This window comes from Micromonospora sp. SL1-18 (genome assembly GCF_047921505.1).
GTDB lineage: Bacteria > Actinomycetota > Actinomycetes > Mycobacteriales > Micromonosporaceae > Micromonospora.
This window is the reverse complement of record NZ_JBLROA010000014.1, coordinates 1-115,343: the sequence shown is the minus strand read 5'-3', so window position 1 is coordinate 115,343 and position 115,343 is coordinate 1. Positions and strand designations below refer to the sequence as shown.

General features: G+C 71.4%; 94 protein-coding genes, 1 tRNA gene, 1 pseudogene and 1 riboswitch (1 of these 97 running past the window's edge). Of the genes and pseudogenes, 52 read left to right on the top strand and 44 right to left on the bottom strand.

The features are described from left to right. The 5 genes from ACNAW0_RS09695 to ACNAW0_RS09675 form a co-directional block, all read right to left on the bottom strand. Positions 1-546, bottom strand: the 5' portion of a protein-coding gene (locus tag ACNAW0_RS09695) for a helical backbone metal receptor (protein WP_416287399.1). It extends 171 nt beyond the left edge of the window; 546 of the gene's 717 nt are visible here — the first part of the coding sequence; it begins with the start codon at positions 544-546; its stop codon lies beyond the left edge, outside the window. Positions 547-613: 67 nt separating this feature from the next. Further along, complete coding sequence (locus ACNAW0_RS09690; protein ID WP_416287398.1) at positions 614-1,165, bottom strand: hypothetical protein; 552 nt, start codon at positions 1,163-1,165, stop codon at positions 614-616. Continuing rightward, positions 1,162-1,680: a hypothetical protein gene (locus tag ACNAW0_RS09685; RefSeq protein WP_416287397.1), complete on the bottom strand. Its 519-nt coding sequence runs from the start codon at positions 1,678-1,680 to the stop codon at positions 1,162-1,164. Before ACNAW0_RS09685 ends, ACNAW0_RS09690 begins: the two co-directional genes overlap by 4 nt. Before the next feature lies 1 nt (position 1,681). Further along, the gene (locus ACNAW0_RS09680) at positions 1,682-2,080 is read right to left on the bottom strand and encodes an Asp23/Gls24 family envelope stress response protein (RefSeq protein WP_416287396.1); all 399 of its coding nucleotides are present in this window, start codon (positions 2,078-2,080) and stop codon (positions 1,682-1,684) included. Continuing rightward, on the bottom strand, positions 2,077-2,256 hold the full coding sequence (locus ACNAW0_RS09675; protein WP_416287395.1) for a hypothetical protein: 180 nt from the start codon (positions 2,254-2,256) through the stop codon (positions 2,077-2,079). Before ACNAW0_RS09675 ends, ACNAW0_RS09680 begins: the two co-directional genes overlap by 4 nt. A 258-nt stretch (positions 2,257-2,514) precedes the next feature. Between ACNAW0_RS09675 and ACNAW0_RS09670 the strand changes: the two genes are divergently transcribed. Further along, positions 2,515-3,399: a hypothetical protein gene (locus ACNAW0_RS09670; protein ID WP_416287394.1), complete on the top strand. Its 885-nt coding sequence runs from the start codon at positions 2,515-2,517 to the stop codon at positions 3,397-3,399. A 212-nt stretch (positions 3,400-3,611) separates the two neighbouring features. Here the strand turns inward: ACNAW0_RS09670 and ACNAW0_RS09665 are convergent, their stop codons facing one another. Further along, positions 3,612-3,959, bottom strand: a complete 348-nt coding sequence (locus ACNAW0_RS09665) for a histone-like nucleoid-structuring protein Lsr2 (RefSeq protein ID WP_416287393.1) — start codon at positions 3,957-3,959, stop codon at positions 3,612-3,614. Positions 3,960-4,204: 245 nt separating this feature from the next. Between ACNAW0_RS09665 and lon the strand changes: the two genes are divergently transcribed. Continuing rightward, positions 4,205-6,541 carry an endopeptidase La gene (gene lon, locus ACNAW0_RS09660; protein ID WP_416287392.1) on the top strand — a complete coding sequence of 779 codons (2,337 nt, stop codon included), beginning with the start codon at positions 4,205-4,207 and terminating at the stop codon, positions 6,539-6,541. Positions 6,542-6,603: 62 nt separating this feature from the next. Here lon and ACNAW0_RS09655 read toward each other — a convergent pair whose 3' ends face one another. Both ACNAW0_RS09655 and ACNAW0_RS09650 read right to left on the bottom strand, forming a co-directional pair. Continuing rightward, positions 6,604-8,313: a DEAD/DEAH box helicase gene (locus ACNAW0_RS09655; RefSeq protein ID WP_416287391.1), complete on the bottom strand. Its 1,710-nt coding sequence runs from the start codon at positions 8,311-8,313 to the stop codon at positions 6,604-6,606. A gap of 80 nt (positions 8,314-8,393) precedes the next feature. After that, positions 8,394-8,822 (bottom strand): nucleoside deaminase, encoded by a 429-nt coding sequence (locus ACNAW0_RS09650; RefSeq protein WP_416287389.1) that lies wholly within the window; start codon positions 8,820-8,822, stop codon positions 8,394-8,396. Positions 8,823-8,879: 57 nt separating this feature from the next. Here ACNAW0_RS09650 and ACNAW0_RS09645 point away from each other — a divergent pair, with 57 nt between their 5' ends. After that, entirely contained in the window at positions 8,880-9,389 is a 510-nt protein-coding gene (locus tag ACNAW0_RS09645) for a 2'-5' RNA ligase family protein (RefSeq protein WP_416287388.1), read from the top strand. Between the two features lie 71 nt (positions 9,390-9,460). Here ACNAW0_RS09645 and ACNAW0_RS09640 read toward each other — a convergent pair whose 3' ends face one another. Both ACNAW0_RS09640 and ACNAW0_RS09635 read right to left on the bottom strand, forming a co-directional pair. Next, on the bottom strand, positions 9,461-11,473 hold the full coding sequence (locus ACNAW0_RS09640) for a tachylectin-related carbohydrate-binding protein (RefSeq protein ID WP_416287387.1): 2,013 nt from the start codon (positions 11,471-11,473) through the stop codon (positions 9,461-9,463). 111 nt (positions 11,474-11,584) lie between these two features. Further along, complete coding sequence (locus ACNAW0_RS09635) at positions 11,585-13,603, bottom strand: tachylectin-related carbohydrate-binding protein (RefSeq protein ID WP_416287386.1); 2,019 nt, start codon at positions 13,601-13,603, stop codon at positions 11,585-11,587. A gap of 624 nt (positions 13,604-14,227) precedes the next feature. Here ACNAW0_RS09635 and ACNAW0_RS09630 point away from each other — a divergent pair. Both ACNAW0_RS09630 and ACNAW0_RS09625 read left to right on the top strand, forming a co-directional pair. Next, the gene (locus ACNAW0_RS09630) at positions 14,228-24,187 is read left to right on the top strand and encodes a LamG-like jellyroll fold domain-containing protein (RefSeq protein ID WP_416287385.1); all 9,960 of its coding nucleotides are present in this window, start codon (positions 14,228-14,230) and stop codon (positions 24,185-24,187) included. Positions 24,188-24,192: 5 nt separating this feature from the next. Continuing rightward, positions 24,193-24,678, top strand: a complete 486-nt coding sequence (locus tag ACNAW0_RS09625) for a hypothetical protein (RefSeq protein WP_416287384.1) — start codon at positions 24,193-24,195, stop codon at positions 24,676-24,678. A gap of 342 nt (positions 24,679-25,020) precedes the next feature. Here the strand turns inward: ACNAW0_RS09625 and ACNAW0_RS09620 are convergent, their stop codons facing one another. Next, positions 25,021-25,317 (bottom strand): hypothetical protein, encoded by a 297-nt coding sequence (locus tag ACNAW0_RS09620; protein ID WP_416287383.1) that lies wholly within the window; start codon positions 25,315-25,317, stop codon positions 25,021-25,023. Positions 25,318-25,409: 92 nt separating this feature from the next. On the opposite strand from ACNAW0_RS09620, the pseudogene ACNAW0_RS09615 reads away from it, so the two are divergent. The 4 genes and pseudogenes from ACNAW0_RS09615 to ACNAW0_RS09600 all read left to right on the top strand — a co-directional run bounded on the left by ACNAW0_RS09615 (position 25,410) and on the right by ACNAW0_RS09600 (position 29,122). Continuing rightward, positions 25,410-26,155: pseudogene (locus ACNAW0_RS09615) on the top strand (ArsR/SmtB family transcription factor). 56 nt (positions 26,156-26,211) lie between these two features. Beyond that, a complete protein-coding gene (locus ACNAW0_RS09610; RefSeq protein ID WP_416287382.1) occupies positions 26,212-27,018 on the top strand; it encodes an isocitrate lyase/PEP mutase family protein in 807 nt (268 codons plus the stop codon). Positions 27,019-27,137: 119 nt separating this feature from the next. Continuing rightward, positions 27,138-28,103, top strand: coding sequence for a DUF5715 family protein (locus ACNAW0_RS09605; RefSeq protein ID WP_416287381.1), 966 nt, complete (start codon positions 27,138-27,140; stop codon positions 28,101-28,103). An 86-nt stretch (positions 28,104-28,189) separates the two neighbouring features. Beyond that, positions 28,190-29,122 (top strand): PfkB family carbohydrate kinase, encoded by a 933-nt coding sequence (locus ACNAW0_RS09600; RefSeq protein WP_416287380.1) that lies wholly within the window; start codon positions 28,190-28,192, stop codon positions 29,120-29,122. A gap of 100 nt (positions 29,123-29,222) precedes the next feature. On the opposite strand, the gene ACNAW0_RS09595 is transcribed toward ACNAW0_RS09600, so the two are convergent. Beyond that, complete coding sequence (locus ACNAW0_RS09595; RefSeq protein ID WP_416287379.1) at positions 29,223-29,498, bottom strand: hypothetical protein; 276 nt, start codon at positions 29,496-29,498, stop codon at positions 29,223-29,225. Positions 29,499-29,703: 205 nt separating this feature from the next. Here ACNAW0_RS09595 and ACNAW0_RS09590 point away from each other — a divergent pair, with 205 nt between their 5' ends. Then, the gene (locus ACNAW0_RS09590) at positions 29,704-30,960 is read left to right on the top strand and encodes a sensor histidine kinase (protein WP_416287413.1); all 1,257 of its coding nucleotides are present in this window, start codon (positions 29,704-29,706) and stop codon (positions 30,958-30,960) included. A 34-nt stretch (positions 30,961-30,994) separates the two neighbouring features. Here the strand turns inward: ACNAW0_RS09590 and ACNAW0_RS09585 are convergent, their stop codons facing one another. Further along, a complete protein-coding gene (locus tag ACNAW0_RS09585) occupies positions 30,995-32,368 on the bottom strand; it encodes a serine/threonine-protein kinase (protein WP_416287378.1) in 1,374 nt (457 codons plus the stop codon). 543 nt (positions 32,369-32,911) lie between these two features. Between ACNAW0_RS09585 and ACNAW0_RS09580 the strand changes: the two genes are divergently transcribed. The 8 genes from ACNAW0_RS09580 (at position 32,912) to ACNAW0_RS09545 (ending at position 40,137) form a co-directional block, all read left to right on the top strand. Further along, on the top strand, positions 32,912-33,544 hold the full coding sequence (locus ACNAW0_RS09580; protein WP_416287377.1) for an RNA polymerase sigma factor: 633 nt from the start codon (positions 32,912-32,914) through the stop codon (positions 33,542-33,544). Between the two features lie 17 nt (positions 33,545-33,561). Further along, positions 33,562-34,416, top strand: a complete 855-nt coding sequence (locus tag ACNAW0_RS09575) for a hypothetical protein (protein WP_416287376.1) — start codon at positions 33,562-33,564, stop codon at positions 34,414-34,416. A gap of 155 nt (positions 34,417-34,571) precedes the next feature. Further along, a complete protein-coding gene (gene egtA / locus ACNAW0_RS09570; RefSeq protein WP_416287375.1) occupies positions 34,572-35,807 on the top strand; it encodes an ergothioneine biosynthesis glutamate--cysteine ligase EgtA in 1,236 nt (411 codons plus the stop codon). Continuing rightward, positions 35,804-37,141 carry an ergothioneine biosynthesis protein EgtB gene (gene egtB, locus ACNAW0_RS09565; RefSeq protein WP_416287374.1) on the top strand — a complete coding sequence of 446 codons (1,338 nt, stop codon included), beginning with the start codon at positions 35,804-35,806 and terminating at the stop codon, positions 37,139-37,141. Before egtA ends, egtB begins: the two co-directional genes overlap by 4 nt. Positions 37,142-37,157: 16 nt before the next feature. Further along, the gene (egtC, locus tag ACNAW0_RS09560; protein WP_416287373.1) at positions 37,158-37,904 is read left to right on the top strand and encodes an ergothioneine biosynthesis protein EgtC; all 747 of its coding nucleotides are present in this window, start codon (positions 37,158-37,160) and stop codon (positions 37,902-37,904) included. A gap of 51 nt (positions 37,905-37,955) precedes the next feature. Further along, positions 37,956-38,921: an L-histidine N(alpha)-methyltransferase gene (gene egtD / locus ACNAW0_RS09555; protein ID WP_416287372.1), complete on the top strand. Its 966-nt coding sequence runs from the start codon at positions 37,956-37,958 to the stop codon at positions 38,919-38,921. Positions 38,922-39,156: 235 nt separating this feature from the next. Next, the gene (locus ACNAW0_RS09550) at positions 39,157-39,744 is read left to right on the top strand and encodes a TMEM165/GDT1 family protein (protein WP_416287371.1); all 588 of its coding nucleotides are present in this window, start codon (positions 39,157-39,159) and stop codon (positions 39,742-39,744) included. A gap of 186 nt (positions 39,745-39,930) precedes the next feature. Continuing rightward, positions 39,931-40,137 carry a hypothetical protein gene (locus tag ACNAW0_RS09545; protein WP_416287370.1) on the top strand — a complete coding sequence of 69 codons (207 nt, stop codon included), beginning with the start codon at positions 39,931-39,933 and terminating at the stop codon, positions 40,135-40,137. Positions 40,138-40,161: 24 nt separating this feature from the next. Here ACNAW0_RS09545 and nhaA read toward each other — a convergent pair whose 3' ends face one another. Then, the gene (nhaA, locus tag ACNAW0_RS09540; RefSeq protein WP_416287369.1) at positions 40,162-41,469 is read right to left on the bottom strand and encodes a Na+/H+ antiporter NhaA; all 1,308 of its coding nucleotides are present in this window, start codon (positions 41,467-41,469) and stop codon (positions 40,162-40,164) included. 168 nt (positions 41,470-41,637) lie between these two features. Further along, entirely contained in the window at positions 41,638-43,491 is a 1,854-nt protein-coding gene (locus tag ACNAW0_RS09535) for a polysaccharide biosynthesis protein (RefSeq protein WP_416287368.1), read from the bottom strand. A 195-nt stretch (positions 43,492-43,686) separates the two neighbouring features. Here ACNAW0_RS09535 and ACNAW0_RS09530 point away from each other — a divergent pair, with 195 nt between their 5' ends. Beyond that, positions 43,687-45,144: a polysaccharide biosynthesis tyrosine autokinase gene (locus ACNAW0_RS09530; RefSeq protein ID WP_416287367.1), complete on the top strand. Its 1,458-nt coding sequence runs from the start codon at positions 43,687-43,689 to the stop codon at positions 45,142-45,144. On the opposite strand, the gene ACNAW0_RS09525 is transcribed toward ACNAW0_RS09530, so the two are convergent. Then, complete coding sequence (locus ACNAW0_RS09525) at positions 45,125-45,700, bottom strand: low molecular weight phosphatase family protein (protein ID WP_416287366.1); 576 nt, start codon at positions 45,698-45,700, stop codon at positions 45,125-45,127. The two genes, ACNAW0_RS09530 and ACNAW0_RS09525, sit on opposite strands and share 20 nt — an antisense overlap. A 123-nt stretch (positions 45,701-45,823) precedes the next feature. Between ACNAW0_RS09525 and ACNAW0_RS09520 the strand changes: the two genes are divergently transcribed. From ACNAW0_RS09520 to ACNAW0_RS09480, 9 genes are all read left to right on the top strand, one after another. Beyond that, positions 45,824-47,053 (top strand): glycosyltransferase family 4 protein, encoded by a 1,230-nt coding sequence (locus tag ACNAW0_RS09520; protein ID WP_416287365.1) that lies wholly within the window; start codon positions 45,824-45,826, stop codon positions 47,051-47,053. Positions 47,054-47,182: 129 nt separating this feature from the next. Then, on the top strand, positions 47,183-48,970 hold the full coding sequence (locus tag ACNAW0_RS09515) for a DUF4012 domain-containing protein (RefSeq protein WP_416287364.1): 1,788 nt from the start codon (positions 47,183-47,185) through the stop codon (positions 48,968-48,970). 13 nt (positions 48,971-48,983) lie between these two features. Next, entirely contained in the window at positions 48,984-49,676 is a 693-nt protein-coding gene (locus tag ACNAW0_RS09510) for a hypothetical protein (protein ID WP_416287363.1), read from the top strand. Between the two features lie 128 nt (positions 49,677-49,804). Then, positions 49,805-50,221 carry a protein-tyrosine phosphatase family protein gene (locus ACNAW0_RS09505; protein WP_416287362.1) on the top strand — a complete coding sequence of 139 codons (417 nt, stop codon included), beginning with the start codon at positions 49,805-49,807 and terminating at the stop codon, positions 50,219-50,221. Positions 50,222-50,362: 141 nt separating this feature from the next. After that, entirely contained in the window at positions 50,363-51,652 is a 1,290-nt protein-coding gene (locus ACNAW0_RS09500) for a D-alanyl-D-alanine carboxypeptidase family protein (protein ID WP_416287361.1), read from the top strand. Positions 51,653-51,790: 138 nt separating this feature from the next. After that, positions 51,791-53,551 carry a lysylphosphatidylglycerol synthase domain-containing protein gene (locus ACNAW0_RS09495; RefSeq protein ID WP_416287360.1) on the top strand — a complete coding sequence of 587 codons (1,761 nt, stop codon included), beginning with the start codon at positions 51,791-51,793 and terminating at the stop codon, positions 53,549-53,551. Positions 53,552-53,595: 44 nt separating this feature from the next. Next, complete coding sequence (locus tag ACNAW0_RS09490) at positions 53,596-54,411, top strand: MGDG synthase family glycosyltransferase (RefSeq protein WP_416287359.1); 816 nt, start codon at positions 53,596-53,598, stop codon at positions 54,409-54,411. Continuing rightward, on the top strand, positions 54,408-55,133 hold the full coding sequence (locus tag ACNAW0_RS09485) for a polysaccharide deacetylase family protein (RefSeq protein WP_416287358.1): 726 nt from the start codon (positions 54,408-54,410) through the stop codon (positions 55,131-55,133). The genes ACNAW0_RS09490 and ACNAW0_RS09485 overlap by 4 nt, the downstream gene beginning before the upstream one ends. A 230-nt stretch (positions 55,134-55,363) precedes the next feature. Beyond that, positions 55,364-56,221 carry a M15 family metallopeptidase gene (locus ACNAW0_RS09480; RefSeq protein WP_416287357.1) on the top strand — a complete coding sequence of 286 codons (858 nt, stop codon included), beginning with the start codon at positions 55,364-55,366 and terminating at the stop codon, positions 56,219-56,221. On the opposite strand, the gene ACNAW0_RS09475 is transcribed toward ACNAW0_RS09480, so the two are convergent. After that, positions 56,170-57,009, bottom strand: a complete 840-nt coding sequence (locus ACNAW0_RS09475; protein WP_416287356.1) for an alpha/beta hydrolase — start codon at positions 57,007-57,009, stop codon at positions 56,170-56,172. The genes ACNAW0_RS09480 and ACNAW0_RS09475 overlap by 52 nt on opposite strands. A gap of 222 nt (positions 57,010-57,231) precedes the next feature. Between ACNAW0_RS09475 and ACNAW0_RS09470 the strand changes: the two genes are divergently transcribed. The 6 genes from ACNAW0_RS09470 to ACNAW0_RS09445 all read left to right on the top strand — a co-directional run bounded on the left by ACNAW0_RS09470 (position 57,232) and on the right by ACNAW0_RS09445 (position 64,909). Beyond that, a complete protein-coding gene (locus tag ACNAW0_RS09470; protein ID WP_416287355.1) occupies positions 57,232-57,621 on the top strand; it encodes a hypothetical protein in 390 nt (129 codons plus the stop codon). A gap of 272 nt (positions 57,622-57,893) precedes the next feature. Beyond that, positions 57,894-59,900: a GTP-binding protein gene (locus ACNAW0_RS09465; RefSeq protein WP_416287354.1), complete on the top strand. Its 2,007-nt coding sequence runs from the start codon at positions 57,894-57,896 to the stop codon at positions 59,898-59,900. Positions 59,901-60,057: 157 nt separating this feature from the next. Beyond that, positions 60,058-61,374, top strand: coding sequence for a hypothetical protein (locus ACNAW0_RS09460; RefSeq protein ID WP_416287353.1), 1,317 nt, complete (start codon positions 60,058-60,060; stop codon positions 61,372-61,374). A 43-nt stretch (positions 61,375-61,417) separates the two neighbouring features. Then, positions 61,418-63,544 (top strand): zinc ribbon domain-containing protein, encoded by a 2,127-nt coding sequence (locus tag ACNAW0_RS09455; RefSeq protein WP_416287352.1) that lies wholly within the window; start codon positions 61,418-61,420, stop codon positions 63,542-63,544. Positions 63,545-63,607: 63 nt separating this feature from the next. Further along, a tRNA-Gly gene (locus ACNAW0_RS09450) sits at positions 63,608-63,680 on the top strand. A 29-nt stretch (positions 63,681-63,709) separates the two neighbouring features. Further along, positions 63,710-64,909: an RtcB family protein gene (locus ACNAW0_RS09445; protein WP_416287351.1), complete on the top strand. Its 1,200-nt coding sequence runs from the start codon at positions 63,710-63,712 to the stop codon at positions 64,907-64,909. Positions 64,910-64,969: 60 nt separating this feature from the next. Here the strand turns inward: ACNAW0_RS09445 and ACNAW0_RS09440 are convergent, their stop codons facing one another. The 3 genes from ACNAW0_RS09440 to ACNAW0_RS09430 all read right to left on the bottom strand — a co-directional run bounded on the left by ACNAW0_RS09440 (position 64,970) and on the right by ACNAW0_RS09430 (position 71,941). Beyond that, complete coding sequence (locus ACNAW0_RS09440) at positions 64,970-66,127, bottom strand: hypothetical protein (RefSeq protein WP_416287350.1); 1,158 nt, start codon at positions 66,125-66,127, stop codon at positions 64,970-64,972. A gap of 53 nt (positions 66,128-66,180) precedes the next feature. Continuing rightward, the gene (locus ACNAW0_RS09435; RefSeq protein ID WP_416287349.1) at positions 66,181-68,496 is read right to left on the bottom strand and encodes a glycosyl hydrolase family 28 protein; all 2,316 of its coding nucleotides are present in this window, start codon (positions 68,494-68,496) and stop codon (positions 66,181-66,183) included. Between the two features lie 844 nt (positions 68,497-69,340). Continuing rightward, positions 69,341-71,941 carry a M14 family zinc carboxypeptidase gene (locus ACNAW0_RS09430; RefSeq protein WP_416287348.1) on the bottom strand — a complete coding sequence of 867 codons (2,601 nt, stop codon included), beginning with the start codon at positions 71,939-71,941 and terminating at the stop codon, positions 69,341-69,343. Between the two features lie 368 nt (positions 71,942-72,309). Here ACNAW0_RS09430 and ACNAW0_RS09425 point away from each other — a divergent pair, with 368 nt between their 5' ends. From ACNAW0_RS09425 to ACNAW0_RS09415, 3 genes are all read left to right on the top strand, one after another. Beyond that, the gene (locus tag ACNAW0_RS09425; protein ID WP_416287347.1) at positions 72,310-72,528 is read left to right on the top strand and encodes a hypothetical protein; all 219 of its coding nucleotides are present in this window, start codon (positions 72,310-72,312) and stop codon (positions 72,526-72,528) included. A 104-nt stretch (positions 72,529-72,632) separates the two neighbouring features. Next, positions 72,633-73,220, top strand: coding sequence for a TetR/AcrR family transcriptional regulator (locus tag ACNAW0_RS09420; RefSeq protein ID WP_416287346.1), 588 nt, complete (start codon positions 72,633-72,635; stop codon positions 73,218-73,220). Then, positions 73,217-74,338: a glycosyltransferase gene (locus ACNAW0_RS09415; protein WP_416287345.1), complete on the top strand. Its 1,122-nt coding sequence runs from the start codon at positions 73,217-73,219 to the stop codon at positions 74,336-74,338. The genes ACNAW0_RS09420 and ACNAW0_RS09415 overlap by 4 nt, the downstream gene beginning before the upstream one ends. On the opposite strand, the gene ACNAW0_RS09410 is transcribed toward ACNAW0_RS09415, so the two are convergent. From ACNAW0_RS09410 to ACNAW0_RS09395, 4 genes are all read right to left on the bottom strand, one after another. Next, positions 74,319-75,200, bottom strand: coding sequence for a Gmad2 immunoglobulin-like domain-containing protein (locus ACNAW0_RS09410; protein ID WP_416287344.1), 882 nt, complete (start codon positions 75,198-75,200; stop codon positions 74,319-74,321). The two genes, ACNAW0_RS09415 and ACNAW0_RS09410, sit on opposite strands and share 20 nt — an antisense overlap. Continuing rightward, positions 75,188-76,585, bottom strand: coding sequence for an ATP-binding protein (locus ACNAW0_RS09405; RefSeq protein WP_416287343.1), 1,398 nt, complete (start codon positions 76,583-76,585; stop codon positions 75,188-75,190). The genes ACNAW0_RS09410 and ACNAW0_RS09405 overlap by 13 nt, the downstream gene beginning before the upstream one ends. Before the next feature lie 6 nt (positions 76,586-76,591). Beyond that, the gene (locus ACNAW0_RS09400) at positions 76,592-77,272 is read right to left on the bottom strand and encodes a response regulator (protein ID WP_416287342.1); all 681 of its coding nucleotides are present in this window, start codon (positions 77,270-77,272) and stop codon (positions 76,592-76,594) included. A 92-nt stretch (positions 77,273-77,364) separates the two neighbouring features. After that, positions 77,365-77,919: a hypothetical protein gene (locus tag ACNAW0_RS09395; RefSeq protein ID WP_416287341.1), complete on the bottom strand. Its 555-nt coding sequence runs from the start codon at positions 77,917-77,919 to the stop codon at positions 77,365-77,367. 337 nt (positions 77,920-78,256) lie between these two features. Between ACNAW0_RS09395 and ACNAW0_RS09390 the strand changes: the two genes are divergently transcribed. Next, entirely contained in the window at positions 78,257-78,685 is a 429-nt protein-coding gene (locus ACNAW0_RS09390; RefSeq protein WP_416287340.1) for an NUDIX domain-containing protein, read from the top strand. Positions 78,686-78,690: 5 nt separating this feature from the next. Continuing rightward, positions 78,691-79,635 (top strand): alpha/beta hydrolase, encoded by a 945-nt coding sequence (locus ACNAW0_RS09385; RefSeq protein ID WP_416287339.1) that lies wholly within the window; start codon positions 78,691-78,693, stop codon positions 79,633-79,635. A 54-nt stretch (positions 79,636-79,689) separates the two neighbouring features. Here the strand turns inward: ACNAW0_RS09385 and ACNAW0_RS09380 are convergent, their stop codons facing one another. Next, a complete protein-coding gene (locus tag ACNAW0_RS09380; protein ID WP_416287338.1) occupies positions 79,690-80,010 on the bottom strand; it encodes a TraR/DksA family transcriptional regulator in 321 nt (106 codons plus the stop codon). 71 nt (positions 80,011-80,081) lie between these two features. Then, positions 80,082-80,906, bottom strand: a complete 825-nt coding sequence (locus tag ACNAW0_RS09375) for a cell shape-determining protein MreB (RefSeq protein WP_416287337.1) — start codon at positions 80,904-80,906, stop codon at positions 80,082-80,084. Between the two features lie 492 nt (positions 80,907-81,398). Here ACNAW0_RS09375 and ACNAW0_RS09370 point away from each other — a divergent pair, with 492 nt between their 5' ends. After that, positions 81,399-81,602, top strand: a complete 204-nt coding sequence (locus tag ACNAW0_RS09370; protein ID WP_416287336.1) for a hypothetical protein — start codon at positions 81,399-81,401, stop codon at positions 81,600-81,602. A gap of 122 nt (positions 81,603-81,724) precedes the next feature. Continuing rightward, positions 81,725-81,961, top strand: a complete 237-nt coding sequence (locus ACNAW0_RS09365) for a potassium transporter TrkA (RefSeq protein WP_416287335.1) — start codon at positions 81,725-81,727, stop codon at positions 81,959-81,961. An 18-nt stretch (positions 81,962-81,979) separates the two neighbouring features. Here ACNAW0_RS09365 and ACNAW0_RS09360 read toward each other — a convergent pair whose 3' ends face one another. Then, complete coding sequence (locus ACNAW0_RS09360) at positions 81,980-83,224, bottom strand: PucR family transcriptional regulator (RefSeq protein ID WP_416287334.1); 1,245 nt, start codon at positions 83,222-83,224, stop codon at positions 81,980-81,982. 209 nt (positions 83,225-83,433) lie between these two features. Between ACNAW0_RS09360 and ACNAW0_RS09355 the strand changes: the two genes are divergently transcribed. Then, positions 83,434-85,713: a hypothetical protein gene (locus ACNAW0_RS09355; protein WP_416287333.1), complete on the top strand. Its 2,280-nt coding sequence runs from the start codon at positions 83,434-83,436 to the stop codon at positions 85,711-85,713. A gap of 349 nt (positions 85,714-86,062) precedes the next feature. Then, complete coding sequence (locus tag ACNAW0_RS09350; RefSeq protein WP_416287332.1) at positions 86,063-86,863, top strand: polysaccharide deacetylase family protein; 801 nt, start codon at positions 86,063-86,065, stop codon at positions 86,861-86,863. 139 nt (positions 86,864-87,002) lie between these two features. Here the strand turns inward: ACNAW0_RS09350 and ACNAW0_RS09345 are convergent, their stop codons facing one another. Then, a complete protein-coding gene (locus ACNAW0_RS09345) occupies positions 87,003-87,641 on the bottom strand; it encodes a helix-turn-helix domain-containing protein (protein WP_416287331.1) in 639 nt (212 codons plus the stop codon). Positions 87,642-87,721: 80 nt separating this feature from the next. On the opposite strand from ACNAW0_RS09345, the gene ACNAW0_RS09340 reads away from it, so the two are divergent. Then, positions 87,722-88,741, top strand: a complete 1,020-nt coding sequence (locus ACNAW0_RS09340) for an NAD(P)/FAD-dependent oxidoreductase (protein ID WP_416287330.1) — start codon at positions 87,722-87,724, stop codon at positions 88,739-88,741. 24 nt (positions 88,742-88,765) lie between these two features. On the opposite strand, the gene ACNAW0_RS09335 is transcribed toward ACNAW0_RS09340, so the two are convergent. The 13 genes from ACNAW0_RS09335 to ACNAW0_RS09275 all read right to left on the bottom strand — a co-directional run bounded on the left by ACNAW0_RS09335 (position 88,766) and on the right by ACNAW0_RS09275 (position 103,186). After that, complete coding sequence (locus ACNAW0_RS09335; RefSeq protein ID WP_416287329.1) at positions 88,766-88,981, bottom strand: hypothetical protein; 216 nt, start codon at positions 88,979-88,981, stop codon at positions 88,766-88,768. A gap of 11 nt (positions 88,982-88,992) precedes the next feature. Beyond that, on the bottom strand, positions 88,993-89,424 hold the full coding sequence (locus tag ACNAW0_RS09330; protein ID WP_416287328.1) for a hypothetical protein: 432 nt from the start codon (positions 89,422-89,424) through the stop codon (positions 88,993-88,995). Continuing rightward, positions 89,421-91,262: a hypothetical protein gene (locus ACNAW0_RS09325; protein ID WP_416287327.1), complete on the bottom strand. Its 1,842-nt coding sequence runs from the start codon at positions 91,260-91,262 to the stop codon at positions 89,421-89,423. Before ACNAW0_RS09325 ends, ACNAW0_RS09330 begins: the two co-directional genes overlap by 4 nt. Further along, positions 91,259-92,599 carry a lipopolysaccharide biosynthesis protein gene (locus ACNAW0_RS09320; protein WP_416287326.1) on the bottom strand — a complete coding sequence of 447 codons (1,341 nt, stop codon included), beginning with the start codon at positions 92,597-92,599 and terminating at the stop codon, positions 91,259-91,261. The genes ACNAW0_RS09325 and ACNAW0_RS09320 overlap by 4 nt, the downstream gene beginning before the upstream one ends. Before the next feature lie 40 nt (positions 92,600-92,639). Beyond that, positions 92,640-93,452: a polysaccharide deacetylase family protein gene (locus ACNAW0_RS09315; RefSeq protein ID WP_416287325.1), complete on the bottom strand. Its 813-nt coding sequence runs from the start codon at positions 93,450-93,452 to the stop codon at positions 92,640-92,642. Beyond that, the gene (locus tag ACNAW0_RS09310; RefSeq protein WP_416287412.1) at positions 93,449-95,848 is read right to left on the bottom strand and encodes a glycosyltransferase family 2 protein; all 2,400 of its coding nucleotides are present in this window, start codon (positions 95,846-95,848) and stop codon (positions 93,449-93,451) included. The genes ACNAW0_RS09315 and ACNAW0_RS09310 overlap by 4 nt, the downstream gene beginning before the upstream one ends. Then, entirely contained in the window at positions 95,793-96,836 is a 1,044-nt protein-coding gene (locus ACNAW0_RS09305; protein WP_416287324.1) for a phosphotransferase family protein, read from the bottom strand. Before ACNAW0_RS09305 ends, ACNAW0_RS09310 begins: the two co-directional genes overlap by 56 nt. Then, positions 96,833-98,146, bottom strand: a complete 1,314-nt coding sequence (locus ACNAW0_RS09300) for a hypothetical protein (protein ID WP_416287323.1) — start codon at positions 98,144-98,146, stop codon at positions 96,833-96,835. The genes ACNAW0_RS09305 and ACNAW0_RS09300 overlap by 4 nt, the downstream gene beginning before the upstream one ends. Further along, positions 98,143-98,337 carry a hypothetical protein gene (locus ACNAW0_RS09295; RefSeq protein ID WP_416287322.1) on the bottom strand — a complete coding sequence of 65 codons (195 nt, stop codon included), beginning with the start codon at positions 98,335-98,337 and terminating at the stop codon, positions 98,143-98,145. The genes ACNAW0_RS09300 and ACNAW0_RS09295 overlap by 4 nt, the downstream gene beginning before the upstream one ends. Before the next feature lie 3 nt (positions 98,338-98,340). After that, positions 98,341-99,447: a GNAT family N-acetyltransferase gene (locus tag ACNAW0_RS09290; RefSeq protein ID WP_416287321.1), complete on the bottom strand. Its 1,107-nt coding sequence runs from the start codon at positions 99,445-99,447 to the stop codon at positions 98,341-98,343. Continuing rightward, the gene (locus tag ACNAW0_RS09285) at positions 99,444-100,760 is read right to left on the bottom strand and encodes a hypothetical protein (RefSeq protein ID WP_416287320.1); all 1,317 of its coding nucleotides are present in this window, start codon (positions 100,758-100,760) and stop codon (positions 99,444-99,446) included. The genes ACNAW0_RS09290 and ACNAW0_RS09285 overlap by 4 nt, the downstream gene beginning before the upstream one ends. Beyond that, positions 100,757-101,686, bottom strand: coding sequence for a glycosyltransferase family 2 protein (locus tag ACNAW0_RS09280; protein ID WP_416287319.1), 930 nt, complete (start codon positions 101,684-101,686; stop codon positions 100,757-100,759). The genes ACNAW0_RS09285 and ACNAW0_RS09280 overlap by 4 nt, the downstream gene beginning before the upstream one ends. A gap of 711 nt (positions 101,687-102,397) precedes the next feature. After that, complete coding sequence (locus ACNAW0_RS09275) at positions 102,398-103,186, bottom strand: SDR family oxidoreductase (RefSeq protein WP_416287318.1); 789 nt, start codon at positions 103,184-103,186, stop codon at positions 102,398-102,400. A gap of 163 nt (positions 103,187-103,349) precedes the next feature. Between ACNAW0_RS09275 and ACNAW0_RS09270 the strand changes: the two genes are divergently transcribed. After that, complete coding sequence (locus tag ACNAW0_RS09270; protein ID WP_416287317.1) at positions 103,350-103,934, top strand: sigma factor; 585 nt, start codon at positions 103,350-103,352, stop codon at positions 103,932-103,934. Between the two features lie 119 nt (positions 103,935-104,053). Here ACNAW0_RS09270 and ACNAW0_RS09265 read toward each other — a convergent pair whose 3' ends face one another. Together ACNAW0_RS09265 and smpB are read right to left on the bottom strand one after the other, a co-directional pair. Then, positions 104,054-105,334: a M14 family zinc carboxypeptidase gene (locus ACNAW0_RS09265; RefSeq protein WP_416287316.1), complete on the bottom strand. Its 1,281-nt coding sequence runs from the start codon at positions 105,332-105,334 to the stop codon at positions 104,054-104,056. A 315-nt stretch (positions 105,335-105,649) separates the two neighbouring features. After that, complete coding sequence (gene smpB / locus ACNAW0_RS09260; RefSeq protein ID WP_416287315.1) at positions 105,650-106,138, bottom strand: SsrA-binding protein SmpB; 489 nt, start codon at positions 106,136-106,138, stop codon at positions 105,650-105,652. A 254-nt stretch (positions 106,139-106,392) separates the two neighbouring features. On the opposite strand from smpB, the gene ACNAW0_RS09255 reads away from it, so the two are divergent. Then, entirely contained in the window at positions 106,393-107,475 is a 1,083-nt protein-coding gene (locus ACNAW0_RS09255; RefSeq protein WP_416287314.1) for a DUF6236 family protein, read from the top strand. Between the two features lie 91 nt (positions 107,476-107,566). Beyond that, positions 107,567-109,459: a molecular chaperone HtpG gene (gene htpG, locus ACNAW0_RS09250; protein WP_416287313.1), complete on the top strand. Its 1,893-nt coding sequence runs from the start codon at positions 107,567-107,569 to the stop codon at positions 109,457-109,459. 118 nt (positions 109,460-109,577) lie between these two features. Here htpG and ACNAW0_RS09245 read toward each other — a convergent pair whose 3' ends face one another. Beyond that, positions 109,578-110,483: an LLM class flavin-dependent oxidoreductase gene (locus ACNAW0_RS09245; RefSeq protein WP_416287312.1), complete on the bottom strand. Its 906-nt coding sequence runs from the start codon at positions 110,481-110,483 to the stop codon at positions 109,578-109,580. Positions 110,484-110,681: 198 nt separating this feature from the next. On the opposite strand from ACNAW0_RS09245, the gene ACNAW0_RS09240 reads away from it, so the two are divergent. The 5 genes from ACNAW0_RS09240 to ACNAW0_RS09220 form a co-directional block, all read left to right on the top strand. After that, entirely contained in the window at positions 110,682-112,502 is a 1,821-nt protein-coding gene (locus tag ACNAW0_RS09240) for a glycoside hydrolase family 3 protein (RefSeq protein ID WP_416287311.1), read from the top strand. A gap of 142 nt (positions 112,503-112,644) precedes the next feature. Next, positions 112,645-112,818: riboswitch (cyclic di-AMP (ydaO/yuaA leader) on the top strand. Then, positions 112,818-113,477, top strand: a complete 660-nt coding sequence (locus ACNAW0_RS09235; RefSeq protein WP_416287310.1) for a transglycosylase family protein — start codon at positions 112,818-112,820, stop codon at positions 113,475-113,477. It overlaps the preceding riboswitch by 1 nt. A gap of 183 nt (positions 113,478-113,660) precedes the next feature. Beyond that, positions 113,661-114,122 carry a YbaB/EbfC family DNA-binding protein gene (locus ACNAW0_RS09230; protein WP_416287309.1) on the top strand — a complete coding sequence of 154 codons (462 nt, stop codon included), beginning with the start codon at positions 113,661-113,663 and terminating at the stop codon, positions 114,120-114,122. Between the two features lie 175 nt (positions 114,123-114,297). After that, on the top strand, positions 114,298-114,534 hold the full coding sequence (locus ACNAW0_RS09225; RefSeq protein WP_416287308.1) for a hypothetical protein: 237 nt from the start codon (positions 114,298-114,300) through the stop codon (positions 114,532-114,534). A gap of 114 nt (positions 114,535-114,648) precedes the next feature. Beyond that, a partial coding sequence (locus ACNAW0_RS09220) for a cupredoxin domain-containing protein (protein ID WP_416287307.1) occupies positions 114,649-115,343 on the top strand: 695 nt, incomplete at its 3' end.

Genomic DNA, 115,343 nt, shown 5'->3' with positions numbered 1-115,343 from the left:
GGGTGCCCGGGCGCGCAGCTCGTCCAGACCGGGGCGGGGGTAGCGGTCCTCGTGGTCGGCCCACTGGTTGACGACGCCGAGCCGGCGCAGCACGTCACCGGCGAAGGTGTCCCGGCCGAGCACGATCCACGGCCGCCGCCACACCGGCACGACCGCGTTGCGTGACATCGCCGGGACGGGCGGCGCGGCCCAGGCCCGCCGGGCGGCACGCAGCCAGTCCGGCTCGCCGGACACCCCGATCGCGGCGAGCAGTTCGCCGAGCTGGGTCAGCGCCTCGGGCACGGTGCGGGGAAAGGTGATCCACACCGGTACGCCGGCCGCGCGCAGGGCGTCCGCGTCGGCGAGCCGATTCTCCTCCTCGTTGAGCAGGACCAGGTCGGGCCGGAGCGCGAGCACCCGGTCCAGGTCCGGGTACTTGCTCCCGCCGACCCGGGCGACGTCCAGCCTGGCCGGGTGAGTGCACCAGTCGGTGGCGCCGACCAGCACCTCGGGCCGGGTCAACGCCACCGCCTCGGTCAACGACGGCACCAGCGACACCACCCGCACGGGACGCTCCCTTCCTCGCTCCGGAGCATCCTCGCGTACCGGGGGCGTCCGGCGTCGAGTGGGCCGGTCAGCGCGAGGGCTCGTCCACCACCGCCGTCACGTCCAGGTGTGCCGGTCGGCAGCCGAGGGTCGCCGCGAACCGCCGGACCGCGGCGTCCACCTGGGCGCGGGTCGCCCCGAGACCGTCGGAGGGGTCCAGCCGTACCTCGACCCAGACGTCCGGCCGGGCGACCGGGCCGGTGAGCAGCACCCGGGCCCGGTGCACGCCCGAGGCCCGGAGCAGGTCGCGTTCCAGCGCGCCGGTCAGCACCTCGCACGCCACCCGGGTACGCCCACCACCGTTCCCCGCATGGGTCAGGATGCCCGCCAGCCGGCCCGGCGCCCGCAGCCCGGCGGTGAGCAGGCGTTGCCCGAGCAGGGCCAGCAGCACCCCGCCGACCGCCACCGCGAGGGCACTCCACGGCGTACCGGCCCGCAACCACGTGACCGGCCCGGCCCCGAGCAGCGGGGCGCCGCCGCCGGGCAGCCAGCCCAGCCCGACCGCGGACGCGACCCCGCCCGCCGCCACGAGCAGCAGGGCGAGCACCGTCCAGAGCAGCCGGTGGGCGGCGTTGCTCACGTCGTCCGCCGGGCGGGGAGGAGCCGGACCTCGATCGGGCCGCAGCGCGGGGCGGCCAGCCGGTCGAGTTCTCGGCGCAGCGCGAACTCGACGTCGGCGCGGGCGTCCGGGTCGCCGCTGGCGGTCACCCGGGGCCGCCAGGTGTCCCCGCTGCGGCCGACGCGCACCCGGGCCCGGCGCACGCTCGGCACGGTGCGGGCCGCCCGGGCAAGCCGCCGTTCGACCGAGCGGCGGTGCAGGTGCCAGCCGTCGTCCTCGGCGAGGCGCATCCGGACCGGCCGCCACCGGCGCAGCTCCGCGACGAGCACGACCAGGCCGAACAGGGCGACACCCGCGGCGATCGCCCGGACCGGGGCGTCCTGCCAGCGGGCGGTGGCCAGCGTGGCGTACCAGCGGCGGACCAGCGGACCGGGGTGGCCGGACGCGGCGAGCAGCGCCCCGACCGCGACGAGCGCCCCGCCGGCCAGCAGGGCGACGGCGAGCAGCAGGGTGGCGATCCGGTTGACCGTACGCACGTCAACCTCCGGCCACCGGACCGCCGCTCACGGCACCTCCCGGGCGCTCCGCGTCGACTCCTGGCTCGGGTCGTGCGGGGGCCGACAGGCGCAGGTCCACCACCGTGACGGTGACCGCCTCGACGGTGAGACCGGTTTCCGCCGCGACCCGGGCGGCGAGCCGCCGGCGTACCGCCTCGGCGACCGTCGGAAGGTGGGCGCCGTGGTCGACGACCAGGTCCAGGTCGACGCGGGCGACGCCCCGGTGCACCCGGACGAGCGCGGCGGCGCCGGTGGCCCCCGGCACGCCGTCCGTCGCGTCCTCGACCAGCCGGGCGATCCGCTCCTCGGTCCACGGCTGGATGGGGGCGCCGGCGTACGCGGGTGCGGACGCGCCGTGTCGGGGCAGGGCGCCGGTCATCGCCGGCCGACGCGGTCGGCGAACCCGGGCACGGTGACGTCACCGTCGAGGGCCCGGACCAGCAGCCAGCCGGCCAGCCCGGCCAGGGTGGCGGCCGCGGCGGCGCCGGCACCCCCGAGCAACCAGACCGCCACCAGGAGGAACCCGGCGAGGAACCCGAACTGCTGCCGCGTCATGCCCACCTCCGCTCAGCGATGACCGACCGGACCGGCGGCGCGTACCCGTTTTCGTGCCGCGCAGTCATTTGAGGGCGGGGACCGCCGTCGGCGCCACGGTGCCCGCCCGGATTGCGCCGACAAGACCACATACGGGTACGGCCCGGCCAGCCCGACCGTTTCTGGGGCGCCGGTGCCTCAGACCTGTCGATTCCGCCGCACCCGGGAAGGCGACGTGCATGATCGACGGCCTAGACTCGGGCGTCGATCGAGCGACGGATGGATCTGGCGAAGATGACGAGCAGCGGCAGCGTGGCGGCTTCCTGGCTGCGTCCGATCACGGGCGGGGCCGCCCCGTCGCTCACCCGGGCCGGCCACGTGGGGTACGCGTCGCGCCGGCTGGGTGAGCTGGTGCAGGGGCGACCGCCGGGCATCACGGGGCACCAGTGGAGCAGCGCCCTCCGGGAGACCTTTGACCAGGTGGTCTGCGTGGCCGGCAGCGGCCGTCCGGTCTTCGCCGTGCAGCTCGCCCCGCCGGCGTCCGCCGGTTCCGCCGGCCGCCGCACCGAGCGGATGACCAGTGTGGTCTGCGCCGCCGTCGGCCTCCCGCTGCTGCGGGTCGAGTCGGCGGCGCTGCGCGGCGCCGAACACGCCCGGTGTCTCGTCGAATACGTCATCGACGCGCGGAGCTACGCCGCCGCCGGCTCGGGATCGGAGACCGGGCACGCCGTCGGGTTCCGGGAGATCGTCGGCCGGCTGCCCGACGGCCGCAGCGGACCGGTGAACGACCTCGGGGCGCTGACCCGGGTCGCCGCCGTCGAGGCGTACGTCGAGCGCCGGCTCGTCGACCCGATCGTCCGTGGCCTGCACGTGCAGTGGACGGGCGGCCCGGCCGAGGGGTGGAGCTGGCTCGAGGTGCGGCCCGGCCGGTGCCTGGTCGAACGGGTCGACCTCTTCGTGCAGCGGTTCTCCTGCGGAGTGGATCCGGGCCAACTCGCCGAGGACCTGGCCGCCGTGGCGGTGGGGGAGCGGCTGCGCGACCTCGACGCCGTCGAGCCGTCGCTGGTCGACCGGGACGAGCTGCGCGATCGGGTCCGGCGGCTGGCCGCCCGGCGCGACGAGTTCGACGGCGGCTTCGCCTTCGACCACCTCTGCGCCGACTGATCGGCGCGGCCGTCGAGCCGTACCCCGGGCGGTGCGGGCCGGGCCGGGGGTTGGTTCATCGGGCGATCATGGTGGTGCCGGTCACGGGCAGTGGTGGTGCCGGATGCCAGTGGTCTCCGCCACGGTGAAAATTGTCAACGGCGAAAAGCCAACCGGGGCCACGTTGATTTCTCAGCGTGACCCCGGTGTGCCCGACGGTGAACCGGGAGGGCTCAGCGGTTCTTGTACGCCTCAACCACGGAGACCGGGATGCGGCCCCGCTCGGAAATCTCGTAGCCGTTCTTCGCGGCCCATTCCCGGATCGCGCGGTTCTGCTCGCGGTCCATTCCGGAGGCGGCCGGGCGGATCGGTCGACGCGTCGCGCGTCCACTCTCCACCAGTCCACGACCGATCCGCCTGCCAGCGCTGATGTACGGATCCAGGGCCTTGCGCAGGAGGCCGGCGTTCTCGTCGGAGACGTCGATCGTGTACGCCACGCCGTCCAGGCCGAACTCGACCGTCCGATCCGCCTTTCCGCCGTCGATGTCGTCGGTCAGAACGGTGATTACTTTCCTTGCCATCGCCATTGCTCCCTGTGTCGGGCGGGGTGTGGCTAAGAGTTTGACCTATGGTGCGGCAAATTCGCAACAATACCCGCCGTTCGCCATTCGATGGGTCGGCTAATCCGGCCCGGAATGGCGGGCCAACCCGCTGCGCGCCGTAGTGGAGGCATCGGGGTGAGTGGCGGGGGTCACAAACCGGAACAGGGGGAACGCCTTGTAACTTGAGTCTGTCAGGCTCAACCCGACATGATGGCAGGTGTTCGATGGCAACTCTCCCGGTACTTCCGCTGACCGACGCCGTCCTGCTGCCCGGAATGGTCATTCCGGTGACCCTGGATCCGACCACCCAGGCCGCGGTCGACGCGGCCCGCGCCAGCGGCGACAATAAGCTTCTAGCCGTGCCCCGCATCGACGGCGACTACGGCTCCGTCGGTGTGATCACCACGATCGAGAAGGTGGGCCGGCTGCCCAGCGGCGAGCCCGCCGCCGTCGTCCGCGGCCTAGCCCGGGCCCGGATCGGCTCCGGCGTGCCCGGACCGGGCGCCGCCCTCTGGGTCGAGGCGACCGAACTCGACGAACCCGCCCCGGCCGGCCGGGCCCGGGAACTCGCCCGCGAGTACCGCGCGCTGATGACCTCGGTCCTCCAGCAGCGCGGCGCCTGGCAGGTCATCGACGCCATGGAGCGGATGACCGACCTTTCCGAGCTGGCCGACGCGGCCGGCTACGCGCCCTGGCTCAGCCTGGCCCAGAAGACCGAGCTGCTCGCCGCGCCGGACGTCACCGCCCGGCTGGAGCTGCTGGTCGGCTGGGTGCGGGACCACCTCGCCGAGCAGGAGGTCACCGAGCGGATCAACAGTGACGTGCGGGAGGGGCTGGAGAAGTCCCAGCGGGAGTTCCTGCTCCGCCAGCAGCTCGCCGCCATCCGCAAGGAACTCGGCGAGGACGAGCCGGACGGCTCCGCCGACTACCGCTCCCGCGTCGAGTCCGCCGACCTGCCCGAGAAGGTCCGCGAGGCGGCCCTGCGGGAGGTCGGCAAGCTGGAGCGGGCCAGCGACGCCTCGCCGGAGGCGGGCTGGATCCGTACCTGGCTCGACACCGTCCTCGAGATGCCGTGGCACACGCGTACCGAGGACAACACCGACCTGGCCGCGGCCCGTGCGGTGCTCGACGCCGACCACGCCGGCCTGGCCGACGTGAAGGACCGCATCCTGGAGTACCTCGCGGTGCGCAACCGGCGCGCGGAGCGCAACCTCGGCGTGGTCGGCGGCCGCGGCTCCGGCGCGGTGCTCGCCCTCGCCGGTCCGCCCGGCGTCGGCAAGACCAGCCTCGGCGAGTCCGTCGCCCGGGCGCTCGGCCGCAACTTCGTCCGGGTCTCCCTCGGCGGGGTCCGCGACGAGGCGGAGATCCGTGGCCACCGGCGTACGTACGTCGGCGCGCTGCCCGGCCGGATCGTCCGCGCCCTGCGCGAGGCCGGCTCGATGAACCCCGTGGTGCTCCTCGACGAGGTCGACAAGCTGGCCGTCGGCTACTCCGGCGACCCGGCGGCGGCCCTGCTGGAGGTGCTCGACCCGGCGCAGAACCACACCTTCCGCGACCATTACCTCGAGGTCGACCTCGACCTGTCCGACGTGCTCTTCCTGGCCACCGCCAACGTGGTGGAGGCCATCCCCGGCCCGCTGCTGGACCGGACGGAGCTGGTCACCCTGGACGGCTACACCGAGGACGAGAAGGTGGCCATCGCCCGGGACCACCTGCTGCCCCGGCAGCGGGAGCGGGCCGGGCTGACCGCCGCCGAGGTGACCATGGCCGACGAGGCACTGGCCCGGATCGCGGGGGAGTACACCCGGGAGGCCGGCGTCCGGCAGCTCGAACGCGCCCTGGCGAAGATCCTGCGCAAGGTGGCCGTCGCGCTGGCTGCCGACCCGGTGCCGGTTCGGGTGGACACCGACAACCTGGCCCGTTACCTGGGCCGGCCGAAGTTCACCCCTGAGTCGGCGGAACGGACGGCGGTGCCCGGCGTGGCCACCGGCCTGGCGGTCACCGGCGCCGGCGGCGACGTGCTCTTCATCGAGGCGACCAGCCTGGAGGGCGAGTCGGGGCTGACCCTGACCGGCCAACTCGGCGACGTGATGAAGGAGTCCGCGCACATCGCGTGGTCGTACCTGCGGTCGAACGGGCGGCGGTTCGGGCTGGACCCCAACGCCCTCGCCGGGCGGCGGATCCACCTGCACGTCCCGGCGGGCGCGGTGCCCAAGGACGGCCCGAGTGCCGGCATCGCCATGGTGACGGCGCTGGCCTCCCTGGTCACGGGCCGGCCGGTTCGCCCCGAGTTCGGGATGACCGGTGAGGTGACACTCTCCGGCCGGGTGCTGCCCATCGGCGGCGTGAAGCAGAAGCTGCTCGCCGCTCACCGGGCCGGCCTGACCGAGGTGATCATCCCGAAGCGCAACGAGCCGGACCTGGACGACCTGCCCACCGAGGTACGCGAGGCCCTGACCATCCACACCCTCGCCGACGTCGCCGACGTGCTCGCCCTGGCGCTGCGTCCGGCCGACGTCGACGCGGAGACCCTGGGCGGCCAGCCCCTCGCCGCGGCCTGAGGGGGTAAGGAGGGGCCCCTTGTTAACGCATTCGGTAGAGCAGGGGCCCCTTCTTAACATCGCTAGCGGCGGTCGTCGCGGTCTCGGCGTACGGTCGCCTTGCGGCCCTTGATGGTGCTACCGCGCAGCCCCTGGATCACCTCGTCGGCGAGCGCGTACGGAACCTCCACCAGGGAGAACCGGTCGGCGATCTCGATCGAGCCGATGTCCCGTCCGCTCACCCGGGTCTCCCCGGTGATCGCCCCGACCAGGTCCTGCGGCCGGACCCCGGCGCGCCGGCCGAGCCCGATGAAGACCTGCGTCGTACCGCCCGCACGTGGCCGCCCGCCGCGCCGCTCCCGGCCCTCGTACCCCGGTCGGCCTTCTCGGCCCGGTCGGACCGCGACCTGCGGGATCTCCTCCTCCTCGTCCGTGGTCCCGGGCAGGGTGGCCTCGTGGGCCAGCCGCACCGCGGAGAGCGCGACCTCCATCAGGTCGAACTCGTCGGTCAGCGACTCCACGATCGCCCGGAACGGCTCCAGGTCGTCCTCCAGCAGCGACTCCCGCAGCGCCGCCTGAGTCAGCTCCAGCCGCCGGGTCCGCAGGTCCGCCACCGTGGGGATCTTGTCGACGGCGATCCGCTGGCCGGTGACCCGCTCGATGGTCTTGAGCATCCGGTGCTCGCGCGGCTCGGCCAGGGTGATCGCCACCCCCTCCCGGCCGGCCCGGCCCACCCGGCCGATCCGGTGCACGTACGACTCGGGCGCCGAGGGGACGTCGTAGTTGACCACGTGGGTGAGCTGCTCGACGTCCAGGCCGCGGGCCGCCACGTCGGTGGCCACCAGCAGGTCGGCGGTACCCGCCCGCAGCCGGCCCATCACCCGGTCCCGCTGCTCCTGGCTCATCCCGCCGTGCAGCGCCTCGGCCCGGTAACCCCGGCCGTTCATCGTTTCGGTGAGCCGGTCCACCTCCTCCCGGCTGCGGCAGAACACGATCGCCGCGGCCGGCGACTCCACGTCCAGCACCCGGCCCAGCGCGGCCGGCTTGTGCGCCCGCGCCACGATGTACGCGCTCTGCCGCACCCGGGGCGCCTCGCCGGCCACCGGCCGCTCGCGTTCGATCTGGATGCGGACCGGGTCGCTCAGGTGCTGGCGGGCCAGCCCGTCGATCCGCGCCGGCATGGTCGCTGAGAAGAGCACCGTCTGCCGGTCGGCCGGGGCGTGCTCGAGAATCGCTTCGATGTCCTCGGCAAAGCCCATGTCGAGCATCTCGTCGGCCTCGTCCAGCACCACCGTGGCCAGCGAACCCAGCCGCAGGGTGCCCCGGGCGATGTGGTCCAGCGCCCGGCCCGGCGTCGCCACCACCACGTCCACGCCCAGGTCGAGGGCGCGCAGCTGGCGGCCGATCGGCTGGCCGCCGTAGATCGGCAGAACCCGGGTGCCGAGCTCCTTGCCGTACCGGTGGAACGCCTCGGAGACCTGCACCGCCAGCTCCCGGGTGGGCACCAGCACCAGCGACACCGGATCCCCACCCGCCCGGTCGTCGGGCATCCGCTGCAACAGCGGAAGGGCGAAGGCGGCGGTCTTGCCCGTGCCCGTCGCCGCCTGCCCCAGCAGGTCCCGACCGGCGAGCAGCGGCGGGATCGCCTCCCGCTGAATCGGGGTGGGCTCCTCGTAGCCGAGCGCGGTCAGGGCGCCCAACAGTTCGGCGCGCAGCCCGAGGTCCGCGAAGGTGATCGCCGCGTCGGCGTCGTCGGAGGTGGTGGTGTCGGTCGGCGTTGGTGCGGAACTCATGCGCCAAGCCTTTCATCACCGCCCGCGGGCCGTCGCAGCGACCGGCACAACCGTCGGCCCGGCCACGTCCCAGGGCCCGGTCAGCTCGCCTCGACCGGCACCCGGGCCTCGGCGAGCAGCGCCGGACCGGCGTACGCCACCGGGGTGGGTGCCGGCGCCGGCCGCAGGGTCGCCAGTTGCTCGGAGCTGAGCGCGTACACCACCCGGCCCAGGCCGGAGCGCTCGATCGCCGTCGCGCACATGCCGCACGGCTGGCAGCTCGTGTACATGGTGGCGACGGCGGCCGCCTCAGCGGGCAGGTGCCGGGCCGCCCAGCGGGCCAGCTTCAGCTCCGGATGCGCGGTGATGTCGTCGTCGGTGCGCTCGGTGTTGACCTCCTCGGCCAGTACCCGCCCCTCGGCGTCTACCAGCAACGAGCCGAACGGGCCGTCCCCCGCGTCCCGGGCGGCGGCGGCCAGTGCGATGGCCCGACGTAGATGACGTTCGTCGGTCTCGGTCAGCACACTCATCCCGTGAGCATCCCTTACGGGACGTCGCGGCACACCGCCGACGGCTAGCCTGGCGGCGTGCGTACGGTCGAACTGCTCTGCTCGCCCGAGTTGGAGGCGGCGGTACGGGCGGCCTGGCGCCGGCTGGCCGAGGCCGGGCTGCCCAGCCTGGCGCGCAACGCGCACCCGACCAACCGCCCGCACCTGACCCTCGCCTCGGTCGACGAGTTCCCACCCGGCGCCGAGCAGCGCCTCGCCGATCTCTGCGACGCGGCGCTGCCCCTGCCCGCCCGCCTCGACCGGGTGGCGGTGCTGGACGGGAGCGCCCCGCTGGTGTGGCTGGTTCGGCCGGCGCCGCAGCTGACCGCCCTGCACGGCGCGGTCTGGGACGTGCTCGCCGAGGCACCCGGCCCGCGCCCGTGGCACCTGCCCGGGCGCTGGATTCCGCACCTGAGCCTGGCGCTGCGGTTCGGAGGTGCTGACCGACGTCGAGCCCGGGCGGTGGCCGGGCTCGACCGCCCCGCCGGGGAGTTCGTCGCGGCGCGCAGCTGTGACAGCGACAGCCGAGCCGTCATGTCGCTGTCGTAGTCCGGGTAGCGCCGGCTGCGATGCCCGCGGCGGCCGTCAGGGGCATCGCCCGACGGCCGCCGCCGCTGCCTTTACTTCTTCGGTTGTGGGATCTTCACGGCGGTGAAGGTCGGTCCGTCCGTGCTGCGGGCCAGAGTGTTCGTTTCGGCGAGGAAGGGTACGACGGTGCCGTTGGTGGTCCGGCTGACGAAGGCTAGGCGGATGCCGTTGCTGTTCTGGTAGCTGAAGAGCGTCGGGTCCACGGCGTAGAGGCCGGTGGCGCCGTCGAGGGTCCAGTCGCCCCAGGTTTCGGTGCCCTGCCCAGTCTCCCACGTGTGGTAGAGGCTGTTGTCGGTGGTGCGGGTCACCACCACGATCCGGCCGAGGTTCGGGTCGAGGATGGCCGTGGGTGAGCCGGTCGGGGTGATCGCGCCGGTGCCGACGGTGCTCCAGGTGCCGGGCCAGGTGCCGTCGGTGTTCTGGTACTGCTTCTGGATGGTGCCGTCGGTGTGCCTGGCGAAGACCATGGCGCGGCGGCCGGGCATCACCACCACACTCGGAGTGCCGGTGAAGCCGGTGCCGCCGATGCTGCTGAGCGGCGTGGTGAGGGTGCGGTTCTGGTAGGTGCCGGTAACGACGGCGCCGGTATTGTCGATCGCGAAGATCGTCGCGGAGCCGTCCAACCCCGCGTTCACCACCGGCGTCCCGGCGAGGCCGCTGCCACCCAGCTTCGTCCAGGGCAGCAGAACACCCGCGTTGCCGTCCTGCGGGCGGGCCCACAGGACGCCGTCGGAGTCCAGGGCGAACGCGGCCAGACTGTCATCGGAGAGCCGGACTGCGGACGGCTCTGACTTCATCCGTCCGGCCAGGTCTTGCCAGGCGTTCCAGGAGACCGAGCCTGCGGCGGACTGGGTCAGCGAGCGGACGTCGCTGCTCGTCTGATGGGCGAGGATGTTGACCCGGCTCTGGACGTCGGCGATCAGCGCTGGCTTGCCGGTGTACGCGTCGAGCCCGGACACCGCGTTCCATTGAACGGAGCTGAAGTCGTCCGGGTTGGTCTGTCGGCCGTGTCGCACCGTGCCGATGTTGTCCGTGTACACGTACTCCACGCTGCCGAGGAAGGCCCCGGCGGCCGGCGGAGCCTGCATCACCGACAGCGGAGTGTTCGGCACGGTCGGGGTGGACGGCCGTGGCGGGCTGACGGTCGCGGTCAGCCGGCAGGTGTTGGTCGTGGCGAAGACGTTGGGGAAACCCGCCCAGCCGGTGCCTATCTGGTTCTGCGCCACTGCCCAGGTCTTGTTGTCCTCCCTGTAGCGGTATTGCACAAGGGAGCCATCCGTCTTGATGCCGTACAGCGTGTCACCACCGACGGAGAACATCCCCTTGGTGAACATGCCCCATCCCGACCCCGCGGGCTGCTCGCGACTGAGCCAGCGCTGGCTGAACGAGTCGAAGCGGTAGCGGTAGAGTTTGCCGTCGGGGGTCCGCCCGTAGAGGACGCCCGGCCCGGCGGCGACGATCAGGTCGTACTTGTCCCAGCCGGTGTCGATGTTGCGGCTAGAGATCGTCCAGTTCCGGCTGGCCTCGTCGTACCGGTACCACTTGAGTCGGCCCGTGTTGTCTACGAGATAGAAGTCGCCGATCTCATCAACGGTGATCATGTTGCGCCACTTGCTGCTCGCGTACGAGACGAAGCCGGAGCTGATGAGCAACGCCTGCTTGCCGTCGATCGTCTCCCAGGCGCTGCCGGTCCACCGGTAGCGGCTCATACCGTTGGCGTTGATGCCGTAGACCCGGCCGTCCGGGCCGCCCAGAATGCGACCGAAGTTCTGCCAGCCGGAGGATCCGATCGTTTTGGCGGCGCTCCACGACGTGGCGGTGGTGCCGGGGGAGGACATGGTGCGCCAGGTGAGCGTGCCCGTCGTGGTTGAGTTGAAAACGCCGGCCGCGCCGGTGCAGGCGAACGTGTCGGCGGCGTAGGCGGGAGCGACGGTGGCGGGTGCGACGAGGCTGCCGGCGGTTAGCGCGAGCGCGGCGCCTACGGCCAGCGCAGCGCGCCGGGTCAGTTGGAGAGTGGAGGGTTGTCGCGAGGAAGTGCGGGACATGGACGGGTCTCCTTGTCGGTCTCAACGTTGTGCCGGGCGTGACGGCGGCCGGGCGTCAGGTGTGGGACGGGCGGTCGGCGGACTCAGGGTGGGTCCGCCGGCCGCCGCGGGTCAGCGGTGCGGACGCGGCTGCGGGATCTTCACCTGGGTGAAGTTCGGCGCGGTAATGCCGCGGGCCAGGCCGTTGATGCCCTGTGTGGTGAAGGGCGTGACGGTGCCGTTGATGGTGCGGCTGACAAAGGCCACCTGGGTGCCGTTGCTGTTCTGGAAGGTGAAGGCCGTTGGGTCGACCGGGAAAGTGCCGGCTGCGCCGACGATGTTCCAGTCGCCCCAGACCCCGGTGCCCTGCCCGGTCTCCCAGGAGTGGTAGATGGCATTGTCGGCGGTGCGGGTCACGACCAGGATCCGGCCGAGGTTCGGGTCGAGGATGACGCTCGGGGTGCCGGCCGGGGTGATGGCTCCGGTGCCGACGGTGCTCCAGGTGCCGGGCCAGGTGCCATCGCTGTTCTGGTACAGCTTCTTGATGGTGCCGTCGGTGTGTCGGGCGAAGACCATCGCCCGGTGGCCGGGCATCACCACCACGGCCGGGGTGCCAGTGAAGCCGGTGCCGTTGAGGGCGGTGAAGCCGGTGGTCAGGGCCCGGTTCTGGTAGGTGGCGGTCAGCACTGCGCCGCTGCTGTCGATCGCGAAGATCGTTGCTGAGCCGTTCGTGCCGGCCTGCACGACCGGGTTGCCGGTCAGGCCGGAGCCGCCGAGCTTCGTCCAGGGCAGCAGGTCACCCGCGTTGCCGTCCTGCGGGCGGACCCAGAGCGCGCCGTCGCTGTCGAGCGCGAACACCGCCAGGCGGCCGTCGGAGAGTTGCGCGGCGGCGGGCTCGGACTGCATCCCGCCGGCAAGGCCCGTCCACGCGTTCCAGGTGGTCGAGCCGGGGGCGGACTGGGTCAGCGAGCGGACGTCGCTGGAGATCTGGTGCGCGAAGAGGTTGACCCGCTGCTGGCTGTCCGCGACCAGGGCCGGCTTCCCGGTGTACGCCTCGATGTTCTCCACCGGGTTCCACTGGACCGAACTGAAGTTGTCCGGGTCGGTCTGCCGCCCGTGCACCACCCGGCCGATGTTGTCGACGTACGAGTACTCCACCGTGCCCAGCGTGGCCCCGGGCGCCGGCGGAGCCTGCATCACCGACAACGGGCTGTTCTGCTGGGTCGGGGTGGACGGCTTGACCGGGCTGGTCAGCCCGCCCTGGTGGCAGGTGTTCGTCGTGGCGAAGGCGTTCGGGAAGGTCCAACCGGTGCCGATCTTTTGGGTCGCCACCGGCCAGGTGTTGTTGTCCTCGCGGTAGCGGTACTGGTAGAGGTCGCCGTTGGTCTGGATGCCGAACAACGAATCTCCGCCGGCGCTGAAGAGGCCCTTGGTGAAGCCGGCCCAGGAGCTGCCGCCCACTAGTTTGTCGCGGATCAGCCACCGTTCCGTCGCCTTGTCGAATCGGTAGCGGTGCAGCGTGCCGTCGGCGGCGAGCCGGGCGTAGAGGACGCCCGGGCTGGTGGCGACGACCAGGTTGTATTTGTCCCATCCGGTGTCGAGAGTCTTCGCGTAGATGACCCATTTGCGGGTGGCTTCGTCGAACCGGTACCAGCGCAGTACGCCCTTGCCGTCGATCAGGTAGAAGTCGCCGTCCTCGTCGACGGTGATCTTGTCGCGGTAGGCGCTGGTCGCGTAGGTGGTGAAACTGCTGCTGATCAGCCAGTTCGACTTGCCGTCGACCAGCTCCCAGGCGGTTCCGGTCCAGCGGTAGCGGTTCATGCCCGTGGAGTTGATCCCGTAAACGCGCCCGTCCGGACCGCCGAGCAGACGACCGAACGTCCAGCCGCTCTTGCCGATGTCCGTCGCGCTGCCCCATGAATACGAGGTGGTCAGCGGGTTGTTCAGGTTGCGGCGGGCCAGCTGGCCGGTGGTCGTGTTGTTGAAGAAACTGGCCGGACCGGTGCAGCTGAATGAGTCCGCAGCTTGTGCCGGCGTTTCAGAGAAAGGGAGGGCGAGCCCGCTGGCGACGATTGTCAGGACTGCTCCGACGCCCAGCACCGCGCGTCGCTGGACGCCATTTCTGGACAATTTTCCGGCATTACCTGGCATGCTTTCACCCTCCCCAATCTCTGGACTGCCCAGGGTGAGCAGAACTCATTCCCGCAATGCGGAAGGAACTGCTAACTCTCGCTGCGCAACCCATGTTGCGGTCGGTCCGATGCCGACCGAGCGTCATGATGCCCGATACGAACGGTCCTCGCCACCCGTCCTTGTGGACCATCCGGCTCCGCCTTTCAAACCCGACGAAGGCGGTAAAGATTAACAAAATGGACACCGATCTTGCCCGAAGTAATCCCTGCAGGTCGTTCCGGTGATGACCAGCGGAGTGTGAGTTCCGCCTTGACAGGCTGTTGCGTCGCTGTCACTATACAGCGACGCATTGATGAGAAGCAGCACACGGGGGTGTGAAGCTGTGAGCGTATGTCTATCGAACTTATGTCGCTCTCCGGCGTCGGTGGGCCCTTGTGTGCAATATCTCTCGCCCGATTCGACTCGTGGTTAGCTCTGTTTATTCTCTGATTTTCCTGAGCACCTCTGCTGTTCCTCATTCATTCCTTGTTATTTGTCGCAGCCCCACGCTGGTTCCCCGGAACGGCGTGGCCATGGCAGTTCCACCTCGCACCATCGCGCGTTCCGTCGGGACACGGCCCGACCTCGATCCGGGAGTTCCCCATGTCGTTCCGCTCGCCGCACCTGCCCGACCTGCGCACGCGGCTGTCCCGGCTGCGCTTGCCGGTGCGCCGACGAGGAGCGCTCTTCCGCTCCGTCGCGACCCGGTCGACCGTCGCCGCAGCACTGGCCGGCGTTCTGGTGCTCAACCTGGGCGGCAGCGGGGTGACCGCGCTGTCGAGCGGCGCCGCCCGGGATGCCCGGACCACGGCCGGCCGCAACGCCGGCTCTAAACCCGGTCAGAGTTGGGGTTCGGCCGCCGGCCGGTCCCACGTGAAGCCCGGCCAGGTCAACCGGGAACTGCCCCGGTCGATGCGGAGCCGGTTTCCGCTGCACAAGCTCAACCAGACGCCCGAGCCGGGGCGGAACGAGGCCTCCATCGCCGCTCCGCCGGCAGTGGGCAAATCCGGTTACGACAAGCGCTCCAGCCGGGAGCGGGCGACCGAGCGCACCGCGAACCAGCGGGTGTACGACAACACGGACGGGACGCAGACCACCGAGTTCTCCGCCGCCCCGATCAACTACCGCAAGCCGGACGGCAGCTGGGCACCAATCGACCTCGACCTCGTGCCCGCTACCGACCGGCCCGGCTGGCATACCACGGCAGACTCGGTGGGCCTGCGTCTCGCCGGTCGTGGTGCCGCCGGCGAGCTGGCTCGGTTGACCTTTGACGGGGGAGCGGAGCTGGCCTTCGGGCTGGCCGAGGCGAAGGATGCCGAGGGGCGGGTCGAGGACCGGACGGTGACCTATCCCGGAGTCCGTCCCGACGTCGATCTTCGGCTGGAGCCGCGGGCCGGCGGCGTGAAGGAGACGCTGGTCCTGCACTCGGGGAAGGCACCGACGACCTACCTCTTCCCGCTGCGGCTGCGTGACCTGACTGCCAAGCTGGTCGACGGCCAGGTCGTGCTGACCGGCCTGGACGGCCGCCAGCAGGCCGTCATCCCGCCGGGCTACATGATCGACTCCGGCTCCGGCGCCGCCGGACCGGCCACCTCGACCGGGGTGACGTACCAGTTGGTCACGGCGGGTGGTCAGCCTGCGCTGCAGGTGACCCTCGACCGCGCCTGGCTCGCCGACCCGGCCCGGGCCTACCCGGTGGAGGTCGACCCGACCGTCGGTCCGGCGGTGGACCCGGTCAAGTCGGACAGCAGCATGTACGTCCACGGCAGCAGCTCGACGTCGGGTGGGAGCGAGTTGCTGGTCGGCCGCTCCGGCGGGCAGAACGCGGCCGCTTATCTGAAGTTCGGCGATCTGGTCAGCCGGCTCCAGTACCACACCATCTACGGCGCGGCCCTGTCCGCGGTCAACTTTGACGCTGCCTCATGCAAGTCGCGCGCGGTCACCGTGCACCCGGTCACCGAGTCCTGGTCGGCCGGCAGCGGCTACTCGTACCCCGGCCCGGCGGTCGGCAGCTCGCTGGCCAGCCGATCCTTCGCACACGGGTACGTCGGCCTGGGCCAGTCGCGGTCGGCCTGCCCGGCGGCGGGGGAGATGTTCGACCTCGGCGCCGCCGGCCGTAACCTGGTGCAACGCTGGGTCAACGGCAGCCAGGCCAACTATGGCCTCTCGTTGCGGGCGTCCACCACGGACAGCACGGCGTGGAAGAAGTTTGCCGGCACCGGGACCGTCAACCCGCCCGCGCTGTATATCACCCACACGCCGTACAACGCCGCCTACGCGATCCCCAAGCCGAGCCCCGAGCCGCCGGTCCTGCAGAACCAGGCCGGCAAGGTCAAGGTGACGGTCACCAACCTCGGTGCGGAGGCGTGGCCGCCGAGCAACTACTACCTCGCCTACCGGGTCTACAACTCCGCCACCGGAGCGGCCGTCACCCAGCAGCGGGCGGCCAGCCTGTCGACCACCCTGGCTCGGGGTGCGAAGGTCACTCTCGACGCGACCATCAAGGCGCTGCCGCCCGGCGCGTACTTCATCGACTTCACCATGGTCCGCACCGGGGGCATCGTCTTCACCGACCAGCAGGTGCCGCCCGGCCGGATCGTGCTCCAGGTCTTCGACGTGCCACCAGTGGTGCAGGAGCTCTACCCGGACAACGGGTACCGAGCCCCGACGCTGACTCCGCTGCTCTGGGCCCGGGCCGTGGACACCGACGCACCACCCGGCGTCAACCTCCAGTTCAAGTTCGAGATCTGCGACCGCACCGACAGCGGCACCGCGACCAACTGCACCAACTCCGGCTATCAGGCAAAGCAGTCCTGGGTGGTGCCCAGCGGCCGGCTGGCCTGGAGCAAGAACTACATGTGGCGGGCGTACGTCAAGGACGCCAGCAACGAGGTGATCTCGCCGTACTCCGTGCTGATGGCTTCGGTGCCGCAGCCGGACCTGCTTTCCCGGGTGGGCACCGCCCCCGGCGCCGAGCAGGGCCGGGAGTTCGACGCCCAGACGGGCAACTTCTCCACGGCGGCTATCGATGCCACGGTGGCGACCGTCGGGCCGGAGCTCAACCTGGCCCGCACCTACAACAGCCTCGACCCGCGACCGTCGGCCGTGTTCGGCGCCGGCTGGTCCAGTCGGTACGACATGGTCCTGACGCCGGACAACGACGGCTCGGGCAACGTGGTGATCCGCTATCCCGACGGTCAGGAGGTGCGGTTCGGCAAGAACACCGACGGCACGTACGCGGCGCCCACCGGCCGGGTCGCCAAGCTCACCGTCGACTCCTCGAGCTGGAAGCTGCTCGACCGTTCGGGGACGACCTACCAGTTCTCCCTCACCGGCAAATTGCAGAAGGTCACCGACGTATCGTCGCGTTCGGTCGTGCTGACCTACGACCTGATGACCGGCAAGCTGTCCAAGGCCCAGGTCTCCAGCAGCCTCACCAACACCGCCGGCCGCGCGCTGCGCTTCGGCTGGACCGGTAACCACATCACCACCGTCACCACCGACGCGGTGAACGGGGCGGCCCTGACCTGGAACTACACCTACACCGGCGACCTGCTCACCAAGGTCTGCGGCCCCGACGCGGCATGCACCAGCTACGAGTACGCGGCCGGCTCCCACTACCGAACGGCAGTCCTCGACGCGAAGCCGGACTCGTACTACCACCTGGGCGAGTCGGAGGGCACCGCCGCGGCCAGCGACATCGCCATCAACCTCGGCAAGGACGCCGGCACCTACCGCAACGTCACCCTCGGCCAGGCCGGCGTGGTCGAGGGCACCGACGGCACCGCCGCGTCGTTCAACGGCACCTCCTCCTACCTTGAACTGCCCAAGGGCCTGGTGAAGAAGAGCCGCGACGCCTCGGTGGAGCTGTGGTTCAAGATCGGGCTGACGCAGACCGGCGGCCCGCTCCTCGGCTACCAGGACAAGGCCGTCGGCACGGCGGCGACCAGCGGCGTGCCGATCCTCTACACCGGCACCGACGGCAAGCTGCGCGGACAGTTCGCCACCGGCACCATCGCGCCGATCACCTCGACGACGACCGTCAACGACAACAAGTGGCACCACGTCGTGCTCTCCGCGATGGCCAACACCCAGACGATGTACCTGGACGGCGTCAAGGTGGGTGACCTGACCGGGCAGACCATCGACGCTTCGCTGCTGACGTTCAACCAGGTCGGCCTCGCCTCGGCCACCACGCCCGCGTCCTGGCCGGGTTGGGGCAGTACCGCACAGCGCTACTTCGCCGGCACCATCGACGAGGTCGCCATCTACTCCCGGCCGCTCGGCCCGACCACCGTGGCCGCGCACTTCCAGTACGCCAAGCCCGCCGCGCAGCAGCTGATCCGGGTCACCCTGCCGAGCGGCCGGATCGCCACGGAGGTCGAGTACGACACCTCGACCGACCGGGTCAAGGAGTACACCGACGACGACGGCGGCACCTGGAAGCTCGGCCAGCCGACCATCTACGGCGGCGACGCCGACCTGCGCCGCGGTGTGCAACTGCGCGACCCCGCCAACCGTCCCTACCTGTACGAGTACGACGCCCTCAGCGGTCAGATGCTCCGCTCGGGCACCCCGCTGGGCCTCGAGACCCGCCAGGAGGACCAGCCGGCGCCACCCAGCCCGTCGCCCAGCCCCAGCCCGACGCCGACCTGCTCGCAGCCGGACCCGAACGACCCGGCGTTCTGCACGATCATCCCGGATGACTCCGACGGTCCGGTCTTCGTCCGACACACCCTCGACGGCATGGCCATCCGGACCTTCTCGTACAACGAGCGGGGCATGCAGTCCAAGGTCACCAACGAGAACGGTGACTCGGTCGAGATGACCTACGACAGCGAGGGGCGGCTCGCCACCCGCAAGAGCTGTCGTACCAGCACCCAGTGCTTCACGAACTACTACACCTACTCGACGACCATCACGAACCCGTTCGACCCGCGCAAGGACCTGGCGGTCGAGACCCGGGACGGCCGTTCGGAGAACTCCACCGACACGAAGTACCGCACCACCATGTCGTACGCGACCAACGGCCAGCTCTCCGGCCAGACCAACCCGGACGGCAGCTCGGTCAGCCACACCTACACCATCGGCGCGGAGGCCGCTGTCGGTGGCGGCAATCCGCCGAGCGGGCTGCTGGCGACCAGCACCGACGGTCGGAGCAAGGTCACCCGGTACGCCTACTACAGCAACGGTGACCTGGCCCGGGTGACCGAACCGTCCGGCCTGGTCACCGAGTACACGTACGACACGCTCGGCCGGCGGATTACCGAGAAGGTCATCTCCGACAGCTACCCGGCGGGCGTCACCACCACCATCACGTACGACAAGCACTCGCGGGTCGCCACCGTCACCGGGCCGGTCACCACCGACGCGGTCAACGACATCCAGCACCAGAGCCGGAGCACCACCGAGTACGACGCCGACGGCAACCCGACCAAGGTCACCGTCTCGGACCTGCTCGGCGGCGACGCCGACCGAGTCACCACGACCGAGTACGACGACCAGGGCCGCCCGGCCAAGGTGGTGGACGCCGAGGGCAACGAGACCACCTACGGCTACGACCGGTTCGGCAACAAGACCACCATGACCGACGCCAACGGCAACCGGTACGACTGGGCGTACACCGCCCAGAACAAGGTGGCCGAGGTGCGGCTGCGCGACTGGAGCAGCGACGCACCGGGCTCGCCCGGCACTGGCACCGGCGACTACCTGGTGCTGCACTCCTACTCGTACGACTTCGCCGGCCGCCTGGCCAGCGACACCGACGCGATGGGCCGGCGGCTGGAGTACCAGTACTACCGCGACGACCTGCTCCAGAAGATCACCCTCAAGGGCTTCCACAACCCCGACGGCACCACCCGTGACTACGCGGTCGAGGAGAACACCTACGACGGGGCCGGCAACGTGACCCGCAAGGTCGGGGGCAACGGCACGCAGATCACCGACTACACCCCGGACAAGGCCGGCAAGGTCACCAGCACCGTGGTCGACCCGGGCGGCCTGCGCCGGATGACGACGTTGACCTACGACCTCAACGGCAACGTCACCCGCTCGGTGCGTACCGGCAACCCCTCCAACATTCCGTGGGCAGTGGCCGTCACCTCCGAAACGGTCGACTACACCTACGACGACGCCGGCAACGTGCTCACCGAGAAGGTCGTCGCCGACACCGCCTCCCAGATCACCAGCTACACCTACGACCAGCGCGGTCTCCGGCTGACCGTGACCGAGCCGCGTGGCAACGTGGCAGGCGCGGACAAGGCCGGGTTCACCACCGCCTACCGCTACGACGAGCTCGGCCGGCAGGTCGGCGTGACCGGTCCGACCGTCGCCGCGGAAAGCGACGGCGGCCCGGCCACCCCGACCAACCCGACCGGCACCGTCGGCTACAACACCTTCGGCGAGCAGGTCGCGGTGAAGGACCCGCGCGGCCTGATCAACCGGTCCGAGTACGACAAGCTGGGCCGGCCGGTGCGCAGCATCGCCCCGACCTACCAGGCGCCGGGCGTGACCCAGCCGGTCACCCCGGAGACCCTCCGGTCGTATGACCCGCTGGGCAACGTGGTCGAGGAGATCGACCCAGCCGGGACCACCCGCTACACCTACGACCAGCTCAACCGGATGGTCACCAGCGACGAGCCGGCGAAGACGAACGACGACCGGGCGGTCAGCAGCTACACCTACACCCGTACGGGCGAGGTCCTCTCGGTGACCGGCCCGACCGGGGTCCGGACCGAGTCGACCTACGACGACCTGGACCGGCAGGTCACCCAGACCCTGGTCGAGCGTCAGCCGACCACCCGCAACCTGGTCACCCGGATGACCTACGACGACGCGGGCAACGTGACGTCGATCGTCTCACCCACCGGGGCCACCATCGTCAACACCTTCGACGCGGTCGGCGCCGTCACCCGCAGCACCAAACCGACCGGCGAGGCCACCCTCTTCGGCTACGACCACGTCGGCCGGCAGATCCGGGTCTCCGACGGCCTCGGCCGGACCAGCCGGGCCAGCTACGACCTGTTCGGCAACCGGGCCAGCGACTCCGACCTCAAGCCGGACGGCGCGGTGCTGCGTACCCAGACCTACGGGTACGACATCGCCGGCAACATGACCTCCTCCACCGACCCGTACAACACCGTCACCACCTACGAGTACGACGCCGCGAGCCAACTGGTGAAGCAGGTCGAGCCAGTCAGCGACACCGAGTCGATCACCACCACCTTCGGCTATGACGCCGCCGGCAACCGCACCCGCTACACGGACGGCCGGCGCAACTCGACCATCTACACGTACAACACGCTGGGCCTGCCCGAGTCGGCGATCGAGCCGTCGACGGTGAGCCACCCGGCCCCGACCGACCGCACCTGGACGATCGGATACGACGCCGACGGCAACGCCGTGCGGCTCAGCGCGCCCGGCGGCGTGAGCCGCACGCGCACCTTCGACGCCGCCGGTCGCCTGACCGAGGAGACCGGCTCCGGTGGCGAGACCGCCACCGCGACCCGGACCCTCGACTACGACCGGGCAGGCCGACTGACCAGCGTCAGCGCCCGCGGCGGCAGCAACACCTACGCCTACAACGACCGCGGTCAACTGCTCACCGCCGCAGGCCCGTCCGGCTCCGCCAGCTTCGGCTACGACGACGACGGGCTGATGACCAGCCGCACCGACCTGACCGGCACGGCCAGCTTCGGATACGTCAAGGGCCGGCTCGACACCGTCACCGACAGCATCACCGGCCAGCGACAGAAGTTCGGCTACAACGCGGCCGGTGACGTGGCGACCATCGACTACGGCGCCGGCCGGGTGCGGACCTTCGGTTACGACGACTACGGTCGGGTCAACAGCGACGTGCTGCGCAACTCGGCCAACCAGGTCGTCGCATCGGTGAGCTACGGCTTCGACCTGAACGGCCACGTCACCGGCAAGAACACCACCGGCACCGCCGGTGCCGGCAACAACAGCTACACCTACGACCAGGCCGGACGCCTCGCCACCTGGACGTCGTCGGCGGGGACCATCAGCTACGAGTGGGACGCCAGCGGCAACCGGATCAAGGCCGGCTCGAAGACCGCCACCTACGACGAGCGCAACCGGCTCCTCTCCGACGGCGACTACACCTACGCCTACACCGCCCGCGGCACGCTGCGCAGCCGGACCAGCTCCGGTCTGGCCGAAGAGTTCTCCTTCGACGCCTTCGACCGGCTCACCGGGGCGAAGGACCAGACCTACCAGTACGACGGCCTGGACCGGGTGGTGTCCCGCACCGGGAACGCGTTCGTCTACGCCGGCCTGACCGACGACGTGGTCCACGATGGAGCCGAGTACTACGCCCGAGGGCCAGCCAACGAGCTGCTCGCCACCGGCATCGGCTCGACCCAGCGGCTGTCGCTGACCGACGCGCACGGCGACGTCGTCGCGGCCATTGACCCGGCCGACACCCAGCTGTCCACGCTGAACGACTCGACGGCATACGACCCGTTCGGCAAGAAGCTGGCCACCGTCGGCAACACCGGCCGCCTCGGCTACCAGGGTGACTGGACCGACCCGGACACCGGCCAGGTCGACATGGGCGCCCGCTGGTACGAGCCGGGGACCGGCACCTTCATCTCCCGGGACAGCGTCAACTACACCCGGGGCGACTCGATCCTGGCCAACCGGTACACGTACGCCGCCGGCGCGCCGCTGGACTTCGACGACCCCGACGGCCACTGGCCGCGGTGGCTCAAGAAGGCCGCCAGTGCGGTCGCCAGCACCGCTTCCTCGGCATGGAACACGGTCACCAGCTACGCCTCGACGGCCTGGAACTATGCCAGCAGCTTCGCGGTCTCGGCGTGGAACTACGGCGTGTCCGCCGTCAAGTCGGTGGGCCGCGCGATTTCTTCCGCGGCGAAGTGGGTGGCCGACAAGGCGAAGACCGCAGTGCGGTGGGCCGGCAACACGATCAAGTCCGGCCTCAACCAACTGTCGCGCGCCGCCGACTGGGCGAAACAACAGGCCAAGGCGGCCGCCGCACGAATACAGCAGGTCAAGACCGCGGTAATGAACAAGGCCAAGGCGGCCATCAAACATGCGGTCCAGTTCACCAAGCTGCCGGTGATAGCGGCGCTGACCAAGCCGCTCATGGCGCTCGGCAAGGTCGTGTCGACCGGGTTCAAGATGCTGCCCGCCATCGTCGCGACCACCACCCAGGCCATCAAAGACCCGCAGAAGTTCCAACAGAAGCTGTGGCAGGAAGCGGCCAAGGCGGTCGGGTCGATCACCGAGGGTGTGTCGACCATGTGGGACAAGGCGACCCAGTTCGTCGAGGACCACGCCGCCGAGATCGCCGGCTTCGCCGCAGGGGCCATTGTCGGCCTGGGTTGTGGCGCGGCGATCGGCTGGACCGGCGTCGGGGCGGTTGCCTGCGGCGCCCTCGCCGGCGCGGTCGGCTCGGCGGTCACCGGCTACATGCAGGGCAAGCGCGGCTGGGACCTGGTCGGCACGGCGGCGTTCGGTGCGGTCACCGGCGCCCTCGGTGGTGCCCTCGGCTCGATCGCCGGACAGGCGCTCGGGGCGGGCATTCGAGGACTAAGCGGTGGACTTCGTGCAGCAGGAAGCAAGGCGCTGAGTGCTGGCCTGAACGAGGCCCGCGCCATCGCCTCCGAGACTCGTGCCCTCGGGGGTGGGGTTCGTTCCCTCGGCAACAAGCTGCTGGGTAACGGATGCAACAGCTTCAGTGCCAGCACCGCTGTTCTGATGGCCGATGGCACTCGCAAGGCCATCAGCGACATCAAGATCGGCGAGAAGGTCCAAGCGGCGGATCCCACCACCGGCCGTACAGAGAAGCGACCGGTCAGCGCGGTGATAGTAGGGACCGGGCAGAAGAATCTGGTCCAAATCACGATCCAGGCCGATGGCGAAACGGGCGAGGTCACCGCCACTGAAGGGCACCCTTTCTGGATCGTCGGCGAGAGCCGGTGGGTCGAGGCCAAGGACCTCAAACCGGGCTATGTCTTCGAGACCGCTGACCACCGGCCTGCTTCGGTCGCGCGCACCCTGAAGCGAACCGAGTGGCAGCGCGTCTACAACTTGACCGTTGACGGGCTGCACACGTACTTCGTTGTTGCCGGTTCTGCTCCGCTTCTGGCCCACAATGCCGGAGTTGCAGGCTGCATCGTTTCGGGAAGTCGGGGACCGGTTGGTAAGTTCGAGCCGACGGTGACGGTGCACGAGGGCCCTCCGGGGGCGACGCTCGATGAGTTGGTCAGCGAAGGTAACGCTTTGAGGAATGAGGCCGGCATGCCGCAGACCACTGGCAGGCTTCGGACGTGGACGAGCGCAATCAACCTCAGGACCGGGCAGCTTGCCGTGGGATGTTCTGGTGGTGGTAACTGTGCGGAGACGAACATCCTGGCCCGCACGGGATGGGATGTGGCAGATGTTCTCTTCAATCGAGCTGCTGCTTATCAGAAAAACGCGGCTGGCGTTAAGGTGTGGGATGAGAAGCCGATTTGCCTCACGTGCCAGAGCTTAATACCTGAGGAGAACTTCGTGCCTGGCGTCCTCTTCGAAAGGTGAGCAATGTGAGCAGGCGAGGCTGGGCGGCACGCAGGGAAATCGATAGGCATGACTGGAATCGATATCGCCATCCTTCGGGTCGCGATGGCAGTGAACTGAGGATGATCTTCCTTGGTCTGCTCGAAGCGGGGGAGGCGGAAGAGCCGGGTCTCTCGCTGGAATACCGCCTAGAAGTTCAGTCCATGGTGTTCGAGGTGGCGCTTCCGGCCGTCGGTGTCATACTCGCCGCGTACTCGGATCAGCTTCCTCGCTGGGTGGAGATGGAATTCTTGAATGCCCTTCATAATGTGCTACTCGGTGAGCCTCACGTGAGTGAAATTGCTGCTGGAAACGGGGAAGTGGTAGATAGATGTATCCGGTCTGCGCGGTCGGGTATCTGGGTGCTCTACTCTAAGCTCTCTCGCCACAATTCAGATTTCTTGATCGACATTCTCGAAATGGTGGACGACGATCGAGGCCGGTTCGAATTCTTCCGTCGCAGTTTTGCTTAGGGGTCGGGCGAATTTGCCTGAGCTGCAATTGATGAGATTGGCGGATAAGTGAATGGTCTCGGAGGGTGGGTGTCGCCCTCACGCTTGCATCCATGCTCGCCGGGCTTGCCTTGGTGGAGAGTCGGCTCACTCACCTGCGTACGCGGATGTGTCGGGTAGAGGGTGACTTCGTACCCACGAACGTCGTCCTGCTCGACACCCGCAACGGACCGGCGGCTACACCGGAACCCGCGGCGCCAAAAGCACCGCCTCGGTCCAGGCGCTCGGCGTCGGCGGCATCCCAACCACCGGTGTCGACGCCCTCCTGGTCGACGTGACCGCCATCAGTCCGACCGGCAACACCTAACTGACCGTCTTCCCCGACCAGCCGGCCCGGCCCGTCGCCTCCTCCCTGAATGCGTCGATTGGTGAGGTCATCTCCAACTCGGCCGTGGTCAAGGTGGGCGCGAACGGCAAGCTGGCCGTCTGCACCCCCACCGGCACCATTACCAGCGGCGGCACCCGGATGGTCACGCTGACCGGGGGCGCCGTGCCCGCCCGCGCGAAGGCGGCGATGGTGGACCTGGTCGTGACCGGGGCGACCGGCACCGGCTGGGTGACGCTCGCGCCGGCGAACGAGACGGGCGCGGCGAACGGCATCGACTACCTGGCGGGCACCACGTCGATGGGAATGAAAATGGCTGTCGCATCGGTCGGCCGGCGCCGAACTGTCCCCGTGCCAGCATGGGCACATGACCACGACCAGCACCGACGGCCGCTCACTGGCCGGGCTCGCCGCGCTGCTCGCCGATCGCACCCGGGCCAGCTTCTGCCTGGCCCTGCTCGACGGGCGGGCCTGGACGGCGGGAGAGTTGGCGCGCGTCGCCGGGGTTGCCCCCTCCACGGCGAGCGACCACCTCACCCGGCTGGTGCGCGGCGGGCTCCTGGTCGAGGAGCGGCAGGGCCGGCACCGGTACGTCCGCCTCGCCAACCCGTCGGTGGCCCAGCTCATCGAGGACCTGGCGGGGCATGCGCCGCCGCGCCGGCCTCGCCTCGCACGCTGCGCGCCGCGTCGGCCGGCGCCGCCCTGGCGTACGCCCGGACCTGCTACGACCACCTGGCGGGCCGGCTCGGCGTGCTGCTGCATGACGCGCTGCTGGCCCGGGGCGTGCTGGATCGGATGGGCGGCCTGGCGCTCACCCCGGCCGGCGCGGCGTGGCTGGCCGGGCTTGGCGTGCCGGTCGAGCCGCTGCGTGCCGCCCGGCGGCCCCTGGTCCGCGACTGCCTCGACTGGACCGAACGACGCCCGCACCTGGCGGGGGCGCTCGGCGCCGCGCTCTGCGCCCGTTTCCTCGACCTCGGTTGGACGGTACGCGGCACCGGCCGCGCGATTCGCCTTACCCCGACCGGCCGCCCCGCCCTCGCCGTCGCGCTCGGGCTGGACCCCGCCGTCCTGGTCCCACCCCCCTCCGGCGGCACCGGCCCCGCCCGCGCCTGACCGTGATCCGGTACCCGTCGAATCCCACCCTCCGCGTCCATCGAGGTGACCGTCCGATGCACGACCGTGCCGCCGCCTTCCGCGCCCTGCACCGGCCGGGCCGGCCGTTCCTGCTGCCCAACGCTTGGGACCACGCCTCCGCCGCCGCCCTCGCCGCCCATGGGTATCCGGCGATCGGCACCACCAGTCTCGGGGTCGCCGCGGCCGGCGGGAAGCCGGACGCCGCCGGGGCCATCCGGGCGGAGACCCTAGACCTCGCCCGACGGCTCCGTGACCTGCCTGTGCTGCTCACCGTCGATGTCGAAAGTGGCTTCAGCGACGACCCGGCGGCGGTGGCCGACTACGTCGCGGAGTTGGCCACGCTCGGCGTGGTGGGGGTGAACCTGGAGGACGGCCGCGCGGACGGCAGCCTCGCGCCGCCGGAGTTGGCCGTCACCAAGATCGCCGCGGTGAAGGACGCCGTGCCGGCGCTCTTCGTAAACGCCCGCACCGACGCCTGGTGGCTCGGCGTGCCCGAGCCGCGGCACGAGGCCCTGGCCCGGGCTCGGGCGTACGGCGAGGCAGGGGCCGACGGCCTGTTCGTTCCCGGGGCGCCCGACGACACCGTCGGGCTGCTCGCGGCGGAGGCCGGGCGACCGCTGAATGTGCTGCACCGCCCGGGCGGACCAAGCCTGGCCGAGCTGGGCCGGCTCGGGGTGGCCCGGGTCAGCACCGGCTCCCTGCTGTTCCGGACCGCCCTCGGCGCGGCGCTGGACATCGCCGACGCGGCCCGGGCCGGCCGGGACACCGGCCTGCCCGCCGTGCCCTCATACGGGTGGGTGCAGCAGTTGACCGGGAGGTTCGCTACCGGGTGGCCCAGATGAGGGGACTCGTTTCCGTTCGGGGGAGATAGGAGAATTGCTCGGGGAAAAGCCCATTCCTGTGAATACGGTGTGTTTCGGCGTCAATCACGCTGTGTCCTGCCTGGAGAGGGGACCCGACCATGCGACTGCCCAGCCGAAATTCCGGCCAGCAGCCCGGGGCCGCCGTCGCGTCCATCGCCTTCGGTCGCCGGCGCCCCGCGGCCCCCGGCCGCCGCCCGGACTCCCGGGCACCGGACCTGGCCGCCTACCGCGCGGCGGTGGCGGAGCTGCTGATCGAGGTCACCGCCCTGGCGGACGCCCCGTCGGCCACCGCCCGCCAGGTGCTGCTGGACCAGCGGCTGCGCGAGCCGGCAATCGCCTCGGTCCTCGACGCCACCCCGCAGGGGCTCGTCGGTGCCCGGGAGACCCTGCTGCTGGAGATGGCTCGCTACCAACCCAACGCCCGCAGTTCGCCGCAGGACCTCGCCGCGCTGGTTCGGATCTACCTGCTCTCCCGCATCGACGTGCTGTGGTGGTGGGACACCCCGGCCTTCCTCACCGACCAGCAGGTCGACACCAGCATCGACCTGGTCGACCTGGATTGGCTGCGCCGGCGTGGGCTGCTCGCGTTCCGCTTCCAGGAGCAGGCCGCGACCCTCGTCGTACGCGGCTGGCGGGCGGTGCGGCGGCGGATGCTGCCGCAAGCCACCCCGCGCACCGCCGGGTTGATGTTCCGCCGTACCCGGCGCGAGATGGTGGCCCTGCTCAACGACATCGGTCGGGAGTTCGCGCGAGTCACCCCGTCGGCCACCCCGTCGCTCTGGGTCACGAGCCTGGCCCGCAGCGCCGAGCACCAGTATCGGCTGCGCCGCCTCGGGTACGCCGCGATGGTGCCCAGCGGGCACTGCCTCGGCTGGGCGGCCGACGTGGAGATGGCCTGGTACCGCCGCTTCGGCACCCGCGACACCCTGGCTGACCTGCTGCTGGCCCGGCAGGAGGCCGGTGAGATCAACGTGGTCGACGAGGGCCAGACCTGGCACGTCTGCCTCGCGCCCGCCGCCCGTCGCCGATTCCGGCGGGCGTACGAGGCCGAGATGGGGGTGTGAACGGCTGCTGCCGAGGCAGCGGGATGGGTGGTCCGTCTCCTCTGCCGAGGGGGCGTGACCGGCGGTGGCTGGGGTATCAGCCGGGCATGGCCGGACTGGACGCGCTGGTGGTGGGGCAGGTGTGTCGGGACCTCGTCCTGCTGGTGGACGAGGTGCCCGGCCCGTCCCGTACGGCCTCGGTGCGCCGCCGGCGGGAGCTGCTCGGGGGCAAGGGGGCCAACCAGGCCGTCGGGCTCGCCCAGCTCGGCGTCCGGCCCGGGCTGCTCGGCGTGGTCGGCGAGGACGAAGTCGGCGACCGGCTGTTGGGCCAGGCCCGCAGTGACGGGATCGATGTCGCGCCGGTGCTGCGCCGGGCCGACACCCCCAGCGCGCTGATCGTCGACGTGGTGGACGCCCAGGCCCACTGGCGCTACCTGGAGGACATCCCCGAGGCGACCCTGCTGACCGAGGCGGACGTGGCCGGTGCGGCGGAGGCGTTGACGGCGGCCCGCGCCGTGCTCGTGCAGCTCCAGCAGCCGCTGCCGGCGGCGCTCGCGGCGGCCCGGTGCGCCCGCACGGCCGACCGTCTCGTGGTGCTGGACGGCGCGCCGGGCGACCCAGCCGGCGGGACGGAGCTGCTCGCCCTGGCCGACGTGCTGCGCGCCGACGCGCGGGAGGCCGGGCTGATCGTGGGCGATCCGCCAGCGGATCCCGAGGCGGGGCTGCGGGCCGGCCGGAAGCTGCTCGCCCGGGGGCCGTCGCTGGCCGCGGTCGAGGTGGCGGGGGAGGGGAACGCCTTCGTCTGGCCGGACGGGGAAGTCTTCGTGCCGCTCAGTGACACGCCCACGGTGGACACCACCGGCGCGGGGGACGCCTTCGTCGCGGCGCTCACCGTCGGGCTGCTCCGCGGCGAGCCGTACGAGCAGGTCGCCCGGTACGCGGTCGCGGCAGCTGGCGCGACGGTGGGTCACGCCGGCGGCCGCCCCGCCCTCACCCCCGAGGCGATAGACGCGCAACTGGCCCGCCTCCCCGCCGCCTGATCCGATGGACAACCGTCGCTGCGGCCTCCGGCGCCGGCCTTGCTGCCGGCACGGGCAGGACATGCCTCGCGCGTCCTTTCGAGCTGAGTCGTTGGTGATGTCAACCGCTGCCCGGCGCCGGCGGGTCCCCCGCTGGTGTGCGGCAGGGGCCGTCGTGGTCGTCCGGTAGCGGGCAGCGGGCGCTGTCGGGCAGCCGGGCGTCGCACCAGACCCGGGTACGCACGAACTGACGGTCCTCCTCGCTGAGCATGGTCTCGCCAAAGTCGATGGCCGCGACGTGCTGCAGTGAGTCCCGAACCGCGACGGCCAGGTCGGTGGCGTCGGCCAACCGGGTCAGCGAGGTGGGCAGGTGGACGAGCCACCGCGGCTCGCTCATCGCTGCCACCGGCTGATCATCGGCCCGGGCCGTCCGCTCGGCGACCAGAACGGCGACCTGGTGCTCGGTGCTATACCGATATCGCTGCTGATGTCGGCTCGAAAGTCGACTCTGGGGAGTACCTGCCTGGGGCCAAGCTGCCCTCGTACGTTCAACTCGCTGCGGCAGCGTTAAGTATCGATGACCGATGTTCCCCGTACGCTGGGTGACCGTGGACCGCATCATCTTCGGACGGCCGCTACGCAGCGTCGCCTTCGACGTGGCCGTCTCCGGGCTGGTGGCGCTCTTCGCCGTCGCCGGGGTGGTCGCTCAGCCCGGTGGTTGGAAGGCCACCCTGGTCGGGATCGGGATGGCGGTGGCCCTGCTGTTCCGGCGTACCCACCCGTCGGCGGTGGCGGCGGTGGTCGGTGCCCTCGCGCTGTCCCAGGTGATCGTGGGCTGGGGGCCGCTGGGCCACGACGTGGCCGTGCTGGTCGCCCTCTACAGCGTGGTCAAGTACGCCGACCGGCTCCGTGACGGGGTGATCGTCGGGCTGGTGGCCGCGGTCGGCGTGGTGCTGGCCGCACTGCAGGTGCGCGGCCCGGCCGCGTGGTGGGCCAGCGCCATCTACTTCGGGCTGGTCACCGGCGCGGTGTGGCTGATGGGGCTGAACGTGCGGACCCGCCGGCTCTACGTGCTGAGCCTGGAGGAACGGGCGAGCACGCTGGAACGCGAGCGGGAGGCGGAGGCCCGGGCGGCGGTGGCCGAGGAGCGGACCCGAATCGCCCGCGAGCTGCACGACGTGGTCGCGCACAGCATGGCGGTGATGATCGTGCAGGCCGATGGGGTTCGGCTCACCATCGACCGCGACCCGGCCACCGCCCGTGAGGCGGCCAAGGTGGTGGCGGACACCGGCCGGCAGGCGCTGGAGGAGATGCGCCGGCTGGTGGGCGTACTGCGGGAGCCGAGCCGGCCGGAACCGGTGGCCGCGCCGGGAGCGGCGGCCGCGCCCGACGGCGGCCTCTCCGCAGAGCCGACGCACCGCCGGCCGGCGTTGGTGGAGCTGCCCGCCCTGCTGGACCGCTTCCGCGCCGCGGGCCTGCGGGTCAGCTACGGCGCCACCGGCGAACCGATGCCCCTGCCGCCAGGCCTGGAGTTGACCGTGTACCGGGTTGTGCAGGAGTCGATGACCAACGTGCTCAAGCACGCCGGGGTGGGCGCGTCGGTGGAGCTGAGCCTGGACTGGTCCCCGACCACCGTCGTGGTCCGGGCGGTGGACGACGGGCGCGGCCGGCCGTTGGTCCGACCGGCGCCATCTGGCGGGCACGGCCTGCTCGGCATGCGCGAGCGGGTCGGAGTGTACGACGGCAGCCTCACCGCCGGCCCCAAGCTGGCCGGGGGCTGGCGGGTCGAGGTGCGGCTGCCGCTACCGGGGGCCCCGGCCGCCGAGGAAGGGGAGGCAGCATTACCGTCCGCGTGGTGATCGTCGACGGCCAGACGCTGGTCCGCGCCGAGGGTCAGCCGCCTACGCCGGGCGGCTGGCCCCCGCCGGTGCCCGGCGGGACGCTCGGCGTGGCGTCCGTGGGTGCCGAGTTGCTCGGCGCCGGGGAAGCGTCGCTCGGCGCCGCCGTCGGCTCCGTCGGGTCGGTCGATGGTTCCTCTGAGGGCAACGGTTCGGTGGACGCGCTCGGGGACTCGGTCGGGGTCGGCGTCGGGGTGGCCGCCTCCGACGGACGGTTGCCCGGGTCCGGCCGGTACGGCCGATCGCTCTTTTCGGCGGAAGTCGTCTCGGGGGCGGCCGGTGCGTCGTCGCTGGGGGCGAAGGACGGCGGGGTGGACGGGATCGTGGTTGTCGGCTCGTCGGTTCCCCTGGAGGCACCCAACGCCGCGCCGAGCGCGCCCAGCGCCACGAGCACCGCGGCGAGCGCGACGAGGGTCCCTCGCCGGCGTGCGCGGCCCGGAGGCACCGGTGACGCCGGCACGACGGGAAGATCGTCCCTGGTGTCCGCCAGGCCGGCCGGGCTTCGCAGCTGGACCGGCGCCACCGAGGTCGGCGACTCGGAGATCGCCTCCAGGGCGGCGGTGGCCATCGCGGTACCGCTGGCGAAGCGCTCGTCGGGGTCCTTCGCCAAGGCCCGGGCGACGAGGTCGCGGACCGGCTGTGGGATGTCCGCCGGCAACTCCGGCGGCTCGTCGTCCAGGTGGCGCACGGCCACCTGGAGCGGATTGTCGCCGGTGAAGGGCGGGCTGCCGGTGAGGCAGCAGTAGGCCACCGCGCCGAGCGCGTAGACATCGGTGGCGCCGGACACGGGGCGACCAGCGGCCTGCTCGGGGGCCATGTAGAGGGCGGTGCCGGGCACGGCGTTCGTGCTGGTGATGCTGGTCATGTTGGTCGACCGGGCCACCCCGAAGTCGACCAGCACCACGGCGCCGTTCTCCTGCACCAGCAGGTTGCTCGGCTTCACGTCCCGGTGGACGATGCCCCGGGCGTGCGCGGCGTGCAGGGCCTGGGCGACCTGCGCCACGATCGACATCGTCTCGCCGACCTCGAGCTGGCCGGCCGCCTCGATCCGCCGGGACAGCGGCTCGCCCTCGACGAACTCCATGACCAGGTAGTCGGCCCGGCCGCCGTCGGGCAGATCGTCCTCGCCGCAGTCGAAGACCTGCACGACGCCCGGGTGGCGCAGCGCCGCCATGATCTGCGCCTCGGCGCGGAAGCGGGCGATGAAATCGGGATCGGAAACCAGCGCGGGCAGCAGGATCTTCACCGCGACCTGGCGGCCCAGTACCAGGTCCGTGGCACGCCAGACATCGCCCATGCCGCCCGTGGCGACACGGTCGTCCAGGCGGTATCGGCCGCCGAGTGCGACTCCCGAAGACAACACCCCCATACCGTACCCAGAGCAGTCGCGAAGTATTTCTCGCGATCTCCCGTGTTGGTCGGTCGGCAAGTTCGACCGACCCGCCGAGGGTCGAGAAAACTCCGTGGTCGGCTGACGGTGACGACTCGGGTACGATCGGCCAGGAGGGCCCCGGCCACGGTGGATGCCTGCTGCGAAGCCGCGTTCACCCGAGTGCCCCCGGGCGCAGCGTGCGGGTCCTGATGTTCGTTACGCCGACACGCGGTTGTCGCCCGGCGACAAATCTCACCTTTCTCCGGCGGGCCGTCGGGTTGTCCGCCCCGTCGGTCCGCTCCTACCGTTAGCCCGGCTCCAAGTCGCCCCATGACGCGGGTACGGTGTGATCCGCCGACGGCCGTACTTCGCGGCAGTTGTCCATACGCGTCCGCACGCCCCGTGTCGCGAGCGCCGACCAGGTCAACGGGGGGCTGATGGTGCGGGTGGTGGTCGGGTCACCCGACCGGTCGGGCGTCGGGTACGCCGGCACCGGCAGGCTCCGGCCCCGGGATTCGGCAGGGCGGAAACGGCGGGTCCATGACCGGTGAGCTGAGCGAGGCGGTCGCCTCGGCACAGGCGGGCGACGAGGAGGCGTTCCGCTTCCTCTATCGCAGCCTGCAGCCCGGCCTGCTGCGCTACCTCACCGCCCTGGTGGGCGGGGACGCCGAGGACGTCGCGTCCGAGGCCTGGCTGCAGATCTCCCGTGATCTGCCCAGCTTCACCGGCGGCGAGTTCCGGGCCTGGACAGTGACGATCGCCCGCAACCGGGCCATGGACCACCTGCGCCGGCAGCGCCGGCGACCGTCCCTGCCGGTGCCGGTGCAGGCGCTCAGCGGGCTGGCCGGCGACGCCGACACGGCCGAGCGGGCCGGCGAGACCATCGGCACCGAGACCGCGCTGGCGCTGATCGCGGCCCTGCCGCCGCGGGAGGCGGAGGCAGTCCTGTTGCGGGCCGTGATCGGGCTCGACGCCGAGACCGCCGGCCGGGTCCTCGGCCGGCGCGCCGGAGCCGTTCGTACCGCCGCGCACCGGGGCCTGCGCCGCCTCGCCGCGCTCCTGGAACGCTCCGATCTCGGACAGGCGTCCGACCGAGTCGTGGGCGTCACCCCGTCCCGCCCTCGTATCCGTCCTGGTCGGCAGTCGCCGAAGGCGGAGCCGGCCGACGGATGACCTTGAGGGGATTTTGGATGAGCTTTCGCCGGCCCGACGGGCCCGCCGACCGGGCGGAGTCCGAGCGGCTTCTCGACGCGGCCAGCGCCGGGCAGCCACCGTGGCCGAGGGACGACCCATTGGCCCACCTGCTCGCCGCGGCGGCTGCCCCGGCCAGCCCGGCTGAGCTGCCGGGTGAGGAGCAGGCGCTCGTCGCGTTCCGGGCGGCCCGGGCGAACCCGCCGGCGGCCTGGGCACGGGTGTCCTGGCGGCGACGTATCCGGGTCGGCGTGGCGGCCTGGGCGGCCGGACTCGCCGCCGTCGCCACCGCCGGCGTCGCCGTCGCCGCGGTCCACCTGGAGCGGCCCTGGGTGCCGGTGCCGTCGGCATCGACCACGTCGGGCAGCAGCGGCGCGGGTGGCCTGAGTTCGCCGACGCAGTCCGGGGCCGGGAGCCCGACCGCCGGGGCCCCGGGTGCGGTGCCGCCCGCCGCCCCCGACCCGACCGCAGCCCCCGGCCTGACCGGGACCGCCGCCCCCGGCCGGTCGGCAGCGGCCCCGAACGTTACCGGGCAGTGCCGGGCGTACCTGGCAAAGTCGGACGAGCAGCGGGCCAAGGCGCTGGAGACGCCGGGCTTCGTCGACCTGGTCACCGCAGCCGGCGGCGCCGATCAGGTCGAGGACTACTGCATCCGGCTGGTACCGGAGGCGGCTCGTAAGTCGCCGCCAAGCGCCCGATCCACCCGGCTGCCCCAGACGCCGAGCGCGGCGCCTCCGGCTGAGCTCACCGGGTCGTCCCAGCCCGCAAGCGCGTTGGTTCCGGATCGCTCCCCGTCCCCGGCCGCGAGCGCGTCGACCGACGCCGACAACGCCAAGCAGCCGAAGGCCGGCTGATCTCGGACGTAACCGGATTCCGGACAAACATTCATCTCCCGCGCGGCGCGCAGCTTCCGTCTGCTAGACAGAAGGTGGCGGGACTGTGAGTGATCAGTCGATGACGCTACGTGACCGCGACGACGCGGTGGCCGCCCGGAGAGAGGAGCGGTCTCTTGGTGATGTCGCCGGAGCTGGACCGGACCACCGTCCTACGGGGCAGGTCCGCAGCGGCCGGATACCTCGCCAGGATCTGCTTCAAGACCGGCCCACCCATCCTCACCGGTGTCGAGCTGGAATGGACGGTGCACGACGCCGCGGACCCGACCCGCCCGGTCGACCGCGAGCGGCTGCGCCGGGCGCTGGGGCGGCACAGCCCCGTCACCATCGACCCCACCAGCCCCGCCCAGAGACTCCGGCACGGTGGAGCCGTGACCGTCGAGCCGGGCGGGCAGGTGGAGATCTCCTCCGCGCCGCGACCGTCGGTCGTCGTGCTGATCCGGGCCACCGAGGCCGACGTCGCCGAACTCACCGCCGCGCTGGGCGCCGACGGTCTCGTCCTCGGCAGGACCGGGATGGATCCCTGGCGGGCTCCCCACCCGGTCGTGGAAACAGCTCGCTACCAGGCCATGCGGTGCGTCTTCGATCGGCGTGGCCCGGCGGGTCGCGCCATGATGTACAGCACCGCCGGCCTCCAGGTCTGCCTCGACGCGGGCGAACCGGAACGGTTGGCGCAGCGATGGGCGGCCGTCCACGCTGTCGGGCCGCCGCTGCTGGCCGCGTTCGCCACCGCGGACCGGCACGCCGGCCGGCGTACCGGATGGGCCTCCGCGCGGATGGCCGCCTGGCTGGCCATCGACCCGGCGCGAACCCGCCCGGTCTGGTCGCCCGCTCAGCCCGGCCGCGACCCGGTTGCCGCCTGGATCGACTACGCGCTCGCCGCACCCCTGCTCTGCGTGCGCGGCGCCGGGCCGGACTGGACCCCGCCGGCCGGCGTCACCTTCGCCGACTGGCTGGCCGGGGCGCTGGCCCGCCCGCCCACCAGCGACGACCTGGAGTACCACGTCAGCACGCTCTTCCCCCCGGTACGCCCGCGGGGCTACCTGGAAATCCGCTACCTGGACGCCCAGCCGGGCCGGGAGTGGATCGTGCCGCTCGCAGTGCTGGCCGCGCTCTTCGCCGAGCCGACCACCACCCGGGAGGCCCTTGCGGCCGCCACCCCGGTGGCTGACCGCTGGCGCGTCGCCGCCCGGTACGGGCTGGCCGACCCTCCGCTGGCTGACGCCGCGGTGGCGCTGTTCGAGCTGGCCCTGGCGGCCCTGCCCGGGCTGGGCCTGCCGACCGGGATCCACGAGGAGACGAGCCGAGGTATCCGGCGGTGCCGCGCCGCCGCGGAGAGGAGGCACCGGTGACCACGACCGAGCGGCCGGGTACGGACAGCGAGCGGCTGCGCAGCCGGATCGCGACGGAACTCGAACGCACCCGGGCCCGCACCGCCCTGCTGACCGACGCGGTGGACGACGACGAGCTGATGCGGCAACACTCCACGCTGATGTCCCCGCTGGTCTGGGACCTGGCGCACATCGGCAACCAGGAGGAACTCTGGCTGGTGCGCGACGTCGGCGGACGGGAGCCGCTGCGCCGCGACATCGACGACCTGTACGACGCGTTCAAACAGCCCCGCAAGGACCGGCCGTCGCTGCCGCTGCTGCCCCCGGCCGAGGCGCGGGCGTACGTGTGTGCCGTGCGGAACAAGGTGTACGACCTGCTCGACGGGATCCGGTTCACCAACCGGAAGCTGGTCGAGGACGGGTTCGCGTTTGGGATGATCGTGCAGCACGAGCAGCAGCACGACGAGACCATGCTCGCCACCCACCAACTGCGCGCCGGGGGGCCGGTGCTGGACGCGCCGCCGCCGCCCGAGCCGCGCGCCCGGATGGCCGGCGAGGTGCTGGTACCCGCCGGACCGTTCACCATGGGCACCTCGACCGATCCGTGGGTGCTGGACAACGAGCGTCCGGCGCACACCGTCGAGCTGCCGGCGTACGTGATCGACGCGGCGCCGGTCACCAACGGGCAGTACCGGTCCTTCATGGCCGACGGCGGGTACGACGAGCCGCGCTGGTGGAGCGCGGCGGGCTGGCGGCACCGCGTCGAGGCAGGGCTGAACGCGCCGATGCACTGGCGGCAGGACGGCGACGGCTGGGCGTACCGCCGGTTCGGCCGGTGGTCGCCGGTCCGCGACGACGAGCCGGTGGTGCACGTCTGCTGGTACGAGGCGGAGGCGTACGCGGCCTGGGCCGGCAGGCGGCTGCCCACCGAGGCGGAGTGGGAGAAGGCGGCCCGCTGGGACCCGGCGACCGGCCGGTCCCGGCGCTTTCCGTGGGGCGACGAGGACCCGACGGTCGAGCACGCCAACCTGGGCCAGCGGCACCTGTGGCCGGCGCCGGTGGGCGCATACCCGGCGGGCGCGTCGCCGCTGGGCGTGCACCAGCTCATCGGGGACGTCTGGGAGTGGACCTCGACCACCTTCCGGGGATATCCGGGCTTCGTCGCCTTCCCCTATCGGGAATACTCCGAGGTCTTCTTCGGCGACGACTACCGCGTGCTGCGCGGCGGCTCGTTCGGCACCGACCGGGCGGCCTGCCGGGGCACGTTCCGCAACTGGGACTACCCGATCCGCCGGCAGATCTTCAGCGGCTTCCGCTGCGCCCGAAACGCCCGTCCGGAGGAGGCGGCGGCATGAGTGGCGGGGCCGGCTGATGTGCCGCCACCTGGCGTACCTCGGTCCGCCGGTTCGCCTGCGTAGCCTGCTGTACGACCCGCCGTACGGGCTGCTGCGGCAGTCCTGGACGCCCCGGGACATGCGCGGCGGCGGCACGATCAACGCGGACGGTTTCGGGGTCGGCTGGTATCCGGGCGGCGGGGATCCGGTGCGCTACCGGCGCGCGCAGCCCCTGTGGAACGACACCACCCTGCCGGAACTGGCCACGGTGACGGTCGCCGGCGCGGTGCTGGCCGCCGTCCGCTCCGCCACGGTCGGCATGCCGGTGCAGGAGACGGCCGCCGCGCCGTTCGCCGAGGGACGCTGGCTGTTCAGCCACAACGGCGCGGTCCGGGGCTGGCCGGACACGATGGTGCCGCTCGCCGCCGAGCTGCCGGTCCGCGACCTGCTGACGCTGGACGCGCCGACCGACGCGGCGCTGCTCTGGGCGCTGGTCCGGCACCGGCTGCGCGCCGGCGAGGACCCGGCGCGGGCAGTGGCCGGGGTCGTCGCGGCGGTCACGGCGGCCGCCCCCCGGTCGCGGCTGAACCTGCTGCTCACCGACGGCACGACCGTGGTGGCCAGCGTGGCCGGGCATGCGCTGTCGCTGCGTCGTACCCCGGAGTCGGTGCTGCTGGCCTCGGAACCCCTCGACGACGACCCGAGCTGGCAGACGGTGCCGGACGGGCAGTTGGTGGTGGCCACCGCGACCGGGGTGCGGCTCCGAGACCTGGTGGCCGCCTGAGGCCACCTTTCCACAGGTGGGGCAGGAGTTCGGGCAACGGAAGGGAACCTCATGAGCGCGGAGCCATTGGAGATCTACCTGGAGGAGCAGGACCTGGGCCGCAGCCTGCGCGAGGACGTACGAATAGGGCTGACGGCGCGGCCGAAGTGGCTGCCGCCGAAATGGTTCTACGACGCCCGGGGCAGTGAACTCTTCGGGGAGATCACCCGGCTGCCGGAGTACTACCCGACCCGTGCCGAGCGGGCAGTGCTGGCCGAGCACGCCGACGAGATCGTCGGGCTGACCGGCGCGAAGACGCTCATCGAGCTGGGGTCCGGCTCGTCGGAGAAGACCCGGTTGCTGCTGGACGCCTTCACCCGCCACGGCGAGCTGGGTACGTTCGTGCCGCTGGACGTCTCGGTCAGCGCGCTGCGCCAGTCCACCGGGCAGATCGCCGCCGAATACCCCGGCCTGCGGGTACGCGGCATCGTCGGCGACTTCACCCGGCAGCTGGACCGGCTGCCCACCGGCGGCCGGCAGCTGGTGGTGTTCCTCGGCGGCACGATCGGCAACCTGCTCCCGGTGGAGCGGGCCGAGTTCCTCACCGCCATGCGCGCCGCCCTGGAGGCCGGCGACTGGCTGCTGATCGGCACCGACCTGGTCAAGGACCCGAAGGTGATCGTGCCCGCGTACGACGACGCGGCCGGGGTGACCGCCGACTTCAACCGCAACGTGCTTCGGGTGATCAACCGGGAGCTGGGCGCCAACTTCGACCCGGAGTCGTTCGCCCACGTGGCAATCTGGGACCCGGAGCACGAGTGGATCGAGATGCGGCTGCGCGCCGAGCGCCCGACCCGGGTGCACGTGCTGGACCTGGACGTCGAGTTCGCCGCCGGCGAGGAACTGCGGACGGAGATCTCGGCGAAGTTCCGGCCGGAGGGGATCGCGACGGAGCTGGCCGACGCCGGGTTCGAACGGCAGGCGTTCTGGACCGACCCGGACGGGCTGTTCGGCGTCACCCTCGCCTGGGCCGACTGAGCGCTTTGGGCGCGCCGCGGGCGGCGGGTGCCCCGCGACGGCCGCCGACGGCGCGATGGGCTAGGCTGGGCGGCGCGAAGGGGAGTAGCCCCCAATGTCGTGGTCGACATACTGATGCCTCCGCATCCGGCCACGCGGCCCCGGTTCCCGGGGCGGGCGAGACCTTCGACTCAGGCTGTCGCAGCCGGGTCGAGGGCACCCCGTACCTCCTCCCGGCTTGATCGGGAAGGTTCGGATGAACGGTTTCCTCGTCGCGCTGGTGGTCAGCTTCGGCGTCATCTTCGTCGCCGAGCTGGGCGACAAGTCCCAGCTCATGGCCCTGACGTTCGCCACGCGCTTCAAGACTCTGCCGGTGCTCATCGGCATCACCGTCGCCACCGCGATCGTGCACCTGGCCTCGGTGGGAATCGGGTACGGGCTGCACGCCGCGCTGCCCACCACCTGGATCTCGCTCATCGCCGGTGTGGCGTTCCTCGGCTTCGGCGCGTGGACCCTGCGCGGCGACAAGCTCACCGAGGAGGAGAAGCGCAAGGCCGAGAAGAGTAGCCGCAACGCCGTCATCGCCGTCGGTGTCGCGTTCTTCCTGGCCGAGCTGGGCGACAAGACGATGCTGGCCACCATCACCCTGGCCACCAAATACGGCTGGTTCGGCACCTGGCTCGGCTCGACGCTCGGCATGGTGGCCGCCGACGCGCTGGCGATCATGGTGGGCCGGCTGCTCGGCCGGCACCTGCCGGAGAAGGCCATCCGGTACGGCGCGGCGATCCTCTTCGCTGTCTCCGGCCTCTGGCTGATCTTCGAGGCGGTCACCCGGCTGACCTGACCCGCGCGGGTTCCGCCGCCACGGCCGGCGCAGGTCGCGGCGGCGGAACGACGGTCGACACCCGCGGAGATGATGGTGGCCGCCGCGCCTGGGTATGAACATCTCCGGGACGCTGCGGCGGTGACGATCACCGCCTAGCGTGACCCTCGAGAGGCGAACACCGGGTACGAGCGGAAGGTCCAGCGCATGAGCAGGCACGACGAGCCCAACGAGTACGGCTTCGCCGGTGACCCCACGGCTCCCGAGCCGCCGCCCGGCGGGCGCCCCGACGAGCAGGACAAGGTCGAGTGGGTCGCGGTGCCGGCCGACGACCTGATGGAGCCGTACGCCGACGCGGTGGAGGAGGAGACCGAGGAGACCGAGGAGGAGCGGGCGGCCGAACACCGGCGCTGACCGGCGTACCGGCGCGCCGGCGCGTCAGGCGGATTCCTCCTGCTGGTAGACGTCCGGCACGCCGTCGCCGTCGCTGTCCCGGCTCTCCCGTTCCGAGATCCGCCGGTAGACCCGGTTGCGCCGCACCAGCACTCCGCAGGCGAGTACGGCGGAGACCAGCGACCCGAGCAGGACGGCCACCTTGACCCGGTCGTCCTCGGGACTGCCCGCCCCGAAGGCCAGCTCGCCGATGAGCAGCGAGACGGTGAAGCCGATGCCGGCCAGCAGCGCCAGCCCGAACAGATCCGCCCAGGTGATGTCCTCGTCGAGTTCGGCCCGGGTGAACCGGGCGAGCAGGAACGTCGAGCCGAACACGCCGACGCTCTTGCCGAGCACCAGCCCGGCGACCACCGCGAGCACCACCGGGTCGGTGAGCACGCCGGCCAGGTCCACGTCGACCAGCGACACGCCGGCGGCGAAGAACGCGAAGACCGGCACCGCCAGGCCCGCCGAGACCGGGCGCCACTGGTGCTCCAGCCGCTCGGCCAGCCCCGGCCCATCGCCTCGCCCGGCCCGGACCGGCACGGTGAAGCCGAGCAGCACCCCGGCGACCGTCGCGTGCACCCCGGAGGCGTGCACGAGGCCCCAGGCGAGCACGGCGAGCGGCACAAGAGCCCACCACCAGGTCTGCCGCCGCCGCACCAGCAGGGCGAAGGCGGCGATCGGCGCGAGCGCCCCGAGCAGCGGCAGGAAGTGGAAGTCGGCGGTGTAGAAGACCGCGATGATGATGATCGCGAAGAGGTCGTCCACGACCGCGAGGGTGAGCAGGAACGCGCGCATGCCCTGTGGCAGGTGGGAGCTGACCACGGCCAACACGGCCAACGCGAACGCGATGTCGGTGGCGGTGGGGATGGCCCACCCGCGCAGCCCCGCCCCGCCGGCGGCGAGGGTCACCGCGACGTAGCACAGGGCGGGCAGCAGCATGCCACCCAGGGCGGCCACCACCGGCAGCGCGGCCCGCCGCGGATCCCGCAGGTCTCCGGCGACGAACTCGCGTTTGAGCTCCAGGCCCACCACGAAAAAGAAGATCGCCAGCAGCCCGTCGGCGGTCCAGGTGGCCAGGTTGAGGTCCAGGTGCAGCGGGGCCCCGCCGGACCACGGCACCCAGTCGGCGAGCGCGGCGTACCCGGCGCGCCAGGGTGAGTTGGTCCAGATCAGGGCGGCGACCGCGCCGAGCAGCAGCAGCCCGCCACCGACCGTCTCGGTACGCAGCACGTCGGCCAGGAAACGCGCCTCTGACCAGGAACGGCGGGAGAGCAGGCGCTCAGGGGACGTCGGGCCGCGGTCGGCCATGCGGTGTCACCTCAGGGGAGTCGGGGTTGCCGTGGACAATCGCCGACCAGACTTCCCGGCACACCGCTTTGAACCCTATCCGGTTTGGACCCTATCCGGGCCGGGGCGCTCGCAATCAACTGGGCCCAGTGGGGCGTCCGTCCCGGACGCGGCGTCCCGCCGCCGGCCTCAGCGCTGCCCGGGCAGCATCGTCAGTGACGCGCCGACACCCTTGCAGAGCGTCGCCAGCCGCTTGATCAGCTCGTCCGGGTCGGCGTACGGGTCCAGCCCGCGTACCTCCTCGGGGGTGAGCGCCGGCACGCGGACGTGCGAGATGAGCGGGTGCAGGGGGCGATGGTCCATCTCGTCGGCGCCGAACAGGTGCTCGTGCAGCTTCTCGCCCGGCCGTAGCCCGGTGTAGACGATGTCGACCGGGGTGTCCGCCTCGGCGGCGAGGCGGCGGGCGACGTCGGCGATGCGTACCGGCTCACCCATGTCCAGCACCAGCGCTTCGCCACCGCGGCCGGTGGTGGCCGCCTGGAGCACCAGGTGCACCGCCTCCTCGACGGTCATGAAATAGCGGGTCACCTCCGGGTGCGTGACGGTGATCGGCACCCCGGCCCTGATCTGTGCCTGGAACGCGGTCAGTACGGAGCCCCGACTGCTGAGCACGTTGCCGAACCGGACGCTCAGGTACGACTCGCCGAGCTGTTCGGCGTAGTGGGCGGTGAGTCGCTCGGTGATCCGTTTGGAGTAGCCGAGGACGCTGACCGGATTGGCCGCCTTGTCGGTGGAGATGTTGACGAACTGGGCGACGTCACGGCATGCCTCCAGCACGTTGAGGGTGCCCCAGATGTTGGTTTTGATCGCCTCGCCGGGATGCCGCTGGAGCATCGTGAGGTGTTTGAGGGCAGCCGCATGGAAGACCACGTCGGGCTGCCGGTCGGCAATGATCCGAGCGAGGGCCTCCGCGTCCCGGATGTCGGCCAGGATCAGCTCGGGGCCGTCCAGCAGCGCCCGGCCGTGCAGCGACATCTGGAGGGCGTGCAGCGCCGACTCGTCGCGGTCCAGCATCATCAGCTCGCCCGGCTCGCAGCGGGCGATCTGCCGGCACAGCTCCGAGCCGATCGAGCCGCCGGCCCCGGTGACCAGGACCCGGCGTCCGGCCAGGCCCTTGCGTTCCACGGTCAGCTCGGCGACCCGGTGCGCCCGGCCGAGCAGGTCGGCGATCTGCATGTCCCGGACGTCGGTGACGGTGACCGGACGGTCCAGCAGCTCGCGTACCGGGGGCAGCACCTTGAAGGCGGCGCCGGCCTGGAGGGTGCGAGCGCGCACGTCGCGCAGCAGCCCGGCGTCCGCGCCGCTCATCGAGAAGATCACCGTACGCGCCCCGTTGTCCCGCACCGCCGCACCGATCCGCTCCCGGCCACCGAGCACGGGCAGCCCGTGCAGGCGCAGTCTCCGGTTGGCGGGGTCGTCGTCGAGCAGGCCGACCGGCAGGTACCGGCTGTGCGGGTCGCCGAGGAGCGTCCGTACCAGCCGCTCGCTCGCCGCGTCGACGCCGTAGACGAGGCACCGCTCGGCGCTGCGTACCGGCCGGCGGTGCCGTTCCTGGCGCGCCCGCCACATGGCGCGACCGGCGGCCATCAGGACCAGGGCGACCGTGCCGCCCACGATGGGTGTGGTGGCGGGCACCGGATGCTGGGCGAAGGGCAGTATGCCGGCGAGCGTGGCCACCGCGGCGATCGCCGCGGTGCTGGCCAGTCGGCGGGCCTCATCGGCGCTGCCGATCGGGTGGCGTCCATGGGTCCGGAAGCGCAGCAGGATGAGCACCGCGTGGATTCCGGCGCAGGCCAGCGCCACGGTCAGCACCCGTGCGCAGTCGCCGGCCGTCAGCGCGAACTCGTAGCGGGTCCAGGCCGCCCCGAGAAATCCCCCGCACCAGGCGGCGGTGTCCAGCGTTAACAGGGAAAGGGTGGCCGCGCGGCGGGTGACCCAGTCGCGGGGTCGGGCGGCGCTTTCGGCGGTGGCTTCGCGATCCATGGTTGCCCTCTACGTTGGATCCGGAAATGGAAGGATTTAGACCATCTATGCGCTTCAGGTCGTTTACATTCGGCGAGTCGCTTGATGGATGTTTAGGCGTTTTGGATCCTGACACGACTACTAGGTGTTTTGGGCGTTTTAGGGGGGTTTTGTGCTGTTTCAACGACTGATCGGCGTGTCGAGAGGGGAAACGTGATGGACGTTCTCAATTACCTGCGCCTGATCCGACGGCACTGGTGGATCGTTTTGATCACCGTGATGCTCGCCCTGGGCACCGCCGCACTGATCACGGTCCGCACCCCACCCCGGTACCAGGCCTCGGTGACCTTCTTCGTCACCACTCCCAGCCAGGGCGTCACCGACGCCTACCAGGGCGGCCTCTTCCTCCAGCAGCGGGTCAAGTCCTACGCCGACCTGCTCACCAGTGACCGACTGGCGCAGAGTGTGGTGGCGGAGAACCCGCTCGGCCTGACCGGCGAGCAGGTGAAGGACCGGCTCAGCACCGCCACCGAGTCCGGCAGCGTGCTGCTGAGGGCCACCTTCATCGACACCGATCAGACCCGGGCGCTGAAGACCACCGAGATTCTCTCCGCCAAGTTCGTCGAGCTGGTGCAGAAGGTGGAAACGCCGCCGGACGGCAAGTCGCCCCCGATCAAGCTCGAGGTGGTGAGTGGTCCGCGGGTGACCTCCACCCCGGTGTCACCCCAGCCGGTGCGGAATCTGGTCGTCGGCGGGCTGGTGGGCCTGCTGCTCGGTGCGGGACTGGCCGTGCTGCGCGGGATGGCCGACGTCCGGATGCGGGACGCGGCCGGGCTCCAGCGGGTGACCGGCAGCCCACTGCTCGGCGAGATCCCGTTCGAGGCCGGTGCGAAGTCGTCCCCGCTGATCGTCGGCGAGGCGGCCAACTCGCCGCGCGCCGAGGCGGTCCGCAAGCTCCGGACCAACCTGCGCTTCGTCGACGTGCACGAACCGGCCCGGGTCATCGCGGTCACCAGCGCCCTGCAGGGGGAGGGAAAGACCACCATGGCCTGCAACACCGCCATCGCGCTGGCCGAGGCGGGCTGGCGGGTGCTGCTCATCGATGCCGACCTGCGCCGCCCCAAGGTCGCCGACTACCTCGGCGTCGACGGTGGTGTGGGCCTCACCGACGTGCTGGTCGGCGACGTCCAGGTCGGCGACGTGGTGCAGCGGTGGGGCGACAAGTCGCTGCTGGTGCTCCCCAGTGGTGCCACCCCGCCCAACCCCAGCGAGCTGCTCGGTTCCAAGGCGATGGCGGACCTGCTGGTGGCGCTGCGGGAGTCGGCGGACATCGTGGTCATCGACACCGCGCCGCTGCTCGCCGTCACCGACGGTGTGGTGGTGGCCGTGCAGGCCGACGGCGCGCTGCTGGTCACCCAGCAGGGGCGGACCTCGCGCAGCCAGGTGGCCGCCGCCGCCCGTGCGTTGCACTCCGTCTCGGTGCGTCTGCTTGGCTGCGTGCTCAACATGGCCAAGGTCGCCAAGACGGACGCCTACCAGTACGAGGCGTACAAGGTGGTCGTGCCGCCCGCGCCTGCCGTGCCTACCGACCGCGCCCGGGTCGCCCGGCGCGGCGAGTCCGCCGTGGTCGGGGTCAGCGACCACACCCAGGAACTCACCCGGCTGTCCCGATGAGCGCCAGCAACGGTCGAATGGACCGCTCGATCTCCTCGGCGCACCGCCGGAAGTCGGCGGGTGAGCCGCCGATCGGGTCGCCCAGATCGTCCGCGCCGGGGGCGGCGGGTTGCAGCCGCCCTCGGGCGCGGGCCGCCGCCTCGACCGCGGCGCGCAGCGTCGAACGGCTGCCCGCCCTGGCCGGCTCGGCCGCGCCGACCAGCCGGCCGAACTGCCGGAGCGTGAAGGTCCGGTGCAACGCGGCCGGCGCCAGCGCCGTGCAGACGGAGCGTTGCCGCCGGGTCGCGGCCAGCACCAGCGTGGCCCCGGTCAGGTGCTCGGGGCGCAGCCGGCGGGTGCGGAAGACTGCCGGGTCCGCGCCGGTGCGGGCCGCGACCTCGATCGCGTACGGGTGCATGGGCACCCCGTCGACGGCGTCGGTGCCCGCGCTCGCCACGGTGACCGGCAGGTCGGCGAGGAACCGGCGGGTGATGTACTCCGCCATCGGGGACCGGCACATGTTGGCGTGGCAGACGAAGAGCACCCCGTCGACCATCTGCACCCCTCTCGTCGGCATGGTCGCGGGCCGGATCGCCGCGACGGCGGTGTTCCGGCGGTCGCGGCCGGACGCAGAGGGGATGCGAGCATCGTACGGGGTGCGCCACGCCGGGTGTCGCGGGGCCGCGCCGGAGGCTCGGTCATGAAGATCGGCATACTTTCTTACCACTTCCCGCCGGAGCCGGCGTTCATCCCGGGCAGCCTCGCCGAGGAGTTGGCGGCCCGGGGCCACGAGGTACGGGTGCTCACCGGCTTCCCGGACTACCCCGGCGGGCACGTGTATCCCGGCTGGCGGCAGCGCTGGCGGTACGAGACCCACAGCGAGCGGCTGACCGTCCGCCGGGTGCCCCGGTACGCCGGCGGCGACGGCTCGGCCAGGACGCGGATGGCCAGCTGGCTCTCCTTCGCGGGCAGCGTGGCGCTCACCGGCCGCCGCTACCTCGGCGGCGTGGACGCCCTGTACGTCTTCCAGCTGCCGGCGGTGACCTTCGCCGCCGCCGGCCTGCTCCGGATGTTGGGCCGGGTGCCGACCGTGCTGCATGTGCAGGACGTCTGGCCGGAGGAGGACGTGGCCCGAGCTGGCGAGACTCGCCGGCTCCCTGGGCGACTCGGCGCCACCTTACGCCGGATCTACCAGGAGGCCGACGGCGTCGCGGTCAGCGCACCGTCCATGCGGGACCTGGTGGTCGCCGGCGGCGCCGAGCCGGACCGGGTACGGGTGGTGCTCAACTGGACCGACGAGCGGATCTTCCGGCCGACCGAGCCGAGCGGGGCCGCCCGGCGACTGATCCGCCGGGACAACCGCTGCGTGGTCATGCACGCCGGGACCATCGGCGTACGCCAGGGCCTGGAGACCGCGGTGCGCGCGGCGGCGGCGCTCGGCGACCGGATGGACCTGGTCCTGGTCGGCTCGGGAGCCGAGGAGCGGCGGGTGCGGGAGCTCGCCGCCGAGCTCCGGGCGGACAACGTCCGGTTCGTCGAACGGCGGTCCCCGCTGGACATGCCGGAGCTCTACGCGGCGGCCGACTACCAGCTCGTCATGCTGCGGGACCTGCCGGAGCTGCGTGGCATGGTGCCCGGGAAGCTGCAGGCGGCCCTCTCCTGCGCCTCGCCGGTGGTCGCCTCCGCCGGGGGTGACACGGTGGCGGTCGTGGAGCGGGCCCGGGCCGGGCTCTCCTGCCCGCCGGGGGACTGGCCCGCGTTGGCCGACCGGTTCTGGCTGGCCGCGGCGATCCCGCCGCCCGCGCGGGTCGACATGGGCCAGCGGGGGCGCGACGCGTACCTGCGGGAGATGTCGCTCCGGGCTGGCGTCAACCGGATCGAGCGGATGCTTCACGACGTCACCCTGGACGCCGCTCGCCCGCGCCGGTGACGGTGAAACCCACTTCGTAGGACAGGACCCGAATCACCAAAAGGCCCGATAATCGCCTGCGCTCTGCCGGTTTCATGCTAGAAAGCGACCAATCGACAAGTCTGTCCGGTTTCGAGGCGGGAGATTGGTGTGACGGATAGCGGTCTGTGGCGTCGCCGGCGGCGACGCTCCCGGCGACGGACCCGGGCCCGCGTACGGCGGACCCTGCTCACCGGCCTGGTGGTCCTCTCGGTGCTGCTGGCCGCCGGTGGCTGGGTCGCCTTCCGGGGCTGGCAGGCCCGGGCGCACCTGCTCAACGCCGCTGGCCTCGCCCGGGAGTTGAGTTCGCAGGTCGTCGGCGGTGACGCCGATCGGGCCCAGCGCACCCTGGCCGCACTGCAGGAGCAGGCCGCCGCCGCCCGCGGCGCGACCGGAGACCCGGCCTGGTGGGTCGCCCAGCGTGCGCCGTACGCCGGGGACGACCTGGCCGCGGTGCGCCAGATCGCCGTGGCGGTGGACGATCTCGCCCGCCTCGCCTTCCCGACCCTGCTGCGGATCGACCTCGCGTCGCTGGTGCCCCGGCAGGGAGGCCTGGACCTGGCCCGGCTCCGCGCGGTGTCCGCCGAGGTCTCCGCCGCCGACCGGGCAGTGCACGAGACCGGCGAGCGGCTGCGGGCGGTGCCGGCCGGCCACCTGGTCGGGCAGGTGCGGGACGCGCTCACCGGCCTGCGGACCGAATTGGACCGGCTCGCCGGTCTGACCGCCGCCGCGGACCAGGGCGCCCGACTGCTGCCGCCACTGCTCGGCGCCGACGGACCCCGCCGCTACCTGCTCATCTCGCAGAACCCGGCGGAACTGCGGGCCACCGGCGGCATGTTCGGCGCGTACGCGGTGCTCACCGCCGAGAACGGCCGGATCCAGATGACCCAGCAGGGCGCCAGTTCCGGGCTGGGGGTGTTCGAGCCGCCGCTACGCGTGGACCAGGAGGTGCGCCGGCTCTGGTCCGACCTTCCGGGGACCTTCCCGGCGGACGTCAACCTCAGCCCTGACTTCCCCACGGCGGCGGCGTTGTACCGGGAGATGGTCCGCCGGAAGACCGGCACGAAGGTGGACGGGGTCCTCGCGGTGGATCCGGTGGCGCTGTCGTACCTGCTCGGCGCCACCGGGCCGGTGGCCGTGCCCGGCCGGCCCGCGCTGTCCGCGGATACGGCGGTCCGGACGCTGCTCAGCGACTCCTACCGGACCCTCAGCCCACAGGCGCAGGACGAGTACTTCGCGCAGGCCGGGGCCGCGGTCTTCGCGGCGTTTCTCACCAAGAGCACCAATCCTCGCGGGCTTTTGACCGTTTTCGACCGTTCTGTCATGGAGCGTCGGATATTGTTCTGGAGTGCCCGCTCGGAGGAGCAGCGCGTCCTAGGCAACAGCCGGTTGACCGGGACGCTCCCCGAGACGGACACCGCGCCGACCGTCGGGGTGTTCCTCAACGACGGCAGCGGCGCGAAGCTCGGCTACTACCTGAGGTTCTCGGCCAACCTGACCGGCGGTGACTGCCAGTCGGACGGGCGCCGGGAGCTGCGGTTGCGGGTCACGGTGCACTCCACTGCCCCGCAGTCGGGTCTCGACAAGTCGGTCACCGGGCTCGCCCTCTCCGGCGACCCGTACACCGCTCGCACCTTCGTGTCGGTGTACAGCCCGACCGGCGGGGCCGTGCTCGGCGGCCGGCTGGACGGTCGGGACGCCGGGATGCGCCGCGGTACCGACCATCGCCGCCAGGTGACCGTGGCGAACGTGGAGGTCCAGCCGGGACGGACCCGGACCCTCGACGTCACGCTGCTCACCGGGCAGGCCAGTGCCGGCACGGCCGAGCTGGTACTTACCCCCACCGCCACCCCATGGACCACCCAAGTTGTAACCGCAGCAAGCTGTGATCATCAGTAGGAGGGAATCCATCATGCGGCCATCCCGCATCATCATGGCGCTCACGGTCGGTCTGGCCGTGGCGGCCGTGCCGACCGCGGCCGGGGCGGCACAGCCGCAGCCACCGGCCTATCCGCCGGTGCAAGCCAGCCTGTCGATCGACAAGAAGGCCCGGGTCGAGTCGGACTGCCGCAACAAGTGCGAGAACGACGGCTTCGCGGCCAAGGGCGACGAGATTTTCTACACCTACCGGGTGACCAACACCGGCACCGTCACGATCACCAACGTCGCGGTCGACGATCCGACCGCCGGGCCGGTGGTCTGCAACAGCACCACGTTGGCACCGGGCACAAGCACCGACTGCCACGCCGTCAACCCACATGTGGTGACCAAGGCCGACGTCAAGAAGGGCAAGGTGGTCAACACCGCCCGGGCGACCGGCAAGTTCGACGACCAGACGGTGGTGTCCGACCCGGATACCGTCACCATCTGCATTCGGCATGGCAAGTTCGACCACCGCAAGGACGGCAAGTTCGACCACGACAAGGACGGCAAGTTCGACCACGACAAGGACCAGCACAAGCACGGCAAGGAGCTCCCGGTAACTGGCTCGAGCCTCACCACGCCAATGAAGCTCGGCGGCGGCCTGGCGGGCGCGGGCACGCTGCTGGTGCTGCTCTCCGCGGCCTGGCGCCGGCGCGGTCGCTTCGGAATGGGCTCGCGCTGACCCTGGGCGCGCCGGGCAGGACCCGGACGACCGAGGTGGTGCCCGCCGGACAACATTCGGCGGGCACCGGCCTGTGTGTGGCCGGTGCCGCCGTACCCGATGGTCGGGGGGTGACGCACAATGACCCGATGAGCGCGGGACAGGGGTGGGCGGGCCGAACCGGGCTCCTCGTGCTGCCCGGCGGCGCGACGGTACGCGGACGGCGGCTCGCCGACCAGGCCACACCGGCCGACTTCGCCCTCGTCCTGGCGGCCGGACCGGTTCCGCCCTGGCCGTACCGCCGGGTCCGGTGGCCCGACTTCTGGGTGCCGGTCGACACCGCCGACGCACTGGACGCGCTGGGCGAGGCGCGGCGCCGGGCGTACGCGGGGGAGCGGGTGGAGGTCGCCTGCCGGGGCGGCGTCGGGCGGACCGGGACCGCGCTCGCCGCCCTCGCCGTCCTCGACGGGCTCGCCCCGGCCGCGGCGGTGGCCTGGGTACGCGCCCGCTACCACCCGCGTGCGGTGGAGACCCCGTGGCAGCGGTGGTGGCTGCGCCGGGTGTGAACCATTGGACGTAACCCGAAGGGGTCTCCGCGGCTCTGGCACCGGAGCGCTTGGACTACTCCGTGCGACCGGCGCTGGACACGGCGTGGCGGACCGTACCGGGGCATCGCAGTGCGATCTTGCCCGTTAGTCTGCGTGGTCATGAGAGTTCGGGTACTGGCCGCCCTCACCGCCACCGTCCTCCTGGGCGCCGGTGCCGCCGTCCCCGCCGCGCAGGCCGCGCCGGCGGTTCGGGTCGCCCCTGCCGTGGCGGCCGCTCGGGCCCCCGTGCCCTGCCCGAAGGTGCCGGCCCCGAAGGTGTCCGGCCCGCCCCGGCCGGTGCCGCCGCCGAACGTGCCGGCGGACCGGGTCGTCGGCGGCGAGCGGCTCGACACGCCCGGGCTGGTGGCGCCCGACGGCGCGCCCGCGCCGCCGGCCGTCAACGCGCCGTCATGGCTGGTCGCCGACCTGGACACCGGCGCCGTGCTGGGCACCTGCGGCCCGCACGAGTACGGCACCCCGGCCAGCACCCAGAAACTGCTGCTGGCCGCCACCATGCTGCCCCGGCTCGACCCGCAGAAGGTCGTCACGGTGACCCGCGGCGACCTGGACATCGAGCCGGGCAGTTCCGCGGTCGGTCTGCTCGTAGGCGGGAAGTACCCCGTCGAGACGGTGTGGCTCGGGCTGCTGCTCAACTCCGGCAACGAGGCCGCCAACGTGCTGGCCCGGCTGGGCGGTGGCGCGGACGGCGTGCCCGGCGGGGTACGGGCGATGAACGAGGAGGCCCGGCGGCTCGGCGCCCGGCAGACCCACGCCGTAACCCCGTCCGGCTTGGACGGGAAGGGACAGTTCACCAGCGCGTACGACCTGGCGCTGATCGCCCGCGCCTGCTTCGCCAACCCGCTGTTCCGCCGGTACGCGCTCACCGAGCACGCCAAGATCCCGGCCCAGCCGGCCCTCAAGAAGGGCGGCTTCCAGATCCAGAACGAGAACCAGCTCATCTACCGCTACCAGGGTGCCCTGGGCGGCAAGACCGGCTTCACCAAGCTGGCCCGGCACAGCTACGTGGGCGCCGCGGAGCGCGACGGCCGACGGCTCGTGGTGACTCTGCTCGGTGCCGAGGGCCGCCCGGTACGCAGCTGGCAGCAGGGCGCCCAACTGCTCGACTGGGGTTTCGCCCTGCCCCGGGACGCCTCGGTCGGCCGGCTGGTCGAGCCCGGCGAACTGGACGCGGAGGCGGCCGGGAGCAAGTTGCCGGCCGTGTCCGCGCCGACCTCGCAGCCGGAGTGGCGGGGGCCGGCCGGGACCGCGCTGCACCGGATGGCCGACGGCGACTGGCAGGTCATCCTGCCGACCGCCGGTCTCCTCGCCTTCACCGTCGGGGGTCTCCTGACGGCACTGGCCGTACGCCGAGGTCGGCGGTCCCGCCGGGTCGGCCGCCGCCGCGCGTAGCGCCCGCTCCCGTCACGTGCGCCACCGCCGCAGGTAGCGCCCGCTCCCGTCACGTGGGCCACCGCCGCGCCGGGCGCCGCCGGACCCGGCGGCGGCGTTGCCGCCCGACAGACGGTGGAATCGCCCTATGGTCGGAGCATGCGGGACAGCGGCGGGCACGGCTCCGCCGTGCGGGTCCGCCAGCTCCTCGCCGACCGGGGTGTGCCCGTGCGCGCCGTCGCGCCGCTGCCCGGCGATCGCCGCGGCTCCCACCCGTGGCGGGTCACCACTGCCGAGGGGCGCGACCTGTTCGTGAAGCTGTCCGCCGGCCGGCAGCGGGACGCGGGACGCCTGCGCCGGTGGGGCCGGCGGCTGCGCTACCGCCACCTCGACGACCAACCGGGATACACCAGCGCGGCGCAGAAAGCCGGGCACGAGGCGCGCCTGCTGCGGCTCGCCGGGCGGGCCGGAGCCGGGGTGCCGCGCCTGCTGGCCGAGGCCGCCGACCCGGCCGGGGAGGGGCTGCTCGTCGAGGAGTTCGTGCCCGGCCGGCCGCTGGCCGCGCTCGGTCCTGACGAACTCGGCACGGCCGCCCTGGCCGACGTGTGGCGGCAGGTAGCGCTGCTGCACCGGGCCGGACTGGCCCACCGCGACCTGCGCGGCGCCAACGTCCTGGTGACCGACTCGGCGGCCCGGCTCGTCTCGCTGGCCGGCGGCACCGACCGGGCCACACCCGAGCAACGCGCCCGCGACCTGGTGGAGCCGCTGGTGACGCTCGCCGGGCTGGCCGGCGTACGCCCGACCGTCGCGGCCGCCGTCGAACACCTGGGCGCTGCGGCGGTGGCCGACAGCCTGGCCTGGCTGCAGCCCGCGCTGCTGTCCCGGCCCGCCCGGCATGCGGTCGTCGCCCGGCCGGCACTGCTCGAGGATCTCCGCGTCGAGATCGCCCACCACTGCCCCGGCCGCCGGGTGCGCACCGCCCGGGTCGTCCGGTTCACCGGATCGGGCCTCTTCCTGCTGGTCATGCTCGGCCTCCTGGGGTATTTCCTGGTCACCGAGTTCGGCAAGTTCGCCATGGCGATCCAGGCCCTGGAGCGGGCGAATCCGTGGGCGGTGATCGGCGCGCTGCTGGGCGCCGCTGCGACGTACCCGCTCAGCGCCCTCGCGCTGCGCCTCGCGGCGGCCAGCCGGATCCCCTTCGCCACCACCGTGTCGGTCCAGGTGGCGGCCGGCTTCGTCAACCGGGTCGCACCGGGTGCCGTCGGCGGGTTCGCGCTCAGCCTGCGCTACCTGCGTCGACAGGGCCTGCCGCTGCCGGTCGCGGCCACCACGGTCGCCGTCGACCGGGCTGCCGGCTTCCTCGCCGTCGCCCTGATGCTGCCCGCCCTGCTGCCCTTCGCGCGGGGCTCGGCGGAGCACCTGCGCGCCGCCGTCGCCGGCCGGGGCTGGATAGTGCTGCTCGTCGGGCTCGGCCTGCTGGCGCTGGCCGTCGTGGTGCTCGCCACGCCCCGCTGGCGGGCTCGCGCCCGCCACGCCGGCGGCCAGGCGTTCGACGCGGTTCGCCTGCTGGTCCGCAGCGGGCGGATGCTGCGGCTGTTGGCGGTCGGCCTGGCGCTCACCCTGGCGTACGCGACCGCGTTCTGGCTCTCGCTGTTCGCCGTCGGGCTGCCCCCCGAACCGGCCCTGGTCGCGCCGGTGGTGCTGGTCTCGGTGCTGGGTGAGGGGGTGGCCACCGCCGCGCCGACTCCCGGCGGGCTGGGCGCCACCGAGGCGGCTCTGGTCTCCGGCCTGCTGCTCTACGGCGTCCCGGCGGGCACCGCGGTCGCCGGGGTGCTGATCTACCGGCTCGCCACGTTCTGGCTGCCGGTGCTGCCCGGATACGTGGCGCTGCGTCTGCTGGTACGCCGACACGTCGTCTGACCGCGCCCGGCGTGGACGGCAGGACCCTGGGTATGTGCCGAGACATGGAGGGCCCGGGACGGATCGTCGTGGTCTCCGCGGATGTCGGCGCCGGACACGAACCGGCCGCCGCCGAGCTGACCCGGCGGCTGAGCGGCCGGGGCTTCGTGGTGGACCGGCTCAATCTCCTGGACCTGCTGCCCCGTCCGAACGGCCATAATTCGACCTCCGCGCCGCCAGGCGGCGCTCCGGACCGAATGACGGCCGTGCACCGGGCCTGCCGGGAGGCGTACCGGGGAGCGGCGCGGTGGCTGCCGTGGGGCTACGCCATGCTCTTCGCGCTCACCAGCCGGTCCCGGCTGTCCGTTTCGGTACTCCGCGGGCTGCTCCGGCCGATCCGCCGCCGGATGCGCCGCGCCATCCCCGCGGACACCCGGGCGGTGGTGACGACCTACCCGTTCGCCAACCAGATTCTCGGACCGCTGCGCCGGCAGGGGCGACTGGCCGTCCCGCTCATCACCTACGTGACCGATTCCGCCGTCCATCCCGCGTGGCTCGCTCCGGGTGTCGACCTCTACTGCGCGGTGCGGCACGCCGAGGTGCCGCCGGCCGGGTCGGACGGCGTCGACCTCACCGTGGTCCAGCCGCTGGTGTCCCCGGTCGGTGACCGGGTGGCCGGCGTCGGCACCGCCCGGCCCGGCCACTCGGTCCGCCCTGGTCTGGCCGATCCGGATGCCGATTTGACGGGGGTGGTCGCCGAGGCGGCGAGCCGGGCCGGGATCGCGGGAGCCGAGGAACGTGGTCGCCCGGCTCTGGTCGACTCGGTCGGGGACGCAGTGGCGGTGGTCGCCGCGGTGCTCCAGTCGGTGGGCCCCCGGTGAGGGTTCCCGTGCGGGCCCGCTGGGCTGTGGCGGCAGCGCTGCCGGCGCTGCACGTGGCACCGCTGGTGACCGCGCTGCCGGTCGTCCGGCGCCGGTTCTTCCCCGGCCTGCACGGCGTCGGCCGGCCCGACCGGGTCGCGCTCACCTTCGACGACGGCCCTGACCCGGAGTCCACCCCCCGGTTCCTGGAGGTGCTGGCCGAGCACCGGGTCCGGGCCACCTTCTTCCTGCTCGGCGTGATGCTGCAGCGGTCGCCCGACCTCGGGCGGGAGATCGTCGCCGCCGGCCACGAGGTGGGGGTGCACGGCTGGCAGCACGACAACCTGCTGCGGCGCGGGCCAGCGGCCACCGTACGTGAGCTGGCCCGCGCCCGCACGCTGATCACCGCCGTGACCGGCCAGACGCCCCGCTTCCTGCGTCCCCCGTACGGGGTGCTGACCGGTCCCACCCTGCTGGCGGCACGGCGGTTGGGGCTGGTGCCGGTGCTGTGGAGTTGCTGGGGTCGCGACTGGGCCGCCACGGCCACCGCCGACTCGGTGTACGACACCGTCCGGGCGAAACTCTCCGGCGGGGGCACGATCCTGCTGCACGACTCCTCGTGCACCTCCGCGCCGGGCGCGTGGCGGGCCGGGCTGGGCGCCCTGCCCCGGTTGCTGGCCGAGTGCCGCCGCCAGGGCTGGACGGTCGGCCCGCTCGGCGGGCACCGGGACGTGGCCGAGTGACCCCCCCGGCGCGTGAGCCCCCGCTCGTTCCCGGCCAGTCGTCGCCGAAACTTCCGGAAGGTGCCTGGAAGGGCCGGCGGGTCCGCTACCGGTGGCCCCCGGCGGGGGGACCCGCGGAGCTGTTCCGGACCATGAGTTCGGTGGCCAACTCGACGCGCTCGGCCGCTGACCGTCCGTCGAGGCGTCGCTTGTCGGCCCGACGGGCCACCCATGCTGGTAGACACGGCAGGATGAGGACCGGTAGAGAGGCGGCAGCACGCGCGGCGACGGCACTGGCCGTCGCGGCCGCGGTGCTCGCCGGGTGTCAACGGCCCGCGTCGAGCCCGGCACCAGTGCCCCCACCGTCGCCTTCCCCCTCCGCGTCGCCGTCGGCCGTGCCGGCCGTTTCTCGCGCCCCCGCCGACTTCGTCGACCTCGCCGACCTCGATCCGAACATCCGCACCGACATCCGGTACGCCACCGCGCACAACTTCGTCGGCCGGCCGATCACCGGCTACCCGGAACCGCGCTGCCTGCTCACCCGCAAGGCGGCCGAGGCGCTGCGCCGGGTGCAGAGCGCCGCCCTCGCCCAGGCCCGCAGCCTCAAGGTGTACGACTGCTACCGCCCGCGGCGGGCGGTCAACGACTTCGTCGCCTGGGCCAAGCTTTCCGGGGAGCAGCAGATGAAGGGCGAGTTCTACCCCGACCTGCCCAAGAACCGGCTCTTCGCCGACGGGTACATCGGCGCGCCGACCGCGCACAGCCGGGGCAGCACCCTCGACCTCACCCTGGTGCCGGTGCCCACCCCCGAGCAGCCCGCGTACCGGCCGGGACAGCCGCTGGAGGCCTGCACCGCGCCCGTCGGGCGCCGCTTCCCCGACAATTCGATCGACATGGGCACCGGGTTCGACTGCTTCGATCCGCGCGCCCACACCGCCGACACTCGGGTGAGCGGGGCGGCCCGGGACAACCGGGAGCTGCTCAAACGGCTGATGACCACGCAGGGATTCGAGAACTACCCCCGGGAGTGGTGGCACTACCGCTACACGGACGAGCCCTACCCGGACACGTACTTCGACTTCCCGGTGGCCCGGTCCTCGCTGCGGTGAGCGCCCCTCAAGGCTTCGCGGGGCAGCGGCAGCCAGGCCAGCACGTCCTGGATCTTCGCATCCCAGTACGCCCAGCCGTGATCGCCGGGGGAGAAGTCCACGGCGACCGGCAGCCCTCGGCGTCGGGCGGTGTCGACGAAGCGGACGTTGTCCGCGTACAGGAAATCCTCGGTGCCGCAGGCGACGTAGAGCGCGGGCAGGTCGTCACCGGCGCGTTCCAGCAACGCCACCGTGTCGTCGTCGGTGCCCGGCACCTCCCCGTCGCCCCAGACGGTGTGCCACACCGCAGGGTTCACCGGGCTGGTCGGATGGTCCCGCCGTCGGGCGATGTCCAACGCGCCGGAGAGGCTGGCGGCCGCCGCGAACCGGCCCGGGGCACGCAGCGCCCACTTCATCGCCCCGTAGCCGCCCATCGACAGCCCAGCGACGAAGGTGTCCTCCCGACGGTCGGAGAGGCGGAAGAACGAGTGGCAGACCTCGGGCAGCTCCTCGCTGAGGAAGGTCCAGTAGCGGTTGCCGTGCGTCTCGTCGGTGTAGAAACTTCGGGCGGCCATCGGCATCACCACCGCCAGCCCCAGCGGCGCGACGTACCGCTCGATGGAGGTACGCCGGGTCCAGATGGTGTCGTCGTCGCTCAGCCCGTGCAGCAGGTAGAGCACCGGTGGGTCGCCGGCTGCGGCGCTGCCGGCCATGCCGATCTGTCCGGAGGTCCGTTCCGGCAGCAGCACCGTCATCGACGTGCCCATCCCGAGCGCCTCGGAGAAGAAGTCACACCGGATCCGCGCCATGGGGCTGGATCGTACGCGCCGGTCGCCGGGCTCCACGTACGCCCGGCAACCGGCCGCCCGGCTCAGGCGGCGACGCCCCGGTACCGCAGGCCGATCACCGGTCGAGTTGACCGTTCCTATTGCCGTAGGGCAGCCAGGAGGGACAGGATGATCAGGCGCGACGGAAACATTCCAGTAACCGCGCGCCGCTGGTCTCTGTCACAAGGAAGTGGGAGTCAGTTCATGAGCGACGTGTCGAGCGCGGTGGGTGTGCGTCTCTACCCGGACCTGGTCGAGCGGGGCGGTCTGGCCCCCGCGCTCGTCGAGATGGCCGCCCGGCACCAGCTCGACCTGGGCCAGGTGACCGCCCCTGACCAGGGGCGCGCCAGGTTCACCTGCGCCGAGCTGGGCTCCGAGCGGGGTGTCGTCTGCGTCGGTCTCGGCTCCCAGGCCCGCTACTTCATGATCGACCTGCGGGTGTCCGGGGAGGTCCAGGCTCGGGGCGACGCCACCGATCTGCTCCAGGTGGCACAGGTCGCCGACGCCTGGAAGGCCGGGGCGACCCTCGCAGACCTCACCGCGCGGTTCCGGTTCATGGAGGAGATGAAGCGCCACCCCGTCGCCCACGCGTAACCGCCCGGCCGGCGATCCCCTGCTGGCCGCCCTCCACCGGCCGCCGGCCACCGCGCGGCCGGGGCCATTGACTGCCACCGTCCGGTGACCTGGCCCTCGCCGGCCTGCGGCGCCCGGCAGCCCGGCCGGTCACCCGTTCGCGTTGCCGGTTCTCCGGCACCGCTGATGCAATCCCACCACGACGCCCATCCGACGAAGGAGCCTGAGAATGCGAGCTGCGTCCATGTCCTACCAGAAGGGAATGCCCGCCTACCCAGAGGACATGACGCTGCGTGAAAGCTCTCAATCTCGGAATCCTCGCCCATGTCGACGCCGGTAAGACCAGCCTGACCGAACGGCTGCTGCTCGATGCCGGCGTCATCGACGAACTCGGCAGCGTCGACGACGGCAGCACCCGCACCGACAGCCTGACGCTGGAACGGCAGCGCGGCATCACCATCCGCTCCGCAGTCGTCTCCTTCGTCGTCGCCGGGGTCACCGTCAACCTGATCGACACCCCCGGCCACCCGGACTTCATCGCCGAGGTGGAACGCGCCCTCGGCGTACTCGACGGGGCGGTGCTCGTCGTCTCCGCCGTCGAGGGCGTCCAGGCCCAGACCCGGGTGCTGGCCCGCACCCTGCACCGGCTCGGCATCCCCACCCTGATCTTCGTCAACAAGGTGGACCGGGCCGGCGCCGATCCGGACCGGGTGCTGCGCCAGATCGCCGACCGCCTCACCCCGGACGTGGTCGCCCTCGGCCGGGTCGAGGCCGCCGGCACCCCGGCCGCCCGCTGGCTGCCCTTCGAACCCGACGATCTGGCACACCGCGGGCGGCTGCTCGACCTGCTCACCGCGCACGACGACACGCTGCTCGCCGCGTACGTCGCCGACGAGCAGGCGGTGACTCCGGCCCGGCTAGGCGCGGCGCTCGCCACCTGGACCGCGCAGGCCCGGGTGTACCCGATCCACGCCGGCTCGGCCATCACCGGCGCAGGTGTGGACGACCTGATCGCCGCCGTCGCCGAGCTGCTCCCCGCCGCCGAGGGCGACGACGACGTCCCGCTCTCCGGCACCGTCTTCAAGGTCGAGCGCGGCCCGGCCGGCGAGAAGATCGCGTACGCCCGGATCGTCGCCGGGACCGTGCGGGTCCGCGACCGGATCCGCTACCGGCGGGACCACGAGGCCAAGGTCACCGGCGTCGACGTCTACGACGGCGGCGAGGCGATGTCCGCCGACTCGGCCGGAGCGGGCCAGATCGCCCGGCTGTACGGCCTGACCGACATCCGGGTCGGCGATCCGCTCGGCGATCCGCCCGACCGGCACGCCGGCCGGCACCATTTCTCGCCGCCGACCCTGGAGACCGTGGTCATGCCCGTCCGGGCGGCCGACCGGCCGGCCCTGCACGCCGCCCTCGCCCAGCTCGCGGAGCAGGATCCGCTGATCAACCTCCGCCAGGACGACCTGCGCCAGGAGATCGCGGTGTCCCTCTACGGCGAGGTGCAGAAGGAGGTTATCCAGGCCACCCTCGCCGACGAGTACAGCGTTCCGGTCACCTTCCGGGAGACCACCACCGTCTGTGTGGAACGGCCGGTCGGGGTCGGCGCCGCCGTCGAGTGGATCGGCCGGGAGCCGAACCCGTTCCTCGGCACCGTCGGGCTCCGGGTCGAGCCCGGTCCGCTCGGCAGCGGCGTCGAGTTCCGGCTCGGCATCGAACTCGGCTCGATGCCGCTGGCCTTCCTCAAGGCCATCGAGGAGACCGTTCGGGAGACCCTGCGGCAGGGCCTGCGCGGCTGGGAGGTGATCGACTGCGTGGTCACCCTCACCCACGGTGGCTACTGGGCGCGACAGAGCCACTCGCACGGGGTGTTCGACAAGAGCATGTCCAGCACCGCAGGCGACTTCCGCAACCTCACCCCGCTGGTGCTCATGGCCGCGCTCGCCCGCGCCGGCACCCGTATCCACGAACCGGTGCACCGGTTCCGGCTGGAGGTGCCGGCCGACCTGTTCGGCGCGGTCCTGCCGGTGCTGGCCGGCCTCGACGCGGTGCCCCGCACGTCCGCCCTGCGCGGCATGACGTACCTGATCGAGGGGGAGGTGCCGGCCGGCCGGGTGCACGCGCTGGAGCAGCGGCTGCCGTCGCTCACCCGGGGTGAGGGAAGCCTGGAGGCCGAGTTCGACCACTACCGGCCGGTGCGTGGACCGGAACCGGGCCGGCCCCGCTGGGATCACGATCCGCTCAACCGCAAGGAGTACCTGCTCGCCGTGGCGCGCCGGGTCACCGGCCGGCCGCAGCGGTGATCGGCGCGGGTACCGGGCCCGCACCGCGCCCACGGCACGGCAAGTTGTCTGACCCCGCCGATAGCGTGGGCTCGCAGATGTGCGAGGAGGGTAAATCGTGGCAAAGAGCCGGGAAAAGATCAGCGTCACCTGCGCCGAGTGCGGCCACACACGATCTGTGCGTGCGGCACTCGTCCGCGGCTTCGACGCGCTGGTATGCGCCCGCCACCGCCTCCCCGATCCGCCGGCCTCGTTGGTCGTGCCTGACGGCCACCTCGTGGCCGTCACCCCGAACGTCGCCGGATACTTCACCGGCTACACCGTCAGCGAACCGACCCCCGCCCAGGCACGCTCGGTCTGGCGCGCCAAGGCGCTCGTCGCCGCCGCGACCGGTCGCCCCGCCCCACCGCCGCCACCGGACGACGACATGTCGGCCTGGCAGCCGGTCATCGACGCACTCACCGCCAAACTCGGCCCAGACGGCTGGGATCTCGCCGACGCCGTTTCCGAGCGCGGCCGCCGGGGCCGGGTGTGGGCAGTAAAGATCTACACCGACTTCGGCTGGGCCGGATTCCTCGACGGGACACCCCGGCAGATCGCCGCGGAGCTGGCCGCGATCCGCGACGACTACGCCCGAGAGATAGCCGCCGCCCGGCTGAACTGTCCCCGCTGCGACGCCGACCTGTCCCCGACCGCGCCCACCACTCGCTGCGACTGCGGCTCGGTCGCCTGGCAGCCGGTCGCCTGGAATGCCAACGACTGGGTTTCGGCGATCGCCGACGCGCTGGCCTACATCGACGACGCCCCACCGTACGAGGTCGCCGCCGAACACGTGTTACTCACCTGCCTGCTCGAACCCCACATCCAGTTGTACGCGGGCGACCCACGGCTGCCAGCGGTCACCTTCGAGGACATCGCGGCTGCGCTGCAGGTGCTCGTTCCAAACGCGCGCTGGGCGACGATCGGCGAACGGCTGCGTGCAGTGCTGCCCTTGGGCGCCCTCTGGGAGGGCGGCCGCGCCGCGCAGCTGCGCCAGGCAGCGAGCGCCCTGGGGTACGAGCTGGTCCGCAGCCACCCGATCCACGACCTGCGCACCCCATGCCTGTTGGCAGGTGACGACACCGACCGCGGACTGCCGAAATGGTTCGACGTCACCGCCGCCGACGAGGGCTGGCAGCTGCGGATCGACGCTGACGCCGGACGGCTGCGGCAGCGGTGCGTCGACGAGCATCCAGACACGGACGACGAAGACCTCGGCGAGGCAATCGACCAGGTCCTGGACGACATCATGCTCTCCGACGATGACGTCACGTGGGCGGTAGACGGCTATTGGTGGGAAGGCTCCCTAACGGTCGCTCGCTCGATCGACGACCCAGGTGACGTTGCGGTGCTGACCGCGGCATTACGCGAGGGCGTCGAGGCGGTGGCCGCCCTGCACGCCACCGTCAGCACCCGCGTCACCGCCTTCTTACGCGATGCCGGCCAGACGGCATGAGCGGTCGGGGCGAGGCACCTCGCCGCCGTGGTCTGCCGACTCGTTGTCAGCACCCCTGGTCGGCTTTAGTTATGAATCCTTTGTGGATATAGAATCTCCGGGTGGGATTTCTCCGGCTGTGGAAGGCCGCGATGCATTTGGGTGGATTCCAGCCGGTGGTGCTGTGTGTGTGGGCTGGTGTGGGGAAGATCACGGTGGCGTGGGGTGGTCGGTGAGTCGGAAGCTGTCCCTGGCCGAAGGTGAGGCCTCCTGTACGGCGTGTGCCCGCGCGCTGCTGCGTACCGGGGTGGATGAGGCGACCGGCGTTGTTCTGTCCCAGTCGGTGTTGGCACAGCGGGTGGGTTGGTGTGCTGATCTGGTGGCGGGCATGGTGGGCGCTCTGATGAGCGGGCATTGGAACAGCGTCGATGTGGGGGTGTTGGCGTCCGGGCAGGATGCGGGTGGGCGGAGGTTGCCGTCGAACGCGTGGATGGCGTTGCGGCGGCTGGGCTGGACGACCCCCGTGCCGGTGGGTGTGCGGGTTAATGATCGGGTTGTGCGGATGGCGCAGGAGCAGGCCGGACGCGTCCTGCGGTCGGTGAAGTGGCGTGCCGATCTGACCGCCGGGGTCCTGGCTACCTGGCCGGCCGACCCGCGTAGGCGCACCCCCGCCGAGTGGGAGCAGGTGCGTACGGCGATCCCTGGCGGGGAGCATCTGCCGTCGAGCGTGATCAAGGGCCGTACCCGGCAGGCCGTCACGTTCCTCAACGCTAACGGGCGTCTGCCGGTGGATGTGTTCGAGCTCGAGGGCGTTGCGCGGGTGTCGCGGGTGCTGTTGCTGGCGGCGTGTGACCGGCAGCAGGCCACCATTGAACGTTGCGAGGCTGACCCGGGCAGGGTGCTGCTGCGCTTGCAGTTGCCTACCCGTGCGGATCCGCGCTCGTATCGGGATTGGACGTGGGTGGCCTGTCCGATCAGTCTGCCGCCCACAGTTCCCGCCTCGGGGATACTGCACCTGCCGACCCTGCGAGTGGTGGGCGGCAGGGTGCGCGCCGATATGGCATACACGCACCCGGTGCCGAAAGCCCGACGTACCGGGCACACGGTGGCGCTCGGCGTGGACTGGGGCCTCAACACGCTGTTGTCCGCCGGTGCGCTGCGACTACAGACGGATGGTCGGATCCGCGCGTTGGGGGCTGGTGGCCAGTTCCGCGCCGCCGGTGTCCTGGCCAAGCAGCACCGCCTGCGCCGCCACAGTGAGCGGCTGCACGCCAAGGCCGACCACTACCAGCGGCTCATCGCCGGTGACCAGCAGCACGACCTCGCCGGCAAACATACGGTGCTGCGTGACGAGATCCAGCGTGTGTCCGCCCGCCGCCAGAACCTGAACGACGCGCTCGCGTGGGCTGCCGCCCGCTGGGCGGTGGATCAGGCGATCGCCGCCGCCGCGACCGTGATCTATGTCGAAGACCTGCGATCGATGGAAGCCAAGGGTATGGGCCGTACGTTGAACACGCGCCTGTCCCAGCAGGTCCGCGGGAAGATCGTCGACCGGATGCGGCACTGCGCCGCCGAGGCGGGTGTCGCCGTGGTCCCCGTCCCCGCCCGCAACACCTCCAAACACTGCCCCCAGTGCCTGACCCCGCTACGACATTGCAAAGCGCCCGACCAGCCGACCGTGGCGGGATGGAAGTGGGCGATCTGCCCAAACACCGGCAGTTGCGGCTGGCAGGGCGACCGCGACCAGGGGGCCTGGCGGCGCATCGCCGCCCGCGGCCTCACCCACCAGACCAAGACCGTCATCGACCGCGCCAGCGGTGCCATGGTGATCCGTTCGGTCGTGGACGCCCTCGAAACCGCAGCCGTCGTCACCCCCACCACCAAGACCAGCCGGGAGGACCGGTCGAAGACCGGCCCCACCCGGCACAAGCCACCACGCCCTGCGCCCAGGCGACGCAGGGCACCCTCCCCCACCTGGCCTCATGGTCGGGCGGGCAAGCGTCCGGAGGGACACGCACCAACGGACCGGAAACTGCCCCGCGCAGCCCACCGACACCAGGGCGTGAACACGATCAGCACACCCACCACCGGCCACCAGCCGGGAGGAGCCGCACTGGGCGCAGGATTCCACTACCACGCCCACGCCTCCCCACCACGGTGGGAAACGATCCCGGAAACTGATTCCAACTAAGGATCGCTTAGCTGATCTGAGACGCTACGGGTTCGAGTCCCTGGTCCCATCCCGGGGCCCTCTCGGTTGTAGCGCAGTCAGGCAGGGCGTCACCTCGCCATGGTGAAGATCGCCGGTTCGAATCCGGCCAGCCGCTCGGACATCCCCTCGACCAAGGAGAAGACGATGGGTTTCACCCCGCTGGCCGGTACCCGGGCGCCGGTCCGGGTCTGGACCGACCCCTACAGCATCGAGGCGCAGGCGGCCAAGCAGCTGCGCAACATCGGCGCCCTGCCTTGGGTGCAGGGGGTCGCCGTCATGCCGGACGTGCACTTCGGCAAGGGCGCCACTGTCGGCTCGGTCATCGCGATGCGTCAGGCCGTCTCGCCGGCCGCGGTCGGCGTGGACATCGGCTGCGGCATGTCGGCGGTACGCACCTCGCTCACCGCGGCCGACCTCCCCGACGACCTCGCCCCGCTGCGTACGGCGATCGAGGCGGCCATCCCGGTCGGCTTCGCCATGCGGGACGACGCGGTCGACCCGCGCCGGATCCGCGGCCTGGAACAGGGTGGCTGGGACGAGTTCTGGCGGCGCTTCGCCAACCTCGACCGGAAGGTCGCACAGCTGGAGACCCGGGCCCAGCGCCAGCTGGGCACGCTCGGCGGCGGCAACCACTTCATCGAGGTCTGCCTGGAGCAGGGCGGCCCGGACGACGGCCAGGTCTGGCTGATGCTGCACTCCGGGTCCCGCAATATCGGCAAGGAACTGGCCGAGCGGCACATGGCGGTGGCCCGCGGGCTGCCGCACAACGTCGACCTGCCCGACCGGGACCTCGCGGTGTTCCTCGCCGGCACCCCGGAGATGGACGCCTACCGCCGGGACCTCTGGTGGGCGCAGGAGTACGCGCGCCGCAACCGGGCCGTCATGCTCGCCCTGCTCTGCGAGGTGGTGCGCGACGAGTTCCCGCACGTGACCTACGACGAGCCGCTCTCGTGCCACCACAACTATGTGGCGGAGGAGACGTACGACGGGGTGGAGGTGCTGGTGACCCGCAAGGGTGCCATCCGGGCCGGCAAGGGCGACCTCGGCATCATCCCGGGGTCGATGGGCACCGGCTCGTACATCGTGCGCGGCAAGGGCAACCCGGACGCGTACTGCTCAGCGTCGCACGGCGCCGGGCGGCGGATGTCGCGCGGGCAGGCGAAGCGGACGTACAGCACCGCGGACCTGGCGGCGCAGACGGCCGGCGTGGAGTGCCGCAAGGACGCCGGGGTGGTGGACGAGATTCCCGGCGCGTACAAGGACATCACCGAGGTGATGGCGCAGCAGGAGGACCTGGTCGAGGTGGTGGCGCACCTCAAACAGGTGGTCTGCGTGAAGGGCTGAACCGGTCGGCGCCCTCGGGGGCGGGGCGCCGACCGGTTCGCACTCACGACCAGCGGCGAATCAGCCCGTACGTGTCGCTTTGATCGCCTTGGCGGTGACGTTCATGACCGCGTCAGGGTCGGTCATGCTGCGTCCGTAGTAGTAGTACATGACGTGTTCGGCCCTCAGGTTGAACACCTCGGGGAGGGTGCGCTTCATGAGGTCGATGTAGTACGGCTCTGGTGGCTGGAAGGAGAAGTTCTCGATCAGGACGAGCCCACCCTTGCCGTTCTGGTGGGCCTTGTCGATGAACTCCTGGGCGTTCGGCAGCAGGACCTTGCTGTAGGGGTTCTTGCCGTCGCCGTTCGGTCCGAGGTCGTCCGACATCCGCCAGGGCCGGCCGTCGCAGCCAAAGTAGTCGATGTTCTGGATCCGTGCGCAACGCTCCACGTTGTAGGGGTTCTTGACGGTGTCGTCCCCGTAGAGGAAGAGCGAGACCGCCGTATCGGGCTTGATGCTCTTGGCGTGGGCGGAGACGTCGTCGAAGAAGTCCGCCACGGCGTCGGTGTACCAGGTGGCGTCCGAGCCGGGGGGCTTCCGCGCGACGGCGTTGGGGCTGAGGTCCTCGGTGTTGAGGGTCTTCAGCTCATCCCAGATGATGCCGTCGATCGGCCACTGGGTCAGGATCTTCTGGACGCTGTTCTTGAAGAAGTCGACAACTTCCGGGTAATGCACACTGCTTGCCATCCCGAAGCCGGTGTTCTTCGGATTGCCCTTGCTGTCCAGGATCCAGGAGTTGCGGTTCTTGCAGGTGAAGGTGCTGGGCACCTTCAGCGATCCGGCGAGGATGTTTCCCCACCGGGACGGGACCGCGAACACCTTCATGCCGACCCGGTTCGCCTCGGTGCAGATGCGGTCGACGTTTTCGATGGCGGCGTCGAGGTCCTGCTCCAGGATGCCGATGCACACCGCGTCGGTGCCCTGCTGCGCCATCCACGCCATGTCATCGCGGACGGCTGAGGGGACCGACGTGTACATGTGACCGCGGAAGTAGTAAGCACTGAGGATCTGCCACGGCGCCTTGCCCGCGCCGGGCTTGGCCGGTGCGGCGACGGCCGGGGTGGGCATCGCCAACCCGCCGCCCAGTGCCAACGCCTCGACGCCTGCCGCCGCGAGCGCTGACTTCTTCAGGAAGTCCCGGCGGGACTCCTGCCTCTTTCCCGGGTTGTCGAGGGGCATTGCTACTCCTTCTCTTGCTCGGATTTTCGCGAGGGCGTGCCGCTGGGCGGTCCTCACCGCGGCATCACGATGGTGAAGTAGCTGTTGTTTCCGCTGACCCCGGAACGGCCCGCGTTCGGGCCGAGGACGACCTCACCTGAGGGGACCTGCCTGGCGAGGACGGCATAGGTGGTTCCGCTGGTGGTCGTGACCGTCAAGTTCGTGTGCTGGAAGCCGTCGGTCAGCCACGCCGGCCACCAGTCGCCCTCGCCGCGAGCTTCGAAGCAGACGTAGACCGTGGCATCCCGGTTGACATCGAACGTGAGGTAGCGGGCCGGGCTGGTCGCGCTCTTGTCCGCGTTCGCGCCCGGCACGAGAACACCGCCGGCCAGCGCGCTCGGCAGGGTGCTGATGGTGTAGTCGCGGTCGACGAGGTACTGCGCACCGGCCTGAGCCATACCGGTGCCCGCCAGCTTGTCGGGGACGACGTTGCGGACGAGGTCAGTCGCCACGGCAACGGCGCCGCCGTCACTCGGAACCTCCAACTGCCGGTTGCCACTCGGGTCCACGTACGTCGCCACCGCGTACAGGGTCGCTCCGCCGAAGAACCCACCTGGCGGGGTCACGTTCCACGTCACCTCCACCTGCTCTCCCGGCTGGACCGTGGCGGTCGTGGGGCCCGCCACCTGTTCCACGCCCCAGTCGTACGGTGCCCGCAGCGACAGCACGAGGTTCTTGATCGGTTGACCGCTTGCCGCCTGGTTCGTGAACGTCGCCGACACCGGAGCGGCTTCGCCTGCTTTCAGCGTGCCGATCGGGGCCAGCTCGACGCTGACCGGCGCCGGCGCCGGGCCCGTGTGGCTGAAGGCCACATCCTGTACGTACGGCCCGAAGCTGAGCATGGCGACGCGGGCGGCCGCCACGTAGTCCGTCAGCAGGCGTCCGTTGACGAAGACGTCCTTGAACGCCAGACCGGTGACCTGATGTTGCGCGTCGTACCCGTGGAAGGCGTACGGGGTCTTGTTGTCATTCGTGCTGTTGCTGCTCGGGTGGTAGTCCGTGACCCGCACGTTCCGGAAGGTCACGTTGCTCAGACTGCCCGCCACGTTTTGACCGGCGCGTGGTGAGAGGTCCTGGGAGAGCAGATGCGCGACGTCGTGGACGTCGATTCCGTCATAACTGATATCACGGAATGCGGCGCCATCACGGGCGACGAGACCGAACGCACGATCAGCGGTCACCACCGTATTGCCGGCGAACCTGATGCCGTAGAACTGCGCCGACCGCGATTCGGTACCCAGCTTCAGCGCTGTCTTCAGCGTTAGCAGCACCGAGTTCGAGACCGTGAGGTCATGCGGATCGGCGAGCAGGTCACTGTTATCAGTCGCCTTGGCCACGAACGAGTCATCGCCGGTGTAGGCGAACAGCCGATCCACGGTTACCTTCGACGAGCTGTCCACGTCCACGCCGTCGGTGTTCGGGTTTGTCATGTCGTTGATGATGCGGACATTGTTGACCAGCACGTTCCGCGAGTTCAGGATATGGGTGTTCCACGCCGCGGAGTCACGCAGGACGACATTGCTGATCTGCACATTGCTGGAGTTAACCACCCGGATCAGGTTGGCGGCGCGGCCGGCCTGGCGCAGCTTCTTACCATCGCCGTCAATGACGCCGCGGCCGGCGATCCCGGCGTTCTGCACATTGTCGAAGTAGATCAACCGGCTGAAGGTCATGATCCGACCGTCCGTGCCGACCTCGGTGCGTCCGGGATCGACCGGGTAATCGGCCGGGTTGCTCGTGCCCTGGATGACCGCACCGTCAGCCAGGTAAAGGGTGACCTGACTGCGCATGGCGAGCGTACCGGTGAGGTACCTGCCGGGCGGGAAGTAGACGGTGCCGCCACCCTGTCCGGCCACGGTGTCGATGGCCTGCTGGATCTGTGCGGTCTGCACCGAGTCCCCGGCCGGATCGACACCGAGATCCACGACGTTCCACACCTTCGCACCGGATGGCGCGCCCGGGTTCTTGCTCAGCGAGTCGGCGAACAGGAAGAGCCGCGGGCCCTTCGGCAGGGTCAGCACGAGGTTGGCCGGATCCGCCAACGCCACGGTGACGGCGTCCGGGGAGTAACTCGCCGTGCCCGCGCCCTCGGGCAGGAGTTTGGCGCCGACGAGCAACCCGCTCACCCTGCTCACGGTGATCGAGACGGGCTTGTCGAACGCGAAGCTCGCGTACGCGATGTCCTTGTACGCGTTGACGAACACCGGTTGCCCGTCCACGCTCACCCGGTAGTCGGTGCTTTCGCTGGCACCCGGCAGTGACCGGTAGGGCTCAGTCGTGGCTGCCGCACCCTGGGCGACTCCCGACGACACCAGCGTCGCGGCGGCCACGACCGAGGCCGCCGTCACGCCAATCGCCAGGCCGCGCGCTCTCATCGGCTGACGCCAACCGCCGTGCATCCGATTCGCTGCCCTCCGGGGTGCGGTCGCCCGTCTGAGGAGTCGCAGTGCAGATGTAAGGGACTGTCGGGCTGTCATCATTCCTCGCTTTCATTCGAGTCGAGCGGTCGTATCAGGCAGATGCCGCCGCAGATCGCCCGGTGCATCACGCCCAGGACTCGGCGGCCCTGATGAGCATCGCGGCGGTCACGCCGAAGGCGATGTACAGAGGGACTGCGAGAGCAGCACGGGTGATGGCCAAGGAATGCCGTGTGTTTTCGGCAGCAGCATGCCACACCCCTTCCGGCTTATTTGAGAACGCGGAGCGGTCCCGGCTGAGACGGCGAAGTCCCAGGGCGTTCTCCGTATGTTCATCGCAAAATGATTCCCCGATTCGGGGGACGGGTTGATAACGCCATGCGGCCGTAGATCTCGCTGGGCGTCTCGAACTCGATCGGCACCTCGCGGTTGCGGCTCACCGGTTCATACGTCCCGTCCTTTCCGCCGGCTGGTGTGAAACCGTTTGCGGTCAAGAGTGACCACACCAGACCTGGGCCATGCGAGTCAATGGCCGCCGACATTGAAACTTGTTTCATCGGCGGTCGCCGCTCCAGCGTGGCCCAACGGCCCGTCGAGTCGCTCCAGGTGCGCCTGCTGAGCAGCCCCGAAAACCCGGGCAGCGATGAAGCCCCGGGGGCTGACCGAGGCAGCCGGTCAACGACACATCGGCTGCGATACCTGGTGGGCACCGCAGCCGATGTGGTTGTTGAGGACGGTCGTAGCCGGCTATCCGGCGCTACCGGAAGAGACTGACCAGTTGTTCTGCTGTGACGTCTTGTCCAGCACCGTTGTACATGGCGTTCGTGACCACGGTCCATGCGGCACGGGGCCAGGTACGGAAGGTGATGTGGCCGCCGGCGATGGTGGCCTCACCCTTGCCGACATCGAATGTGGCGATGTTGGTGGCGCCGCCGATGGCGGAGGTGCCGTGGGCGTAGCCACTGACGAGCAGGTTGTCCTCCTTGGGGTAGGTGGAGGCGACGTGGGCGTCGCCGGTCACCTTGAACGCCGCGTCGTTGTTGAACCAGGTCGGCCACGACTCGGGCATCCCCCAGGCCGCCGGGACATCGGGGTTGTAGTGGTGCTTGAGCAGCGCCCCGGGCGCGTTGAACGTGGTCCGGTTGGTGGGCGTGATGTTCTGGACCGGCAGACCGAGCGACGTGGCCGCGGTGGTGGCGGCGCTGCCGAACGCGACGAGGTTGCCGCCTGCCGCCACGAACTGCTTGAGCTTGTCGAGTCCGTCGGGTACGCCCCGAGCCCAGTGGAACTCCGGAGGGTTCTTGTCGGGATCGAGGCCGCGCGTGATGGTGTTCGCCGAGATTCCCGGGGCGAGCACGATGGTGTCGTACCTGCTGCTCAGGTCGGCGTAGTCGTCTGCGGCGACGACCTCGTAGTTCACGCCGATCTGGTCGAACATCCACATCATCCACCCGCCGGGCATGTTGTTGGCCCCGCGAATGAGCCCCACCCGGGTGTTGTCCTTCAGTCTGACCGCGGCAACCTTGGGCACCGAGTTGGTGGCATATACCGGCAGGCCGGTCTTTTGGCTGGCCTTGGTCAGCACCTGGCGCGCCTTCGGTTCCTTCGACGGTACGAGCACCGCACCGGCGGGCAGTGTCCTGCCCTCGACCGTGACAGCGGCTTTGGCGCGGTACGTCGGCACGGCCGAAGCCTGCAGATCAGCGATGACCTGACCCAGCCCGTACGAGGTGGGGCTGAGGACGTAGGCGCCGTTCTGACCGGGGTGGGCCGGCATCTGCTGCTTCACCGGTTCGATGCCCTTGATCCGCGTCGTGGTCACCTCGAAGGGCTTCGTCACGGCGTTGACGTCGACACCCATGAACAGCGCGATGTTGTCGGTGGTCTCGCTGTACGGCATGATCAGCGGGCACTGCGCGCACTTGCGCGCGCTGTCCGGGTATTCGTCGATTCGAAGTAGTTGATCGACCCAGCGGCCCATCGGTTGGTTCGTCTTGAGTATGTAGGAGCCCTCGGGGTATCTCCGGTCGCCCGCGGTGAACGCCCTTGTGGCCTGCTCGATCTCCACCTGGCCGAAGTCGAAGATCTTCAGCATGTCGTACAGGGCGTACGGGTCGCGCTGGTCTGCCGAAACGACGTACGCGTACGGGCCGCCGTCCCACGTCTCGCTGTTGCGGTTGGACAGGTAGAGGTTGTTGTACAGCCACGACGTGGGGTCCTTGGCGACCGTCTTCATGCCCGAGTAGGCCGCGACGTCCCCGTACTCAACGATCTGCTTGAGCGACCAGGTCTTGCTGTCGTACGGCAATACCGAGCGCAACGTCTTGTCGGCGGGCTCGAGGACCTTGTCGGAGGTGTAGGGGTAGGCGAGATCCTTGGCCGATGCGATTTCGGTCAACCAGGTCGACGTGCCGAGGAATGGGCTGTGGCCGATGACGTCGGCGTTCCACAGAATGCCGTAGGCATCATTCCATCTTGAGCCCTTCTTGCCCTCCGCCACGAGGTCACGCTGGGTCTGCATGCCGAGTGAGTTGGACGCGGAGACAACAATCGGGTCCAATGTCTCGGACATCGGCTCGTCCCACGGCGGCGACCAGATTCGCGGGGACGTGGCTCCCGCTTGGTGCATGTAGTGCTGCGCGACCGGGCGGTATTTCTGTTCGAGCCTGACCCGAGTCTGCGACTCCTTCTGGGTGAACATGAACCAGTCGCGGTTGTTGTCATGCCCGGCATAGTGGTGGTACAGATCCGGGTAGGTCCGGTCGAAGTCGGTGCCCGCCGTCTTGTTGAAGTGGTCGACCACCAGATGCTGCCCGTCAGGGTTCTGAGACGGGACGATGAGCAGGATCACGTTGTCGAGGACCTGCCGGGTGAACTCGGAATTCTCCGTCGCCAGCCGGTGCACGACATCGACCAGGGACTGGGTGGGGCCGACCTCTGTCGAGTGGATCGTCGCCTCGATGTAGTAGACCGGCAGGCTCTGGGCGGCGAGTTGCCTGGCGTACTCGTCGACCGGGATGCCTGCCCGCTGTGCCTCTGTCCGCATCACCCGCAGGTCGGACAGGCGCTTGTTGATGTCGAGGACCTGGTTGACTCGGCTGAGGTTTTGCTTGTTGCTCATAAGCAGGGTCGGGAAGTCGTTGCCGAGTGTTGTCCGGTCCACAACCTCGTATTCGACTTCGTCCGAGCGGTCGGCGATGAGCTTGAAGTAGCGCTTGATGCTGTCGAAGTCGGCGAGCTTCCCCTCATCGCCCATCGCAAAGCCGAAGAATTCCTTCGGCGTCGGGACGCCCTTGGCCTTGACGCTGGCCTGAGCTGGTGGTCGCTCGCGCAGATGGGCCTGCACGGGTACAGACACGAGTCCCACCATGGCCGTGGCAACCGCCATGGAGGCTAAGTTCCGTAACCTCATCGTGCCTCCTCGCATGGAAATCGGTGATAATAGAGTCACGACAATGTCACGAGACGGTCAACCATTACCAATCGGTAAGGTCAAAACTAAAGACGATCTTCCCGGAAGTGGCTACTCGCGGGGCCATTCGTCCGCCGAGTCGCGTTAATCTATGCCTTTGATCCACGCCGATACCGAATCCGGCGTCTGGGTCGGTCGCTGTTCCGGCAGGTCGTGCCGGGCGTGGTCACCCGTTCGGGCGAGGGTGGACGGCAACCTGCGCCTCGCCTCGCTAACGCGCCCGTGCGGCCCGTCGCTTCGCTACCGTCAGTAGCGTGACGATCGTGAGGGTGCGCCTGCGCGGCGGGCCGTACGACGGGGTGGCGGTGAGCTGGGACGTGCCGGACGCGGACGACCCGCCGCTGACGTACGAGCTCAAGCTGCATGGACCCCATGAAGCGACGGAAAACGTCGAGTACCGCCGGGTGGAGCGGGCGCCCGAGGGTGCGGCCGAGTCGTGGATCTACGAGACGCCCGAGACCTCTGCCGGGTAGGGATCGACTCTTCGACCTGGACGCGATGCCGGCGATTGCCGCAACGGCCAATTTCACGTCAACGTCATTGACGCGAAAGTAACTGGTGGCGTTCACTGAGACCTGTGAACGCCAAACGGGTCTACGTCCAGACGGCGCGGGCGGCTGCGGCGGCGCAGACCCGGCAGCGCATCCTGGACGCCACCGCGGCGCTGGCCCGGCAGCAGGCGTCGGTGGAGATCGTCCTCAACGATGTGGCGGAGTCCGCCGGGGTGAGCGTGCAGACGGTGCTGCGGCACTTCGGCAGCCGGGACGGCCTGTTCGAGGCGGCAGCGGCGCACGCGGTGCAGCAGGTCGCCGCGGAACGACGCTCCCCGGTCGGCGACATCGCTGCCGCCGTTCAGACCCTGTTCGACCACTACGAGCGCTGGGGCGAGGTGACGCTGCGCCTCCTCGCCCAGGAAACGCTCGATCCGAAGGCCTACGCGGTGACCGAGCAGGGGCGCGAACTGCATCGTGACTGGGTCGGTGAGGTCTTCGCGCCGATGCTCGCCGCCCGGTCGCCCGAGTCGGGCGAAGCGATCACCGACCTGCTGGTCGTCGCGACCGACCTTTACACGTGGAAGCTTCTCACCCGAGACCGGCGGCTGCCCAGGGAGCAGGCGGAAGCCAGGGTCCGGCATCTCATCACTGCGATTCTTGGAGAGTCATGATGGTGTCATCGCTCTTCGTCACCTGGGACGGTGGTGGCAACGTGCCGCCGGCACTCGGCATCGCCGCCGAACTCCACCGTCGCGGGCACGCAGTTCGCCTGCTCGGTCACCCGCGCCAACGCCAGGCGGTGGAGGCGGCCGGGTTGCGATTCGAGCCGTACCGGCACGCCCGCGCCTGGTCGCCGGTGACACGTACCACCAGCCCGCGGTGGGCGGTGAAGTATCTGAACCTGTTCACCGAGAGGGCCGTGGGCGCGGATGTGGCCGAGTCCCTGCGCCGCGAGCCGACCGACGTCGCCGTGGTCGACTGCATGCTGCTGGCCGGAATCAAGGCAGCTCAGGATCTCGACGTTCGGCAGGTCACGCTCATGCACACCCTGTATCACTACCTGCGCGGCCCCTGGGCTCGGGGGCCGATCGGGCTGGTCGCGCGGGCCAAGGGCATTCCGCCGACGCGGCTGTGGGGCCGCAGCGTGCTGAGCCTGGTGGCCACCGCGCCGGATCTGGACGAGGCCGCCGCTCTGCCCGCGAACGCGCGGATCATCGGTCCGGTGTGGCCCGTCGGTGCGCCCGCTCCGGCGCCCCACGCACCGCAGCCACGGATCCTCGTCAGCCTCAGCTCGATCTACTACGTGGGCCAGCAGGCGGTGTTGCAGTCGATAATGGAGGCCGTTGCCGGCCTAGCCGTGCAGGCGGTGGTCACGACCGGTCACGGCGTCAGGCCCGATCAGATCCGCCCACCGGCCAACGTCGAGGTGCACCAGTTTCTGCCGCACGCATCGATCCTGCCGACAGTGAGCCTGGTCGTCGGGCACGCCGGGCACAGCACCACCGTCCAGGCGCTGGCGTACGACCTGCCGATGGTGCTGATCCCCATGTCCTCGCTCGGCGACCAGCCAGCGGTGGCCAGAGCCGTCGCCCGTCAGGGGGCCGCCACCGTGCTGCGCAGGTCGGCCTCGGCCGGCGACATCCGAGCCGCGATCGAACGCATGCTCGGCGAGGGCCCCCACCGTGCCGCCGCCGCCCGACTCGGCAGGCAGATCCGCTCGGCCGACGGAGCGACCGCCGCCGCGGACCTGATCGAGCGGCTGACCGTCCCTACCCCGCGGCGGCCATGACGACGGGGATCGCCACGACGTTGACCCGGGAGCCGTTCCGGGCCGACACCTCGTACACCTCGATGGTGCCCGGTCCAGCGGTGGCCCGCCGGTAGCCGACGGTCACCCGGTAGTCGCCGCGGCAGCCGGAGCCGCAGGCGGCGAGGGTGAACCCGGTGCCGATCTCTCGGCCGGTGGCGTCCAGCACCCGCACGCTCACCGTCGCCTCGAACACTTCCGCGCTGCCGGTGACGGTGACCGGGCTGGTGATCCGGTCACCGACCGCCGGGGCTGCCACCACGATCGGCGGCAGCAGGTCGGCGTAGTCGTCGCGGCCGGTCGGTGCGGCGTCGGCGAAGGCCACCCGGCGCACGGTGGGGAACTGGGTCAGCGTCCAGACCACCTGGGCCTCGCGGAGCCGCACGTTCGTGAGGCCGCCGCTGTCGAAGCCGGCCGGCGGAGCCAGCATCGCCACCCCACCGGCGATCCGGGTCACCTGCCCGCCGGGCAGGACCAGGGTGGTCATGCCGGTGGCGGCCTCGGCCAGGGACGGGCCGGCGGCCAGCTCGGTGAGCGCCAGCCGGGAGGTGGCCACGGTGGCGGGCAGCGTACGCCGGGTCGGCACGAGCTTCCCGTCGCGGGTGAACCACAGCTGCACGGTGACCGTCCCCGCCGGGCCGGGCGTGTCGACAGTCGTGGGAGCTGACGGGGTGTGCCGGCTGGGCGAGGCGATGGGGGAGGGCGTCCCGGGTGCCGCGCCCGTCGAGGCACCGGCGGTCGGGGAGGATCCGCCCGGGGCCGGGCCGAGGGTGCCCGTTCGGGCCGGCGCACACCCGGCGGCGAGCAGCAGCAGCGCCGCGAGCGGGGCGATCAGGCGTCGCATCGGTCACCTCCGTGGTCGGCCGGCAGTTCGAGCCGGAAGCGGCTGCCCCGGCCGACCTCGCTGTGCACCGTAAGGTGTCCGCCGAGCAGCCGGGCGTTCTCCAACGCGATGGCCAGACCGAGGCCGCTGCCGGATCCGGCGCGGGACGGGTCGACCTTGTAGAAGCGGTCGAACAGGTGCCACAGGTGTTCGGCGGGAATGCCCGCGCCCCGGTCGGTGACCTCGACGATCACCGTGTCGTCGGTGTGCCGTACATCGGCCCGGACCGCGCCGCCGCCGTGCTCGATCGCGTTTGACAGCAGGTTGGCCAGCACCCGTTCCAGCCGGCGGGGGTCGGTGCCGGTCGCCGGTGCCTCCCCGGCCACGGTCACCCGGTCGGCCCAGGCGCGTGTGTCGACGATCCCGCGCAGCAGCGCGACGACGTCCACCGGCTGGATCGACAGGGCCTCCCGTCCGGCGTCCAGGCGGGAGATCTCCATCAGCTCCTCGACGAGCCGGCGCAGCCGGACCACGTCGGTGACCAGGAGTTCGGCGGCCCGGCGGGCGTCGGTGGGGAGCGCGTCCAGTTGGTCGGCGAGCAGCGACGCCGCCGCCACCAGGGCGGTGACCGGCGTACGCAGTTCGTGTGCCACGTCGGCGGTGAATCGCCGCTCCCGGGCCTGGGCCCGGGACAGCGCCTCGATCTTCGTCTCCAGCGCCTCGGCCATCTCGTTGAACGACGCGGCCCACACGCTGAACTCGTCCCGGCCGCGTACCGGCAGCCGGGTGTCCAGCAGCCCCTCGGCGACGGCCCGGGCCGCCCGGCTGGCCCGGCCGACGGGTTCCAGGGTCCGCCGGGCGAGCGTGTTGCCCACCCCGGCGGCGAGCAGCACCACCACGGCCCAGCCCACGGCCAGGGCCGTGCGGAGCTGGCTCAGGCCGTCGACGAGGTCGTCCTCCACGGTCACCACGTACAGTTCGGCGGTGGAGCCGGGGATCCGGCCGCCGACCACCAGCAGGTGCGGCCGGGCGCCGTCGGGGGAGCGTTGGAAGCCGAGCTGCCCGGCGGCGACCGTGGCCCGCAGGGCCCGGCCGGGCGTGGGCGCGTACCGGGGGTTCGACGCCTGGGTGCCGCCGGCGACCAGCAGCACGTGCCGCCCGTTCTGCTCGAAGCTGGACAGCAGGTCGGCCCGGCGGGCGTCGGTCAGCGGCAGGAACTGCGCGGCGAGCACGAGCTGGTAGCGGGCGTCGGCCGCCGCGCGTTGCAGCGAGCCGTCGAATCGGGCCTGCCGCAGCATCAGGTACGACCCGCCGGCGAGCGCGCCGGCGGAGACCCCGGCGACGACTACGAACGCGATGACGAGCCGGCGCCGCAGCCGCCCGGGCGCGACCGTGCCCGCGATCATCGCACCTCACCCCGTCGACAGCTTGTAGCCGGCGCCGCGGACCGTCCTGATCAGCGTCGGCGCGCCGGGATCGTCCTCCACCTTGGCGCGCAGCCGTTGCACGGCCACGTCGACCAGTCGGGAGTCACCGAGGTAGGTGTACCCCCAGACCCGGTCGAGCAGCAGTTCGCGGGTGAACACCTGCCCGGGTCGGCGGGCCAGCTCCAGCAGCAGCCGGAACTCGGTCGCGGTGAGGATCAGCTCCCGACCCGCCTTACGGACCACGAACCGTGCCGGGTCGATGTCCAGCGGCCCGGCGGTCACCACGGCCTCGGTGACCGGGGCGACCGCACGGCGCAGCACCGCGCGGACCCGGGCGACCAGCTCCGGCAGGTCGAACGGTTTGCGCAGGTAGTCGTCGGCCCCGCACTCCAGCCCGACGACCACGTCGATGGTGTCGGTGCGGGCGGTGAGCATCAGGATCGGTACCTGGCTGGTCCGCCGGATCTCCCGGCAGACCTCGAAGCCGTCGAGGCCGGGCAGCATCACGTCGAGCACGATCAGGTCGACCGGCCGGGCCCGCCACGCGCTGAGGGCCGCCGGGCCGTCCACGGCGGTGTCCACCCGGAACCCGGACCGCCGCAGACCGAGGGCGGTGACCTCCCGGATGGAGGCATCGTCCTCGACGACCAGCACGCGGCCCTCCATAATGCCTTTACGGTAGCCCGGCGCGGCGCCGCGGTCGCTGTCGTAACGGTCGGTGATGGGGGACCGGTCAGCCCCCATCACCGCCAAACGGGTCACTGCTGCCACTGGTGGGCCACGTCGAGGACGATCCGGCTGTGCGTGCCCGGGCCGCTGAGCACGAAGACCCGGAACGGCAGCTGGGCGCGGACGCCCACGGCGAAGGTGGTGTAGCCCTCGAAGCTGCCGCCGAAGACCACGTCCCGCAGCGTCCGGTAGCCCAGCGCGTTCGCGGCGTGCTCACCGGTGCGGTACGGCACGGTGGCGGCGTGGCCGGCGTCGTACGCGGGCGCCCGCAGCGACACCCGCAGCAGCGCGCCCCCGGCGGTGTACGGGGACAGCGCCAGCCCCCGCCCCTCGGTGTAGGTCTCCCCGTACGCGACAGACCAACCGTCTGCCGGGCCGGCGAACTCGAAGACCACCCGGTCCCAGCAGTCGTGCTGCCCGGTACGGACCTCGACCAGTGGGGCAATGCTGAGCGGGCCGGCCGCCTTGGCCGTGCTGCCCCAGGTGATCCCGCAGTACGGCGCGGCCGCCGTGGCGCCACCCGCGCCGGCGACCAGCCCGCCGAGCATGACGACCAGCGCCACCAGTGCTCTCCTGAGTCTCATCGCTGTCCTCCTGTCGATACTCCGGATGACCGCCGGACCATCTCCGGTGGTCCCGTGGCTCGACCGTTGACCCGCCGGGCCACAGCGGCTTCGCAGCCGGGTAACCGCCGGGTAACAGCCGTGGTGGCGGGTGTCACCGCTGTGGGAGGCGGTGGCCAGCGTCCGGGTGGTCAAAAACCCGGGGTGGTCCCCGGAACACCTGCCCGCAAGATGATCGATACGTCGGAGGGCGACCTCGCGCACCTGGCACCGGCAGGTCCGGCCGCGGTTGTCCACGTTGAGGCGTTGATCGCGGGGGCCGGGCCGGCCGGGGAGATCGATCGGGCAGAATAAGCGGATGCCGCCACGTACCCCCTCGGTGTCCTGCGTCTTCGTCTGTCACGACGGCGCGGGCCGGCTGCTGCTGGCCCGGCGCGGCGCCGGCGCCCGCGACGAACCGGGCACCTGGGACACCGGCGCGGGCGCGCTGGAGTTCGGCGAGACGTTCGAGGCCGCGGTGGCCCGCGAGTTGTGCGAGGAGTACGGCACCGCGCCGCTGGCGATCGGCCTGCTCGGGGTGCGCAACGTGCTGCGCGACGACCCGCCGTCGCACTGGGTGGCGGTGGTGTTCGCCGTTCGGGTCGACCCGGCGACGGTTGCCATCGGCGAGCCGCACAAGTTCGACCGGATCGGCTGGTACACCCGCGAGGCGCTGCCCACGCCGCTGCACTCGCAGGTCGCGCCCACCCTGGCCATGTTGCCGGAGTCCCTGGACCGGCTACCGTGACCCGAATGCCGCTGAGCCGACGCCGTCTGCTCCAGTCCCTTGGCGCCGCGGCCGGGCTCGCCGGGCTCGGCGCGGCGGGCGTCGCCCTGGTCGACGCCGAGGTGCTGCCGGGTCGGTCGGTGCTGAACCAGGCGCTCGGCCGCTGCGACGCCCGTCCACCGGACGCGCCGCGCGCCCCCGCGCCGCCGCCGGTCACCGGCAGCTTCCGCTCCGCGGCGCGGCGCCGGCAGGTCGGCTTCGCCATCGCCTACCCGCCCGGGTACGCCCCGGGCGCGCGGCTGCCCGTCTGCCTGGCCCTGCACGGGTACGCGGCGGACGCCCGCACCGCCGTCGACGCCGCCGGATACCCGGAGTTCCTGGTCGGCGACGGCTCCGGGTCGCGGCGCGGCGTCGGACGCGCCGAGTTGGCGAAGGCGTTGCCGCACGGCGGGGCCCCGTTCGTCCTCGCCGCCCCGGACGGCGGGGACGGCTACTGGCATCCCCACTCCGACGACGACCCGCTCGGCATGCTCGTCGACGAGTTCCTGCCGCTGCTCGCCGAGCGGGGGCTGCGCACCGACCGGGTCGCGGTGGCCGGCTGGTCGATGGGCGGGTACGGCGCCCTGGTCGCCGCGCTGACCTACCCCGGCCGGTTCCGGGCCGTGGTCGCCACCTCGCCGGCGATCTTCCACTCGTACGACGACGCGAAGCGGGTCAACGCGGGTGCGTTCGACAGCGCCGCCGAGTGGGGCCGGTACGACGTGACCGCCCGGGCACGCGAGTTCGCCGACATGCCGGTGCGGATCGCCATCGGCGCGGCCGACCCGTTCGCCAAGGCGGTTCGTACGCTGCGCGACCGGCTGCCCGACCCGGGCACCGTGGAGATCAGCACCGGCTGCCACGACAACGACTTCTGGCGGTCGGTCGCGCCCGGCCAGGTACGCGCGATCAGTGCCGCGCTGGCGGGCTGACCTCCCGGGTCGCCCACTGGACGGTGATCCAGGTCGGCTGGCGGGCGATGGGACTCAGCCGCGCTGCCGCGCCTGGCAGGGGACGCAGTAGCGGGCCGACGGCCGGATCTCCAGTCGGGCGACGGGGATCTCGCTGCCACAGCTCTCGCAGCGGCCGTAGGTGCCCTCGGACATGCGCCGCAGCGCCCCCGCGCTGTCCGCGATGCCCTGCCGGGCGGTCTCCATCAGCGCCCGCAACGTGTCGGGGTCGTGGCCACCGTGGTTGGGTTCCCGGCTGTACGCGGTGAGTTCGATGAGCTGACCGGTGTGCGTCTGGAACTGCCGTTCGAGGGTGTCGCGCAGGGCTGCGGTGCGACTGCGCAGCGTATCGGTCATGGTGGCTGCCTTTCCGTGGAGTGTGCCGGTGCGGGGCCGGGGCGAAAGGTGGTGGGTGGTCGGGGCTCGGCTCAGTCGCCGGCAGCCGGGTGGCGGGCCGCGGCCGCGGCGGCCAGACTCGCCCCGACCAGTGCGGCCGTGCGGGGCCCTGCGGCGCGGTGCACCGGGATCCCCGTCGTCCCGGTGAGACGGTCTCTGAGGTCAGGCCGGGTGGCGCCGTCGCCGACCAGGACCATCCCGCGGGCCAGGGCGGTGGCGGCCGCCGGCACCGCGTCGGGCCCCTGGGTCATGTCCCGCACCAGGCGGGCGAGCCGGTCGGCGAGCACGCCGACGGTGGTTCCGTTGTCGAGGTCGCAGGTGCCGAGGTTCGCGCGTCGGCCGGCGATGACCTGGCTGTCTCGCAGGACGGCCACCTCGGTGATCTGGGCGCCGACGTCGGCGACGAGCAGCGTGCCGGCGCCGGCCCCGGCGCCGATGGCGGCGGCGCGCACGGTGTCGATGAACAGCAGCCGCGTGGGCGCGAAGACGGCCTCGAGGACTCGCCGGGTGGTGTCCTGGTCGGCCGCTGCCGCCAACAATGGCCGGCACACGACGACCAGCGGTCGGGCCGGCACCCCGACCTGGTGCTGTCGCAGCAGCTGGGCCAGCGCCGTGACGCATCCAGGGCCATCGATGATGCGGCCGCGCCGTACCAGTGGATACCGCCGGGCCGACCGGTCGGTGACCAGGGTGGTGAGCGGCTCGTGGCCGCCCAGCCGGATCCGCAGCTGACCGCTGCCGAGGTCGACGGCGATCGGGCTGGGACGGGTGGTGGACGTCCCGCCGGTGCGGCGGTTTGCGGAGACGGTGCCAGCGGTTTCCGATGGGCGACCGGTGGGGGCCTGGGCGACGGGCATGCTGACCTCTTCTTCCACAGTGGATATGACGATGCGCCGCCCCGAGCGGAGCGGCGTGGGAGATGGCGGAAGCGAGCGGATCTGAGTGAGGTGGTCGACCGGCTCCGGTCAGCCGCTGAACACGCCCGGCGTGTCGATCGGACCCGGACGGCGGGACAGGGGCCGAAGCGCTGGGCGGCGGGGCGGGCGGCGCAACATCGTCGCGGTGCCCTCGGGACGGCCGACCGCGAGGCCCCGGTGACCGGCTGGCACCGGTGACGGAGCCACTACGCTGGCCGTCATCACGCACCTCCTTGCCGGTCAGAACCCTGTGGGACCTCCAGCGTCGGCCGGAAGTGACGGACCGACATGGCCTACGCCCGGCCAACTTTCGGCGTCTTGGTTGCCGGTCGTCGGCGACCTGCCAGGGCCCGGGCTCACCGGCGAGCCAGCCGTAGCCGGCAGCAACAACGGCGGCGACGGGACACCGGACGCCCGGCTATGGTGGGCCGCATGGCAGACCCTCGGCTCCGACTCGACGTCGCTACGCGCAACGCGCTGGCGATGCTCGTGGTCGTGGCTGTGCTCACCGCGACCCGCCAGGCCGGCCGCGCGGTGGGCCGGTGCGTCGCGGTCAGGCTGGCGAGGGCCATCCCGGGCTGTGTTCCGGCCTGGTCGGCCGACCGGGCGCCGCCGGGCCGGCCAGCCGCCGCCTGAACGCGCCGTCCGCACGTCTGAACCACCCGGTCCGTGCCGCGCCCCGAGCCACCGGCCGGGGTCGCCGGCCGATCGGCCGCACCTCGGGGCCCCCTCACCAGCCCTTCCGTACGGAGCACAGGATGAAGATCGAACACACGCCGTTGCCTGGCATCGGGATGCGGCACACCTTCACCACGGCACAGGGCCGCCGGGTCGGGGTGGTCGAGTACCGCGGGCTGGACCGCCGGGATGTCATCTACGACGACCTGGACGACCCGGACAAGACCCGCGTCCTCCGCCTCACCCGGTCCGAGGCGGTCACGCTGGCCGGCCTGCTGGGCCTGCTCGACGTGGTCGCCGGCACCGACCGGAACTGACGAGGCCAGGCACGCCCACTACGACGCGGGGCCAGGCAGCGGCTGGCGCGGCCAGTCCAGCGCTCTCGCGCCGTACACCGCGGCCTGCAGGGTGAACCGGTCGCGCGGGTCGTTCGGGTCGTAGCCGCTGAGCGTCCTGATCCGGTCCAGCCGGTAGGTGACCGTGCGGACGGACACGTGCAACCGGCGGGCGGCCTCGGTGGCTATCCCGCCGGTGGCGAAGTACGCGTCCAGGGTGTCCAGCAGCGGCTGGGCTCCGCCGCGGGCGTGGCGCAGCGGACTGAGCGCCGCCTGGACGAGATCGACGATGGCGGGCTGGTCCCGCAGCAGGACGCGGTAGACGAGCAGGTCGCGGGCGTCGATGACCGCTGTGTCGGCGTTCAGCCGCTGCGCCGTCAGCAACGCCTCGCGGGCCTCCTCGTAGGACCGGGCGATGCCGTACAGGCCGGGGTGCGGGCGGCCGACCGCCACCTGCCACGGGCCGCCACGCGGTAGGCGGTCCAGCTCGGCGTGCATCAGGCGCCCGAGGTCGCCGGCCGACTCCCGGCTGCGGGCGCCCCGATCGGGCGGCACCGCGTCGGCGGGGGCGATGACCACGAGCAGCCCTTCCTTCGTCGCCACCAGCACGTCGCGGTCGCCGAGGCGGTCGAAGATGACGCCCTCCAGCGCGCTGATCGCCGCGTCGGTGTCCGGCAGGCGCCGCCGTGGCGCGGCCAGTGCGACCTGGTGCACCCGGGCCAGGTCCAGCCCGAACGGTTCGGCCCGCTCCACCAGGCCACCCAGGTCGGAGTCGCCGCGCAGCAGGTCGTCGACGAGTTCCCGGCGCAGCGTCTCCTCGCGCCGGACCAGCTCGCGGCGGGCCACGGCGTAACCCTCGGCGAGGGTGGCCACCGCACTGTCGACGACGTGCAGCACCGCCTCGGCCGCCGCGCGTACCACCTCGCTGTCGGTGGAGCTGGTCAGTTGCGGCAGCTGCTGCCACAGCCGCCGCGCCGCCGACAGGTACAGCTGGACGGCCCGCCCCGCCGAGACGCCCTGCTCGGCGGCGCGCCGCCCCAGCACGCCCACGGCGTCGAGCTCGGCGCGCCGGGGCCGCCGCCCGGTCACCGCCGCCTCGGCGAGCAGCCACAGGTAGTCGCCGAGCAGGTCCACCGGCACCCCACCGGCGTCCGCGCTGGCCGCCCGGGCGACCGCCGCCAGGCAGGCGTCCCGGTCCGTCTCGACCGCGGGGGCCTGCCCGGGCCGCCGGGCGCCACCGGTCATCGCCGCCACTCCTCCTGGCCCGTCGCCGGCCCACCGCCGATCCGGTTCCGGCCAGCTTACCGAGGAGGGCCGCGAAAGCCGCCGAAGCGGGCCGCCGCAGCGGGCCGCCGCGCCACCGGTGAACCGGCGGACATAGCCGTTCCGCTTCGGGGTATGCGCGCGCGGCAGGCTCGAGCAGGCCTGTGACCCGACGGCGTGATCAGGGGCAGATGGCGCGAGATGTGGTGGAGCTGCGCGTACACGGGGTCACCGGGGTGCGGGCGGAGGAACTGCTGGACCACCCGGTGGTGGTCCGGGTGGCCGGTGACGACCACGCGGGGTTCTACCGCCCACGCCCGGGCTACGGGGTCGAGTCCGGGCCGGGCGGGGGCGCGGTCGAGGCGTACCAGTGGCGGAACCTGACCTCGGGGCGGATCGCGCGTGCCCTGTCGCTGCTGTTCCTGCTGCCGTTCATGTTCAGCAACCTGGCGGCGTGGGTGCGGCCGCCGGTGGGTGAGGGCGGCACCATGAAGGCCCTGTGCCGCCTGCTCGGCGCCACCGTCACGGCAGTTTTCGTGCTGTCGATCGTCGGTGTCGCCCTGGACCTCGTCGGCTGGCAGTGCGCGCCGTCCCAGCCGTGCACCGCGGGGCGCCCGTACCTGTCCTGGCTCGGCGCGCTGCCAGCCGGGCCGCGACTGGTCGTCCTCGCCGCGCTGCCGGCCGCCGCGATCCGCCTGGTCTGGTGGGTCGGAGCGCGCTCCGCGCGCGCGTACGAAGGCTTCGCGTACGAAGGCTTCCAGTCGACGTACGACACCTCCCGTGCCCCGGCCGGCGATCGCCTCGAAACTCGTTGGTTCTGGCACGGGGAGGCACTCGTCGGACGGCTCCGGTCGATCCACGTGGCGATCGCGTACGGCGTGCTGGACCTCAGCGTCCTCGTCGCGCTCACCACCGAGGACCGCAGCCCGATCGGTGGTGCCCTCGTCGTCGCTGCCGGGCTGCTCGTGGCCGTCTGCGTGGTGCTGCTCTGCCTGCCCGGGTTGAGCGCCCCGCCCACGGGCTGGGACTGGACCAGGGCGCTCATCCGGCCGCTGCGGATCGCGGCCGTCGCGATCACGGTCCTCACCGGCGGGTACGCCCTCCTGCCGCGGGCCCCCGTACCCGTGGACCAGCCCATGCCCGGCTTCGCCGTCAGTGTCAGCGCGGTGATCGTCGCGCAGGCCGCGCTGCTCACTGCGCTCGCCGTGGTCGCGCTGTGGCAGCAACGCGCGGCACGACCCGAGGCGCGGGCGTTCTTCCAGGGCCTGGGTGCCCCGATCGTCGGCGCGGTCTCGGTCGGTCTCGCGGCAACCTACAGCGCCGGGCTCGACTACCGGGTGGCGGACTTCCTGGACCGGGGCGAAATCCCGGGTCTGGAGCATCCACCGCCGCCCGGCACCCCGCCACTGGATCCGCCGGTCGCCTACCGGTGGGAGGCGTTGGGTGCGTTTGCCGCTGTGCTGCTGGTCGTCATCTTCGGGTTGTACGCCGGCCGGTTCCGGCGGCGCCGGCGGGAGCGGCAGGCGGAGCGGATCAGCCGGGAGGACTTTCCCGACGCGCCGCCGCAGGCCGCCGCGCGGCTGCAGAGCGTGCGCCGGGTGATCAGCCGGGCCCGCCTGGCTGAGCAGTTCAGCCCGTTGATCATCGTGTACCTCGTGCTCTCCGTGCTCAGCCTCGCGTTCACCGCGTTCGACCTGGCCGGGATCGGGCCGACCCAGCTGACCCAGCGGGTCACCGGGAACAACGCCAGGCTGGTGGCGGCCGCGGCCGTGGCGATCGACGTGGCGACGTCCTCGCTGGGGTTGGTCATCGTCGGTCTGCTGGTGGTCGGCGTCCTGGCCGCCGTCTCCCTGAACGTGCGGCGTGCCGTGGGGGTGCTGTGGGATCTGGGCACCTTCTTCCCCCGGACGGCCCATCCGTTCGCGCCACCCAGCTACGGCGAGCGGGCGGTGCCGGAGCTCGCCAAGCGGGTGAGCGCACTGGCCCGAGACCGGAAGGTGGTGCTCTCCGGGCACAGCCACGGTTCCGCGCTGGCGGCGGCGGTCATCCTGCAACTGCCGCCGGAGACGCTGCACCGGGTCGCCCTGCTCACCTACGGCTCCCCGCTGCGCCGGCTCTACGCGCACCTGTCGCCGGCCTACTTCGGCGAGCGGGCCCTGCGCGAGATCGGCGAGCGTGTCGGGTGGCGCTGGCGCAACCTGTGGCGGAACACCGATCCGGTCAGTGGGGCGATCTTCTCCACCCATCGGCCCGGCGAACCACCCGCCGTCGGCGGGCCGGCCGGCCGCGTCGATGTGCGGCTGCGCGACCCGCGCGGGGTCACCGTCCCGCCGATGGACACCGTCCCGCCCCCCATCGAGGGACACTGGCCGTACCACACCGACCCGCGTTACCCCGCCGTCGTCATCGAGCTCGCAGACTGCCTCGACCGGCAGCAGTCCGCCGAGGGTGGGCGAACGGCGCCCGGGTGACGGGCTTGTCAACGGCCCGGATTTCCCCGCCGCCGACCAGCACGGGCCGGTGTTGCAGGTCCGGACCTGCGGCGGGTGCGGCGCGCCGTGGCCGTGCGCGACGCGGCGGCGCCCGACTGGTCCCGTGTCGTTCTCGATTTCACCCCGAGCCACGCATTCGCCTAGCCAACCGTGCGTGCGTAGCGTGCTGCCGGTTCGAGCCATAATGCGGCAATGAGAGAGGAATTTGTTCATATACACCTGACTTAGGTGATTTGGCGACTAACGTGACGGCTGTCGAATTGGGAGAGAGGGCGAAAGTGACCAGCCATGACCTGCCCGCGGCGGCAGACAGCCGAAGGACAGCCTGATGCGCCGGTCTACGGCGCTGCGCGCCACTGCCGTCCTGACCGTGTTCCTGGCGGTGCTGCTCAGCGGCGCCTATCTGGCCGGCCGGTCCCAGTTGCCGAAAGCGGCACCGCCCGACGACACGCCGTCTGCCACCGCATCCCCCGTCCCCGCCGGTGTCCTGATGACCACCGGCTCGGCGCAGGTGGCGCTGACCTTCAACGACGGACCCGACCCCACGTGGACCCCGCTCGTCCTCAAGGCGCTGCGCCAGTTCCACGTCAAGGCGACGTTCTGCCTGCTCGGCAAGCACGCCCAGGCGTATCCGGAACTTGTGCGGGCCATCGTGGCCGACGGTCACACGGTGTGCAACCACACCTGGAACGAAGACCTCGACCTCGGCAGCCGGCCACGTCTGGAGATTGAGGGCGATCTGCTCCGTACCAGCCAGGCCATCCACGCCGCCGCGCCGCACGCCCCGATCAAGTACTTCCGGCAGCCGGGCGGGAACTGGACGCCACAGCTCGTCGCTATCGCCCAGGACCTGGGCATGACCAGCCTGCACTGGGTAGTGGACCCCCGGGACTGGGAGGAACCGCAGGCAACCGCCATCATCTCTACCGTCTCGAAGGGCACCGGAGCGGGCTCCATCGTGCTCTTCCACGACGGCGGCGGCGACCGGCAGAACACCGTCACGGCCCTCACGACCCTTCTGCCGGACCTGCTGAGCCGCTTCCAGCTCGAGGCGTTGCCCGTTGACGTGCCTGTGGCCGGCCAGACCAGGGCGCCATCACCATCTCTGGAGCAGGGCGGGCAACCGTAGGGCACCGCAGCCGACCAGGCCGGGCCCGCAATAGCCATCTGCCTACCGGGCCGAGCAGCAGGCCGCAGTGGAAGCACGGCGGATCGGTGTTCGAGGTCGTCAGTGTGAGAAAATCCGATCCGCTCGTGCCGGTGCGGTGTCATGCGCCGGTAACGGTGGGCCCGTCTGAGCGTCCCGCCGGAGACGGCCGTGATGCCGACGATGCGGGGCGGGCCCGCAGGTGCAGGCGTTCGCCCTGCCGGCCGAACAGGCTGAGGAACTCGACCGGTTCGGCGTCGGCGGCCCCGAACCAGTGCGGTACGCGGGTGTCGAACTCGGCCGCCTCGCCGGGGGAGAGCACCAGGTCGTGCTCGCCGAGGACGAGCCGCAGCCGCCCGTTGAGGACGTAGAGCCATTCGTAGCCCTCGTGGGTCTGCAGGTCGGGTTTGCTTCGCCGCCCGTCGGCACGGATCACCAGCTTGTACGCCTGGATGCCGCCGGCCCGGCGGGTCAGCGGCAACATGGTCATGCCGTGGCGGGTGACCGGGCGTAGGTGGATGCGCGGGTCGCCGGTGGGTGGGGCGCCGACGAGTTCGTCGAGCGTGACGTCGTGGGCTCTGGCCAGGGGGAGCAGGAGTTCGAGAGTCGGCCGGCGGGTGCCGGACTCCAGCCGGGACAGCGTGCTCACCGAGATGCCGGTCGTTGCCGACAGTTCGGCCAGCGTGGTGTCGCGCTGCTGGCGCAGCGCGCGGAGCCGGGGACCGACCGCGTCGAGCGCTTGGTCGAGGTCGTCGTCCATGCTGCCATCTTGCCGTAATAGCAACAGAGCTTGCCACTCTTGCCAAGCCCGTCGCATGGTTGCCGCGGGAGGTGGTCAGGGTGACCGATCAGCTGAGGAACGGCTACGACGTGGTGGTGATCGGCGGGGGCGCCGCGGGGTTGAGCGGGGCGTTGATGCTCGCCCGGGCGCGCCGGTCGGTGGTGGTGCTCGACGGGGGTGCCCCGCGCAACGCCCCGGCCGAGGGGGTGCACGGGTTGCTGGCCCGCGAGGGTGTGCCGCCGGCCGAGTTGCTGGCGCGCGGCCGGGCGGAAGTCCGTGGCTATGGTGGCCACGTGGTGGCCGGCGAGGTGGATGCCACAACGCGTGAGGGCGACGGGTTCGCGGTGGCGCTGGTCGACGGCCGGACGGTGCGGGCGCGCCGGTTGCTGGTGGCCACCGGGCTGGTGGACGAACTGCCGGACCTGCCGGGACTGCGCGCCAGGTGGGGGCGGGACGTGCTGCACTGCCCGTATTGCCATGGTTGGGAGGTCCGGGACCAGGCGATCGGGGTGGTGGCCACCGGGCCGTTGTCGGTGCATCAGGCGTTGCTGTTCCGCCAGTGGAGCGCCGATGTCACCTTCTTCACCCACACCATGCCACCGCCCGGCGATGAGGAAGCAGAACAGTTGGCCGCCCGTGGCATCCGGGTGGTGGACGGCGAGGTGGCGTCCCTGGAGATCGTCGAGGACCGCCTCGTGGGTGTACGGCTCAGCGACGGCCGGGTGGTCCGCCGCGACGCCCTGGTGGTGTCGTCGCGGATGGTGGCACGCGTCGGGTTCCTGGCGGCGCTCGGGCTGCGGCCGGCGGCACACCCGGCGGGGGCCGGCGAGCACCTTCCCGCCGATCCGACCGGCCGTACCGAGGTACCCGGGGTGTGGGTTGCGGGCAACGCCACCGATCTTGCCGCTCAGGTCGGTGGTGCCGCCGCAGCGGGCGCCGCCGCGGCCGCCCAGATCAACGCCGACCTGGTCGCCGAGGACACCCGGCAGGCGGTGGCCGCTTACCGAAACCCCTTCTCGGCCCGATCCGAGGCACGGATCAGCGAGCTGGTGACGGGCGACCGTCGCCACGGCCTGTGAATGGGGAGATGAGCCACGGTCAGCTCAGGTCATCAGATAACGAAACCGCTCCAGGATGATGATGACGAACGCGACGAGCAGCGGTGCGGCGACCATGTCGAGGAATCGGAGGGTCGCCGGCCGCGCCGGTCGCGCGGTGAGCTGCACCGTGATCCGGGCGATGAGCGCCACCAGCAGCAGGGCGAGCACGGCCGCCTGGACCGGCCCGGAACGCGCCATGCTGAGAGCGATGTCAGTCATTCCGCCTCCATTCATCGCCTCCGGCGGTGATGCAGCACGTCCCGGCCCAGCTCGATCAGGGCGACCAGCGACGCGATCACGGTGAGGGTGGCGATCCCGAGCAGCGGCGTCCACAGGTGCAGATGGATCATCCCCTGCGCGACCAGGACGCCGAGGGCGAGGCTGAGCGCGACGCCGACGACGAACCGGCTGAGGCCGTCCGGTATCCGGATCAGCCGTGCGCAGGCCAGTCCCGGCGCCACGGAGAGGTAGCCGAGGACGCTGACCGTCCGCAGGATGCCCGGCACGTCCCAGAGGACGAGGGCGAGAATGGCGTCGCCGGCGACGAGCGTCACCAACGCCGGCCATGGCGTGGGCGACGGGAAGTCCCCCAGCGAGGAAGAGGCACGTCGGCCGGGAAGACCTGGATTCGCATCGATCTCGGGCTCGGCGATCTGGGTCACCGGCCGCCCCTTTCGCTGTTGGCGAGGACGTAGATCCTCGCCTCCGGATTGGAGTAGACGAGCTTGAAGTCCCCTGAGCCGACGACCTCGCGTTCCAGGGCCTCGCCCCAGCCCCGCGGCTTGCCCAGGAACGACTCCGCGAAGACGAACTGTCCCTTTGTGATGATCAGGTATGAGCCCTTCGGGTTGCTCCGCATCTCCGCCTCGATCGCGATGGCCGTCGTCGGTCCGAGGTCCTGGCCGAGGGGTAGGTACTGGTACCGTTCGACGCCCTGCGCCCGCCAGGGGACGTTGGAGGTGACCGAGACGAGCGAGACGCCCGCCGGGGCGTTGGCGTAGAGCCACTCCACGGCCCGGTGGTCGGCCGGGCGCACCTGCTCGAAGGCGTCGTTACCGTATCGGGCGACGAAGAACGCGCCGATGAGGACGCTGCTCAGCGCGCTCGCCATGAGGGCCGCGGGTACGCGACGCCGCGCCGGCCACACCGGGACCAGCAGCGCGGCCAGAAGGATCGCCATGAACGGCAGGGCGAAGGCGTAGACCCGGAGGAAGATCTCGCCGCCGTAGCTCTGCATCGCCAGGAGGAGGAACGGTGCCCCGGCGAGCGCCAGGAGCCCCAGGACGGCCTGTCCCCGACGCATTCGTCGCCACGCGCCGACGGCCGCCAGCCCCCAGACCGTCAGCGCGAGACCGACCCGCAGCAGCACCACCATCTGGTGGCCCGTGTCGCCTCGCACCCGTTCGACCGCTCCAGCTTTGACGGTGCCGCCGACTTTCCCGAAGGAGCCGAACATGTCGTGCAGGTGCCCCTGCCAGTACGCGATAGCGCCGTAGCTGATGTATGCCATCAGCACGACGGCGAGCAGGACCGGAAGCGTACGGAGCGTGCAGCGGCGGACCAGCACCAGCGCACCGACGCTGACCACGATCGCGATCGGGGTGAGTTGGTGGCTCACGGTACTGGCCGCGAAGATGGCGAGGACCACCGCTACCAGACCGACCAGCGTTGCCGGGCTGGCCTGATCGGCCACCGAATCGAGCAGCAGCGGCCTCGGCGGGAGCCGGAACAGGCGCCGCAGCAAACCGACCAGGCTTCCCAGGGACCGCTGGCGGTACAGGCCATCGGACCGGATCGGGTGGAACCAGCGGAGCAGCACCATCAGCAGAGCCAGGTAGAAGAGGTAGTTCATCGCCTGCGGGCCGAAATAATCCTGCCCCACCCAGTTGGCTGGGAAGAACAGCCAGAGGGCGAGCCACGCCGACCGCGGGTCAGGCGACATCACCCGGGCCAGCCGGAACACCCCAGCGCCGTAGAGCAGGTTGAACCCCACGGGCGCCCAGGCGAGCAGCGGCATGGCGTCAGGCATCCCGGCCGCCCGCGTCGCCATGGCCGTCAGCGCGAAGAACCCGGGCCAGCTGAAACGGGCGTCCAACTCCGGCAAGGTCTCCCCGGTACGGGCGATGTAGTCGGCGAAGCCGACATGCAGCCAGCCCGAGATCACGCGCGGCAGTGGCTCGATGATCGGCGCCGCGCCGAAAAGCAGGATGACGAGCACCACCACGTGCGCGGCGAGCAGGGCGTCGGACGCCGGGCGGGTGCGGAACACCCCGCGGAGGAAGCTCGCGGTCAGCAGGGCCAGTGCGACGTACAACTCGGGGCGGAGGGCGGTGACCAGGCCGAGCGAACCGATGTCGGCGGCGTCCCCCCGCTCCAGGGCCCAGACCCCGAGCGCGAGCGCCGCCGTGGGCGCCGCATACTCGGCGCCCCCGAGCAGACCGGTTCGTATCCGTTGACCGGCTGTGGCCGGAGCGGCCAGCAGGGCCGCGTCGCCGCTCACGACCCGGCCCTCAACAGCCGCATCATCGACGGGAGGACCGCACCCATCACCACGACCTGTCCGGTGAGGTACGCCACGCCGACCCCGGCCACCCCGATCTCGGCCATCGCGACCAGCGCCAGCGACACGACCAGGGTGCTCGTGGCCGCCTGCACGAGGATGATCCGCCCCACCCGGCGTTGCACCCGCGATGCCGCGACGAAGACGGTCAGCACCAGCTTGGGCAGCACCGCGACGGCGAAGAGCCGCAGGGTGCCCGAGCCGGTTGCGGCGTAGTTACTGCCGAACAGGGCCAGCAGCAGCGGTGCCGACACCCAGAGCAGGACGACCGCCGGTACGAAAAGGAGCAGCCCCCGGCGCAGCATCTGCCGCGCGTACGCCGCGAGTCGCGATTCGTCGGCGGCGCTCTCCACGGTCAGCGAGGTGCCGAAGTGGTACGCCACCAGTTCCAGGGAGCCGCCGAGCAGCCAGGCCACGTAGAAGACGCCATTGGCCTCCGCGCCCAGCCGGGCGGTCACGATCAACGGCAGAGCGTTCGTGCCGGCCTGCATGAACAGGTATCCGACGTAGTCCAGCGCCACGAACCGGGCGAGCCCCCGACGATCCGGCAGCGCCGCTTCGGTGCGACGTGCCCGCTGCCGGGGCAGCAGCCGGCGGAAGACGAGCACGTTGACGGGGATGAGCGCCGCGACGACCGCCAGGTTCCACGAGATGAAGATGCCCAGGCTCGGTACGGCGCCGGCGAGCAGCACCAGCAGCGCGATCTTGGCGAGCCCGAAGGCGGTGTTCTCGATCGGGACCCAGACGACACCGCGCAGGGCGGTCAGCACGCTGTCCTGCAGGGTGAAGACGCACCAGCCGGCGACGGAGAGGATGAACGCCACGGCGATCAGAGGCGTGCGGTGCAGGAAATCGAGCCGGTCGGTGACCAGGGGAGCGAGCAGCAGGAAACCGCCGCCGAGGGTGAGCGCCGCAAGGCAGGTGACCCCGTAGGCGTACCCGACCAGCCGGCTGCCCTGCGCCGCCGCGGTTGGCAGGAAGCGGGCGATTGCTCCGTTCAGATTGAGCTGGGAGAGGTTGCTCAGGAACGTCATCGTGGACACCGTCGCCGCCCCGACGCCGACTTCGGCCGGCGAGTAGAGGCGGGCGGCGAGCGCCCAGTACGTGATGCCGAGCAGCGAGCTCACCGCCGTGTTGAGCATCAGCGCGTAGACGTTGCCGTTCAACGGGTCGCGCAGGTGCTGGCGCAGCCGTACGCCGATCGGCTCGGCGACGGTGCCGACGCCGGGAGCGGAGCCACCGACCGGAACATCCACGGTCCTCGCACGTTCGCTCACCAGGTCACCCCTCCTCCTGTCGCGGGTGTTCTCCCTGCCGTCACGAGGTCGGCTGGCTCGGCCACGGCCGCGCCCTGTGCACAACGAGGTGGCGGGCCCGCCGGTACGCACGCCAGCCCCGGGTGCGCAACCGCTCGCCGCCCCAGGCCAACGGCCAGCCGGTGCCGTCGAGCAGAGCCCCGATCCCGGCGACGCCGGTATCCCGCTCGATCAGCACCCGGGCGATGGCGAAGACATCATCGTTCGGGTGGCTCAGCGCGTTCTTGACTCCGCAGGCGGAGGAGTAGCCGGCAGCCCGCACCGCGGTCCGCACGGCGCGGCTGTGGTAGCCGTACGGATAGGCGAACGAACGGACCGACGTGCCCATCCCGTCCTCCAGCACCTGTCGGCTCCCTGCCGCCTCCTGGTGCAGCTCGGTCTGGCGTAGACAGTCGAGCGCGCGGTGGCTCCTGCTGTGCGAACCGATCTCCACCCCGTGCGAGTGCAGCTCACGGAGTTGGTCCCAGTCGAGTGACGGGTCAGGCGACGGCACCACGCCCACCCGCGCGGCGATGACGTACGCGGTCGCCGTGAGCTGGTGCCGGCGCAGCACCGGCAAGGCGGTTTCGGCGAGGTCGGGGAAGCCGTCGTCGAAGGTGATCAGCACTGGTCGTGGTGGCAGCGGCGCCAGCCCGCGCAGTACGGCCGCGTAGCCGCTCACCGTCATCGGCGTGCGCCCGCGCTCCCGGACCAGCGCCATCTGCTCGTCGAAGTCGCCCCGCGACACGGACCAGCGCAGCGTGTTGTCTCGGCGTTCGTCGCCGACGCTGTGGTAGCAGAGGACGGGAACGACCGTCTTCGGTGAATGGTTCACCTGCGGCTCCTTCCGGATCGGGCCGCGGCGGCGGCGTAGTAGACCGGCCCGAGCGCCAGCCCGCAGAGCTCGAGGGCGGTCAGCGAGGCCGGATAGTCCTCCTGCTTCTGGTTGTTCTTCGCCGACCGCGGCCGCAGGGCGTAGGCGACGCCGCGGGGCAGCCGCTCCAGCAGCTCGCGTCGGGCGGAGGGGTCGCTCGCCAGGCATTTCGTGAGCACGGCACCGAGGCCGACTCCGTACTGGTACATGGTCCGCCGCAGCGCCCGCAGCTCACGTCGGTGCGTGTGCCAGGCGATGGCCCCCGGCTCGTAGGCCAGCGTGTGTCCGGCGAGCACCGTGCGCAGCAGCAGGTCGATGTCCTCCCCGCTGCGCAGCCGCGGATCGAAGCCGCCCAGCCGGCGCAGCGCGTCGGTGCGGAACGCCATGCTGGCGCCGGAGCCGTATGATCCGGGCAGGTACGGGTGAAGCGACCGCGGTGGCAGTTCGACATGGCGCGCGCCCCCCACCTCAAGCGTGACGACCCCGGCCCGGTCGAACCTCCGCCGCTGGCAGCCCTTGCCGTAACCGCCGTACTGCTCCAGCCAGATCTGTGGCGGCGTGTCGAGTTCCCGGGCGAGGATCTGCCCGGTCACCCCGGTCACGTCAGCGTCGGTGAAGCCGTCGACGAGGCCGCGCAGCCACGCCGGGTCGAGGATGAGGTCGTCGTCGGCGAACGCGACGATCGCGCCCTTCGCCTCGGCCAGCCCCCGGTTGCGGGCAGGCGCCACACCGCGCCGCGTTTCGATCGTGTAGCGGAGCCGGGGATCGTCGGCGGCGCGACTGGCGATGATCCGTGCCGTATCGGTTACCTGCTGCGCGTTGTCCACGACGATGATCTCGTAGTGGGGGTAGTCGAGCGCGGCGAGCGAGTCGAGGGCGGACTCGAAGAGCGGCGTGCGTCCACACGTGGGCACGACCACGCTGACGAACGGGGCGTGGTCGTCCGCTGCCTGACGGGAACGGCACGACCCGGCGCCGGCGGGTGCGGCCGCCTCGGTGGAGTGCGCCGACCCGGTGCCGCCACTCTTCCCGGCTGGGCTGGGGCCGAGCGTGGTCAGGCCGTCGTGTCGCAGGTGCGCGTCGATCGCCGTGGAGAGGCGGTCCCGGATCGCGGCGGTGAGCGCCGACGCGGCCAGCCCGCCGGCCGGCAGCGCGACGTTGACCAGCCCGAGCGGCTGCCCGTGCAGCCGGACCAGGACCTGCGCTGCCGCGTACCGGGTGCCGTCCGGCCCGCCCGTGTCAGGCACGTCGGGCACTCCCTCGGCGAGCTCGACGGTGAGTACCCGTACTGGCGCCGGACCGACCCGGCGCCGGGACACCGGCTTGCCGACCGCCTGAGAGGTGCGCAGTGCATGGGCTGAGAGGTAGCCGGCGGCGGTCACCAGCAGTCCGGCGACGATCGCGCCGGACCGCAGCAGCCCGGCGCGGTCGCCGGTACGGACCTGGCGTAGGCCGCGGCGCACCCCGGCGGGCAGGGTGCGGCGGGTGTACGTGCGCTCGGTGGCGAGGCCGGCGTCGCTGCCGACCAGCCGAGCGACGATCGCCTTGGACCGCCCCTCTGAGAAGCAGCGCTGCCGGAAGTAGCGCCACGTAGCCCGGTCCACGGTCACCCGGTGCCGGACCAGGGCCGCGGGGTCGTAGAGCACCACGCCGTCCGGTTCGAGCTGCCGGATTCGGATGCAGAGTTCCGTCTCCTCGCAGCCGACCGGCGTACGACCGACCCGGCCGAGCGCCGGGTCGAAGCCGGCGGTGCGCTCCAGGACCGACCGGCGGAAGGACATGTTGCAGCCGATGACGTTTCGCACCGGGGCGACCTCTGTGGGCTGGCCGGTGAAGCTGCACCCGACCACCCAGTCGAACTCGGGGGGCAGCCAGCGCGGCCGTTCCTCCTCCCAGGCCGGTACGGCGTGGCCGCCGACCGCGAGTACCCGCTCGTCCCGGTAGTGCGGCAGCAGCCGGGCCAGCCAGTCGGGCTCCGCCTCGGCGTCGTCGTCGAGGAAGGCGACGATCTCGCCGGTCGCCCGGGCCAGCCCGGTGTTGCGGGCGGCCGAGAGACCGCGCGGGCCGGTGCTCGGTACGACGGTCAGCTCGGGGAACGTGGCGAGCACCCGCTCCAGCAGCGCCGGGTTGTGGTCGACGACCACGACGACCTGTGCCGCCGGCACGTTCTGCGACAGCACGGAGCGGACCGCCCGGACGATCTGTGGCCACCGCCGCTCGGTGTAGACGCAGACGACCACGGTCACCGTCGGGGCCGAGCCGGGCCCGGCCGGCGCCGCCGAATCGAGGACGGCGACCGGCTCAGACGCCGGCGAGGACGCGTTCGACGTTGCGGCGGATCCACCGTGGATCGTCATGGTCACCTTCCGAGTCGATGAAGAGCAGGATGTGGCGTAGCCAGTAGAGGAGCAGGGCGGGTCGGGGCGGGATGCCGTCCAGCCAGTCGGCGGCCTCGTCGGCAGGTACGTCGAGCGCCTGGTCGATCCCGTTCTGTAGCGCCTGGACGACGATCTCGCCGAGTTCGTCACCGCGGGCCAGCCGACGGGCGAGGACGTGCAGGTGCAGCAGGTCGTGCAGGGGGAGTTGGCGGGCCGAGGCCTTGTCCCAGTCGACGATCCCGGTCACGTGGCCGTCCGGCGAGGTGGCCAGCAGGTTGCCGGGCCAGAAGTCGCCGTGGATCCAGGAGGTGTGCACGGTGCGGCCGACGAGGGCGACGACGAGTTCCTCCCGTAGTCGCCAGACCGTGTCCAGGAACCGGCCACGTCGCGGGTGGGTGGCGGCGAACGCCCTCAGCCGCCGGAGCGGAACGTCCACCCATTCCTCCAGGGCGGCCCGGTCGAGCAGGGTCCGTTCCTGGGTACGCTGGTGGAGGTCGCGGATGACCCGGCTGGCGGAGGCGAGCAGCGTGGCCCGCCGGCTACGCCGCAGCATCATCCCGCTTGCCGGAGCGCCCCACAACGCCTGCTCCACGCAGTAGTAGCGCCCCTCGACCTCGCCTTGCGCCATGCAGTAGGGCAGGAGCGGGCGCAGGCCGGGCAGGCGCGGGTTCGTCCACAGTTGGTCGAGCACCTCGGCCTGGCGCCACAGCCCCTCGGTGGCCTGCTGTGCCCAGGGCACCTTGACCATGTAGCACCCGTCGGCCCCGCGACCCCGTACCGTGGCCACCGCTACCGAGGTACTGGTGAAGGCGACGGACTCGGTCTGCCACCGTGTGGGGTCGGTGGCGGTCGCCCGGGCGACCAGGCGAGGTGCGACGGTGGCGGTCCAGCTCCGCTCGGGCCGGTGCAGCCAGCAGGCGAGCCGGTCCCGCAGGACCGGCTGCGCCCACTGTACGGCGCCCCTCACCGTGCCGTCCGCTCGATGTAGTGCCGCCAGATCCGGCCGAGCGCGTCGGCGAGGACCAGTTCCGGCGCCCGGTCGGCGTCCACGCGCTCCAGGTGCGGGACTCGCCGTTGCAGCCGGTGGTATTGCTCGCGTTCCCGTTCGAGGTGCTCCGGGTCGTACTCCCCGGACCGGCCGTACATGACCGATCCCGGGACGTCCAGCAGCAGCACCACGTCGGGTGCCGGGCAGAGTCGGCTCAGCAGCTGGAAGTACGGCCGCTTGAGCCAGACCAGCGGCCCGCGCGGCAGCAGCAGGGCGTCGTAGACGTAGCGGTCGAAGACCACCATCCGGCCCAGCGCCCGGTGGCGCACCGCCGCCAGGTAGCGACGCCACACGGTGAACGGGCGCAGCAGAATGCGTAGGCCCTGTTCAGCAGTGCTGCGCGGCGCCTCGTTCGACGGCCAGAGCCCCATGTAGACGCGGCGTACCGGAAAGTAGAATGCCGACTCGATGCCCTGGGCAAGGGTGGACTTACCCGATCCGTCGGGACCGATCAGGGCGACGTCGACACCCCGACGGCTCCAGGCCTGCAGCGGCCGCTCGATCGAGCGCAGCGCGGCCGAGCCGACGAGACGGCGGGCCGCGCTGACCGGACGGGTCCACCAACAGGCGGCGAGCAACTGCCGACGTACGGCCGGCAGCGCTGCCGGGCGACCGGCCCGCCAGTACGCCAGCAGCATCCGGGCCGCCCGGGCCGGCAGCGCCCGGGCGACTGGACCGTCGAGCGCGGCGTGGTCCTCGAGTTGTCGCAGGCGACGTAGGTGGTGGTCGCCGGTCCTGCCCTTGTCGAGCACGCAGTGCAGCAGCAGGGCCCAGAACTCGTCCCCAGGCGCGAGTACCCACACGCCGTCCTGGCGCGCACGCCGGCCCAGGCACTGGTCGGCCGCGAGTGTGCGCACCTCGAAGTGACGGCCGTAGGCGAGCTCCGTGACCAGGTCGAGTTCGACCCACGAGCTGCTGGTCGGGTCGAGCCCGAGGAAGAACCGGTGACTGCCCCGGCCGTGACCGGCCAGGTGGATCAGGCCGTGGGCCTGCGTCACGGCTACGGCCCGCTCGAGATCGGCCGGCGCGACCAGGAGGTCCAGGTCCCCGGGGGCGATGAGCGCCTCCGGACCGCCGCGCAGCAGGCACCAGCGCACGCCGGCCTCGTCGAGGCCGGCCAGCACCGCCCGGGCGAGCCCGTGCGCGGCCGTCGCCGGTTCCGTCGGCCGTGGCGGTTCCGGGTGGTCCGTCACCGTGGTCGTCGGCGCGGTGGTGTCGTCGCCTCTCATCGTGTCTCCGGACGCTGCGTGGTTACGTCGGGCAGGCGGAGGCACAGGCCCATCGGTACGGCGGGCGCCGTCCTGGCGGAGGCGATGGCCGACGCGTGCCCCAGTTCGTTCATCGAGTACTGGGTGTGGGTGACGCCCGCGGCGAGTGCGGGTCGGGTCCGGCCCGGCCAGCGAGGCGGTGTACGGCTCATGCACTACTCCCGCGACCGGAGCGCCAGGATCCGCCGTACGCCGCCGCGAGCGCGTTCGACCAGCGGGGTGATCGGCACCCGTTCCATCCGGTAGCAGGCGTAGTCCTGGCTGACCGCGCCGAATCGGCTCTTGAACAGCTCCAACGAGGAGACCCGTGCCGAGTCGCCCATGTTGTAGGCCGTGCACCCGGCCTCGATCGCGTCCGCGATCGCCGTCTTGTGCAACAGGTAGTTGGCGTAGACCGGGCCGGCGAGCTTCTCCAGCATCGCGCCGCGCCAGTACATCGCCGTTCTTGTTCCGAGCAGCACGACGATCGCGGAGACCGGTCGTCCCTCGTGGTAAGCAACGTATGTCCGGCACCGGGAGCCGAGCATGGCCGCGACGGTCTGCACCTTCCGGTGCGGCTCCCGTCGGGCCGCCAGCCGCCGGGCGAGCGGCAGCGGGAGACCGTCCCGCCGCGCCCAGCGGTCGACGGACTCGCCGTAGAGCTGGTGGAAGACCGGGACCAGGCGGCCGGTGTCGTCACACTCGACGACGACGCCGGCCCGCTCCGCGCGGCGGACCCGGTTGCGGGTGTCGCTGCGGAACCGCTTGCGCCAGACCTCGTCGAAGCCGCCGTCGAGGAAGACCGTCTGGGTCATCCGCCGCTCGCGCAGCACGCTCGTCGGCACCACCGCCTCCCACGTCGCGGCCGCTGCCGGGTCGGGGCGGACCAGGGTGCTCAGCACGTGCCGCTGCGCTAGGTCGGCGATCACCATGCGGACGTCCTCCGGGCGGAGCTCTCCGCCTTCGCAGACCAGTCCGCCCGGTCCCCAGCCGACGGGGAGTCCGAAGTCCGCCGCGAGGAGCGAACCGAGCCGCGGGCGTCGTACGAGCGGCAGGACGAGGCGCCTTCCGTCGACGGTTTCATAGAGCCGCGAGACGTCCTCGTAGCCGGTGACCGTGCACACGCAGCGGAGCCAGGTCGGCGTCTGACTGGGCAGGGCGTTCGGCGCGGAGGCGAGCACCTGCTCCCACACGTCGACCGGAACCGGACTCGTCACCCGCAGCGGTCGCTGGTCGCCGGGTGTCGCCCCGAGGCGGCGCTTGAGGCTGGCCCCGGCGCTCACGACGAGCCCAGCGGGATGTCGGCGTGCCAGTAGCGCTGGGTGGAGTCGTTGCTGGCCAGGACCACCATGCCGGTGGCGCTGGTGACGCTCTGCTTGGTGGTCGTCGCATTGTTCATGTTGGGCGAGAGGGCGTCCCTGATCACCGGGGTACCGCGGCCGTCGGGGAAGGCGATGCTGGCCATCGGGGAGCTCTTCATGAAGATCGTTCCCGGGTAGCCGGTGTAGGGACACCCGCTGTCCGGGGCGGTCATGAAGACGTACAGCGTCTGATGTTCGGAGTCGAGCAGCAGGACTGGCCGGGTGTGGCAGTCCTTGATCCGCGCGACCCGGTAGCTGGACCACTCACCGGTCGACGGGTCCCGGGCGAGGAGCATGATCAAGGGTGCCGAGGTCGTTGCGCCGGCGTCGTCGAGACTGGTCTTGATGACCGCGAAGACCCGTCCGGCGCCGTCGTCCTGCAGCGTCCTGAGGTTGATGTGGTCGTCGGCGTTGTTCGGGCCCTGGATCGCCGTACGGGTGACGGCCCAGGTGGCACGCGACGCACCGTCGATGTGCTCGGCGAAGTACATCGCGGACTTCGGCTGGTGGCTCCACATCACGCCGGTCCGGGTGCCGAAGGTCACCACCGACGAGATGTCGTCGCTGTCCAGGGCGGTGGCGGCGGTGACCGGGAGCACGAACGGGGTGCCCCAGACCGCGTCCCCGCCCGTCGTGTTGTTCACGTAGACCGTCGAGCCCTGCGTCCAGGTCGCCCAGAGCATGCCCGTCGAGTCCTTGTCGATGGTGAGGGTCTCGCTGGAGTAGTTGCTGATCTGCGCGGGGAAGCCGGTGTCGCGGCTGTAGCTCTTCGTCGCCGCGCTGTAGCTGAACCGGTAGAGCCGGGCCGGGTTGCCGGCGGCCGCGTCCGCCGAGGAACTGGCCCGGACGTGCGAGGAGACGTAGAGCCGGGTGCCGTCCCACAGCGCGTCGGAGCGGGTTTTCGGACGGTTGTCGACCATGGTTCCGGTGTCGACCCACTGCTGGGTGGAGCGGTCCAGCCGGAAGATGTGGTGGGTCTGGCTGCTGGTGTGGAAGAGCACCGCCCACCAGGCGCCGTCGTTCCACCACAGCTTGCTCTCCGGCTTCTCACCGGTCGCAGCCGAACCGTCGCCCGAGGTGGACGGACCGACGTAGCCGATGTCGCCGGTGGCCGCCCTGGCCGGGGTGGCGGGCTTGCCGGGCAGGGGTGCGGCGCCGAGCAGCACGCCCAGCAGCAGGGCGAGAGCGTAGACGCCGCGCGCCACCCGGGCAACCTGCAGGGAATGCGTCCTCATTGGGGCACCTCGCTCAGCGTCGGGCTGGTCGACTCGGCGGCAGAGGGCTGCCACCGCTGCAGCACGCGGTGGTCGATCGGGTCCACCACCGGTCGAGGGCGCCGTACGAACCGCTCCCGTAGCAGGGTCCGGAGCACCCGCTGACCGTCCCGGAAGGTGCGCAGGTTGGAGATGCCGCAGCGGCGGGGGTGTTCGTTGCTCGGCACCTCGGCGATGCGCAGGTTCGCCTTCAGCGCGTGGACCACGAGCTCGGTCTCGATCTCGAAGCCGTGCGCGGTCAGGGCGAGCGCCGGCAGGCAGTCGCGGCGGAATGACACGAAGCCGTAGCACAGGTCGGTGAAGCGGACGAGGAAGAGGCTGTTCGTCAACCGCACCAGCACCGAGTTGCCGCTCCGGCGCAGCGGAGTCAGGTCGGTCGATCCACCGCCGGCCAGGAACCGCGAGCCCTTGACGAAGTCGTAGCCGTTCATGAGCGGGGTGACATAGTGGTGGATCTCGTGGGGATCCATGCTGCCGTCGGCGTCGATCATCACGATCAGGTCGCCGGTGGCCGCAGCGAACGCCACCCGCGCCGCGTCACCCTTGCCCCGGCAGTTCTGCGTCAGCACCACGATGTCCGGCCGGATGGCGCGGGCGACCTCGACCGTACGGTCCGAGGAGTGCCCGTCGACGAGAACCACCTCGTCAACGATCGGCGGCATGCGCTCGAGCACCCACGCGATGTTCTTCTCCTCGTTGAGCGTCGGGATGACCACGCTCACGGTCTGCCGCTCGGGGCGAGCGTCGACCGCTTCGGTCTCGTCCGCGGGCCGTTCCCGCATCCGCAGGATGTGCACTGGCCGGTCACCGCTCTCGGGCGGTGCGGTGAGTGCCGACTCAGACAGCAGGCTGGGGACGTGCGTCCCAATGTCCCGGTTCAGGGTCACCAGAACCCCTCCCCGGCGCACCCCGTGAGGCCGTTTCGCGATGCGAAGTCGGTCTCCCCCGTGCCGCCGCCGGTGGCAATCCACGTGCTTCTCATCAGCTCCTCTTCCCCCGTCATATCCGAGCAGCGTCGGACATTTAGTACGGAACGTCCGAATTGTCCGGATTCGGCCGATTTGGGCCGTGATGAATAGGAGGCGAAGGTAACACTGCGCCAAAGCAAAAATGTCGGAACTACGCGAAGGTTGGGTCGATTCTGCGCGGCGTGGCAGGGGGGACTGGTCGCCTAGGCCGACCCAGTCGGATGATCGGCTGATGTCCTCTGTGGTGGTACCCGCCCCTCGGCCACGAGTGCGAGTACGTGCACGCGAAGCTTGCCAACGGGAAGCGCCCTGAGATGCGGCGCCCGTGAAGGTGCCAGCGATGCCCAGCCGACGATCGGGGGACGCTGGGCGATCAACGGTGCGTTGAGCGGGCAGGCAGCCCTGACCGCCAGCTCGAACTGTCCTGAATGCCGTCCTGACCTGCGGTTTTACCTTTTCCTGCCTAGGGTGCGCTGACGGTGCCCGCGGGATTCACACATGGCACCAAAACTGCACTGGACAGCCTTCAACGTAATTGAATATTGCCTGGTAAGGAAGCATTTGTAGGGCAGCACGGTAAGGGGACCGATAGCTATTGTGGCCTTTCTCGCGGCGGCCTAGCGGCAGGACTCAGCGTGCGGTGGCGCACTGCGGGTCGCGCCGCGGCAACCGTTCGGCCAGAAATGCCTCCCAGGTCCGTGACCCAGTGGCACCATCGAGGGTGAGGTTGGCGCCGGCCCGGTACGCCCGTCCGACCTTCCCGGGTAGCCGGACCTGCAGCAGCAGCCGGCGCTTGCCGACCGCCCGCAGGTAGCCGCGGATCAGCTCGTCCATTTCGTACACTCTCGGGCCGGCCAGGTCGGGCACCTGGCCGGCCGGCTCGCCGAGTGCCAGGTCGACCAGCCGGCCCGCGACGTCGCGGGCGTCGACCGGCTGGAACCGGAGCCCGCCCGGCGCCGGGACCACGGGCAGCTTGGCCATCTTCTCCGCCACGGCCAGCACGAGGTCGTGGAACTGAGCGGCGCGTAGCGCCGTCCACGGCAGACCGGACCCGGCGATCGTCCGCTCGGCATCGAGTTTGGACCGGAGCCAGGCGAGCGGCACCCGGTCGGCGCCGATGACCGAGATGTAGACCAGGTGCCGTACGCCGGCTCGCTGCGCGGCCCGGACCAGGTTGCGGGTCGCCTGGTCGTCGCCCTTCGGCCCGCCGGCCAGGTGCAGGACGGTCTCGGTACCGTGCACGGCGGAGTCGACGCCGTCGCCGCTGACCAGGTCGGCGGTGACATGCTCGACGCCGGGGCCGGACCGACCGCCACGGCGGCTGAGCACCCGTACCGAATGGCCGGCCTCGCGCAGCAGTGGGGTGACCAGGCGGCCGAGGGTGCCGGTGCCGCCCGTGACCAGGATGGGTGCGCTCATGTCGTCCTCCGTCTGGGATCCGCTAGGTTTCGGGGCTTCACCGCACTCGACCCGGCGCGGGCGGCGGATGTGACAGCAGTGACCGGGACCACACCGGGGCCTGCGCGGTCACATCGGCCGCCTCGCTGGGGTCGAGTGGGTGAGAGGTCCACAAGGAGGCGACATGGGCGAGGAAGTCTGGCTGGCCGAGCTGTTCGAGCAGCACCGGCCGCAGCTGCGGGCGGTGGCCTACCGGATGCTCGGCCCGTTGACCGAGGCCGAGGACGCGGTGCAGGAGACCTGGCTACGGCTCGCCCGGACCGACACCGACGAGGTGGACAACCTCGCCGCCTGGCTGACCACGGTGGTCCAGGGTCGCGCCCCGGCCCCCGATCCGGACCTGGCCCGCCAGCGCGAGGTCGTCAACGCGTTTCTCACCGCCGCCCGGGACGGCGACTTCGACGGGCTTGTCGCCGTGCTCCACCCGGACGTCGTGCTCCGCTCCGACGGCGGGGCCACCCGCGCCCGCCACACCACCGTGCTCACCGGTGCCTGGACCGTGGCCGCGCAGGCCACCACGTTCGGGCGGTTCTCCCCGTTCGCGCGCCCGGCGCTGGTCAACGGCGCTGCCGGCGTCCTGGTCAGCGCGGCGGGCCGCCCGCTGTCGGTCATGGCCTTCACCGTCACCGACGGGAGGATCGCCACCATCGACGTGATCGCCGACCCGGAGCGGCTACGCCAACTCGGCCTCGCCGGGCTGGACGACTGACCCCGGGCCAGCCTGCCGGGGCTCACCATTTTCCGGTGACCCCGCAGCCGTACCTGATCACGGCGGTGCCGGCTGGTTTCGACGCACGTCGGAACCAGCCGGCACCACGTCCAGCCGTGTTACCGCGGCTCCTTCTTGTGGAAGTTGCGGATGCACTGCTGCAGATCGACCGCGACCATCTGGCCCAGGTCGACATTCACGGGAGTCCGCTGCAGGACCGTGCCGTCCGGTCGCTCGCACGTCAGGATCCACGGCTCAGTGTAAAAGCCGGTCTGGTCCGGACGCACTCCGTCTGCCTGATATGGCGGCGCCGGCCGATACGAGGGGTTGACCGACCAGCGGAACTTGCCATTCGGCTCGGTGATGTCCAGGTCGGAGGTCAGGGTCGTGGGAAACCCGCTCGGCCGCGTCGTGCCGTCCGGCTGCGGGTAGGGCTGGGTGTACATGTCGAAGGACTTGGTGATCCGAAGCACCGCGTCCTTTGGTGCCTTGCCTTCGATGATCGCGTGCTGTGCCGGGTCGGCGGTGTTCTCCAACGCCTCGAACATCGCGAGCCGGTGGGCCGGGTAGGTGTCGACGACCTGGCTCTGGAACGTCCTCGGGACGCCACCATCGGGGCAGGTCTCGGCCGTGAACGCCAGACCCCGGGTCGCGAAGTAGGCCCAGTCGATCGCCTCACCGGTCGTCTCGTAGTCGTGAGCGGAATCGCGCGGGATGTAGTTCGGGCCATAGCGGGCGGCCATCCTGGTCGCCAGATCCTCGTACCGAGCCACATCCTGGGTGGGCCCGGCCGCGAGTTGCAGGGGCGGGTAGAGGACCACCTGGATGCACGTGTGCTGCGTGACGAAGGTGGTGGCCTGCCGGGTCGACAGCAGCCATTCGATGTTCCGCGCCTCCGGCTCGGACCATGGTGCCGTGCCGCCCGTCGAGATCGGCAGCCAACCGAACCCGTAGTTGCGGTTCATGTCGACGTTGGTGTCGGTCTGCCGGCGATTGCGCACGAACCCGTCCACGTTGACGACCGGCACAACTACGAGTCGGGCGCGGTTCAGCAGTGAAGAGACGTAGGGATCGCCGGAGGAAGCGCTGCGCACCAGGTCAACGGCGTACTCCATGACAAGTTCACCGCTGGGCCACTCGTTGCCATGGTGCATGCCGACCGTGACGAAGACCGGCTTGCCGTCGTTGGCCCGCACATCACGGGAGATCTCGATGCCGCGGACCACCCGGCCTGACGACGTCGGGTAGGGAAGGGTCAGTGGCTTGACCAGATCCGGGTGCTCATGCGCCAGGGCGTCCATGTCGTGCTCGTAGTCGGCCAGCGTTCGGTAGGTCGTGTTGCCGCTCGGCAGCGCCGACCCGACCGGCGCGGCGACCGTGGCGGCTGCGGCGGGGGCCACGAATCCCGTGCTGGCGAGGCAAGCCGCGGCTGCCACCGAGAGGGCTGCCCGCCAGGGGAGGCGGCTATCTTTGATCCACATTCGCAGTCATCCCTTTCATGCCGTTCTGTGGGCAAGGGCAGGAAAGATGGACCGGCTCACCTCCGTCCTCCAGACCGACATGCTCGATGCCATAGCCGGGATTCCTATCACGAGAGCAAGATCCAGTGACGGTACCGACACAGTCATAGGCGGTCAAGAGCGTGAATATGGCCGGGACCGGCCCGGCCGCGATCATCGCTGCCGTTGGCCAGTGGGGTCAGACCGGATTCCGGCTCAGCGGGCTGGGCGACGCGCACCCTTGAGGCGGCGGCCCAGCTCGCGGGCGATCTCCCGGTTGGCGTCCCGCTCGGCGATGGCCTGCCGCTTGTCGTACGACTTCTTGCCCCGGGCCAGTGCCAGCTCGACCTTGGCCCAACCGTCGGAGAAGTACATCGACAGCGGCACCAGGGTTACGCCGCCCTCGCGCAGCTTCTCCAGGATCCGGGCGATCTCGATCCGGTGCAGCAGCAGCTTGCGGGTACGCCGCGGCTGGTGGTTGGTCCACGTGCCGTAGCCGTACTCGGCGATGTGCAGGCCGTACAGCATGATCTCGCCGTCGCGCTCCTGGGCGAACGCGTCGACCAGCGACGCCCGCCCCTCGCGCAGCGACTTCACCTCGGTGCCGGCCAGCACGATGCCGGCCTCGTACGTCTTGAGGATGGTGTAGTCGTGCCGCGCCTTCTTGTTGGAGGCGATCAGCTTCCGCCCGTTCTCCCTGGCCACGCCCACCTCCCGTTCGTCAACCCGAGCAGGATACCCGCGACCGAAGCCGGTCCGGCCGGGCTCGAACATCGCCTGGCCCGACCGGCGACGGGTGGCGCATTGCTGTTCGACAATGGCGTGGTGAGTGACATCGCGCTCTACCACCCGTACGTCGACTTTCGGGACGAGGCGTGGCTGAAGGGCGCCGTTCTCTACTGGCCGAAGATCGCCCGGATGGTCCCCGACACCACTGGACCAGTGGCGACTCCGAGACGGTGCGGCAGTTCCGGGACGAGCTTGATTGCATCGTCGACGTACGTCTTCGGCAGCGAGACTACGGCGGCCCGCTCGATCGGGTCGAGGGACTCTTCTTCCAGTTCCTCGATCTGCACCTGGAGGAACTGCTTCCCCGGTACGGCGTTCGACTTGGGATTGATCCGATCACCGAACGCGGGGCGAACACCGGGCGGTTCGAGCCGCGTGACCCCCGCCTGATGTCGGTGCTGCCCGGCAAGGTGTTGTGGTCGCTGGCGGCCCAGCTGGCCGACGACGGTCTGCTGGTCCCGCTCGAGCACGTGCGTGACGACGGCCGGCGCGAGCGGCTTCCTTATCTGGGGCTGCACCGGGACCTCGCGATGCTCTACCTCGCGGTGCTCGCGGACACCGTGGCGCGGGAAAACCGGATGGCGACCGTCACCGACCTGCCGGTGGCCCTGGCGACGACCGGCGGCTGGACCACCGACTCGATGGCCGCCGCGCTGCTGGGCCACCCGGAACCGGCCCCGGTCGCGGACCCCGTGCCCGCCCAGTCCTTCGCCGTCCTGGCGCTGGCGGTCGCCGTGCCGGGAAACCTGCGTGACGTGCCGGTGTGTCGGATCGTCGAGGCCCGGCGCCACCTCCAACCGGAGCTGCTCGCCTATCGCGCCTACCTCGATTCACTGGCGCCCGCCCTCGCCGAGCTGGGTTCGGTGCCGGACCCGGCGGTCCGGTCGGCGCATCTGCGGACGATGGTCGAGCGGGAGATCGTGGACCGGATCGACGCCACCGGCCGGCAGTTGTCGAAGCTCGGCCTGGAGCCGGTTCGCGCGCTGCTCACCACCCAGACGCTGGTCCCGCCGGCGGCCCTCGCCATGCTCGGCGGTGCACTGGACCTTCCCCCGGTGGTGACCGGATCGGGGGCGGTGGCGGCCACCGTCGTGAGTGCGACGGCCGCCATGCTCGGCAGCCGGAACCAGCTCCGGCAGGCCCACCCGACCGGCTACCTGCTGGGACTGCGCCGAGAGCTCGGGGCCAGCCAAGCGGTGGCCGCGGTGCGGGCCCCGTATCGCCGGGCGGCGGGGACGGACCGCCGCGGGTGACGGGCGGCGTCGACGCGACCCGCCGGTGCCCCCGCCGTCACACCTCGTATCCTTTCCGCCGGAAGGCCCGCATAAGTCGAAGGGAGTCGGTGTGAGCGACCGGGTCGAGACGTTGGAGTTCCAGGCCGAGGCCCGTCAGCTTCTCCAGCTGATGGTTCACTCGATCTACTCGAACAAGGACGTCTTCCTGCGCGAACTGATCTCGAACGCGTCCGACGCGCTGGACAAGCTGCGGCTGGAGTCGCTGGTCGACAAGGATCTCACGGTCGACACCTCCGACCTGCACATCGAGATCGAGGTCGACAAGGAGGCCCGTACGCTGACCGTGCGGGACAACGGCATCGGCATGTCCCGCGACGAGGTGGTCGCGCTGATCGGCACGATCGCCAAGTCCGGCACCGCAGAGCTGCTGCGCAAGCTGCGCGAGTCGAAGGACGCCGCCGCCTCCCAGGAGCTGATCGGCCAGTTCGGCGTCGGCTTCTACGCCACCTTCATGGTGGCCGACAAGGTGGCTCTGCTGACCCGCCGCGCCGGGCAGAGCGGTGGCACCCGCTGGGAGTCCACCGGCGAGGGCACCTACTCGGTGGAGGCGGTGGACGAGGCACCCCAGGGCACCTCGGTCACCCTGCATCTCAAGCCCGTCGACGCCGAGGACAACCTGCACGACTACACCGCCGAGTGGACGATCCGGGAGATCGTCAAGCGATACTCCGACTTCATCGCCTGGCCGATCCGGATGACCGTCGAACGGTCGGGCGAGGACGACGCCACCACCCGCGAGGAGCAGACGCTCAACTCGATGAAGGCGCTCTGGGCCCGCTCCCGTGACGAGGTCGACGAGGCCGAGTACAAGGAGTTCTACCGGCACGTGGCGCACGACTGGGCCGACCCGCTCGAGACCATCCACATGCGGGGCGAGGGCACCTTCGAGTACGAGGCCCTGCTGTTCCTGCCGTCGCACGCCCCGCTCGATCTCTTCTCCCCGCAGGGGCGTCGCGGGGTGCAGCTCTATGTCAAGCGCGTGTTCATCATGGACGACTGCGACGCGCTGATGCCCAACTACCTGCGCTTCGTCAAGGGCGTGGTGGACGCGCACGACCTGTCGCTGAACATCTCCCGGGAGATCCTCCAGCAGGACCGGCAGATCCGTGCCGTGCGTCGCCGCCTGGTCAAGAAGGTCCTCGCCACCCTCAAGGAGATGTCGGCCGAGTCGTACCGCACCTTCTGGTCCGAGTTTGGCGCGGTGGTCAAGGAGGGGCTGCTCGAGGACCCGGACAACACCGAGGCCCTGCTCGACCTGGTCCGCGCCGCCTCCACCCACGACCCGGCCGAGCTGACCACCCTGCGCGACTACGTCGAGCGGATGAAGGACGGCCAGACGGAGATCTACTACGCCACCGGCGAGTCCCGGGCCACCATCGAGAACTCCCCGCACCTGGAGGCGTTCCGGGCCAAAGGCTACGAGGTGCTGATCCTCACCGACCCGGTCGACGAGGTCTGGGTCGAGCGGGTCGGCCAGTACGACGGGAAGACCCTCCGCTCGGTGGCCAAGGGCCAGGTCGACCTGGAGACCGACGAGGACAAGGAGAAGGCCGAGGCCGAGCGCGAGGAGTACGCCGACCTGCTCACCTGGATGAGCGGCGCGCTCGCCGACAGCGTCAAGGAGGTCCGGCTCTCCTCCCGGCTCACCACCTCGCCGGCCTGCGTGGTCGGCGACGCGCACGACATGACGCCGACGCTGGAGAAGATGTATCGGGCGATGGGGCAGGAGGTGCCGCAGGTCAAGCGGATCCTCGAACTCAACCCGGCCCACCCGCTGGTCACCGGGCTGCGCAAGGCGCACGAGCAGGGCGGCGAGGCCACCGCCCTGACCGAGACCGCCGAGCTGCTGTATGGCATGGCGCTGCTCGCCGAGGGCGGGGAACTGGCCGACCCGTCCCGGTTCACCCGCATCCTCGCCGACCGGCTCGCCCGCACGCTGTAGAGCCGTTCTTCCGCCCGCCGCGGCAGTCACGCCGCGGCGGGCGGCAGTGAGTCACCTGCGGGGGGCTCAGGCCTGCCCACCGCCTGCTGCAGGTCGCTGAAGTCGCCCGGGTTGCGGATCAGGTCGACGCGGCGCGTTCGGCGGCGACCAGTTCGCGGACCGCGGGCGCAACCTCCTGGGCGAAGAGCCGGATCGCGGTGGGGTCGTCGGCGCCGAGGATGAACGCGGAGATGCCGTGGTCCAGGGTGAGTCCGGCCAGTTCCTCCACCCACTGCTCCGGGGGCCCGGCCAGGAAGCCGGAGGAGGACCGGGCGAACCGGCCGGAGACGTTGAGCAGCCGCCGCACCGAGCGCGGCTCCCGTCCGGCCGCCTCGGCGCTCTCGTCGATCAGCGCGTTCATCCCCGACAGCTCGGCCGGCCCGTTCGGCAGGTAGGACAGCGACGGCAGCCAGCCGTCCGCCGCCCGCCCGACCAGCCGCAGCATCCGCGGCTTGTACGCGCCCACCCAGATTCCCACCGGGTGTGCCGGCGCCGGACCGCGCTTCGCCCCGACCACCCGGTAGTGCTCACCCTCGACCCGGACCATGTCGCGCCGCTCGGTGTCCCAGGCCTCCCGGATCACCTGGATCGCCTCGTCGAGGGCGTCCACCGCCTGCCCGGGGCTCAGCCGTCGCCCGCCGACCGCCTCGATCGCCTCCCAGAACGCGCCGGCCCCGAGGCCCAGCTCGACCCGGCCGCCGGTGAGCAGGTCCAGGCTGGCCACGCTGCGCGCCAGCACCACCGGCTGGCGCAGGGGCAGGTTGAGCACGTTTCCGGCCAGCCGGATTCGGCTGGTCGCCGCGGCCACGAACGACATGAGCGTCCAGGTGTCCAGGAAGCCTGGCTGGTACGGGTGGTCCTGGAAGGTGACCAGGTCCAGGTTGACCTGTTCGCAGAGCTTGGCGAGCGCCACCACCTGTTCGAACTGGTCGGCGGCGGGGGTGATGAAGCCGCCGAAGGCCAACTCGTGTCCGTAGTCAGTCATGTCTCTCCGCCTGCATATTCCTGGGCCCGGCGGCCCTGCCGGACCTCGCCACCGTAGTCCGTGCCGGGATGACGCGCCCGCCGCTCCCGGAACCGCAAGGTTTGTTCACGATGTGCCTAACTCAGTGGTATCGATGAATGTCTGACCGGCATAGGGTGCTGGTGAACGGCCTCAGCGTTCCTCCGGAAGGAGTGACCCGTGATCCGCCACCGCCCCCTCGGCCTCGCCCTCCTCGTCGCGGTCACCGCCCTGGGCGCGCCCGCCCCGGCCACCGCCGCCGGCTACCCGTACCAGGACCCGACGCTGCCGGTCGCCACCCGCGTCGCCGACCTGCTCTCCCGGATGACCCTGGACGAGAAGATCGGCCAGATGACCCAGGCCGAGCGGGGCTCGGTCACGGCGAGCGACATCACCGCGTACCGGCTCGGTTCGGTGCTCTCCGGCGGCGGATCCGCGCCCACGCCCAACACCGCCACCGGTTGGGCGGACATGTACGACGGCTTCCAGCGCGGTGCCCTCGCCACCCCGCTGGCGATCCCGATGATCTACGGCGTTGACGCGGTGCACGGGCACAACAACGTGTACGGGGCGACGATCTTCCCGCACAACATCGGCCTGGGGGCGACCCGCGACCCGGCACTGGTGCAGCAGATCGGCCAGGCCGTGGCCGAGGAGGTCGCTGGCACCGGCGTCGACTGGGATTTCGCGCCCTGCCTCTGCGTCGCCCGCAACGACCGCTGGGGTCGTACCTACGAGTCGTTCGGTGAGACCCCCGATCTGCCGTCGAGCATGTCCACCCTGGTCACCGGCCTGCAGGGCAGCACGCTCGGTGGGGCCACCTCGGTGCTCGCCACCGCCAAGCACTACGTGGGCGACGGCGGCACCACCGGCGGGGTGGACCAGGGCAACACCCAGCTCAGCGAGGCCGACCTGCGGGCCGTCCACCTGCCCCCATTCCAGGCGGCGGTGCAGCGTGGCGTCGGCGCGGTGATGATCTCCTACAGCAGCTGGAACGGCGTGAAGATGCACGGCAACCAGTACCTGATCACGACCGTCCTCAAGGGAGAGCTGGGCTTCTCCGGCTTCGTCGTCTCCGACTGGAACGGCATCGACCAGATCGACGGCAAAGCCGGCTTCACCGCCGCCGAGGTCACCATGGCGATCAACGCCGGTATCGACATGGTCATGGTCCCCACCACCTGGAAGACCTTCATCAGCATGCTCCGCGCCGAGGTGCAGAACGGGCACGTGCCGATGAGCCGGATCGACGACGCCAACCGGCGGATCCTCACCAAGAAGTTCGAGCTCGGCCTCTTCGAGCGGCCGTACACCGACCGGAGCTGGACCCCGACGGTCGGCAGCGCCGCGCACCGGGCGCTCGCCCGGCAGGCCGTCCGCGAGTCCCAGGTGCTGCTGAAGAACTCCGGCGGCGTTCTGCCGCTGGCCCGGGACAACAACAAGATCTTCGTGGCCGGCAAGAACGCCGACAACATCGGCAACCAGAGCGGCGGGTGGACCATCTCCTGGCAGGGCTCGTCGGGCAACATCACCCCCGGCACAAGCATCCTCCAGGGCCTCCGTGCCGCGGTCGGTCCGACCACGACGGTCACCTACAACCAGCGCGGCACCGGCATCAACAGCAGCTACCGGGCCGCGATCGCGGTGGTCGGCGAGACACCGTACGCCGAGGGCCAGGGCGACCGCACCGGCGCCATGAGCCTGGACCGGGAGGACCTGCGCACCATCGCGACCCTGCGCAATGCCGGCGTACCCGTGATTGTGGTGCTGGTCTCCGGCCGGCCGCTGGACGTTGCCAGCGAGCTGCCGAACTGGACCGCGCTGCTCGCCGCCTGGCTTCCGGGCACCGAGGGTGCCGGCGTGGCCGACGTCCTCTTCGGCGGGTACGTGCCGACCGGAAAACTGCCGATGACCTGGATGAACTCCGCCAGCCAGCAGCCCATCAACGCCGGTGACGGCCAGCTTCCGCTCTTCCCGCAGGGCTTCGGCCTGACGTACTGAAGGGCGCTTGTAAGGCACCTGTGGACGTTACGCAACTCGTATGGTGCGGCCTTCGCTCGGCCGGGTGAAGAACTTCACAAGAAGTGGGCGATCGTCCGATTCCGTCCCTAACGTCGGCTGTGTTCGCGATCGCGGACACCACGGGCCGGTAACGCCTAATCCCGCCGCCGGCCCGTCGGTACCTGGACCTCAGGCGGGAGCGGGGGACCCACAAGTTCCTCGGTGCTCGACACCTCGGGGTGAAGCCGCCGTCCGGCGGCCGGGCTCCTCGGCCCGAACCCGACAGCTCACCTCGTCGGCGTGGAGGAAACCCACATGGCAACTGAATACGTCGCACGTAATCGACGACTCACCCAGCGTCGCGTCGTCGTCGGGGCGTTGGTCGTCGGCGCCGCCACCGGTGCCGCCGCCGTCCTCGGGCCAGCCGCCCCGGCCAGCGCGTCCAGCGTGAACTGGGACGCCGTCGCCCAGTGCGAGTCCGGCGGAAACTGGCACATCAACACCGGCAACGGCTACTACGGCGGTCTCCAGTTCTCGAAGAGCACCTGGAACGGCTACGGCGGCCAGAGGTACGCCAGCCGGGCCGACCTGGCCAGCCGCAGTGAGCAGATCGCCATCGCCGAGAAGGTCCTCGACGGGCAGGGCATCGGGGCCTGGCCGGTCTGCGGCAAGAAGGGCGGCTCGACGAAGCACTACTCGTCCACGTCGGAGTCCGCCAGCCAGAACTCGCCGAAGAAGGCGACCAGCAAGCGGGCGTCGCGGGACGAGCGACCGGCGACCCGCAGCTACCGGCGTACCGCGCCGAGCACAGGCGGCGCCGAAACCTACGTGGTCGAGCGCGGTGACACGCTGTCCGAGATCGCCCAGGAGCGGAGCCTCACCGGCGGCTGGCACGCGCTGTACGAGCGCAACAAGCAGGTGGTCGGCGACGACCCAGGCCTGATTTTCCCGGGCCAGCAGCTGAGCCTGCACTGACGCCCGCGAGCCGGGCGGCATCCGCCGCCCCGCGTCCCGCGCTGAACAAGGAGTGGCCACCCCGCCCGGGGTGGCCACTCCTTGCGTGAAACAGACCGTTAGGCGGCACCGGGCCGGGTCGGTGCCGGCGGGCGTGGTTGCTATGGTCACCATGCTCCGGAAAGACGTGAAGAAAGCGCGGCTATGACCAACGACCCGTTCACCGCGGCCGCGAGCCTCGATGAGCTGCTCACCAGGACCCAGCAGGCGCTGTCCTCGATGCGGTCCCGGGCCACCGAGCATGCTGACGTCGACCCGGAACAGTTGCTCCGCGCCGAGGGCAGCGCGGCCGACGGACGCGTGCGCGCTGTGGCCGTCCAGGGTGGTCGGATCCAGTCCGTCGTCGTCGAACCCGAGCTGGCCGAGGCAGGGTGGGCAGCGGTCTGCGGGCATGTCGTGGTGGCCGTCAACGCCGCCCTCGCCGACCTCGACGCCCAGGTCAATTCCTCGGCGCGGGCCGACGTCGACGCCCTGGCCGCGCGGCTCGGCGGGCTGCAGGAGCAGTCGGTACGGCAGATGGAACTGTTCAGCCGGGCGATGGAGGACGTGCTGGCCCGGCTCAACCGCAGCGGCGACGCGGGCACCCGGACCGGCCGCTCAGGCTGAGTGGGCACCCGACGTACGGCTGACGTGACCAGGCGGCCGACCACTTTCGTCTAGTGCGTAGAAAAGTAGTCACGAGAGCGACGAAAGCTATGGACAGGCTGACCGGAAGTCAGTAGGGTCAAGCGCTATCAATATGTTTCGTCGAGATGAACTACCGGCACAGTAGCTTCCGACTGTGGCCCTCCGGGCGGCGCAACCGGAGACCACGACCGGCCACGACCCGCCACCCCGGGTCAATGCCACCACGGCGACCGGGCGCGGCACGCGCCATGGGTCGACCGACATCCCCGACAAACCCCACCAGCTCAGAGACATCACCATGCCCGGCGAGCGGCGGATCCGGCCCGCTGACGACGTCGGGGTGGCCGACACACCACTTCGGACGACCGTGGCCCGCGGCCACGGCCGGTGATCCCGTGCGGCCTGGGAGGGGCCGGCGGGCTCCTGACCGCCAGGGCAGCTCTATCGATCGACCACACCGACGCACGCTCCGTCCGCTGCTTCCCGGACCGTGAAAGAGGAACCCATGAACCCACATCCACCGCAGAGGCGGCTCGGCCCGAGCCGGCTCCGGAGGACGGTGGCCGCCCTCGCCACGCTGGCGCTGCTGGCCACCGGCCTCTCCGCCGCGCCGGCGAGCGCGCGGCCGACCGACCCGGAACGCTCCGCGACGGCCGCTGCCCCGGCGCCGCTCCAGGCGCAGGTGCTGACCTGGACGGCGGGGGACAACTTCCTCGCCTACCGGTCGGCGCCCACCACCGCGGTCGCCGGGCCGGCCACCCTGGTCTTCGAGAACAGTGCCGCCACCGGCAACACCACCGGGATGCAGCACACCCTGACGTTCGAGACGGGCGACCCGCGGTACAACAGCGACGTCGACGTGAACATCCTGGCCGATCCGACAGACCGTAACGGGGGCCGCTGGACGGTCGACGTGGTGCTCTCCCCGGGCACCTACCGGTATTTCTGCGCCATTCCGGGCCACGGCGGGATGACCGGCCTGCTGGTCGTCAGCGGCGGCGGCTCGGACACCACGCCGCCGACCGTGACCGCCGCGGTGACCGGGGAGAAGGACGCCAACGGGGCGTACGTGGGCAGCGCGACGGTCACCCTGAACGCCTCCGACAGCGGCTCGGGCGTCGAGCGCGTCGAGTACGCCCTGGACGGCGGCACGTACGGCACCTACACGGCGCCGGTGACCGTGAACCAGCCGGGTCAGCA

Bases quoted from the DNA above. Each gene is read 5' to 3' on its own strand.
- ACNAW0_RS09680 (WP_416287396.1), bottom strand. From the start codon at position 2,080: ATGACCGGCGCCCTGCCCCGACACGGCGCGTCCGCACCCGCGTACGCC.
- ACNAW0_RS09675 (WP_416287395.1), bottom strand. From the start codon at position 2,256: ATGACGCGGCAGCAGTTCGGGTTCCTCGCCGGGTTCCTCCTGGTGGCG.
- ACNAW0_RS09670 (WP_416287394.1), top strand. From the start codon at position 2,515: ATGGATCTGGCGAAGATGACGAGCAGCGGCAGCGTGGCGGCTTCCTGG.
- ACNAW0_RS09665 (WP_416287393.1), bottom strand. From the start codon at position 3,959: ATGGCAAGGAAAGTAATCACCGTTCTGACCGACGACATCGACGGCGGA.
- lon (WP_416287392.1), top strand. From the start codon at position 4,205: ATGGCAACTCTCCCGGTACTTCCGCTGACCGACGCCGTCCTGCTGCCC.
- ACNAW0_RS09655 (WP_416287391.1), bottom strand. From the start codon at position 8,313: ATGAGTTCCGCACCAACGCCGACCGACACCACCACCTCCGACGACGCC.
- ACNAW0_RS09650 (WP_416287389.1), bottom strand. From the start codon at position 8,822: ATGAGTGTGCTGACCGAGACCGACGAACGTCATCTACGTCGGGCCATC.
- ACNAW0_RS09640 (WP_416287387.1), bottom strand. From the start codon at position 11,473: ATGTCCCGCACTTCCTCGCGACAACCCTCCACTCTCCAACTGACCCGG.
- ACNAW0_RS09635 (WP_416287386.1), bottom strand. From the start codon at position 13,603: ATGCCAGGTAATGCCGGAAAATTGTCCAGAAATGGCGTCCAGCGACGC.
- ACNAW0_RS09630 (WP_416287385.1), top strand. From the start codon at position 14,228: ATGTCGTTCCGCTCGCCGCACCTGCCCGACCTGCGCACGCGGCTGTCC.
- ACNAW0_RS09620 (WP_416287383.1), bottom strand. From the start codon at position 25,317: ATGCCGTTCGCCGCGCCCGTCTCGTTCGCCGGCGCGAGCGTCACCCAG.
- ACNAW0_RS09610 (WP_416287382.1), top strand. From the start codon at position 26,212: ATGCACGACCGTGCCGCCGCCTTCCGCGCCCTGCACCGGCCGGGCCGG.
- ACNAW0_RS09605 (WP_416287381.1), top strand. From the start codon at position 27,138: ATGCGACTGCCCAGCCGAAATTCCGGCCAGCAGCCCGGGGCCGCCGTC.
- ACNAW0_RS09600 (WP_416287380.1), top strand. From the start codon at position 28,190: ATGGCCGGACTGGACGCGCTGGTGGTGGGGCAGGTGTGTCGGGACCTC.
- ACNAW0_RS09595 (WP_416287379.1), bottom strand. From the start codon at position 29,498: ATGAGCGAGCCGCGGTGGCTCGTCCACCTGCCCACCTCGCTGACCCGG.
- ACNAW0_RS09585 (WP_416287378.1), bottom strand. From the start codon at position 32,368: ATGGGGGTGTTGTCTTCGGGAGTCGCACTCGGCGGCCGATACCGCCTG.
- ACNAW0_RS09580 (WP_416287377.1), top strand. From the start codon at position 32,912: ATGACCGGTGAGCTGAGCGAGGCGGTCGCCTCGGCACAGGCGGGCGAC.
- ACNAW0_RS09575 (WP_416287376.1), top strand. From the start codon at position 33,562: ATGAGCTTTCGCCGGCCCGACGGGCCCGCCGACCGGGCGGAGTCCGAG.
- egtC (WP_416287373.1), top strand. From the start codon at position 37,158: ATGTGCCGCCACCTGGCGTACCTCGGTCCGCCGGTTCGCCTGCGTAGC.
- egtD (WP_416287372.1), top strand. From the start codon at position 37,956: ATGAGCGCGGAGCCATTGGAGATCTACCTGGAGGAGCAGGACCTGGGC.
- ACNAW0_RS09550 (WP_416287371.1), top strand. From the start codon at position 39,157: ATGAACGGTTTCCTCGTCGCGCTGGTGGTCAGCTTCGGCGTCATCTTC.
- ACNAW0_RS09545 (WP_416287370.1), top strand. From the start codon at position 39,931: ATGAGCAGGCACGACGAGCCCAACGAGTACGGCTTCGCCGGTGACCCC.
- nhaA (WP_416287369.1), bottom strand. From the start codon at position 41,469: ATGGCCGACCGCGGCCCGACGTCCCCTGAGCGCCTGCTCTCCCGCCGT.
- ACNAW0_RS09535 (WP_416287368.1), bottom strand. From the start codon at position 43,491: ATGGATCGCGAAGCCACCGCCGAAAGCGCCGCCCGACCCCGCGACTGG.
- ACNAW0_RS09530 (WP_416287367.1), top strand. From the start codon at position 43,687: ATGGACGTTCTCAATTACCTGCGCCTGATCCGACGGCACTGGTGGATC.
- ACNAW0_RS09525 (WP_416287366.1), bottom strand. From the start codon at position 45,700: ATGCCGACGAGAGGGGTGCAGATGGTCGACGGGGTGCTCTTCGTCTGC.
- ACNAW0_RS09520 (WP_416287365.1), top strand. From the start codon at position 45,824: ATGAAGATCGGCATACTTTCTTACCACTTCCCGCCGGAGCCGGCGTTC.
- ACNAW0_RS09510 (WP_416287363.1), top strand. From the start codon at position 48,984: ATGCGGCCATCCCGCATCATCATGGCGCTCACGGTCGGTCTGGCCGTG.
- ACNAW0_RS09505 (WP_416287362.1), top strand. From the start codon at position 49,805: ATGAGCGCGGGACAGGGGTGGGCGGGCCGAACCGGGCTCCTCGTGCTG.
- ACNAW0_RS09500 (WP_416287361.1), top strand. From the start codon at position 50,363: ATGAGAGTTCGGGTACTGGCCGCCCTCACCGCCACCGTCCTCCTGGGC.
- ACNAW0_RS09495 (WP_416287360.1), top strand. From the start codon at position 51,791: ATGCGGGACAGCGGCGGGCACGGCTCCGCCGTGCGGGTCCGCCAGCTC.
- ACNAW0_RS09490 (WP_416287359.1), top strand. From the start codon at position 53,596: ATGGAGGGCCCGGGACGGATCGTCGTGGTCTCCGCGGATGTCGGCGCC.
- ACNAW0_RS09480 (WP_416287357.1), top strand. From the start codon at position 55,364: ATGAGGACCGGTAGAGAGGCGGCAGCACGCGCGGCGACGGCACTGGCC.
- ACNAW0_RS09475 (WP_416287356.1), bottom strand. From the start codon at position 57,009: ATGGCGCGGATCCGGTGTGACTTCTTCTCCGAGGCGCTCGGGATGGGC.
- ACNAW0_RS09470 (WP_416287355.1), top strand. From the start codon at position 57,232: ATGAGCGACGTGTCGAGCGCGGTGGGTGTGCGTCTCTACCCGGACCTG.
- ACNAW0_RS09445 (WP_416287351.1), top strand. From the start codon at position 63,710: ATGGGTTTCACCCCGCTGGCCGGTACCCGGGCGCCGGTCCGGGTCTGG.
- ACNAW0_RS09440 (WP_416287350.1), bottom strand. From the start codon at position 66,127: ATGCCCCTCGACAACCCGGGAAAGAGGCAGGAGTCCCGCCGGGACTTC.
- ACNAW0_RS09415 (WP_416287345.1), top strand. From the start codon at position 73,217: ATGATGGTGTCATCGCTCTTCGTCACCTGGGACGGTGGTGGCAACGTG.
- ACNAW0_RS09410 (WP_416287344.1), bottom strand. From the start codon at position 75,200: ATGCGACGCCTGATCGCCCCGCTCGCGGCGCTGCTGCTGCTCGCCGCC.
- ACNAW0_RS09405 (WP_416287343.1), bottom strand. From the start codon at position 76,585: ATGATCGCGGGCACGGTCGCGCCCGGGCGGCTGCGGCGCCGGCTCGTC.
- ACNAW0_RS09400 (WP_416287342.1), bottom strand. From the start codon at position 77,272: ATGGAGGGCCGCGTGCTGGTCGTCGAGGACGATGCCTCCATCCGGGAG.
- ACNAW0_RS09395 (WP_416287341.1), bottom strand. From the start codon at position 77,919: ATGAGACTCAGGAGAGCACTGGTGGCGCTGGTCGTCATGCTCGGCGGG.
- ACNAW0_RS09390 (WP_416287340.1), top strand. From the start codon at position 78,257: ATGCCGCCACGTACCCCCTCGGTGTCCTGCGTCTTCGTCTGTCACGAC.
- ACNAW0_RS09385 (WP_416287339.1), top strand. From the start codon at position 78,691: ATGCCGCTGAGCCGACGCCGTCTGCTCCAGTCCCTTGGCGCCGCGGCC.
- ACNAW0_RS09380 (WP_416287338.1), bottom strand. From the start codon at position 80,010: ATGACCGATACGCTGCGCAGTCGCACCGCAGCCCTGCGCGACACCCTC.
- ACNAW0_RS09375 (WP_416287337.1), bottom strand. From the start codon at position 80,906: ATGCCCGTCGCCCAGGCCCCCACCGGTCGCCCATCGGAAACCGCTGGC.
- ACNAW0_RS09370 (WP_416287336.1), top strand. From the start codon at position 81,399: ATGGCAGACCCTCGGCTCCGACTCGACGTCGCTACGCGCAACGCGCTG.
- ACNAW0_RS09365 (WP_416287335.1), top strand. From the start codon at position 81,725: ATGAAGATCGAACACACGCCGTTGCCTGGCATCGGGATGCGGCACACC.
- ACNAW0_RS09360 (WP_416287334.1), bottom strand. From the start codon at position 83,224: ATGACCGGTGGCGCCCGGCGGCCCGGGCAGGCCCCCGCGGTCGAGACG.
- ACNAW0_RS09355 (WP_416287333.1), top strand. From the start codon at position 83,434: ATGGCGCGAGATGTGGTGGAGCTGCGCGTACACGGGGTCACCGGGGTG.
- ACNAW0_RS09350 (WP_416287332.1), top strand. From the start codon at position 86,063: ATGCGCCGGTCTACGGCGCTGCGCGCCACTGCCGTCCTGACCGTGTTC.
- ACNAW0_RS09345 (WP_416287331.1), bottom strand. From the start codon at position 87,641: ATGGACGACGACCTCGACCAAGCGCTCGACGCGGTCGGTCCCCGGCTC.
- ACNAW0_RS09335 (WP_416287329.1), bottom strand. From the start codon at position 88,981: ATGACTGACATCGCTCTCAGCATGGCGCGTTCCGGGCCGGTCCAGGCG.
- ACNAW0_RS09310 (WP_416287412.1), bottom strand. From the start codon at position 95,848: ATGACGATCCACGGTGGATCCGCCGCAACGTCGAACGCGTCCTCGCCG.
- ACNAW0_RS09300 (WP_416287323.1), bottom strand. From the start codon at position 98,146: ATGAGAGGCGACGACACCACCGCGCCGACGACCACGGTGACGGACCAC.
- ACNAW0_RS09295 (WP_416287322.1), bottom strand. From the start codon at position 98,337: ATGAGCCGTACACCGCCTCGCTGGCCGGGCCGGACCCGACCCGCACTC.
- ACNAW0_RS09285 (WP_416287320.1), bottom strand. From the start codon at position 100,760: ATGAGGACGCATTCCCTGCAGGTTGCCCGGGTGGCGCGCGGCGTCTAC.
- ACNAW0_RS09275 (WP_416287318.1), bottom strand. From the start codon at position 103,186: ATGAGCGCACCCATCCTGGTCACGGGCGGCACCGGCACCCTCGGCCGC.
- ACNAW0_RS09270 (WP_416287317.1), top strand. From the start codon at position 103,350: ATGGGCGAGGAAGTCTGGCTGGCCGAGCTGTTCGAGCAGCACCGGCCG.
- ACNAW0_RS09245 (WP_416287312.1), bottom strand. From the start codon at position 110,483: ATGACTGACTACGGACACGAGTTGGCCTTCGGCGGCTTCATCACCCCC.
- ACNAW0_RS09235 (WP_416287310.1), top strand. From the start codon at position 112,818: ATGGCAACTGAATACGTCGCACGTAATCGACGACTCACCCAGCGTCGC.
- ACNAW0_RS09230 (WP_416287309.1), top strand. From the start codon at position 113,661: ATGACCAACGACCCGTTCACCGCGGCCGCGAGCCTCGATGAGCTGCTC.